Origin of the sequence: Nonomuraea sp. NPDC052116 (assembly GCF_040680035.1) — a bacterium.
GTDB lineage: Bacteria > Actinomycetota > Actinomycetes > Streptosporangiales > Streptosporangiaceae > Nonomuraea > Nonomuraea angiospora_A.
On record NZ_JBFAWA010000018.1, the window covers coordinates 172,188 to 254,821 of the forward strand.

An 82,634-nucleotide genomic window follows, 5' to 3' on the forward strand; every position below is an offset into this window, starting at 1 on the left:
AGGCCGGCGCCGGTCTGAGCGACGACGGCGAGCCCCTGCACTGTCAGCCGTTCTACAACCGGCCGGTGGGCGAGGTGCGGGGACGGCTGAAGGAGATGGGGGTGAGCGTCAGGGAGTACGCCGTCAAGCGGCCCGGCGAGCGGGGGGAGGACGCGCGGGTCACCGCTTCGGTGCCCGACTCCATGTACGTGACGGGCGGCGGGCTGGCCTCGTACGACACGGCGGACCTGGTCGTGAGCGAGACGCCGATGGACGGCGAGCTGCTGAGGACGATCCTCCGGAAGGCGGGGTGCGGTTCATGATCCTGCGCATGGCGGTGGCCGCCGCGTTGCTGGCGGCGGCCCCGCTCCCGGCCTCCGCGACCGGAGGGAACGCGGCCCAGACGAACACAGCGCGGACGAGCGCAACTCGGGGGAACGCGGTGACGCTGCTCACCGGGGACCGGGTCATCGTGGCCGGGGGAGGATACCGGGTCGAGCCGGGCGCGGGCAGGGAGGTGGGGTTCATGCGGCAGGTGCACGGCGGCCATCTGTACGTGATCCCCTCCGACGCCCTGCCGCTGATCGCCCAGGGCAGGCTCGACCGGCGCCTTTTCGACGTCACCCAACTCCTGAGCTGGCACTACGGCGACGCCGACAGGAACGACCTCCCACTGATCGTCCAGGGAGGCGGGCTGCGGGGCGCGCGGGAGGAGCGCCGGGTCGCCGGTCTCGGTATGTCCGCGGTGCGCGTGCCCAAGTCGGCCGCGGCCCAGACGTGGAAGGACCTGATCGGCGATGCCCGTACGACCGCCGCCACGAAGATCTGGCTGGACGGGCAGCGCTCCTTCGCCCTCGACCAGAGCGTCAAGCAGATCGGCGCCCCACAGGCGTGGAAGCAGGGCATGACGGGCAAGGGAGTCACGCTCACCTTCTACCGTACGCCGGGGCTGGTGTGGGACAGCGGGCTGGAGATCGACACGCACGTGCTGGTGGATGACGGCGAGGTCGTCCGGCCCGGGCATACGAGCGAGACCTGGAACACCGCGGTGGCCGGGCCGTCGCTCAGCCGGGGCGGCGGCAGCCGTACCGGGGATGAGCTGGTGTTCGCCGGGGGCGGCCTGTTCGCCGACGGCGTCGCGGGCAGGGCCGGGACGGACGTCTCCGCGACGGGAACCGTCACGCTCGCGGGCGCGGGCAAGGTGCTCGCGACCTCCGAGATCACCGACTGCCTGATCGCCCTGCCGGAGCGGTGCGAGCTGCGTGCCGAACTGCCCGCCGGGGCCGCCTCGTACACGCTGAGCACGTCCATGAGCAGGCAGTCCGTGCTGTCCACGGAGGTGGAGGCGGCCTGGACGTTCCGTTCGTCGCACACGGCCGAGCGGCGGCCGCTGCCGCTGATGGCGGTGCGGTACACCCCGGAGGGGCTCGACGACGCCAACCGGGCCACGCCGGGCTCGCTGACCCGGCTGCCCATCTGGGTCGAACGCGGCCAAGGCGCCGGGCCGGTCAAGCGGCTGCGGCTGGAGATGTCGGCCGACGACGGGGCGACCTGGCACGCCGTTCCGGTGGCGGCGTCCGGATCGGGGTGGACGGCCCTGGTCCGTAACCCGGCAACGCCGGGGTTCGTGTCGCTGCGCGTGACGGCTCAGAACGGGTCCGGCGGCGGGCTGACGCAGACGATCGTCCGCGCGTACGCGGTCGGCCCAGCGGTGTGACCCGGCCGGGGTGGGAGGTCGCCTCACACCGGCTGTACGGGTACGACCAGTCGTCCGCGCGGCGGCTCGTCCTGGTGGGCCGCATGCCAAGTTCACCAGGACGGGCCGAGCGTACCGGCCGCATGCTGATCTACAACGAACGACACCTACGGTCGGTGCTGGCCGAGTATGCCCCTCACTACAACGGTCACCGGCCGCACCAGCCTCGGCGGCAACGTCCCCCGGACATCCAGCGCAGCCCTCCCAAGACGTGACCGAGCTCAGCGACCCGCGAGCCATCCGCCGAGAACCTGTCGTTGCAGGCGCGATCAGCGAATACCGCCGCGCCGCTTAACCGCAGCTCAGGTCACGTAACTCAATATTCGAGCGGTACACGCTGAAACTTCTTCAGGTTGGCGCGTAATGATGGGCGTCCTCGACACATAGGAGGCATGTCTGTATTTCGTGCTGACAAAGGAATCGCTCATGGGAACCGCCCGTGCCTGACGAACGGCTGGCCAGATTTGAGGCCGTCTACCGGGAGACGTATGGCCAGATCACAGCGTATGCCGTGCGCCGCTGCGACTCGCCGCAGGATGCCGCGGACGTGGTGGCGGAGACCTTCACGATCGCCTGGCGGCGGATGGACGATCTGCCGTCAGGGGAAGAGGCCACGTTATGGCTCTACGGCGTGGCACGCAACGTGCTGGCCAACCACCACCGTAGCGAGAGTCGCCGCAAGGCCCGCAGTGCCGAGCTCGATGTGAAGATGGCCGACCGGTACGCCGATTCTCCCGATAGCGGGCTCGAACGGGAAGCGATCAGCCAGATATTTCGCGCCCTGCCCGACGACGACCGGGAATTGCTGGCGCTGGTCGCCTGGGAGGGCCTCGACCACAAGGACATCGCCACGGCGCTGGGCCTGTCGCGCAACGTCGTACGCGTCAGGCTCCACCGCGCTCGCCGGCGCTTTTCCCGCGCGCTGACCGATGCCGGCATCCGTTCAACCCCGGAAAGCCGGCTTGCGCCGGCGGAGAGGTCGCTGTGAAGAACACCGACGAGATCGACGCCATGACGAGGGCGCTTGCCCGGCTCGCGCCCGGACAGCCGGGAGGCCACCCTTCCGACGCGGAGGCACAAGCGCTACTCACCTTGATCACAGCTGAGGACCCCGCCACAGCCGCTCCCCAAACGCGTCCTGCCAGTCTCCAGGGTGTCCGGCGCCTGCCGTGGCGGGCAGGTGCCGTCGGGCGTCGCGGCCGGCTCCTGCCGGTGCTGGGAATGGCGGTCGCCACCGCAGTGGCCGTCGCCGTGATCGTTACCAGCCTGGTTCCGCCCGCCGCCGCACCGGTCTCGGGCAGGGACGTCCTGCTCATGGCCGCGGCCAGCGCCGAGCACATCCCCCAGAGCACGGGGACCTATTGGCACATCACGCGTACGTGGCAGGGCTCGGACGCGCCCGAGATACAGGAGAACTGGACCACCCGCGATGGCCACCGCTGGTCCAGGAACGAGCCGTACGCCACGCCCGGCGCCGTCGTCGAGGACCCGGCCCCGTTCAGGCTCATGGGCGCCGAGATCGGTTTCGAGGAGCTCGAAGGGCTTCCGTCGGATCCGGAGAAGCTGAAGGAGCGCATCGCCGGGCTTCCCCGGAATGACAGCGCCATGACCCCTGCCGACCGGCAAGGCGAGCTCGTCTCCCCGCTGATCACCCTGATCACGGAGCTGCCGACGCCCGCGCAGGTCCGTTCGGCGGCGTTCGAGGCCCTCGCCGCGACGCCGGGGGTCAAGAATGAGGGGCCGGTCGAGGGCGGGCAGGAACTGGTGATCCCGCTCTCCGGGAGCCTGGAGATCAGGATGGTCGTCGATCCCGAGGCTGCCCGGGTGGCGCGTGCCAACATCTTGCTGACCGCCGAAGGGGGTTCGGCGATGAGCAACTCGTATATCTCGGTGACCACCGAGTGGACGGACGAGCTCCCGCGATGAAAACCCCGCTGCCGCTTGATCGGCCGGGCACGCCTCACGGAGGCGTGGGAACAGGTCGTTCTCCTCCTCCCGGGTGTGCGCCCGGATCTGGCCCATCAGGAGTTGCATGGTGGGCCAGAAGTCGGCCTGGCCCGGCTCCAGCGCCTCCAGCCGAGGTGGCCGGTCATGGCGGCGGGACCTCCGTCTGCGGTTCGGCGGGCAGTTGTGGTTGGCCGGTGTACGGGTGGTGCAGGTCGAAGGCCGGGCGCTCGGTACCGATGCGGGGCAGGAAGGTGAAGTTGTGCCGCGGTGGCGGGCAGGACGTGGCCCACTCCAGAGAGTTCCCGAAGCCCCATGGGTCGTCCACGCTCACTTTGGGGGCGTGGCGGTGCGTCCAGTAGATGTTGTAGAGGAACACCAGGGTCGAGGCCCCGAGCAGGAACGCGCCGGCCGAGGAGATCGCGTTGAGCGTGGTGAATCCGTCGGCCGGGCTGTAGTCGGCGTACCGGCGCGGGAAGCCGAGCACGCCGAGCCAGTGCTGGATGAGGAACGTGGTGTGGAAGCCGATGAACAACGGCCAGAAATGCAGCTTGCCCAACCTGTCGTTGAGCATCCGGCCCGTCATCTTCGGCCACCAGAAGTAGAAACCGGAGAACATCGCGAAGACCACGGTGCCGAAGACCGTGTAGTGGAAGTGGGCGACGACGAAGTAGGTGTCGCTGATGTGGAAGTCGAGCGGCGGCGAGGCCAGGATGACGCCCGTGAGGCCGCCGAACAGGAATGTCAGGAGGAAGCCGACGGAGAACAGCATCGGCGCCTCGAAGGACAGGTGGCCGCGCCACATGGTGCCGGTCCAGTTGAAGAACTTCACCCCGGTCGGGACCGCGATGAGGAACGTCATGATGGAGAAGAACGGCAGGAGCACCTGTCCGGTGACGAACATGTGGTGGGCCCACACGGTCATCGACAGTCCGGCGATGGCGATGGTGGCGCCGATCATGCCGAGGTAGCCGAAGAGCGGTTTACGGCTGAAGACCGGAATCACCTCGGTCACGATGCCGAAGAACGGCAGCGCGATGATGTACACCTCGGGGTGACCGAAGAACCAGAACAGGTGCTGCCACAGGATCGCGCCGCCGCTGGCCGCGTCGAAGACGTGGGTGCCCAGCTTGCGGTCCGACTCCAGCACCAGCAGCGCCGCCGCCAGCACCGGGAACGCTATCAACACCATCAGGCTGGTCAGCAGGGTGTTCCAGGTGAAGATCGGCATCCGGAACATGGTCATGCCCGGCGCTCGCATGCAGATGATGGTGGTGATGAAGTTGACGGAGGCGAGGATGGTGCCCAGCCCGCTGAGTGCCAGGCCCATCACCCACAGGTCGCCGCCGATGTTGGGGCCGGGGGTGAACTCCTGCGTGGACAGCGGGGTGTAGGCGGTCCAGCCGAACGGGGCGGCGCCGCCGGGCAGGAGGAAGCCGCTGATCACTATGAGTCCGCCGAACAGGAACAACCAGTAACCCACCATGTTCAACCGGGGGAAGGCGACGTCCGGGGCGCCGATCTGCAAGGGCATGACGAAGTTGGCGAACCCGCCGAAGAGCGGAGTCGCGAACAGCAGCAGCATGATCGTGCCGTGGATGCTGAAGAGCTGGTTGAACTGCTCTCGCGTGACGAACTGCAGTCCCGGACCGAGCAGTTCGGCGCGGATCACCATCGCCATGATCCCGGCCAGGAGGAAGAAGATGAAGCTGGTCGAGAGGTAGAGATACCCGACCACCTTGTGATCGGTGGTGGACAGCCACGAGGTGATCAACCGCCCGGCCCTGGTCCGGTGGCTGACCTGGACGGGGGTCGTGGGCTCCGGCTGCTGCTCGATCCTGGCCACGACACGTTCCCTCCCGACGGCTGCCGGGGGGACGGAACTTGGACTTCCCGCTCTGCCTTTGGCCTAATCGATGCGAAGTCCTAGAAGCCGGTCATGTCATGGTGCGCCGGCAAAGGGCCCCGTCAAGGAACTCGACCTCGGGCAGGTGCGGGGCGAGCCTTGAGCGGTCGCACCTGCTGGGCAACCTTTCTGGGTGCGAGGTGGCGCTTTGCCGGCTCGAGCGGCAGAGCGCCGCCGCGGGAGAACACCGGACCGACTACCCGGCTCTGCGCCTGCCGACAATTCCATCCGTCCAGGTCACGGCCTTGTAGGGCTTCTCTGGTGCGCGGACTTCAATTCCTGAAGAAGAGCCAGTGCGGCAGGATGACCGGTCGTGCTCCTTCGCCTGGCCTGTCCGGCCGTCACGAACGCTTTCGCCGCGCTGCGGTTGCTGCCGATGGGTGATCGCGGGACAAGGACATCGAGAGTCCCGCCCTGCGCACCAGATCACCGAGCTTCTCGACCGCTGCCTGCTGTGGAACGAACGCCACCTGCGGCACGCCCTGCGCGAGTACGAACAGTTCTACAACGGGCACCGAGCCCATCAAGCTCTCGCCCCAGCCGCCCCGCTGCGTCCCGTCCCGGATCCGATCACTGACCCCGAGCGAATCGCGAGCTTGACCATCCGCCGACGAGACCGGCTCGGCGGCGTCCTGCACGAATACTCACATGCCGTTTGAACTGCATGGATGGAATTTTCGGCAGGCGCGGTGCCGCCCACATCGTCGCAGCCGCCGCCGGCATCCTGTGGAGCGACTCCGGCGGTTGGTAGCCCACCAAGGCGCCGTCCCTTCACAGGGGCGTGGCCACTTTCGGCAACGGCCGGCGTTCGAGCTCGATCTGCGCCCGCCCGGACCGGGCCGGCCGCCAGGTGCTCTCCTAAAATGGGTACGTTGGGAAACGCCCGCTCAACGGAGTCACCCTCCGGCTTTGCGCGGGGCGAGCCGATCGATCTGGGGAGGTGCTGTCATGGCCGTGCACATCACCTATCGCCGAGTCTATGAGGAGACCTCACCGCAGGACGGCAAGCGGGTGCTCGTCGACCGGGTCTGGCCGCGGGGTATGCGTAAGCAGGACGCTCACCTGGACGAGTGGCTGCGTGACGTCGCCCCGTCCAGCGAACTGCGCCGGTGGTACGGCCACGAGCCGAGCCGCTTCGCCGAGTTCCGCCGCCGCTACCTTGCTGAGCTGCGTGACGCCGGACATCGGGAAGCGGCCCGACACCTGCGTGACCTCGCTGCCCATGACGATCTCACGCTGCTGACCGCCACCAAGGACGTGGACCACAGCCAGGCCGCGGTCCTCGCAGAGTGGCTGACCGGCCGCGGGCGATCCAAGGGATGACCGTGATGCCTTGTGCCGCCGCCGTCCGCGGCATCGGCCCATCGGTTGCTCCGGCATGCCAGCCGGATCGTCGCGGGATGAGGAATCATGGGCGGGCCGCATCTCGGGCCGTTCAGCTTCGATGAGAATCGCGGCCGCCACGTGGCCCGCGCCAAACGGTGGGTGGCCTGGGCCGAACCGGAACTGACCACCGCCCGAGCACGCAAGGCCGTACAGGAGATAATCAGCCCTACGAAGCCCTCTCTGCCTCGGGCGCAACCCGAGGTGGGAGGGTTCTTTACGTCTGCTGTTCGCGCGAGTGGCCAAATCTAGGGTCATTCCCATCGAAATCGGCCTGAGTTGCCCGCGAAAACACAGTTTCGTGCTCTGAGCTGGGTTTTGCTGCAGGATCAGGGCAGCGGCTGCGACCATCGCGGGGTGTTTTTGCCGCTGGTCTACCGGTTGGTGAGGTGCTTGTTCGGCTTGCCGGCGGTGCCGGTCTGCTCTGACCTGTCGAAGGATGTCGAGTTGCTGGTGCTCCGTCACGAGAATCAGGTACTCCGCCGTGAGCTCGGTGGCCGGCCGCGGTGGGAGCCCGCCGACCGGCTCTGGCCGGCGGCGTTGTCCCAGCTGATCAACCGCCCCCGGTGGGCGAAGGTGTTCCCCATGACCCCTGCGACGATCCTGCGTTGGCATCGCAGCCTCGTGGCGCGTAAATGGACCTTCACCGACAGACGGCGTCCGGGACGCCCTTGTACCCGGCGATCGGTCAAGGCGCTGATCGTTCGAATGGTGCGGGAGAACCCGACGCGGGGGCACCGGAGAGTCCAAGGCGAGTTGGCCGGCCTGGGTTACTCGATTGCTGCCTCCACGGTGTGGGAGATCCTGCATGCCGCCGGTATCGGCCCGGCGCCCCGCCGGGCCGGGCCGACCTGGCGGCAGTCCTGGCCGCACAGGCCCATGCGATCATCGCGTGCGACTTCCTGGTGGTCGAGACCATGCTGCTCAAACGGCTGTACGTGCTCGTCTTCATCGAGCACGGCACCCGGAGACCGCACTTGGCCGGAGTAACCCCGTACCCGACCGGAGCGTGGACGGCGCGGCAGGCCCGCAACCTGGCGATGGACCTGGGTGACCTCATCGCGGGTCATCGGCACTCTGCGCCGTGAACTCCTGGACCGGACCTTGATCCTCAGCGAATGCCATCTGGCCCGTGTGCTTGACGAATACCTGATGCACCACAACGGGCACCGGCCGCACCAGTCCCGCCACCAACGGCCCCCCAGAAACGAGAAGGTGGTCGTCATCGTCAGCTAGGCCAAGCGCAGTAGCACGATCGACCATCATGCCGTGCGTGCGTGCGACGGGAGCACAAGAGAGCGCATCACCTCCATGCCTGCGCGGATGGATATTCGCACCCGGAGCGCTATCGGTCTCGCGCCCCGAGGCTGGCCTGATCGGCGGCGGTACGGCCCGCCGCCCAGCCCTCCCGGTCCCAGGACGTGCGGACCGCATGCGAGACCAGGTTCGGGAACATGCGCTCGACCGCCTGCTCCACCTCCTGCTCGCGGGCCGCCAGCATCGGCACCAGGTCGGTGCCCCGGCTGGCGCTCTCCTGCGAGACCGCGGCCGCCGTGGCCTCGGCGAGCCGCTCCCCGATCCTGGAAGCGAACGCCGACAGGAACGACTGGCGGAATGTCTTACTCTTCGATCGGCCGGTGCCGTGCTTTCTGGTGCCCGAGTTCACCAGCGCGGTCTGCGCCTGCACCAGCAGCGAGGTGAACAGCATCTCCACCCAGGACAGGTCCGCCCAGAACCCCAGCACGGTGGCGAACCCCAGATCCTTCGACCAGATCACCCGGCACCTGTTGGCCTCGGCGATGAGAACGAGCAGCACGGCCTTGGGCTGCTCGTACGGCGCGTCGATGCCGACCCGGATGCCCGCCGGGGCCTCACCTCCGCCTGGTTGCGCGTCCAGCATCGCCGCGTCGATGCTGTACTTCGCCATCAAGCTCTGCGCCGCCGACATGAACGTCTCCGCCTCCGCCTCGTACGTCGTCGACTCCGCCTTGGCCAGCAGCGCCCGCACCCGCGCGAGCGTCTTCTCGCTGACCACGTGCGAGCGTGCCTGGACCGTACGGCGAGCGGCCCCGGGCGGCGGGCTCAACGACTCCAGCCGGGGCAGCCCGGTCAGCAACCCCAGCAGTTCCAGCACACCGGAGACGGTCACCAGACGGCCGGCCCCGTCGCGCGCCTGCCGCGCCGCCAGGTAGCCGCCCTTCCACCACACCGCGGCCTCCAAGCCGGCGAGTTGGTCGCGCCAGCGCTCATCCACCGTGGCCGGCTCATAGGCCCGCATCTCCCAGGCGATGAGGTCGGCCGCCGCCCGCCCGTGCCAGTCGGTCAGCCGCCTGGCCGCGATCCTGACCACATCGGCGGGCTGCCATCCGTTCCGCCACAACCCCGAGATCGCACGGGTCACGACCTCCACCAGCACGCGATCGGCGTCGTCCCGGTCGGCCAGGAAGGCGGCGGCGGAGTCGAAGGACGCCTGATCCTCGCGGGCAAGCGCCTCCATCGCCGCGCCGATCAGCTCATTGGCCTTACTCACACATGCCGTCCACCTTAATGAAAGTCCGCCAGAACTCTACCGTGACGGAGCCCGCTCCCTTGCTCACCGGCGCGGAGGAAGGCGGCGAGGTCCTGACCGACCCTGTGGGGCCCAAGAACTCGAATCACTCTCAGCGCAGAACCTTGCCTGGTGAGACGGTCCGCCCGTCTGCGCTTGCCGAAAACCCCATCCGTGCAGTTCAAGCCGCATGTGAGTACTCGTGGAGGACGCCGCCGAGCCGGACTCGTCGGCGTATGTCCAGGTCGATGATTCGCTCAGGGTCCGTAATCTGATCCGTGATGGTACGCAGTGGGGCCGCTTGGTCCAGGGCCATCACCAGATTCTTTATCGTCTGGATGACCCAGTTCGCGCTCGGGTGAGCGGTGGTGCCGAGCACGTCACCTACTCGGGCCGCTTCCGGAATTACAGGATTTCGGAAGCACGGGGTAGTGTCGAAAACACCGAGGTCTTTTCGAGCGTTGGCATTCAGGTCTGCGTCGCCCCCGGCGAACCACTCACCGCGGCCCTCCTCTTGGGGCCTGGACGGGTCAGACGACCATGACGCCGACGCTTGTTTCTCAACCCGCACCGTTGAGGTCCGCCTCGTCCGTGACGCCTCGGGTCGATTCTGAGCTACGGCTCAGCCTCCACCCGGTGCTGGAGCGGTCAGCCGTGGTGAACGGGGCCTGGTGGCCCTACTCCCGCGACGCGGCCGCCGAACTCCCCGATCTCATCGCCGCCGTCGACCAGCGGCTGCAGCGGACCACGCTGCTGGTAGGCGTGCATCGGGACGCGTGGCGGCGCGTCCCATGTCGGATCCCGGCACGTGGACGGACGGTCCGCATCGGTGGGTTCCGGCATGGCGACCCTCACGTGATCGTTCTGTTCTTCGCCTCCGACGAGCCGGTCGCCCTGCTGATCATTCCGCCGGACACCGCCGTCGGCCCTGCCGAGGCCGCGCTCGAGCTCACCGCCCAGAACACCGCCGACCTGACTGGCGATGCCATCTTCGCCCTCGCGCACCTGCCGTCCGATCCCGCTCTCCGCGCGACAGCCGACAGCATGGCCCGCTGGGAGAGCGAGAGCGGCTCGGTCAGCGGGCAGGAGGCGCGGTACTCCATCAGACGGCCATCAGCCCCGGCGTAACCCACGTACCGTCCGCCGACCTGATCGAGCCGGTTCAGCCACGGCAGACCGGGCCGGCTTTCCAGCCGGAGGGCATCTCATCTCATTTCAGCTTCTCCAAAAGGGGAGACTTCCATGACCGCCATCGACACCGCGCCACTCGACCCGTCAACGCCGACCACCGTCCACTTGTCGGGGGAGATCGACATCTTCACCAGTCCAGCGCTTCGCCGGCAACTGATGAGCACGCTGCACTACAGCACGAGCCTGCTCATCCTCGACCTGTCGAAGGTGTCGTTCTGCGACGCCGGCGGCTTGGCCGTCCTGGTCGGTATCCAGCGCCGCGCCCGGTCGATGGGCATCACGATGGCCCTGACCGCGCCCCGCCCGTTCATGTCCCGGCTGCTGCGCATCACCGGCCTGGGCCGCGGCCTACCGATGGTGGCGTGAGCGGGGTGGGGTTCCGCGCGACGTGGCGGGCAGCTTCGATCACCAGCAGGTGTGCAAGCGGCAGCGCCGGCTCTCGGCAGTTGACTGCGCCTGCCCCGTTCTGGCGGACATGTTCCCGACTGACAGAAACCGTGGGATGTCGAGAGGGAATGCCGGTCAGTGCCGAGTGGACGCCAGCAGGCTATACGAGGGTTGTTCACCTGGACCGGTTGGGGCTTTGGAATGTCGAATAGCGCGCTGGCGGCGGTAATGACAGGTTGCACGGCGTCGAGGACAAGATCTCTCTGGGCTGGGGTGTGCTGATTGGAGCCGGCCGGCCGGCCGGTGATGGTGTCGCCACAGGTCCGGCGTCTGCTCTGCCCGGCGTGGGGATGCCCTCGGGAGACGTTCCGGGAGCAGGTGCCTGAGCTGCTCGAACGCTACCAGCGTCGCACCTTTCTTCGTAGCGGTCAGGCAGGGTCGCGGAGGAAGGTTACGACGTCGGTGGCGAACTCGGTGTGGTGCTGGAAGAGGAACCCGTGTGCCGCGTTGGGGTAGATCTTGATCTGGGCGTGCGGGATCAGGCCCGCGAGCAGGTGGGAGTAGTGCGGCAGGATCATCGGGTCGCTGTCGCCGTTGGCGACGAAGACCGGCATCGTCAGGCTGCTGAGCCGCTGGAGCCGGCCGTGGTCGGGTATGCCCCAGATGCAGATCGCGTCGTACTGGGCCTGGCGGGTCTGCCAGGTCGTGGACGCGTCCCGGTCCTGGGTGCGGGAGTAGGCACGCATGAGCACGGCCTGCCCCGCCTGGCGGCTTGCCGGCGACTGGGTGAAGAAGATGTCGAGGTACTGCTCGGGACTCGTTTCGGGGTTCCCGATCGCGCCGATGACCTCCGGTGCCCAACCGTGCATGCCTGCCGCGCCTTGCGGTGCCGAGGATGCGAGGACCATTTTGCGTATCAGGGCCGGACGGGTCAGCGCGATCTGCTGGGCGACGAAGCTACCGAGAGAGAACCCCAGCAGGTCGACCCGATCCAAGCCGAGAGCGGTCACGAACGCGATGGCGTCGGCCGCCATTTGCTCGACGGTGTTCGGTGTTGTCCCGGATGAGCCGCCGACACCGGTGTTGTCGAAGGCGATGACCTGTCGGTCGGTGGCCAGTGCGTCGATCAGGGCGGGATCCCAGTTGTCGAGGTTGCCGCGGAAGTGTTGGAGGAGCACCAACGGGACCGCGCCATCGGCGCTCTTGCCGCTCTCGCGGTAGAGGTACGTGATGCCGTTGGCGGCCTCGATTCGCTGGTGCGGGAGGTCGGAATATGAGCTTGTTGACATGGGCATGCCCTTCTCTTCGAGCTTGTCGCTGTCGGTGGGAAGATCCATGGTTCGCCCTCCGAAGGTGGGTGGGGATCCGTAGGTTGACCGCATTCGGTGGGCCTGGCCCCCGATTCCAGGCGATCCCGGTGCTGTTGCCTTGCTTGGTTGCGTGAAGGCGGCGGCGATGGGCTGATGGGTTAGAGCCAGCCGCCGGCGATGTACTGGACGGGGTCCTGCCCGGGGTTGTCGCGGATGCCGTAGACGGCCTGGGCGGTGGCCCACAGGACAGTGCGTCCGAGCCGGTCGGGATAGCGGTCGACCATCTCGTTGAAGTAGTCGACAGCGGTCTTCTGGGTGCGGAACAGTTCCTCGGCGACGTCGAGGTATTCGCGTGTCTCGGCGATGGTGCGGGCCGCGTCGTCGTCGCGGTCGGCGTTCTGGTGACCGGCCACGATGTGGCGTGCCCCCAGCGACTCGACCCGGTCGATCGCCTGCCGCCAGGCGTCCAGGCCCGCCAGCGAGGTCTCCGACAGGTACAGGTGGGCGCCGTTGTAGATGACGTCGCCGGCGACGACGAGCCCGAGATCGGGCACGTGCAGGACAGTGGAGGCGTCGGTGTCGGTGTAGCCGGCCTCGACGATGACCAGTTCGTTGCCTTCGAGGGTGAAGCGGTTGCCCGGCACCGTCACCGCGGTCACCGGTGATTCGGGGATGCCCGGGTAGACCTTGTCCCAGACGAACGGCCGGGCGGCGACGTTGGCGTGCATCTGGCCGATCGTCCCCTCGCCGGCTACGACGCGGGCGCCGAACCGCTGCGCGAGCAGGTCCGTGTTGAACCAGTGGTCGCCGTGGCCGTGGGTGATGAAGATGTCGGTCAGCCTCCGGTTCATGCCGGCGACCCAGTCGCCCAGCGCGTGCGCCTGGTCGGTGGTGAGGCCCGGGTCGACGAGCACAGCCTCCTCGGCGCCGTAGATCAGGGTGCTGGCCAGCGGCGGGAAGAGCCGCCGCTCTCCGTTGGGGAGGTCGCCGCTGTCCTGCTGGGGCGACTTGTTGATGAACACCTTGTGGGTGAGGCCGGTCGGGCTCATGATCGATGATCCTCTCTAGGTATACCGATCGCTTTACTTAGAGGCGAAGCTACGCCTCCTCGCGACAGAAGTAAAGTGGTCGCTATACTTACGGGTATGGCGACAGCGGAACCGGCCAAGACCTCGCGCGGCGGGCGTGGAGCGCGTGAGCGGATCCTGCAGGCGGCGCAGGAGCTCTTCTACACGCGGGGCATCCACGCCACCGGGGTGGCGGCACTCATGGACGCCGCGCACGTCTCCCCGCGGACCTTCTACGTGCACTTCCCGACCAAGAACGCCCTGGTGGTGGAGTATCTGCGCCGGATCGAAGCAGACAAGACGATCCCCGCCGAAGCGGAGCTGGACCGCGCCGACCTGCCCCCTGCCCAGCGGCTGCTGGCGATCTTCACCCCTATCGAAGGGGCGCTCATCCGTGGATGCCCCTTCCACAACGCTGTCGTCGAGGGGGCGGGCGAGCTCCCGGACGTCGCCCGTCTCGCGCAGCATCACAAGCAGGTCTTCCGCGATCGGCTGGTGGCCACCGCTGCCGAGGCCGGAGCGGCCGACCCCGCCGTCCTCGGTCGGCAACTCACCGTACTCTTCGAAGGCGCCAACGCGCTGGCCGCCTCCTGCAACGACGCCGAGGCGTTCACCGACGCCCGGAGAGCCGCCGCCACGCTCCTGGACGCAGCCCTGTCGACCGGCACACGACCGACGCACCGGGCCGCTCCGTAGGAGAGTGCGTGAGTAACGAAGCTCCTGCAGACAGCGGGTTCGGAACCTGTCAATTTGATCAAGGCAGCTGAGCTGGATTAATTCTGTGTCGAGTTCTTTGTGGCGACCTCTTGGACGGTGTGTTCGGGCTTGTTGATCCACGCCGGGCCGGGCAGGTCAGGCGGGGTGGGGTGTGCCGCCGCCGGCGAACCGCTCGGGGTGGGCGCTCTGAGTGGCGGTCAGGATTGCGGCGCGCCGGTCCCGGATGGCGGCGGCTCGGCCGTAGTGCACGTCTTGAAGCTCGCCTCCACGTACGGGTTGTCGTTGCTGGTCTTCGGGCGGGAGTGGGACTTGGCCACACCCAGGTCGATCAGCGACTCGGCGACGGTCTTCGATGTCATCGACGAGCCGCGATCGGCATGCAGGGTGAGCGTGCCGGGATCGATACCGTGCTTGCGGGCGGTCTGGGCGATGAGCATCGTGAGGCCCAGACCCGGTTCGGGGCGTCTGCGACCAACTCGGGCGCCGTCCGGGGCGGGTGAGTGGCCTGCCGGCGCCGATCCCGGCCGACCTCGCCGTGCTCGCGCAGGATCCGGTACGTCGTGGAGACCGATGCCCGATAGGTGCCCTCATCCAGCGGGGTGAAGGAGGCCGTGGCCGGGGCGGCGTCGGCGAACCGCTCGTTGAGCACGGCGCGGACGCGCTCGCGTTCGGCCTGCGACAGCGCGGCCGGGTGCGGCTTACGCACTCGAGCCGGGCGGACCTGGGCCGGACTGCGGCGGTTGTTGCGATACCAGGTGGCCTGCGCAACCCCGGCCGCCTGGCCCGCCTTGCGCCGCCGGAGCAGCGGTGTGAGCTCGATGATCGCCTCGTCCTGGGCGGCCTGGAGGAGCCGGCTCACCGCTCGCCCCGAGCCGTCGAGGTCTCGCTGCCGGTGGCGGGCTGATCCAGCAGCGCGAAGAGCTTTCCCTGCACCTCGATCACCTGACGGGTCTTGCCAGGCTCGGCGCGCAGCCGCTCGACCTGCGCCTGCAGCGCGTCGATCCGCTTGTCCCGTGGATCCGCCTTCGGCCGACCGACCGGCCGGGCCGGCGCCTGCTCCGCGCCATGGTCCCGCGCCGCGCGCCAACTGGAGATCAGCGACGAGTACAGGCCCTCCCGGCGCGGCAGCGCACCCTTGCCGGCCTTGTCGAGCTGGTCGTACTCCTCCAGGATCCGGGCCTTGTAGGCCGGAGGGGTACGTCGTGACCGGGTCGTGTTCCCTGGCTTCAGCCGACCAAGGCACACCAAAGTCGCCGGTCTGTGCGCCGGACGGCCTGCCGTCCCGACCGGACGGCTCATTCTCGACGCGCTGGCCGGGATCCGTCTCGTTCCGGGCACCGGCCAGTCACCCCCGACCATCCCGCAACCCTCCAACCTCCAGCTCCGTCTCTCGGACCCCTCGACGTCGACATGGGGAAACAGGACTGGCTGCCTACTTGGAGTCACTCAAGAGAACTTCGGCCTTCAGAAGCAGCGGTCGCGATTGCGGTTACACCTTCTCTTCCGGCGAGCGGCGAGTATCCCAGGATGTGCTCGCGCAGCAGCACGCCAACGTGTGGGTCACCACGCTCGAACGCCGCCACGAGTGGTTCGTGGTCGGCGGCGTTCTCCACCGCTCGCGCCCGAAACAGGCGAATCGACAGGTGTGTCCACACTTCGATGCCGAGAGATTCCCACACCGACAGCAGTACGTCGTTGCCAGGCGCTTTGACGATCTCGCGGTGGAAGGCCACGCCGTGGCGCACCTGGTCGATCAGGGAATCGGTGGCGGCCGCCTCATGCAGCCGGGCGAGATGGACGCGTAGGGCCGCCACGGGCGGGAGGCGCAGCCGCACGGCCGTCTCCTCCAGGCCCGCCCGCACCTCGTAGACCTCGCGCAGATCCGTCTCGGTGAACCTGCGGATCCGCGCGCCCCTGTTGGGGGAGGACTCGATCAGTCCCAGCGCCTCCAACTCGCGCAACGCCTCGCGCACCGGGGCCTGGCTGACGCCGAGCTCGGCAGCGAGTCCGCGCTCGACAAGACGGTCGCCGGGCCCCCAACGGCCGTCGATGAGGCCGTCGAGCACAGTCCGCCGGATCTGATCACGAAGCGGTGAGCGGATGACAGGTTTCACGGGCACGATAGTAGTACAGACATCAGATGATCGATCATAGGGTGTTTAATGGTTGCTATGGAGAAAGATCTCGATCCGCAGGAGACCGCCGAATGGCTCGAATCGCTGGAGGCGGTCCGGCGGGTAGCAGGCTCGGAACGGGCCGACTTCCTGCTGCGAAAGCTGGCCACGAGCAGCCGCTACATCAACACCGTGCCGACGGGGGAGGAGCCCCCGTATCCGGGTGACCTGGGGCTTGAGGAGCGCATCGCGGCCTACGACCGATGGAACGCCGCCGCCATGATCACCAGAGGCAGCAAGCTGGGGCTCGGCGGGCACATGGCGACCTATGCCTCGGCCGCCTGGCTGTACGAGGTGGGCTTCAACCACTTTTTCCACGGCGAGCACGATCAGGTCTATTTCCAGGGCCATGCCTCACCGGGGATCTATGCCCGCGCTTTCCTGGAGGGCAGGCTGAGCCGCGACCGGCTGGACCTGTTCAGGCGCGAGCCTGAGGGCGGGCTGCCCTCGTACCCGCATCCGCGGGCCATGCCCGGCTTTTGGCAGTTCCCCACCGTGTCCATGGGCCTCGGCCCGCTCAATGCGATCTACCAGGCCCGTTTCAACCGCTATCTGCATCACCGCGGCATCAAGGACACCTCGGACGGCCACGTGTGGGCCTTCCTCGGCGATGGCGAGATGGACGAGCCGGAGTCCACGGCCGCCCTCACGCTGGCCGCCCGGGAAGGGTTGGACAACCTCACGTTCGTGATCAACTGCAACCTGCAGAGGCTCGATGGGCCCGTACGCGGTAACACCCGCATCGTGACAGAGCTCGAAAGCGTGTTCAGGGGCGCGGGCTGGCATGTCGTCAAGGCGCTGTGGGGCTGGGAGTGGGACGAACTGCTCCGCTCCGACGAGCTGGTGGCCAGATTGGCCGTGGTGCCCGATGGGCAGTTCCAGACGTTTGCCGCCGCCGACGGAGCTTACATCAGAGAGCATCTGTTCCGAGGGCTGGACGTGCCGTACTCGGACGAGGACCTGCGGCGTGTCGTGGGCGGTTCACGGGCCGGTCACGAGCCGCGCAAGGTGTATGCCGCCTACCGCAGAGCCTTGGACAACCGCGGCGCCCCCACCGTGATCCTCGTGCAGACCGTCAAGGGCTGGACGCTTGGCGCCGGCGTCGAGGCGCGCAATGCCAACCATCAGATGAAGAAACTCAGCCATGATGAGTTCCGCACCCTGCGCGACCGGCTCGGGCTGCCCGTGTCGGATCGCGAGCTCGACGGCGACCTGCCACCGTACCTGCATCCGGGCCCCGACTCGCCGGAGGCCCGCTACGTGGCCGAGCGACGGCGTGGCTTGGGCGGCCCTGTGCCGAACCGGCGAGTCTCCTACCGGCCGCTGGCCGCGCCCGGCGAGCGCCCGTTCCGCGCGCTGGAGAAGGGCTCCAAACAACCGGTGGCAACGACGATGGCCTTCGTCCGCCTCGTCAAGGACCTCATGAAAGAGCCGGAGACGGGACGCCGCTGGGTGCCGATCGTGCCCGACGAGGCCAGGACGTTCGGCATGGAGTCGCTGTTCCCCTCGGCCAAGATCTACTCGCCGCTGGGCCAGCGCTACGAGGCCGTCGACCGAGACATGCTGCTGTCGTACAAGGAGGCGACCGACGGGCAGATCCTGCTCGAAGGCATCACCGAAGCCGGATCGATGGCCTCGTTCACCGCCGCGGCGTCCAGCTAAGCGACGCATGGCGAGGCCATGATCCCTTTCTACATCTTCTACTCGATGTTCGGCTGGCAGCGCACCGGTGACCAGATGTGGGCGCTGGCCGACCAGCTCGGCCGCGGGTTCCTCATCGGGGCCACGGCCGGCCGGACCACGATGACGGGGGAGGGCCTTCAACACGCGGACGGGCACTCCCAGCTCCTCGCCTCCGCCAACCCTGCGTGCCTGGCCTACGACCCCGCCTTCGCCTACGAGGTGGCCGTGATCGTACGCGAGGGCCTCAAGCGCATGTACGGGCCCGACGGCGAGGACGTGTTCTACTACCTGACCCTCTACAACGAGGCGCTGCCTCAGCCGGTGATGCCGGAGGGAGTTGAGGAGGGCATCCTCAACGGCATCTATCGGTACGCCGTCGGCGGCGGACAGGCCCACCTGCTGGCCAGCGGCACCGCGATCCATTGGGCGCTGGCCGCGCAGCGCCTGCTGCAGGAGGAGTACGGCTTGGGCGTTGACGTCTGGTCCGTCACGTCATGGAGTGAGCTGCGCCGTGATGCCATGGCTGCGTCGGGCGCGCCGTACCTGCGTAAAGCCCTGGCCGGGATCGACGGCCCGGTGATCGCGGTCAGCGACTGGATGCGTGCCGTTCCGGACCAGATCCGGCCATGGATTGACCGGCCATGGACGTCACTCGGCACCGACGGGTTCGGGCTGTCCGGCAGCCGCGAGTCCGTGCGCAGGCACTTCGGGGTCGACCCCCGATCGATTGCCGACGCAGTGCTCAAGGGCGTCGAGGAGTCTGCCAGGGGATGAACCGGGGGACCGGCCCCAGGCGGCGGCCCGGTCCTCAAGCGCGGCTCAGGCGTCGGTTCCACAAATCTGACCGCGAAAGAGGAAGATCACTGCGCCGGGTCGGGCTGGACCTCCAGCCAGTCGCGCGGGTCGGGGGCCGGCTGGTCGGGCAGGACGTACCCGGTGATGTTGTAGCGGTGCTCGCGAACTCGGCAGGGAGGACGGCCTCCAGGCGCTTGCCCCTTACCTCGACCGTCACCCGTTCCCGCGCCCCCGGCTCCTGCCCGCTGGCAACCGGGCCCAGGTAGGGGGCGATCCGGTTGTCGAATTCGGTCTCAATCCAGCGGGTAACACCTACCGGCCCGCACCGCGTCCTCGGCAACGGGCGGCTCGACATGACGTCGGTCCTGGAGGCCATCGAGGGCCGCACGGGGCCGGTGGTGGCACCGGCACCCGTCCCGGAGAGGGGTCGCGGCCCCTTTGCCTGTGGTGCGGGAGCTACTCGGCGTTGAGTGCGAGGTACTTGGTCTCCAGGTACTCGTCGATTCCTTCGAAGCCGCCCTCGCGGCCGAGACCCGACTGCTTGACCCCGCCGAACGGGGCGGCGGCGTTGCTCCGCCCGTGGGGTGGTCAAGCGCGGTGGTACTGGACGGGGGTGGCGACCTGGCCCCCGAGTTCCTCTGCGGCCCGACGGGCCCAGTAGGGGTTGCGCAGGAGTTCGCGGCCCAGCAGGACGGCGTCCGCCTGGCCCGAGGTGATGATCTGCTGGGCTTGGGCAGGCTCGGTGATCATGCCGACGGCCGCGGTGGGCATGCCAGCTTCGTTGCGGACCTGCTCGGCGAAGGGCACCTGGTAATGAGGGCCTGTCACGATCTTGGCGCCGGGGGCGTTGCCGCCGGTGGAGACGTCCATCAGGTCCACGCCGCGGGCGTGGAGTTCCTTGGCGAAACGGACGGTGTCGGCCGCGGTCCAGCCGTCACGGTCATCCTCGGGGTTCTCGGTGAGCCAGTCGGTGGCGGAGACGCGGAAGAAGACCGGCAGTTCCTCGGGCCACACCGCGCGTACGGCGTCGACGACCTCCAAGGCGAAGCGGGTCCGACCCTCGAACGAGCCGCCGTACTCGTCGGTGCGGTGATTGCTGTGCGGGGAGAGAAACTGGTGGATCAGGTAACCGTGGGCTCCATGGATCTCGACGACCTCGAATCCGGCCTCGAGCGCGCGCCGGGCGGCGGCGGCGAACTCCTGGACGATCGCACGGATGTGGTCCGTGGTGAGTTCCTCGGGCGTGGTCGACGCGGGAGCGAAGGAGGTCGCGCTGGGGCCCAGCGGAGTCCAGCCGAACGGCTCGTCCGGGGTGATCGGGCGCCCGCCGTCGACCCAGGTGCGCTCGGTGGACGCCTTGCGCCCGGCGTGGGCGAGCTGGATGGCGGGGACAGTGCCCTGCGACTTCAGGAACGCTGTGATGCGCTGGAACGCGGCTACCTGAGTGTCGTTCCAGATGCCGAGGTCATACGGGGAGATCCGGCCCTCGGGGCTGACCGCGGTGGCCTCGGTGATGATCAGGCCGGTCCCCCCGGAGGCGCGTGCGGCGAGGTGGGCGAAGTGCCAATCTGTCGGGGCGCCCACCGTTTCGCCCTGCGGCTCCGCGCTGTACTGGCACATCGCCGCCATCCAGATCCGGTTGGGGACGGTCAGCGATCTGAGGGTGACCGGGGTGAACAGAGAGGCCATGCCGAAACTCCTGATACGCGCCTGATTGGTCGGCCGCCAGACGAGAGGCGCGTCGCCCGCGCGGCAATATACAGAACACTCACAATAATTGCATACGCTTGCTATTTATTCCTGTCGGTAACCAGCGCATGCAAGCATACCTCGTAAGGAACCCCAGGAGCTCCACGGCGAGGTACGGCTGGATGTGGCCGAGCGGCCATCGCTCGGCAGCGCTGCGAAGATGGGCGGCCCGGCGTGGCTTCACGGTCGGTGGCGGCGCTGAGGTCCAGGTCGGCCCGCTGTGGGCCTCACCTGTGGTCGCGGAGGAAGGCGGAGATGTCGGCGCGGGTCGGGTAGTTCCGCAGGGGCGACGGCTCGGCCTGGAGGAACGCCGTGATGACGGCGGCGGCGCGCTCGTTGTTGTCGTCGAGGCCGTTCCACATATGGTGTCCGACGCCGGGCATGTATTGGGTTCGTTCGATGGCGGGGTCGGCGGCGAGGATGGCGGTCTCCCATTGGCGTACCTGTGACGAGCATTCGGCGATCATCAGCATCGCGGGGGTGCGGGAGCGTTTCAGCTCGGAGGCGATGGAAGGTGAGTCCTTGATCGTCTGCATGATGCGGAGGCTCGCGGCAACGCTGAAGGAGAAGTTCTCCGCGGTGTCCTCGGCAGGGATGCGGCCGGCGTCCTGCGCGCAGTAGGCGGAGGCGGTGTCGCTGCCGAGGTCGGCGGCTTTGAAGGCGTTGATGCCCTCGGCCTGCGTGATCAGGCCGGTGTCGGGCGGGAGGAGCCCGAGTTGGATGAGGCCGAGCGCGACGGCGTACCGGGGGACGCGCGTCGCCCGCGGTCCGGTCGGGGCCGGTACGAGGCCGCGCGCGGACGGTCGTCCCTGTTGCCCGCTGATCAGCGCGGTGGGACCGTCCATGGGGCCGGGCTCGGCGATGATCGCCCGGTGCACGTGGACGGCGACGTCCGGGGTGGCCAGGGCCCGGGTGAGCACGACCGCGCCCGCGGAGAATCCGAGGACGTCGACCGGGCCCTTGTCCAGGCGATCGATGAAGGCGGCGAGGTCACGTACGGACCTGGAGATCGTGTACTGCTCCATGGGCAGCAGGTCGCTCCGTCCGCCGCCGGGCTGCTCGTAGGCGTACACGTCGTAGCCCTGTCCGGCCAGGAGCCGAAGGAAGCGGTGGTCGAGCACGGCGATGTCACGGACGGGCCCTCCGTGGAGGTACACGAGCGGCGTGGGGCGCCGGGGGGCGCCGGAGGCGGGGGGATAGTGGTAGACGGCGACCCGGCTTCCCGTGCTCAGGCTCCAGTGTTTCGTCGCGACGAATGGCAGGTCGGGCGGATACTGCCGGGTCGTGGGGGTGGTGGGGACGCAGACCGACGCCGTGAGCGCGGCGGCGACGATCACCGGCGCGAAGGGCCACAGCCGGCCCGGCCAGGTACGGCCGCGGCCTCGCCACAGTGCGGCGATGACTCCGGCGCCGAGGGTGGTCAGCCAGGCGGCGATCCCCGAGCGGGCGCCGTCCGTCAGAACGATGAGGGTGAGGAACAACCCGGCCAGCCCCACGACGGCGAGCACGGCGAGGATCAGACGGCCGATGAGGCGGAGGGGAACGGTGAGTGGCATCGACGGTTTCCAAACGTTGTTTCAAAACGACGTTTGGAAACGCTACCAGCTCGGCTAGGCTGGTCGTCGTGGGAAGGCCGAGAACGAACGACGACACCGTGAAGGACCGCCTCATCGAGTCCGCGACCGAGATGTTCGCGACCTGTCCACGGGAGTCGATCACCATCCGTGCCCTGGCCGCCGCCGCAGGGACCGCGACCGCCGCCGTCTACTCGCTGTTCGACGGCAAGGACGGGCTGATCGCCGAAGTGCGCGACAGAGCGGTCGCCGGGCTGTCCCAGGAACTGCTGGCGGTGGTGGCCTCCGATGACCCCCTCGCCGACCTCTACGAGCTCGCGGTCGCGTACCGGCGGTGGGGACGCGAGCACCGCCACCTCTACATGGTGTTGTTCGGCGGCGTGCAGAGCTTCGACCCGTCCGGCGACGTGGGTGCCGCAGATCCCGTCAGGCCGCTCATTGAGGCGATAGACCGCGCTCTGTCGGCCTCCGCACTCTCGGGGGACGCGACCTCCATCGCGCTCTCGCTCTGGGTGACCCTGCACGGGCTGGTGACTCTCGAATTGGCCGGGGCCCTCGACACCGCCACGGCCGAGGCCACGTTCCGCTCGACGATCCCCGCCGCGCTGCGTGGCTGGGCGGCTTGACTTCGCAGCGTCAGTCTACGCAGCGCTCTCAGACTGTCCCTCGCCTGACGGAGCTACGCGGACGTCGCGCGGCGGGGACGGCTCGTGGCGCTCGGCTGCGAATGTGAGGACTGCGGCGGGTCCGGCAAAGGATTTCCAGAAGCTGCTGGACGGGCTCGTCAAGGCGGCAAGGCCGTGGGCTGATGGGACGTCGGCGCGTCAGAACCGGAACCGTACGATGCGGGTGGACCGTTTCATGCCTGGCAGCAGGTTCATGAGGCGATACATGCGGCGTATGTTCGCGGGTGCCTTGGCCATCAGCACCGGTGAGTCGTTCATCGGCGCCTCGTCGACGTATTCGAGCCGCGGGTGCCAATCGGCCAGCCCGGCCGGGTCGTTGAAGCCGCAGTGGAACTGGGCGTCGTATTTGCGCAGCGAGGGGTCCCATTTCGAGGTTCGCCACGCCCAGACCGCCACCGTGTCGAGCTGTATCCGGCCGGTGGGGAAGGCGTCGACGACGCTGGTCAGCAGCCGCCGGACGTCGGTCTCGGTCAGGTAGGGCACCAGTCCCTCGGCGATCATCAGCACCGGTCGGCCGCGGGGGACGCGTTCCAGCCAGGTCAGGTCGGTGACACTGGAGTCGATCAGGGTGTAGTGCTCGCGCGGCGGCAGGAATTGTTGCCGCAGTTCGATGACGGACGGGTAGTCCAGGTCGTACCAGTCGACGGTGGCGGGCGGGTCGATCCGGTACACCCGGGCGTCGAGGCCGCAGCCCAGGTGCAGCACCACCGCGTCGGGGTGGTCGGCGAGGAAGCTTCGGGCCCAGTCGTCGTGGGCCTTGGCGCGCACCACCGCGGCGAGGCCCAGCTGGCTGGTGCCGAATCTGCGGTTGTCGTAGTCGGGGTCGAGGCGGCGCATCGCCTGCTCGGCGTATTCGTCGCCGAGGATCGGGTCCGGCAGTCGGTTGTCCAGTGCTTTGGCCCTGAGGACGGGGCTGAGGGTCTTCTGCACTCCGACGAGTTCAGTGTCCTTCACGACAGCGACATTACTCGTATTTCACGAATTTCGTGAAGTTTGCGAATAGCTCTAGACTGTTGAGGCCGCGACGAGGAAGGGAGCTTCGGTGACGCGAGCGGACGAGGGCGTCATCGCCGTCTTCCAGGAACGGTTCGCGCAGATCATGGTCGAATACGGCATGCCCCGCATGGCCGCACGCGTGTACGCCGCGCTGCTGGTCACCGACTCCGGCAAGCTGTCGGCCGCCGAACTCGCCGAGCGACTGGGGGTCGGCGCGTCGGCGATCTCGGGGGCGGTCAAATACCTGGTGCAGGTGCGGCTGGTCGAACGCGGCCGCGAACCCGGCACCCGGCACGACTTCTGCCGGATCCACGAGCACACCTGGAGCCACTTCGTCAGCCAGTCCGACCCGATGCTGGCCCGGGTGCAGGTCGGCGCCGACGAGGGCGTCGCGCTGTTGGGTCTCGACTCCCCCGCCGGGCGGCGGCTGGACGAGACCAGCCGGTTCTTCGCGTTCATACGCGAGGAGATCAACCAGTCGATGGCGAAGTGGCGGCGGCTCCAGGAGGCCGGACGCGAGGTCGGCTAGGGCGACGTCAGATCATCCTTTGCCCCCGCGACGTCCTGCGCCGCCTGCGGCTTCTCATCCGGCCCGCGGGTCCACGGAGAGCTCACCACGCTCGGCATCACGATCGCTCGTCCACGGTCTGGGAGATCCTCAAGCAGGAAGGCATTGATCCGGCACCCGATCGGGCGTCCACCACATGGGCCGACTTCCCGCGCTCCCAAGCCGAAGCTCTACTGGCATGCGACTTCATCGAGACCGTCACCCTTGGTGGGCGGCGTCAGTACATCCTGGCCGTCGTCGAGCACGCAACCAGACGCATCCGCGTACCTGGCACCACCGCGCACCCGACCGCGAGCTGGGTCGCCCAGGCCGTTAAGAACCTGGTGATGGGATCTGGAGGACGCCGGTTGCCAGCTCCGTTATCTGATCCGTGACCGGGACGGGAGGTTCCCGGCGCTCATGGACGAGATCCTGGCCGAGGCCGGCATCCGGACCGTGCTCACCGTCCGGATGCCGCGGATGAACGCGATCACGGAGCAGTGGGTGCAATCGTGCCGCCACGAGCTTCGCGACCGCTGCCTGCTGTGGAACGAACGCCACCTGCGGCACGCCCTGCGCGAGTACGAACAGTTCTGCAACCGGCACCGAGCCCACCAAGCCCTGGCCATTCTTCCGATCATGCGACCAGCTTCGTACCGGCTCCGCGCTCGCCGTGAGATGCGAATGTTGCAGGCTTTCGACAGGTTGTTGAACAGGTGCATGGTCGAAAGGTGGGGTGGGGCTACTTCTCAGGTACAGGGGTGCCGTCGCAGCCGCGGTCGATGCGGCCCGTGTCGAAGTACGACACGAGCTTGGCGGCGCAGTCCGGCACGCGCAGGACGGAGCCGTGCACGTCGTCGTCGACGGTGAAGACCGTGCCGCCGATGGCCGCGTGCATCTGCTTGGTCCACTCGTACAGGGAGACCGCTTCGTAGCGGTGTCCGGACAGCACCAGCGACCCCTTGGTGCGGCGCACCTTCGTCTCCTGCACCGGCAGTGGCCAGCCGGCGCACTGGGCGGTGAAGGGGACGGCCCGCCCGGTGACCGGGTTGCGCTCGAGTCGCCGCTGGTAGGTGGCCCAGGCCTTGGGGAAGCCGAGCCGGCTGGGGTCCTCGTTGCAGAAGACGGCCTGTCCGGTGGTCGCGTTGAACCGTTCCGGGGCGTTGGGCGACGGGGGCCGCATGCCTCCCTGCTCGAGGAGTTTCTTGAGAGCGGGTGGTGCGGTGTCGCCCCCTTCCCGCATTTCCTTGAACGCCTGGGCGACCTGCGGCCAGTCGGGGGCGCTCTGGATGGCCAGCATGGCGACCGTGGAGCCGTCGGCGACCATCTGCCAGTCGCTGTAGTGCTTCGGATCGGCATCATAGGCGCGGCGCAGGGCCAGCACCGCGGTCCGCACCTTCTCCGGGGTGCTGCCGAGGCCGTAGGTGCCGTCGCGCTCGGCGATCCAGGCGGCCATCCGCCCGAAGTTGCGCTCGGCGCCCGCGGCGTGGCCGTCCTCGAAGTCGTCCAGCCGGAAGGTCACGGGCGACACGCTGTCCAGGAACATCCGGCCGACGCTGCCCGGGAACGTGCTGCGGTAGACCGCGCCGAGCCAGGTGCCGTAGGAGACGCCCAGGAAGCTGAGCTTGGGCTCACCCAGCGCGATCCGCACCCGGTCCAGGTCGCGGGCCGAGTTCAGGGTGGTGAGCCGGCCGAGGAAGGCGGGGTCGGACGTTCCGCAGGCCTTGTTCCTGGCCACCCCGCTGTCATGGGCGCGCTCGGCCGCCGCCTTGGTCAGCGGCCCCGGCTCCGGCGGCTGTCCGCCCATGGCCGGGCAGTCGGCCTTGGTGCTGTAGCCGACCCCACGAGGGTCGAACCCGATCAGGTCGTAGCGGTCGTTGAGTTCGGCGTTCACCCGGTTCATCGAGGCGATCTGGAGCGGGAACAGGTATCCGGCGCCGCCCGGCCCGCCCGGGTTGAGCGCCAGGCTGCCCAACCGGCGCTTGTGGTCGGCGGCCTTGACCCGCGTGATCGCGATGGTGATCTGCCGTTCACGTGGCTTTCCGTAGTCCAGCGGAACGCTGACGGTTCCGCATTCCATCCGGCCCAGCAGAGCGCGGAACTTCCGCAACTGCTCGTCGGAGGTGATGAGTGATCGCAGGTCGTCGTCGGAGTAGGTGCGGCAGGGCTGCCACTTCACCGGCTCCTGGGCTTGCGCGGTCGCGGGCGAGCCCGCGACCAGCGATGCGAGAGTGAGCGCGGTCACGGCGACGGCTGTCGCCACGCGGCCTGAAGGCAATTCACGTCGGATCATGCGGCCAACCCTGCTGGCGACCCTGCTGCACCCGCGTCTGCCCTCGGCCGTACGTTCACCTCTGTCGTCAGACGTACGACCGAGCCGCCGAATCAGACTTTCGATGGACGCGGGCGCGGGTGGCGCGGCCGTAAGCTCACAGGATCATGACGGCCGTTCGCACGTGGTCACGCTTGCCGGTGCCGCAGGACGCGGCGCTGGCCGCTGTGCTGCTCCTGATCTGCGTGCTGGTCAACGACCCGAATACGATCGTGGCCACGACAGCGGGTCCCCTCGCCACCGGAGGGCCGGGCGTACAACTCACCCTCTGGTGGGCGGCGACGGCGCTGATCGCGATCGCCGTCACGCTGCGCAGGCGCCTGCCGCTCCCGATGCTCGCCGGCTGTGTGCTCGCCGCCGCGGTGCACGTGGCGCAGGCCGCACCTCTCATGATCATCGATCTGAGCGTGCTGGTCCTGCTCCATGCCGTTGCCGCCCGCCACGAGCGGACCGTCTCGCTCGCCACCCTGGCCGGCCTCCTGCTGCTCGTCACCGGATGGAGCCTGTACGACGCGCGTCCGATACCCGGGCCATCACATGTGCTCTCGACGGGCCCCGGCCTCGACACAACCTCCCGGCCGAAAGAGGTCATGACGGTCCACCGCAGCGCCTCCGCCGACACCTGGAGTGGCCTGTCGGTGCTCGGATCGGCCCTGGTCGCCTCCTGGGCGATCGGCTCCGGCACCCGCAGCCGCCGCGCCTACCTCGACGAGCTCCACGCGCACGCCCGAGACCTCGAACGCGAACGCGACCAGCAGGCGGCGCTCGCGGCGGCCGCCGAGCGCGGGCGGATCAGCCGGGAGTTGCACGACGTCGTGGCCCACGGCCTGTCCCTCATGGTGATCCAGGCCCAGGGCGGCGCCGCGGCGCTCGGCAGCAACCCCGTCGGCACCCGGGCCGCGCTGGAAGCCATCGTCAGCACCGGGCGCGCCTCCCTCGCCGACATGCGGCACGTGCTCACAGCTGTGGGAGAGGTGGACGACGCCTGGCATCCGCAACCCGGCCTGGCGGACCTGTCCGCCCTGCTCGCCCGGGTCAACGGGGCAGGCACACCCGTGGGGCTGCGCGTGGAGGGCTCGCCCGCGGCGCTGCCCTCGGCGGTGGATCTGTCGGCGTACCGCATCGTGCAGGAGGCTCTGACCAACACCATGAAACATGCCGGAACGGGTGCCGCCGCCAGCGTGATCCTCACCTACCGCGAGACGGAGATCGCCATCGAGATCAGCGACAACGGCCACGGCGGGACCACCGACGCCGGCGGCGGCAACGGCCTGCGTGGCATGCGCGAGCGCGTCAAGCTGTTCGGCGGCACGTTGACGGTCGGCCCCGGGCAGCAGGGCGGATTCGCCGTACGGGCAGCGCTACCGGTCCGGGGACACACCGCATGATCCGCGTTCTCCTCGCCGACGACCAGGCCCTCGTCCGCACCGGATTCCGCATGATCCTGGACAACGCCGACGACACGCAGGTCATCGGAGAGGCAGGCGACGGCGGGCAGGCGGCGAAGATGGCACTCGACCTCCAGCCCGACATCGTGCTGATGGACGTACGGATGCCCGACATCGACGGCGTCGAGGCGACCCGCCGCATCTGCGCCGGCACCAGCCGGACCCGGGTCCTGATGCTGACCACCTTCGACCTCGACGAGTACGTCTACGCCGCCCTTCACGCCGGCGCCAGCGGATTCCTCCTCAAGGACACCCTCGCGGACGATCTGCTGTCGGCCATCCGCGTGGTCGTACGAGGCGACGCAGTCATCGCGCCCAGCGTGACCCGGCGCCTGCTCGAACGCTACGTCGGCATCGGCACCGCCCCGGTCACCCCCACGGTCGGCCTCGACGTCCTGACCGAACGCGAACGCGAGGTGCTGAGCCTCATCGCCCGCGGCCTGTCCAACACCGAGATCGCCGGCTCGCTCTTCCTGTCCGAGGGCACCGTCAAAACGCACGTCAGCCGCGTGCTCACCAAACTCGGCCTGCGCGACCGCGTCCAAGCCGTCGTCTATGCCTACGAAAGCGGACTGGTTCGCACAGGCGCCACCTGAGCCGGCGGAGGGGGACACTCAGGCGGCCGGCGGCGTGTAGCGCGCGAGCTGCCTGCTCTGTGCCACCAGGACACCGTCCGGCCGCCACAGCCGGCCGTCGACCTCGACGTAGCCGTGCCGCAGGAGAGTCGATTCGAACCACACGAAGTGCCAGCCGTCCCCCGGCCGTCCTCTCCAATGAACGGTGAGGTCGACGGTGACGACGCCGCCGCCGAAGCCGAAGTGCCGATGCGGTGGCGGCGGCCAGGAGTCCATCAGCAGCGGCACGGTCGTGGCGCCGAGCGGGGTCCCGTCGGCGAACCGCGTCCAGCCGCCGACTTGGGGAGGGCCGGAGGCCGCCCCCTCGAGGAACTCCACCGTCTCCGCCGAGGGCGCCCTGCGGTCCAGGCCCGGCCCGGACCGCGATCGGCGGGCGTGCGTACCTCCAGCTCGGCTCGCAGTTGCGGTACCAGCATGAAGCGCGGCGTGTAGTACTTCGGAGTGACCTTCCCGCCTCGGGTCCGGCAGGCGCTGCCCGCCGGCGCCTCGCATATCGGACAGTCGAAGGACTCGACCGCGGCCGCCGAATCAGCAAGATCCCTCACGTCGCAAAACGATCGTGAGCCGGGCTGTGAGAGAAGGGTTTTGCGAGGGGTTATAGAACGACGCCCAAGGACAAACCGGACAGCTTTGGGTGGCGCACCGCCGTCTCTCATAGCTGAGGAGTTCTGACACCCTTGTGCAGGGTTGGGCTCGCCCTGCGCCCCGTCAGCGGCGGCGCGCGGCGGGGTCGCGGCCCTGCAGCCAGCGGGCCAGGGCCTCGGGGGAGACGCGAACGTACTTGGCGAGGGACGTGACGGAGGTGTGGCCGGGGTAGGCCACCAGGGTGGAGGTGGCGGGTGTTTCCCCAGGACGGCACCGGGGGGAGCGCGGCTGGATCCAGCGGGCAGGAGAAAGAAGCCCTGCGTCACACGGCCGCCTACATGACGGCGATCATCGTCGACATCTCCATGGCGTTGTGCCTCGCGTGTGTGTGGGCGGCTCCGGCGGCCGCGTCCGCCAGCGTCGGCCATCGCCCTTCGCCGACACCCAAGCTCCTTTTGATCTTTGCCTCACCAAGCTAACGAGACAGCTCGGACATAAGTGCCCGAGTACGGGCCGCGCAGGAGCTGCGGATCGCCAGCCTGGTCGCCGACGGCCTGTCCAGCAAGGAGATCGCCGCCCGGCTCTTCTCAGCCCGCGGACGGTCGAGTATCACCTCTACAGGATCTATCCGAAGGTAGGAGTCGGCACCCGTACTGAACTGACGTCCCTAGTAGTTCTACAGAAGGCACCGGTAGCGGGACAGGACATGCTTTGAACATGCCCGAGAACAACATCTGGAGCGAAGAGTTCGGCGCCGCTACGGACGCGCCGATCCTGCTGATCATGGGTTCGATGTCGCAGGGCGTCCTGTGGCCGGACGCGTTTATCGGCAGGCTGACGGCCGGTGGCCGGCGCGTGATCCGATACGACCACCGCGACACCGGCCGCTCGGACACCATCGACTTCGACAAGGAGCCTTATACATGGGACGACATCAAGAACGACGTACTGCGGGTGATGGACGCGCATGGCCTGGACAGCGCTCATCTGGTCTGCCACTCGGCGGGCGGGCTGCTCGGCCAGCTGATCGCGGTGGAGCGGCCGGAGCGGGTGCGCACACTCACCGTCATCGGCTCTTCGCCGCTCGGCGGCGCTGAGGGCGCGGTGATCATGCGGGCGTTGATGGGCGAGCCGCAGCCCGAAGGCAGCCTGCCACCGCCGGCGCCGGAGTTCGTCGAGTTCTTCCGTGAGCTGGTCACGAGCCCGCCGCCCGCCAGTCGGCGCGAGCAGATCGACCTCATGATCGCCGAGCAGCGCGTCCTGCACGGGACGGGGTTGCCCTTCGACGAGGACGCCGCCCGCCTGCTGCAAGAACACATCTACGACCGGGCCCGCGATCTGTCCGCCGTGGCCAATCACCGCCGGGCCGCGGCGGCGAACCCGGACTTCGAGCCGGTGGGCGTCCTGGACCAGATCAAGGCGCCGACCCTGGCCGTCGAGGGCACCTGCGAGCCCGCCAAACCCGGTCACAGCGCGCTCATCGTGGAGCGGATCCCAGGGGCGCGGCTGATGATGGTGGAGGGGATGGGGCACACGCTGCCGGTGGAGGTGCACGAGGAACTGGCGACGGCGATCCTCGCGCATACGGCGACATGATCGCCCTGCCAGGGCGTGGGCGCCGCCCCTGAGCGGGGCGGCGCCGGGCTTCAAGGAATGACCGAACATTTGGCTCAAATGATGACAAAAGGCCTTTAGCCTATGCAGATGATCTCCTACCGTCCTACCGTTCCGGCTGACCTCGACCACGTGACCAGGTGGAGCGTGGCCGAGCCCGTCGGCTGGATCCCCGCCGACCGTTACCTCGCAGATCTGGCCGAGAACATGTACCGGCCGGAATGGACGTGGATCGCCGAGGTTGATGACCAGGTCGTGGGACGGGCGCTGTGGTGGGGGCCGAAGGACGGTGCGCACCCGGTCGCGCTCGACTGCCTCGACGTGGATTCCGCCATGGGCGACCGCGCTGCCATCGCCGCCGAGCTGATCAGGGCCGCGCTGGCCGGATTCCCGCAGCCGGTGCAGTACGCGATCAAGGCAGCCGGCGGCTGGCGCGACGATCCGGCCACCTCGATGGCCGTGGAATGGCGGCGGGCGGCAGCACACGCGGCCGGCCTCACTCGGGAAGTGGAGCGGCTGCAGTTCGAGTGGACACCCGCCGACGGGGTGCCCCCGGCGACCGGCGTGCTGCGGTTCGCCGAGGCTTCCGACGAGGAGTTCCTGACGGTATTCACGAGAATCGCCGACGGCAGCCTGGACGCCCAGACCCGTGCGAACCTGGCAGCCAAGGGCGTGGACGCGACCGCGCGCGAAGAAATGGACTTCTATCTCAGGGCGCCGGGCAAGCGGGAGTGGTGGCGGATCGCCTATACGCACGAGGGCGAGGTGGCGGGAATGGCGATCCCCTCGGCAACGCCGTACAACGTGAACGTCGGGTATCTCGGGGTGGTCCCGGAGTTCCGGGGGCGCGGCTACGTGGACGAGATACTCGCCGAGATCACCCGCATCCACGCGGCCAACGGAGAGCTCCGCATCACCGCCACCACCGACGTGGGCAACGCGCCGATGGCGGCCGCGTTCGGGCGCGCCGGATACCGCAACACAGAGATCCGGATCAACCTGTCCAACGACCTCCGGCCCTAAGAAGTCCTAACAGAATGATCAGCGGGTGAGGCGGCGCCAGCAAATGATGGTGGCGGCGAGGGTCATGAATGCTTCGTGGATGTCGTCGCGGATCTCCCAGCGGATGCGCAGGCGGCGGAACCAGTGCAGCAGGGCGATCGTCTGCTCGATTACCCGACGATGTACACCCAGGCCGGAGCCGTGCGGGGTTCCACGGCGGGCGATGATCGGCTTGACGCCTGTGGCCCAGACCGTCCGGCGGTACTTGTCATGGTCGTAGCCCCGGTCGGCGTACAACACCTTCGGGCGTTGGCGCGGCCGGCTGCGCACCGGCGGGATCGACCGGAGCAGCGGCATGACCTGGGTGACGTCGTTGCGGTTGCCGCCGGTCAGGCTGAGGGCGAGGGGGATGCCGTTGCCGTCGGCGATGACGTGGTGCTTGGAGCCCGTCTTGGCACGGTCGACCGGGCTCGGACCTGTTTGGGCCGCCCTTCAGCGCCCGGATGTGGGAGCTGTCGATCACCGCCTTGGACCAGTCCAGCTTGCCCGCGGCATGCAACTCGGCCAGCAGGAGTTCGTGCGGCTTCTGCCACGCCCCGGCCTGATGCCAGTCCCGCAGCCTCCGCCAGCAGGTCATCCCCGAACCGAAGCTCAGCTCTTGAGGCAGGAACTCCCAGGCGATACCGGTGTAGAGCACGAACAAGATGCCCGACAGGACCCTCCGGTCATCCAGGCGCCTGCGGCCCGGATGATCAGTACGGCGCGGCGCGACCGGCAGCAACGGTTCGATTCGCGCCCACAGCTCATCCGAGACGATCCACGGTGGCTGCTCGCCCTTCCTCACACCCGTGATCAACTTGAGAGCGATCACCAGTATTCCTAGATCATTTTGTTAGGACTTCTTAGCCACCGGGGCCGGCCGATGCCCCCACCCGCCGTCAACGACCACCATGACGAACTAACAAAGTACTACTACAAGGCACGGATAGATGTGCAATGACGAATGCCCAGGTAGCGAGGCATGGCGAACGCCCGTACCGCCGAACTGTGGTCGGATCCCCGGCGGGATAGCCGGCTGTCTCGAGCGATTCGAGGCCGTGGCCGTCGACGAAACGGACGTGTAACCGCAAGCCGGCGAAACTCGCGTCACAACGAGAGGGTCGCGTTGTCGCTACCTTGGCGAGCCTGCCGGCCGATCATGGACACCAGGGTCGAGACGAGTTCCTCGGCCGTGACGTGCCACTTGTCAGCGGACAGGTGCCCGCTGACCTCCATATCGGTAATCCCGTGCACGCTGGTCAACAGCAGCGCCGCGAACTGACGGGTGTGCTGTGCGCCGACCAGATCGCCGACGATGGCGAGGAACTCGTCCTGGGCGCGGTCGGCCGCCTGGCTCGCTGCCTGGACCGCGGCCGGGTCTCCGGCCGGGGAGGCGAACATCAGCCGGTACAGGTGCGGCTGACGGCGGCCGACCGTCATCAGCGCGGACAGAGCGCGGCGCAGCTTGTCGGCCGGGGGCACCCGCAGATCGACGCGCACGGCCTGCACCTGATCCGCGAGCCGGTCCAAGGCCTCGGCTGCTATGGCGGTCAGCAGGCTGTCCTTGTCGGGGAAGTGCCGGTACGGCGCTCCGCGGGTGACCCCCGCACGCGCCCCGACCGCGCGCAACGTCACCGCGTCCGGACCGCCGGTGTCCAGCAGGCCGGCGGCCGCATTCAGCAGGGCACGGCGTGTCGCGGCGGCGGATTCCGCGCGGCTGACCATGCCGATCACTATACCGTTGACACTGTCATCTGAGATGCCTACCGTTGTTCAGGTGACAATGTCATCTGAAACTCGAGAATGCGTCGTCGTGACCGGAGCCTCGACCGGGATCGGCGCGGCGTCCGCTCGCGAGTTGGCCCGCCGGGGATTCCATGTCCTCGCCGGCGTTCGCCGCGAGCGGGACTACGACGCGCTCCGTGCCCCAGGCGTCGAGCCGGTCATCCTCGACATCACCCAACCCGACCACATCGCCGAGCTGGCCGCCCGCGTCGGCTCGCAGGCAGGTGCGCTGCGGGCGTTGGTGAACAACGCCGGCATCTCCGTCAACGCCCCGGTCGAGGCCCTGCCGCTGGACGAGTGGCGCCGGCTGTTCGAGGTCAACCTGTTCGGTCACGTCGCCGTCACACAGGCACTGCTGCCCGCCCTGCTGCGCCACTCCGGCCGGGTGGTCAACATCAGCTCGGTCGGCGGGAAGATCGCCATGGCCACCTACGGCCCTTACGCGGGCACGAAGTTCGCCCTGGAGGCGGTCAGTGACGCTCTGCGCAGGGAACTCACGCCGCTGGGCGTGCGGGTTGTGGTCGTCGAGCCCGGCGGGATCCGCACAGAGATGGCCGACCGGGGCATCGCCACCACGAGCCGACTTGCCGAGGCCATGTCACCGGAACAGCGGGATCGCTATGGGCCGCTGGTCCAGGCGGTCACCGCGCAGACCACCGCGTTCACCACAGGCGGCAAGTCCGCCGACGATGCCGCCCGGATGATCGCCAAGGCCGTGACAGCCGGGAAGCCTCGCACGCGCTACACCATTGGTCGCGACGCGGCCCTGCTCACCCGCCTGTCGCGGGTGCTGCCGGACCGGATGCTCGACCGCATCTTCGCGGCCGGCCTCCGTCCGTACTACCCGAAGACCACTACTGCGTGAAACCCACGTTCGAGCAAGCAGCGGCTGAACACGCGATTGCTGCAGGTAGGGCCTGACCCATTGGTAGCTCTTTGTACCTGGCTCTGCGCTTGAGGTCGTATGACGTCGCGGCGGGACCGCATCCAACCCGGCGAGGTCGGGGTGCGGCGCGGGGTTCCCGGGTTGCGCCGGGACGAGGGGGCCGTGCTGGCCGGGGCGTCGATCGACTACTACAACCTGCCGAGTAGAGGTGCGGCGCGCAGCCGTCAAAGCCTGGCCGGCCGACCATTCGAGGTCGGTGCGCTCAGCTTCGGCCGCGTCGCGGAGGACGGTACGGAGAATCCCGCGGCGCAGGAACTCCTCAGACCGGCCCTGCCCCACCGCGTCTATACCCGCAGCCACCTGCAGTACGTCGTCGAGGCGGCCGCCCGCGTCGCCAATCGAGCCGACCGGGTGTGCGGTTACCGCATCATCCAGGCCCCATGCGCGCTCCGCCACTTCACCGCCCGCCTCGCCCCCGTGGAATAGCGCTGGGATGCCGGATCTTGTTGCGGTCCTCTCCCAAGCCGGAAAGCCAGCCCTTGGCCTGAAACAACCTGATCAAGCCAGTGGGGGTCCGCACTCGGATCCCGCTCGCCCTAGGGCACGGCGCCGCCCTCAACTCACGCCCGCGGAAGGCAACCCGGTCGTCTTGTGGAGCCCGGGTCGAAACCACCTGGGTCACTTCGACCATGTCACCGTGCGCGGCCACCTTCGCCGCGAGCGGCGGGCCGAAGGGTGGTGTGCCCACCCAGGCCCGCCGCTCCCAGCAGGGTCAGCCCCGTCACACCCGCGATCGCGAGCAGTCGGGTCAGCATTTATGTCGGCATTTCACTCACTGACCGAGAACCCTCGTGACCGCGAGCGCGTGGATCGAACCGTCGTCGGTGAGCGCGAACAGCAGGTCGCCGCTCACCGACAGCGCTGACGCCACGCCGCCGCCCAGGTTGTACTCGGACAGCTTGCGGCCGGTCGCCCGGTCGATCGCTACCACGCGCCCGTCCCAGGTCGTCGCGTAGACCACGGTCTCGGTCACCAGCGTGTGCATCGCCGGCGACCCGGGTCCCGCCGCGGCGCACCCGGCGGCGACCCGCCACTTGTCGTCCATCGGGCTCTCGCCTGGAAGATAGCCGAGAGGTGTCTCCCAGACGGGCGTGGCGGGAGTGGCGGTGGCGGTGTCGTATGCCCTGACAACGCCGTCCACGCTCGCGACGTACGCCATCGAGCCTCTGGTCGCGGGGCTCGTCACCGGCGGCGGCCCCGGCTCACAGGCGCTCGCCGTGCCGAGCTTGGCGTGCCAGCTGACCTTGGCCCCGTCCTGCAGGTCATGTCCGCGGACGCCGGAGGAGGTCGCGGTCACCAGCCCCGTGTCGGTGAAAGCGGGCGAGGACTGGGTGAACAGGTCGCCTCCCGTGTCCACGGTGGACAGCTGCTTGCAGGTGGTCAGATCCATGGCGATCAGGGACTGGCTCGATCCCGAGTGCAGGTAGGCGGTGGTGGAACCGGGCCGCCGTACGGCGACACTGTGGAACTCGCCCCAGCCCGCAGGGGCGCCGAACCCGCCGGGCAGGGCGTCGCCGGTCTTCGCGTCCCGGCAGAGCACCTTGTCCCACGCCTGGTAGACCGCCACCATACGGTCCGGCAGGTCGAAGACGCTGACCGGGCCGCCCGCCCGGCCGTAGCGCCGTACGGTCGATCCCGCGACATGCTCGTCGTCGATCGTCTCCCACACCACCTTGCCCGTCCTCGTGTCGAGGGCGTAGACGCGGCCGACGCCCGTGGTGAGATACACCTTGCCGGCGTGCACGGTGGGGAAGGACTCGGCGTCACCGTCCAGGTAGGTGCGCCACACCTCCGTGCCGGTCGCCGCGTCGTAGGCGAGCATCATGCTGTACGGCGAGTCGAACGCCTGCGAGGCGACGATCACCTTGCCGCCTGACACGGCGGCGCCGTTGAGGTGGAACTGCTCACCGGTGCTTGCCGCCCAGCGCAGGCCGAGCCGGGCGCCCGGGTCGCTCTGGGCCGATGAGCGGGCCTCCTCGTCGCCGCCCTGCCTGGTCCAGTCCTGGCCGAGCCGGGGCTGGTTGAGCCGGGCGTCGGCGACCACTTCGAAGGTCGTCTTGACCGTCGGCCAAGGCTTGCCCGCTGTGTCCACGACGGCGAGCTCGGCTGCGTATGAGCCGGGGTGCAGTCCGGTGATCCTGGAGCTGACCCTCGTCCAGGACACGTGTGCCTGGGGGCATGGCTCGGGGGAGCCGCCCGGCGGCGTGTAGCAGTTGACGCGGCCATTGGGCTTGGTTTCTCGGCCGAACTCGAGGTCTCGCCCGCGCCAGGCCACCTTGCCGTTCTTGCCGCGGACGATCAGCTCCGCCGTGGCCGGGGTGCGGCCGTCGTCCTCGGCGTAGATCTCAAGGGGGACGCCGCCCCTCGCCCCGTGCACGCTGCCATCGGCCGGGCTGACCAGTGCGACGTCGTCGTCCACCTCGAACTGACGGTGCGTGCCGGCGACATAGCCGACGTCCTCGTTGCGCCGGGTGTCAGGGTCGTCGGTGATTCCGCGGAAGTCGAGGATCTTGTAGTCGGGCCTGGCGGAGTCGATGCCGTAGACGCCCATGTTGTTGACCTCGACCGACCTGGCGAACGCGCCCCTTCTGTATTCGGCCTGCTGGTTGTGGCCGGCGGCGAACATCCGCACGTCATACTTGGCCAGCTCGTCGACGATGGGCTGCATGCCCGCGCCGGGTCCCCAGCGGGTGAACAGCGAGCGGTGGGCGAACACCAGCACCTGCTTGCCTGTCGCGTGCCTGCGCAGGTCCTCACGCAGCCACTCCAGCTGCGGGGCCAGTCCGCTGGCGTCGTAGTTGTCCTCCAGCACGACGATGTGGCGTCCGTTGCGGTCGAAGCTGTACCACTCCGGGCCGAGGTTCCTGCGCCAGTACTCCAGGCTGCCGCCGTACCCGGTGGAGGTCGCCGTGCCGCCGACGTCGTGGTTGCCAATGACGGGATAGTACGGGTGGCCGAGACCGCCCTTGCGAAGGCCCTCGCGCAGAATGTCGTAGCCACCCTGGCGGCGTGGTTCGGCCGCGTAGTCGGTCACCGTCAGGTCGCCCGTGGTGATGGTCATCGTGGCGCCCTGCACCTCCGCCATCGCCTCGACCTGGCCCTTCCAGCGCGGCAGCGCGCTCTTCGCCTCGTCATCGCTGCGGTTGCCCACCTCGACGTCGGAGACCATCAGCCACTTCTCCGCGGGGTTGGCGGCGTTGGAGTCGGGGACCAGCGCGAAGTCGAGCCCCTTCAACGGTCCCTGCCCGGCAGGAACCTTACGGAAGAAGGCCGGCACGAAGTCGTCGCGCAGGACCGGTGTGTAGCCATTCGGGGAGACGACGCTGACCAGGTCCGTCTCCCTGCGGCCACGGTCGACGGGCAGAGTGTAGCCTCCGTCCGCTCCCGTGGTCGCCCAACGGGCGCCGTCAGTGACGGACACGCCGGGCAGTCCCTTCTCATCGGCGTCCCGGATGCCGTCGCCGTCCTGGTCGGTGAAGACCGTCCCTTCGACGGTCACGACGTCGGAGCCGGCTCCGGCCAGGGTGAACGTGACCGGGGCGGTCAGGGGTACGTAGCCGTCGTCGGCCAGGAAGTACGCGGTCCACGAGCCCTCTCCCAGAGCGCCGGTGCCCAGCGTGACGGTTCCCTCGGCGAGCGGCGCGTACACCCAGGTCTTCGAGGCGACGGAGCCCGGCTTGTCATCGGCGCCGTAGATGCCCACCCAGTTGCGTGCGTTCGGCTTGTCCGTGGTGTAGCGGAAGGTGATGGGTTGGCCGGTCTTCGGATTGGTGGTGGTGAGAGCGAGGCTGCCGACCGAGGCGTTCACGCTCTGTGCCTGCGGGCCGTCCGTGGCGGCCTGCGCGGTGCTGGGGGCGAGTACCGCGATCACGGTTGCCGCCGCCACGGCTCCCGCCCATCTCGTACGACGGCGCAGCCACACGAGTCCGATGATTGCCGGCGCCAGGCCGAGCATCGTCAGCATGACGGGCAGCGACGGCAGGGGCGGCCAGGTCAGGGCCGGCGCGTGTGAACCGGTGCCGTCGACAATGGGTCGCGCGGGGGTCACGGTCGACGTCACGACGTCGAACTCGGCGAGGATCTGCGACAGCCCGCCCGCGCGCAGCAGTGGGCCCAAATCCATCCGATCCACCGGGCACGACCATGCCAGTTCGATGACCACGCCCTCTGGGATGCCACTGTTCTCGCCTGACACGCCATGTGCGCTGACGGGGCAATTGCCTCCAAGCAGACCGGCCGCCCATGCGCCGGCACGGTCGGGGGAGATGACTTCTCTGTGCACAACCAAGCGACCGCTTGACTTCCCGTCGCTGGTGCTCAGGACCAACTCGCCGTGGGTGGGAATCGGATGGGAAGAGGCTGGACCAGCGCAGACTCCTAAGGTAAAGGCCAGTGCTGCGGCGAATGCGGCGATGGCGCGGACGTATCGCGATAAGGAAAGAGACATAAGGGACACATAAGAAAACTAGACAAGTTGCTCCTCGAGAGTCGACCCTCGGCGCAGATGTTCACCCCTTTCATCCCATGGGTTCACTGGCGAACACCGGACGTCGGCCTCACCCGCGGGCGACCCGGCTCGCCCTGCAAACCACCCGAGAGGCGACCATGACCAGCGCATCCACCCATCCAGTTCAGACCCGAACACTTCGCGGTACCGATGTGGCGGACCCGATGGCACCCCGCACGGCTGCGCACCATCCTCGCCTTCCGGCAACTCACCGCCACCGCCGCCGCATTCACCTGTGGGAAGCTGCCGGAGCACGGGGTCAGGCAGTGGCTCACCGCCCGCGGCGTCACGCAGTCATCGCAGTCATCACCATCACCGGCAGCGACAAAGCGCCCGAACGCCGCACCGGCACCGGGCAACTGCACCCGATCCGAAGCCCGCAATGACCGGCCCCGGTATCGCGGTGCTCTTGGGCACACTCCCGCGAGTCGACTGCCTACTTGAGGGTCTTGTGCAAGAAGGTGCCGACGGTCGCGGCCGTTACCACTCCGCCGACCGGATCGACGGCGAGTCCCATGGGGACCTGGCCACCAAGGGATTGGTGGCTGCGGGCCGTCCGGAATGTCCCTGGGCCAGGGCGGGTTGAAGCACGTGTGAAAAAGATCGGGTTTCTGAGCTTCGGGCACTGGTCGTCCTCGCCGTACTCGAAGGCGCGCAGCGCGTCCGACACCCTGCTGCAGTCGATCGAGCTGGCCGTGGCCGCCGAGGAGCTCGGTGCCGACGGCGCCTATTTCCGGGTCCACCACTTCGCCCAGCAGCTCGGGAGCCCGTTCCCCCTGCTGGCGGCAGTTGGCGCGAGAACGAGCCGGATCGAGATCGGCACGGGCGTCATTGACATGCGGTACGAGAACCCCCTCTATATGGCCGAGGACGCCGGCGCGGCCGATCTCATCGCGGGAGGCCGGCTGCAGCTCGGCATCAGCCGCGGGTCACCCGAGCAGGTGATCGACGGCTGGCGCTACTTCGGCTACGAGCCGGCCGAGGGCGAGACCGACGCGGACATGGCGCGCAGGCACGCCGAGGTCTTCCTCAAGGTGCTGGACGGCGAGGGATTCGCCAAGCCGAACCCGCGGCCGATGTTTCCCAACCCGCCCGGCCTCCTGCGCGTCGAGCCGCACTCGGAAGGGCTGCGCGAGCGGATCTGGTGGGGTTCCGGCTCGAACGCGACCGCGAAGTGGGCCGCCGGGCTGGGCATGCACCTGATGAGCTCCACCCTCAAGGACGACGAGAACGGCAAGCCGTTCCACGTCCAGCAGGCCGAGCAGATCGCGGCCTACCGGCAGGCATGGAAGGAGGCCGGTCACGAGGGTGAGCCGCGGGTCTCGGTGAGCCGCTCGATCATGCCGATCGTCACCGACACCGACCGCGCCTACTTCGGTCACGAGAGCGGCAGCTCCGACCAGGTCGGCTTCATCGACGCCACCACCAGGGCCATCTTCGGCCGCACGTACGCCGCCGAGCCCGACGTCCTTGTCAAGGAACTGGCCGCCGACGAGGCGATCGCCGCGGCCGACACGCTGCTGCTGACGGTGCCCAGCCAGCTCGGCGTGGACTACAACGCCCATCTCCTCGAATCGGTCCTGACCCACGTCGCCCCCGCGATCGGCTGGCGTTGACCTTCAGCCATTTGACGCTGACGGCGGACAACCTTCTGTGCGACACCAGCTGGGCCTTCCGTTACGTCACCGAGGAGGACGTTTTCCCAGAAGGCATGTCCGACTGGCACCGCGGCCGGGGCATCTCCCTTGGGGTCAGAACCGGATCGGCGAGGTCGAGACGAACTGGGCGGGCAGGTGCGGGGGAGCATATGCCACCCACAGGGACGCCAGCCGGGCGAGACTGGCAAAGTCGTCGCGGCGTACTGCGCACCGCCACACGTGCAGCCACAGCCCGTTGGCACAGCCGAGCACCCCGCCAGGTCACCGGCGCCCACGGCGTGCTCGATGTCGTCCAGAGCGGCCAGCAGCGAGTCCGGACGGCGCAAAGATCTGGATCAGGGATGTAATGGGAAGTCCCCGGATGCAGGCATGTGCGGCCGCCGCCGTCCATGGCCTCAAAGACCTCCACACCAGAGGTTGACCATGGCCGCAACCACGACCCGCACTCATGGCGGGGCTCACTGCGCATTACCTGTACCGCTTCAAAGGTCATCGCAGGGCGCTTGACCTGCAGGTCGATCTGAGGCGGCGGTACGGGCGACTGGGTCGATCGAGCGATTTGGCCGCGCTGTCCCGGCTCTTACCGCCCAAGTTGCGGGCTCACCGGCTGGTGACGCCGGCCACCCTGCTGGCCTGGCACCGCCGCATGGTCCGACTCCGATGGACGTATCCGCACCAGTCCGGCCGGCCCCGGACGTGCAAGAAGATCCGGGAGTTGGCGGTGTGCCTGGCGCGGGAGAACCCGTCCTGGGGATATCGCCGGGTGCACGGTGAGCTGCTCCGACTCGGCTACCAGGTCAGCGAAGCGACCGTGCGCCGGATCCTGCGGAGCCGGAGGGTCGGCCCGGCTCCACGAGACGCCGACACCTCGTGGAGGACCTTCCTGCGCGCCCAGGCGAAAGGGCTGCTGGCCGTCGACGTCTTCCACATCGACACCATCTCCTTGAAGCGCTTGTACGTGCTGTTCGTCATGGAAGTCGCCACCCGGCGCGACCGCCAACCCCACCGGAGCCCGGACAGCCCAACAGGCCCGAAACCTGCTCATAGACCTCGGCGAGCGGCTCGGCTCGTTTCGCTTCCTCATTCGTGACCGAGACACCAAGTTCACGGCACCTACGGTTGGTGCTGACCGAGTACGCAGCTCACTACAACGGTCACCGGCCGCACCAATCCCGCGCGCAGCGACCACCCAATCACGATGAGCAGACCGTCGTACCGTTGGAAGGCCGGATCGAACGCCGGAAAGTGCTCGGCGGGATGATCAACGAGTACCGTCGAGCCGCATAGCTCGGACGGAGAAATCCCAGCTCAAACCATGCGCGTGAGTCTTGACGCCCTACAGGCTACAGCCTCGCGTCCAAACGATTACATGACCGGTTCTCTAGGGGGAGGCCGGGCCGAGGCTCCATCCGGTGACGTTGCCCTTGACGTCGCCCGCGGCCAGCCAGGACTCCCCGTCGTCCTCGGCGATCACCACCGAGTAGACGCGCCCACCGGGAGACTTCAGCGGGTCGCCGAGTTGCTTGCCGCTGCGCAGGTCCCAGACGCGGATGGTCCCGTCGAACCCGCCGGAGGCGACGACCGCGCGGCCCTTCACCCTGCCCACCGCCAGGCAGGCGACCTCGGCGGTGTGGCCGGAGAACGAGGTCTGCTCCCGGCCGTTGCGCAGGTCCCAGACGCGGATCTTGCGGTCGGAGCCGCCGCTGATGCCCACCGGCGCGCCGTCCATCACGGTGGTCGCCACAGCGAAGACATCACCGCTGTGGCCGTGGAAGGTGGCGCCCAGAGCGCCCGTCTCCAGGCTCCACACCCGCGCGGTGTCGTCGGCCGACGCAGTCACCGCGAACGGGTGCCCGTCCATCGTGCCGGTCGCGACACCGAACACCGGGTCGCCGCCCACCGCCTTGGGCTGGGGTCCGGAGTCCTTGCCCGTCTTCGGGTCCCACACGTGGACCTTTCCGGCCTCGTCGCCGCTGACCAGGACCGTCTTGCCCGACACCCGCGCCGGGGCGATCGCGTAGACCATTTTCTGGTGGCCTTTGTAGGTGGGGCCGAGCGGCTCGACGCTCTCCGCGCCGGAGACGATGACGGCGCCATTCCGCAGCCGCCTGAACGCGGCCGCCTGCCCGTCTACTTCGCCCACGTCGATGGCAGCGTTTGTCTCCTCGCCGCCGGCGTTCTTCAGCTTGGCGAGTTCGCTGGGGCGCGTGTCGAACTTCCACACCTTGGCCACCCCCTTGGTGCTGCCAGCCAGCACCGCGCGCTGTCCGGCGTAGATGCTTACCGCCAGGGTGTTCACCTGGCCGCCGAGGGTGACCTTTGCCACCCTCCTGCCGTACGGCCGGGCGGCGACGCTGGTCTTCGCCGACGGTATGTCCGTCGCCGCCAAGGGCGTGGGTGTTGATGGAGAGTCGCTCGCTCCCCACCGCAGGGCCAACACCATCACGCTCACGAGTACCGCCACGGAAGTGACCGAGCCCACCACCAGGAGCTTGGACCGCTTGCGGCGTGAGTCTGTGGTGAGGGCGGCGGGTGGCGCTCCGGGAGCGGGTGTCCCGGCGAGCCCGGCAATGGGCGGTCCTGCTGACGGCATGCCGGTAGAAGGCGTCCAGGCGGGTGCCACTCCGGCCGGAGGAGCTTCCGCCGGTGGAGCTGCGGCCGGGTGAGCGGCCGGGTCCCCACCGACGGGCTTGGTCATGATCTGGCTGTGACCGAGGAGGAGGTGCAGGACCTCGGCTGCCGTGGGACGTTCCGGCGGCGCCTTGGCCAAGCAGCGGGAGAGAACGGCGCGCAGGGGCTCGGGGACGCCGTCCAGATCCGGCTGGGCGTTGAGGATGCGGTACATTACTGCAGGCAGTGTGTCCTGGCCGAAAAACGGGCGCCCGGTCGCGGCGAAGCCCACGGTCACCGCCCAGCTGAACACGTCGGATGCGGGCTGCGCCGGCTCACCGTGGATCAGCTCGGGAGCCATGTACGCCGGGGTGCCCACCGAGCCGCCGGTGGCGGTCATGTCGATCACGCGCGCGATGCCGAAATCGATCACCCGGGGGCCGTCGGAGCCCAACAGGACGTTCGACGGCTTGAAGTCGCGGTGGACGATCCCAGCCCGGTGGATGGCCGCCAGCGCGGTGGCCGTGCTGACCGCGATGCGATCGAGCGCGCCTCCGGACCTGGGTCCGTGCTCGCGGACGGAATCCTCCAGTGACGGGCCGTCGACGAACTCCGACACGATGTAGGGTCTGTCGCCGTCGACCGCCACGTCCAGCACGCGGGCTGTGCAGAACGCCGCCACCCGCATGGCCGCGTCCACCTCGCGTAAGAAACGCCCGCGCGCCTCGCTCCTGCTCGCCAGCCTGGCATGCAGCACCTTGATCGCCACCCGCTCGCCCGAGGCACGCTCGGCCAAGTAGACCACGCCCTGCCCGCCCTCACCGAGGCCCCCAACGATGCGGTAGTCACCCAGCTGGGTCGGCTCGCCAGCTTGCAAGGGGCGGAACATAGTTCCCGACGATACACGTTCAGCAGATCAGCGGCGATTCCGCACGTTCACGCACCTGGGGGTCGGGGATCGCGGGATCCGGCTTGGTCGCTCCCACGACCCTGCTGGTTGATTCGCGGAGCGTTGGGTGTGGTCCGTGACCGGGCGGTCGCCCCGGCTGCGGTTGGAGTGTTTCGGTGTCTGTGCAGCCGTCTCCATGGCCGGAGCCGTCGCCGCAGGTGGCCGAAGCGATCCGGGCGACGCGATGTCGTCACCGGGCCGCTCGCGCGCGTCGATCTGCTCGCGGCGCACCCCACCCCCGCAGTGTGTCCGCGCTGATGCCCAGCTGCTGGCCGATCCTGCGGCAGGTTGCGCAGACCGACTCGCCGTCGGCCGCCGCGTCCCGCACCAGCCGAATCGATCGCTCCCGCATCTCATCGGGATACTTCCGTGGCGCTCCCATGACTCCTACTTTGATTGGTTGGAGCCTCCATCAATCCCGGAGCGCTTCATGGTCCGCACCTGGGGAGTTCAGATCTATTGCTGCTGTTCCTCGCGCTTCACCTTTGCATTATGGCGTCGGTCTGGGCTCTCACATCGTCCAGGGCAGTTCGGATGGCCGTGTGGTGCAGAGCCCAGTCCGCTCGAAAGCGATCGGGTGCGGCTCCTCCTGAGTGACTGAAGCGATCAAGCCGTAAGGGCGTACCCGTCCTGGTAGCCGGTCTGATGGACGCGCTCGTGTTGCCGGGCGAGATGGAAAGTCCAGTACTCCTCCAGATGACCGTTGGCGACCAGCGCGCGGAGCTTCAGCACCGCCTCGGCCCCGGCCAGGCCCCACCGCGCCCCGGCCAGGTCGAACCTGTCGGCGATCAGATGACGGCACGCGCCCTCTACCACCCCGGTCGCGATCGGCCATCCCGCCTCCAGCGCCTGGTCATACCGCAGATGCCCGGCGTTGTTGGACAGATAGCGGATGCACGCGTCGATGCCGTCACGGTGCTGCGCGCCGGCTGTGGCGGCCTGCGCGGTCAGCGTGGTGATGACCTGGCCGGTGTGCCCGGCCAGCAGGGCCAGGGCATGCCCGGCGACCCAGTCCTCCGCGGCCGGCGCCGCGGGTGGGTGCAAACTCCACGCAGCAGCCCATAACTTCTCCAGCACGTGCACGAAATCGATCACGATGTGGACGCGGATGCGGCGCCGGGCGGCTTCGGCGATGATCAGGTCGAGCTGGTGGCGGGCCCCGTCGACGAGCACGACCCAGGGACGGGCGTGCGCGGGATCACGGGCCTCGGCATGGTCGAACACCTTGGCGATCACGGGGCCGGGGCCGGTGATGACCGAGCCGCACAGCCACTTGCGCGTCGCGTTCGGCCGGGCCCGTGGCGGGCGCCGGCCGAATCGCCCGCCCGGGACGGCGATCACATCGTGCGGCCGCCGCGCCGCCGGTTCAGCGTCGTAGACCACCCCCAGCGTCGCCATCCGTTTGCGCGCCGGTTTCTCCCCGGCCGCCAGCCGCGTCCGGAACGTGGCTCGGGCGCGGGCGGCGGCCTTCGCGGTCGCGGGCCGCAGCGCTTCGGGACGCATCGCGATGCCCTTGCCGTCCACGCTGATCGCCAGCACCGTGGACGCCGTGCACGGCAGCACGGTTCGCGCGGCGTAGAAGGCGTCGACATCGGCCGCGGCCTGGGCGACCAGCTGCTCGATCTGCCGTTTGCCGATCACCTGACCGCACCGTGTGGTGATCGCCGCCAGGGCGGCGTCGAACGAGCCGCGCACCGTCTCGATGACCGCGAGCTTCGCCAGCCCGGCCGAGTGTCGCACCGCCGGCAGCGATAACGCCGCGTCCGCCGGATATACGTTGCCGACGCCCGGGGCCCGCCACGCGCACCGGGTGACTATCACCGTCCCGGTCACCGTGGCGAGCAGGCGGTGGTGCCCGAGCTCCACCCGCCGCCGCGACACCCCGTCCGCACCGATCACCCCCGCGCCGATCACCTCCGCGGCGCCACCGTCCTGGTGGCGGGCGTGGCGTACCTGCTCCAGCTCGCGCAGCGCGCGCAGGTCAAGGTGGGCCTGCAGCAGCAGGCGCTGCAGCTCCCGGCCCTGCTCGGTGATGGTCTCCTCCAGCCGGTTATGGGCAAGCGTCCCGGTCTGCGCGTCGGTGAGGTGTCCGATGAGCCAGTTGAATGTGTTCTTCGCCTTCGCAAAGACGTCAGCGGTGGCCTCGGTGTCGTACGGTTGTGGGGTGCGGAAACTCAGCCGGTGAGGTTGACCTGAGGGTTCGTGGCTCGAGCATGGTGGGGTCTCGGGCATCCTGCTGACGGTGTCGTGGTCCTTCCTCTACCACATCCTCGGGCGGGTCTTTCAGCTCCTGGTCCTGCTGGGCCGCGGTGATCGGGCCAAGACGGCCGAGATCGTGGTGCTTCGTCATCAGGTCGCCGTGCTGCGCCGTCAGGTGAACCGCCCTGATCTCCAGCCGGTGGATCGGGTCGTGCTCGCGGCCTTGTCGCGGCTGCTTCCCCGCTCGTCGTGGAACGTCTTCTTCGTTACCCCCGCGACGTTGCTGCGCTGGCACCGCACGCTGGTGACGCGCCGGTGGGCCTACCCCTCCAAACGGTCGGGTCGTCCCTCTACCCGCGCAGAGGTCCGGGAGGCGGTGTTGCGCATGGCCCAGGAGAATCCCTCATGGGGCTATCAGCGCATCAGCGGAGAGTTGACCGGCATCGGCCTTCTGGTACCGCCCAGCACCGTACGCGACATCCTCAAAAAGGCCGGTCTCGGCCCGGCACCACGTCGCACCGGCCCGAGCTGGGGCCAGTTCCTCAAAGCGCAGGCCGAGGGCATCTGGGCGTGCGATCTGTTCCACGTCGACACCGTCTTCCTCAAACGGCTCTACGTTCTGTTCTTCATCGAGCACGCCACCCGCGTGGTCCACATCGCGGGCATCACGGCGCATCCGACCGGAATCTGGGTCGCTCAACAAGCCCGCAACCTGGTCATGAACCAGGGAGCGCGGGCCGAGGGCATCAGATTCCTCATTCGCGACCGCGACGCCAAATTCACCGCAGTCTTCGACGAGGTGTTCACCTCACTCGGCGCCCGCGTCATCAAAACACCAGTTCGCGCACCGCAGGCCAACGCGAGGGCCGAGCGCTGGGTCGGCACCGTCCGAAGAGAATGCACCGACCGGATGCTGATCTACGACGAAGGCTATCTCCGCCGAGTCCTGCAGGCATACGAACGGCATTACAACCGCCACCGTCCCCATCGCTCACGAGACCGTCGACCACCTCAACCACCACATACCCCTACTCCACCCGGAGATCCCGATCAGGTCCGCCTGCAACGCCGGCAGGTACTCGACGGCCTGATCAACCAGTACCAGCGGGCCGCATAGACGAGGCGGATAACCGCAGACCAGAGGCCGCACCCGGGTTTTCGCACCCCACAGGGTGCAGTCGTGCCGTCGTGAGCTCCTGGACCGCTGTCTGGTCTGGAACGAGCGTCACCTGCGGCGTGTTCTGCACGATTATGAGGAGTTCTATAACGAGCACCGAGCCCATCAAGGCCTTGCTCAGGCGGCGCCGCTACGTCCCGTCCCGGATCCGATCACCGATCTGGGCGCAATCGCCAACTTGAGCCTACACCGACGAGATCGGCTCGGCGGAGTCCTCCACGAATACTCACATGCCGCTTGAACTACACGGACGGGGTTTTCGGCAGGAGCAGTGCTCAAAGCTGGCGGGCCGCTCGCCTAGACTTCGCAGCTCAGACCCATGAATGGGATATTGGCACCCCACACGAGCGGCTCGTGCAGCGGGCAGCCGACCAGGGGGAGGGCGCGAACCGCGCTCGAACCCTCCCAGGTCGCCGCGAATCAGTGAAGACCGCCAGCCCTACGGGTTGGCGGGATCTGGCGGCTCAGCCGATTCGAAGTCCCGCTCCACGGCCCGCTTTTTCGCCGCCGCCACTTCGTCGACCGTCAACGACACTCCCCTGCTGTTGAGGCGAGAGAACACCTCAACCGCCATCCGCGCAGAATGGCCGCGCAATCGAACGATCGGCACCTGGTAGCTCCTGATGCGTCCGGCGACATACTGCGCCTCGCGAATCAGGTCGTCACGCATGGGGGACGGCAGCGTGGCCGGGATCCTCCTCCGGTAGGCCAGAAAGTCGATGGTCCTGATCACTGAACGCATGGGCAGGTACGCGAAAGGGACTGCATAGTCCGAGCGCCGATGCTGATAACGGCCGGGCTCATCCTCCGCCTCCCCCAGAACACGGTAGACAGACCACTTCCACTCATCGGGCTCCACCGCCCGGTGCCGGTCCTCAGGACGGGTAAGGCACCGGAAAAGGGTGGTCAGGCGTTGCAGCCCATCCAGCACGTAGGCGACTTCCTCCGCCGCCTCCGGCTCAGGTATCTGCTGCCCACCGAACTCGTCCGACGACGGGACACGTTCGTCGGCTTCCCACACCACGAAACTGCCGATCGGCAGCCCTCGCTCGATGCTCTCGAAAAGCTCGAGCATCTGGGTGGGCGTCCACGAAAACGGCCGCTGGAAGCGGGGCACACGCAAGTGGCCACGCTGAATGGAGTCGATCATCTCCGTTATGGAAACCACCCCGTGATGGGTTTCCACGTCCACGCCCGGATCCGCCTTCCCAACCACTTAGATGACCTTGCGCAGCTTGCCGAGGAGTTCGCGTAACTCCGCCGCGACCCCGGCGCCGAGCCCCGCGAAATCCGGCTCCGTCAGCCGTCTGCCGGCGGCATTGTGCAGCATGAGCTCAGTCAGCCCGTCACCGAAGCCGGTCCGCAGCACGTTGATGGTGCGCTCTGACACGCCGTCGTACAGGCCCGCATGCCCCGCCGGTACGCCGGCACCACGTCCCCCTCTACCGTGAAACCCCTTCTTCATGTCGAAGTATCCGCGCTGCGCCGCATCGAACGACTTCAACGCCGCGATCTTTTTTGAGGTCTCATGGTACGGCCGCACCGTCGCCAGGACCCTGTTGGGAGCGTAGTTCTCCGCCTCCCGAAGCTCCAGGACATGAACCTGAACGCCAAGCATATGCACCTCGTTGGCGATCTTGTGGCAACGGGTGGTCTGCCCAGGAGCCAGTCTGTCGCTGTCCAACAGGAGCGCCACACGGGGCGTGCGCTTGAAGCGCCCTGCGGCCTCCGCCGCCTGCTTCCCCGCCCGGTCCTTCCCTCCGCCGTGCCGGATGTCCAGGTGCTGCCGCTCCACCGCTTCCGACACGTCAGCGCCATCCAGGACATGACAGATGGCAAGCAGGAAACAACGGTCGGAGAACTCGTCCTCCACCAGCAGGATGGCTGGTTGACGCAGGTCACAGACGTCGTCACGGATGGTCGCCGCGGAGATGAACAAGGCGTCTTCCCCAGTTGCCCGCCATGCCTGCGCCACACTGGCCTTGACGGCGAGGTCGGAGTAGCCGGGCGCCAGCGTCGGGAAGTGGCGGCCGAAGAAATCGGCGGCGGACTCGGCATGGCGGGGGTCGATGACCCATTCGTGCTGGCGTCGTAGAAACAGCTGTATCAGCTCGTGGATCTCCGAGACGTGATCGGAGCCGGCGAACAACTGAGAATGAAGCTCAACCCGCATCGGCTTCCGATCGCTCGAACTGCGCCGTGGCCAGGGCCCGCGTCTCCTCGTAATCTTCGGCGAAGACGCCACGCGGCCAGTAATCCAGGTTGCCGAGGCGATCGACACCGATTCGCCGCACGGCGGCCGCGCCGTCTTGATGCTCCACGTAATAGATCGCGAGATCATCAGGGCCAAGGGTCCCCTCCGCGATCCGACGGCGGAGCCTGAGTATGAAGGTCTCGCTGTGCGTCTCGATGAGGAAACGGACCTTCGACTGCTTCGCCGCGGCGATGAAGACATCCGCCAGACGGGCGTGCGCGGATGGATGGAGATTGAGCTCCGGCTCCTCGATGATCTCCAGCGTCGGCCGCTTGGGCGGAGCCACCGCGTCCAGCGCGCGCTGCACGAGGATCGGCAGGAGTTGGGCGACTCCCGTGCCCGCGTCGGCGAGGCTGACTTCATATTTCTTTTCGGACGTTGATCGCATCACGGCCGAGTAGACACCCCCGTCGTGGCGGTTGATCCCGAGTCGCCAGCCGGGGAGGTTGTCGTCCAGGTATTCGTTGAGCCTGCTCAGCAGCCCACTTCGGGGCCCCTGCTCACTGTGGGCGACGATGTCCAACGCCGCCTCACCGTTGGGTCCCACGACCGAAGGCGGCATTTTTGAGCGGAGGTGATAGATTCGGCGCGGGCGCTCCCGGTATGGACTGAGATAGCGGATGTCATCGAATTCCGACCGGATGACTCGCATCGCTTCGACCAGCCATCCCAAATGAGTGGGATTACTCTCGTCCAGACCGTTGTCTTCAAGGTCGTCGTAGACGACATCGCCGTCCTCGTCGTACTTGATGGCGGGCAGGAGCCCGTGAAAAGGCAGACGAATATAGGAATACTCGTCCCCATCATTGTTCACATGGTAGTTGTGCCCGTATTCCATATCGCGATGAAAGTCATCATGAGTCGCTCCTTCTTCGGCCCACTCCGCCCATACATGCGCGGAGCCCGAGCTGACCTTCAGATCACTGACCAGCTGACGGTTCCACTCCTCAACGTTCTGTATCTTCACCGCCATGCGGTGGCAGGGCATGCGCTCGCCTTCGAGGTCGAGCTGCACATCGACCGTGCCGTGCGTGCTGCCGCCGTGCACCAGGTCGATGAATCTCGGACCATGTTCGCCGAGCTGGTCCAGGTCGAAGGGAAAGGGTGAGGTCGTGTGAATCCCCGTTCCCAGAACGAGCGGCACCCGCACGAGCGCGCTCTTGCCGGAATTGTTCTTCCCGAGCACCACGGTAATCGGCCGCAGTTCAATTTCTTGCCGAACTCTGAAGCATCGATAGTTCTCCAGCGAGAAGCGCGCCAATGGCATACGCCAACTTTAGCGTGCGCCAACGCCACATTGCCTGGCTTCTTGGCAGATGCCGTGGCCCGTGCGAGAGGGCCATGGCATGATCGTCCGCTTGGCGTGCGGTGTCAGCAATCGGCCGCTACCGGGCGTGCGAACCGCATATCGAACCACTGCTCGGCGCCGTACTCCTCGAACATCCCCACCTTGGTGAAGGCCATCTTCGGCCGCGAGACGCATCGAGCGGCCGTTCGCGGCCTGAGTACTTAGAGTGCGGTTCGCGAGTTAGTGACCGTGATGTCGCAGTGTGATCGTATGGATTTGTAGCGTTACCGCCGGTTGGCGGGTCCGGTCGTGCTGTGATGGTCGAGTGACTGAACGCAAGCCCTACCCCAGCGACTTAACCGACGCGCAGTGGGCGTTGATCGAACCGGTACTCACCGCGTGGAAGGCCGCGCACCCGTCCGTCAGCGGCCACGAGGGCAACTACGAGCTACGTCAGATCGTCGACGCCATCCGCTACCAGGGACGAACCGGCGTCCAATGGGATTATCTCCCGCACGACCTGCCGCCCAAGAGCGCGACGTACTACTACTTCAGCAAGTGGCGCGACGACGGCACCGACAAGACCATCCACGACCTGCTGCGCTGGCATCTGCGCGAGAAGAAGAAACGATTAGCCGACCCGAGCCTGGTCGTGCTGGACACCCAAAGCGTCCACGTCGCGGCCGGGGTCCCCGCCTCCACCACCGGAAAAGATGCCGCCAAGCGCGTACCGGGCAGGAAACGCGGCCTGGCCGTGGACGTGCTGGGCCTGGTCATCGCCGTGGTCATGCTGGCCGCCTCGGCGCATGAGAACACCGCCGGCATCGCCCTGCTGGACCGGGTCGCCGCCACCACCGAGGGCGCGGTGACCAAAGCGCTGGTCGACCAGGGGTTCAAGAACGCCGTCGTCGCGCATGGCGCCGGCCTGGGGATCGACGTGGAGATCGTCGAACGTAACCCCGCCGACCAGGGGTTCGTCCCCCAGCCCAAGAGATGGGTCGTCGAGCAGACGTACGGCATCTTGATGTTCCACCGGCGTCTGGTCCGCGACTTTGAGCACCTTCCGGCCAGTTCCGAATCACGGGTGTATTGGGCGATGACGGATGTGATGTCCCGCCGCCTGACCCGTGGCACAACCCCGCCTGAGCGGTGGACATGACCGGGCCCAAGCCGCCCGACATGCGCCAGTCCGACCCCGGCACCTGGCTTCTGGACCGGATCGACGCCCGCGAGCACTCCCTGACCTGCCAGATCGAGCAGACCCAGGCGGAGATCGACACTCTCACCGCGCGTCTGGGAGAACTCAGCGAGCAGGTCGAACACCTGCGCATCAGCCGCAAGACCCTCATCTCCCTCGCCGAAGAAGATCCCGCCCCGCCGGAACCGGCCGAGCCTCCGCCAACTGTCCCCGATCACCCCGCCTACCAGCAGATTCTCGCTGCCTTCGACGAGGCTGGCAGTTCCCTGCGCGCCCGTGACCTGGCCCTGGCCCTGGACCTGCCCCTGAGCCAGAACAACATCCAGAACGTCCGCGCCAAGCTCAAACGCCTGGCCAGCCGCGGCATCCTCGTCGAGACCGAGCCGGGATTGTTCGCCCAGCCTCACCCATAGCCCGAGCGACGACCCTTCGACCGGCCGATCTATCCCAACCACAACGGCGAAAAGGACATCAACTCGCAGAACGCACTCTTAGTTGTACGGCGCCGTAAGTGATGCGTGTGCCTGCCCGAAGAGCAGGACGGCGACCATCGCGGCGGGACGCGGACGGTGCCGCGCTTGTTGATGAGGACGGCGTTCTCATCGCGGTCGATGTGGCAGCATTCCATGTAGACGCTGGAGACGCGGTCGGCGACGCGGTGCAGGTCGTGGGGATGGGCCTTCCACCAGATGTCGACCATCATCTCCCCTCTCGCGAGCCCGGCAGGGGCGCGAGAGTGAGCAGGCCCCAGCCGTAGGACTTGGCCGGACCGATGCTGCCAAGGAGTCGTTCGGTGAACGCGGCCGCGTCGATCATGCGCAGTCGGCCCCCGAAGGTGGCGGTGTGCAGGACGACCGGCTTGCCACCAGCCTTCCTGTCGAAGGAACGGCATGCGCGGGCGGTGATGCGTACCTCGCGCGGAGACGACTGTGCGTCGTCGAAGGGGCCAGGCCGGAAATGGGCGGGTCGGTGCGCGCGGGCAGGACGTCGAATCCCCATTCTCGATGCGCGACAGGAACCAGCCGAGTTACTGGTCCGCGGTGGGGACCGTGCTGAGTGGGCGCAGCAGACTCCGCCATCGACTCTCCGGACTTTCATCTGAGGATCGTTGATCTGGACCGGTCGAGAGCTTTGGGAAGTCGAACAGCGCGCTGGCTGCGGTGATGACGGGTTGGACAGCGTCGAGGACAAGTTCTCTTTGGGCTGGGGTGTGCTGGTTGGAGTAGGTGGCAGTCGTTGCGTAGGAGGCGTGGCCGGCGATGAGTTGCATGATGCCGGGGGCGACGCCGCCGTCGCGGAGCATGGTGATCATGGTGTGGCGGAGGGTGTGTGGGGTGATGTGCTTGGCCAGGCCGCGTTCTCGGGCGAGGCGGAGTGCTGGTTGGAGGGTGCGGTTGCGCTGGTTGTTGTAGTCGATGTAGCTGCCGGTACGGCTCCGGAAGAGCGGCTGGTCGGCGTGGCAACCTTCTGTGCGCCGGGTAAGTAGGGCTGCTAGGTCTGGGCTGATAGGGACAATGCGCTGTTTCTTGCCTTTGGGGTAGGGCTTGATCTGCCATCTGCGGCCGCCGGTGGTCTCATCGAGCAGGTAGGCGTAGGTCTGGACGATGTGGAGTTGGTGGCCTGCGGGGTCGAGGTGGGTGACGTGGAGGCCGGCGGTTTCGCCCCAGCGGAGGCCCGTGGCCATTTCGGTGATGATGAACAGGGCGGTGTCGGGGTCGATGTCGTGGACGGCCTTGAGGTAGAGGGCCACTTCGGGGCCGTAAAGCACGGCTCGTGTGGCGATCGGTGCGGTCGGCAGGCGGAAGCCGGTGCAGGGGGAGGAGGTGAGTAGCGGGGGCTCGCCGTCTTCGCCTTGGTGGAGGGCTGCCTGGAAGACGGGTTTGATCGCTCCCCGGTACACCTTCGCCACTGTGGCGGCCGACAGTGTGCCCGCGCCTGGCGGTGCAGGTTGGGGTGAGCCTGCTGCTTGCCATTGGCGGAGCACCTCGGGGGAGAGGCGGCCCGTCGTTTTGACGGCGATGTTGTTGGCTCGTGCCCATCGTCGTGCGGCTTGTTCGTTGAACAGGGGTGGGTGGGGTTGGTGCTGGTTGCTGGCGGAGGGTTTGGTGAGCATCCATTCCACCCATTCCCGCAGTACGCGGCGGGTGACCTGGTCGAGTGGCAGGTGTCCGAAGAGGGGGAAGACGTGGCGTTCGGCTTCGGCGAGGTAGGTGGCGCGTTGGGTGGGGGAGGCGCCGAGGCGGGTGGCGTAGTTGTGGCGGGCGTAGTGTTCGAAGCTCGGCATCTCAGGGTCGTGCGTGGGGTCGTAGTTCGGGTCTTCGATGCCGTGGCAGCCTTTGGGGTAGCCGTGAGGCCTGTTCTCGCCGCTGAGCGTGACCAGCGCGGAGAAGTCGTCGGCGGTTTGGCGGTCGTAGCAGGTCTCGAAGTCTTCCTTGTTGTTCCTGCCGCCGCCGATGCGCCATTTGACCAGCCAGGACTTCGCGCCGTTCTTGGCCGTGCGTTCGATGATTCTTGCCACCTGTGCCCCCGTTGACGTGCTGGTGGCATGGTGACGGGCGCAGGGGATGGTGGGCGGCAGTGACGCGCGGAGCATGATCAAACGTCGACTGCCGCATGGCGAGATGCGGGAACATCGGGGGAACATGATCTTGTAGTGATCATTTACATACCGCTGGCAGCGGCCAAAATAGGCCCTTCGACCTGCGGTGATGTCGGTAGGGCGGGTGGGACTTGAACCCACGACCCACGGATTATGAGAATCCTCGGTTGATGTCGCTCAGTGTCACGGAGTGCTGTTTTGTATTGTCGTGGCTGGGATTATCCCCGTCGTCGTGTCGGTCTGTGCCGACGCGTGCCGTGCTGTATCGCATACAGGCGAGCAACCACCGAGCAACCATGCGTTCTTGACCATCGGCACTATGTGCTATTTGTCCCCATCTCGGCGCGGCTGTCTGGGGCCAGGCTTGCGTGGTGAACTTGAACTTTACGGCGGATCGAACGTGTGCGAGCAACCACCGAGCAGCCATCGCCTGGTCATCTGCGTCCACAGGCAGGATGGCTCGCAGCGGACCTCGGATGCGATGCATGGTCTGCCTGACGTGCATGGACGTGATTTTCGGCAGGCGTAGAGCTCGGGCGTTGAGCGCCTTCGTAGGGAAGCCGGTCACCCGGGTGACGGCGGCCTCAGCGGGCTGTACGGCTCTCAGGAGCATGATCCAGATACGCCAGAAAGCAGTATGGCGGCACGTTCCTTCGTCGCGAACACGCTCTGGCCCGGCTCGCATGTGCAACGAACGAGCCTCAGTCGCGTAGCTGTGCCTAGCCTCCATGGTCAGAACGGCAGACGATTCCGTTGAGAGACTTGAGCAGGGTCGAGGCGGACGTCGGCTCGCCGTCAATCTCGATGACGTTCTGCATCAGGAACGTGCCCAGGCTCATCGCGATCAGGGCGCGTGCCGCGAACCTCGCCGACTCCTCGTCGAGATCCGCCCACCGACGGGCGAAAGCGCTCAGGATGTCGAGGAGCTCGGCGGTGTGGTGGCGCTGGGACTCCCGCAGACCGGGGTTGTGGACCACCTCGGCCCACACCTGAAGCATGAACGGCGCGGTGGACGTCGAAGCGCCGTCTGCCAGCAGGGTGCGATGGATCAGGTCGATGACCTCGGCCGGCTCCGGCGCCGGGGCCGCGTCGGCCGCCTCGCGCAGGGCGCGGAGAACGGGTGCCATCGCGGTCTCGGCCAGCTCCCTGATGAGCTCGTCCTTGCCGTCGAAGTAGCGATAGACCCCGCCGGCGGACATTCCCACCTCGGCGCAGATGTCAGGCATCGAGGTGGTGTGGAAGCCGCGGCTGGCGAAGCAGCGGCGCGCGGCCGCGAGGATGGACGAGCGTCGCTCGGCGAGGTACTCCGGCGTGACCTGAGGCATGCCCTCAATATAGAACGATCTTTCGCCTTGACGCACGCCCCTGCCGGGAGGAGACTTAAAATCGAAAGATCATTCATTTTTCTGGTCCGAGGAGTCGAGCATGACCACTCACAACCCGGGACGTGTCGCCCTGATCACCGGCGGCGGCACCGGAATCGGCCGCGCGACGGCTTGCCAACTCGCCGAAGCGGGCTGGCGGGTGATCGTGGCGGGCCGCCGGGAGGCACCGCTCGCCGAGCTCGCCGCAGAGCACCCGGCCATCGACTACCGCGTCGCGGACGTCGCCGAGCATGCGCAGGCCGACCGGCTGGTCGAGGAGGCCGCAGCCGCGCACGGCAGGCTGGACGCACTGGTCAACAACGCTGGCGCACTCAGCCCCCTGCAACTATCCGACCTCGACGCCGAGGCGCTCGGCAACCTGTTCGCGATCAACGTCTTCGCACCGTCCTATCTGGTGAGCGCGGCAGTGAAGCATCTGTCCGCCTCGGGCGGCAGCATCGTGAACGTCAGCAGTGCGGTCGCGCAGCGCCCGAATGCCCAGGGCGCTTTCTACGGCGCGTCCAAGGCCGCCGTCGACTATCTGACCCGGTCGTGGGCCGCTGGGCTGGCCGAGCAGGGCATCCGGGTCAACGCGGTCTCCCCGGGCCCCACCGAGACTCCGATTCTCTCGTCGGTGCTGCCCGCGGAAGCAGTGGAGGCGGTCAAGGCGCAAGAGGCGGCCTCGCTGCCGCTGAAGCGTCGCGGCACGGCCGATGAGGTCGCCCGCTGGATCGTCGCGCTCGCCGACCCGGCCTCGGCCTGGGTGACCGGCCAGGTGATCGCCGTCGACGGCGGGATGGCGGTCGCGTGAGGCGCCGCATCCTGATCGTCGGTGCCAGACTCACCGGTCTCGCCCTGGCCAACGGGCTGCGCCGGGCCCGCGACGTCGAGGTCACCATCGTCGAGCAGGCGCCGGTCATCGCTGAGGCGGGCTGGGCGATCGTGCTCGCGGAGCGGCATCTCGACGCCCTTCGCCAGCTCGGCCTGGACCCGGGGGAGCTGTCCGCCGACCCGCTCAGCCGCGTCGTCATGTTCGACCTGGACACCTCCGTCCCGGTTGCCATGGCCAGGATGGGCGGCCGGATCATGGCCCGCTCCGCGCTGCAGATGTGGCTCTACGAACCGGTCCGTGACCAGGTGCGCACCGGCATCTCGCCGGTCGCGATCGCCGATCGCGGTGCATTGGTGGAAGCGGAGTTCAGCGACGGCGGTAGCGGCGAGTTCGACGCGGTCGTGGCCGCCGACGGCATCGACTCCTGGACGCGACGCACCGTCCTGGGCGGTCCGGACGCCAGCTATGCGGGCAGCGCCGTCCTGCGCTTCCAGGTCCCCAACATCGACGGCCTCGAAGTCACGTCGATGACGAGCGACGGGTCCCTGGGCTACTTCCTCATGAACGGCGGCAGGACGCTGAACGCCACCGTGTTCCTGCCCGGCGAACCCGACAATCACCGGGATCACCCGCTCGCCGCGCTCGCCGAGCGCCACCGCGGCCTGCGTGGTCCGCTGCGCAGCCTCGTCGAGGCCATGCGCACCGAACCCGTCGGCTACTACGCCAACATCCACCAGGTGCTGACCGACCGGTGGACCAACGGCCGGATCACCCTCGTCGGCGATGCCGCACACGCGATGAGCCCCCGGCTCGGCCAGGGCGCGGGGGTGGGCCTGCAGGACGCCGCGACGCTTACCGAGCTCCTCACGCTGCCTGACCTGCCCGTCCCGGCCGCGCTGGCCGGCTTCGCCGCGATCCGGAGGCCAGAGGCGCACCGCGTCCAGAGGCAGTCGCACGCGGCCACCGTACGGGTCGGGCAACGCGGCGTGGCGCTCGGCTTCCAAGCCGGGGCGGACCTGGGTACGGCGCAATCCGTACCGCAGGATTGGGACGAGCTCCAGGAACCCGTCATCGGGTGAGCCGTGACACCGGGTCGACGGCGCGGCGGGCGTCCCGCTGGTCCCCGCCCAGCGCAAGGCCCGCCGCGAGTACGAGAACCGCGTCAGCACCCTCGCGGGCGACACCCCCCGCAGCGAGCCATCCAGGCTCCAAGATCATCCCATGGCGGGTTTCCGACGTATCTGGATCAAGCCCCTCTTACGACCGACCGTTGTGTGGCCATCCCTGTGCGTCGAAGACGGCGATGGGGTCCAGGTAGTCGCGCCAGTGCGTCACTTTGCGATCCTGGATGGTCACGATGGAGACGAAGCGGTTGTCGTAGGGCCGCCTCGTGGGGACGGACGTGCCGTGGACTTCGTACTCCAGGACGACCACCGAGGTCTCGGGGTCTCGGTGGACGCGGAGGTTGTCCGCACCGTGCAGCTTCACGTAGTCGCCGTAGTCGCGGTACAGGTCGATGATCGCCTGGCGTCCCTCGACCCGCCGGGGGTAGCCGGGCACGGTGATCACGTACTCGAAGACCACGTCCTCTGCCAGAAGGTCGTAGTAATCCTCCCCGTCGACCAGGCCGTCCAGCCCCTCCTTGATGATGCGGAAGAACGGGCTGTTCGCCCCGGCCAGGGGCGTGTCGTCGCTGACGGTCTTGCTCACTTCGCCTCCGAGGCCCAGGCGTGGGCATCGCGCTCGGCGAACGCGCGGAAGGTGGCGGCCGGCCGGCCAGTGACCTTCTCGATGTCGCCGGTGGGCGTGGAGCCGTTGCCGACGATGATGTCGCCGGTGAGCCAGCGCATCATCACCGCGTAGTCGGCGGGGACGCCCGCGGCGAGCGCGCCGTGGATCCACGTCTCCTGGTCGATGTCGCGGTAGGCGACGGGGCGGCCGCTCACGGCGGCGATGGTGTCCGCGACGTCCTGGAAGGTGAGGGCCTGCGGACCGGTGAGCGAGTAGGTGGCACCGGCGTGGGTTTCGGGGTCCAGCAGCGTCTCGGCCGCAACCGCTGCGATATCGGCCGCGTCAACGAAGGCTTCCGTGTTGCCGGCGCTCGGGGCCGTGATCACTCCGTCGATGACCGGGAGATGGTCGTCGGCGAAGTTCTGCATCACCCACCCGGGGCGCAGGACCGAGTGCGTGATGTTGTGCCGGGAAGCGAGATCGGCCTCGACGGCCGCGATGTCGATCTCCGGCGGCGCCTGGTCGGCGTTGTAGACGCTCAGGTAGGTGACGTGGCGTACGCCGGTCGCCTCGGCGAGGTCCAGAAACGCGCCGACCTGGTCGGCGTAGCTGACGCGCATCGCGGGTGTGACCAGATAGAGGCGGCCGGCGCCGGCCAGGGCGGCCGCGTGGGTGGCCGGGTCGTCCCAGTCGAACCGGACGTCCGCTCCGCTACGCGCCGCGGTACGGGTGATGTTTCCTCGCTGGGCGAGCACGTCGGCCAGCAGCGAACCGGTCCGGCCGGTGCCGCCAAGAATGAGTGCGGTGGAGGCTTCGTTGTTCATAACTCCATGCTTGAGATCCAGAGCAAGATAATCCATACGTGATTCGCTCATTCTTTTACGTGAAGCTCTCGCATCTTGACCTTGGGTGCTCGTGCTGGTCAAGCTGATCCCATGGACCTGCTGACTGAACACCTGGTGCGGGCACGTGCCACCGGCGCGGTGTTCGCGCGGACGGTCGCCGAACCGCCGTGGGGACTGCGGCTGGGCGGTTCGATACAGCTGTCGGTGCACACGGTGGTCCGCGGCCGGGGCTACCTCTGGCTGGACACCCCCGGCAGCACCGTGGAGCTCATACCGGGAAGCGTCACGCTGGTGCGCGGCGGGCCGAACCACTACATCGGGCACGAGCCGGGCGCCGAATGCCTGGAGCCGGAGGAGTTCCGGGCACGCCACGCCCGGATGGGCCCTGGCGGCAACCCGCAGGCCACCGTGTTCCTGTGCGGCGCCTACCAGTTCTCCGGCGATGTCGGCGGCGGGCTGCTCGACGCGCTGCCTCAGGTGATGACCCTCTCGGCGGCCGACGACGACCCGCTGCGGGACGTGATCACGTTGCTGTCCCGCGAACTGGTCCGCAACGAACTCGCCCAGCAGATCGTCCTGGACCGCCTCCTGGACCTGCTTCTCGTCCTGGCCATCCGCGCCGACTTCCGCCACAGCGCGACCGCACCGCGCTGGTACCGGGCATCCGCCGACCCGAGGCTGGGCGCCGCGCTGGAGGCCATACACGAGAACGCGGCCCACCCATGGACAGTCCCCGAACTCGCCGCGATCAGTGGCCTGTCCCGCGCCGCCTTCGCGCGGGCGTTCCGGGACGCACTCGGCCAGGCCCCCATGCAGTACCTGACCGAATGGCGCATGACCCTCGCCCGCGACCACCTGCGCGCCGACGATCTCAGCCTGGCCCAGATCGCCGACACCGTCGGCTACGGCTCGCCCTTCGCATTCGCCGCAGCCTTCCGCCGACACCACGGAGAACCACCCGGAACCTGGCGGCAGAAGGAACGAACGACCGCAAACGCGCGACTGCTGACCACACACCCCGGCTCGTGAGCGGGATGTTCGGCCCCTGCACGCCGAGCAGCATGACCCCGCCGTCCGGCCGCAGTACGGTGACGCGGACTTTCGACCGCGGCTGTTTCATAGATGGTCGACCCCTGCGCGAGTACGAACGCTTCTACAACCTGTCCCGCTCGAAAATACGGTTTCGTGCTGTGAGCTGGGGTTTTGCTACATGATCAGGGCGGTGGCTGCGACCATCTCGAGGTGTTGTCGTCGTTGGCTTACCGGTTGGTGAGGGGCTTGTTCGGCCTGCTGACCGTGCTGATCCGCTCTGATCTGTCTAAGGATGTTGAGCTGTTGGTGCTTCGTCATGAGAACCACGTGCTCCGCCGTCAGCTCGGCAGTCGACCGCGGTGGGGTCATGTCGACCGGCTCTGGCTCGCGGCATTGTCGCGGCTGATCCGCCGCTGCCGGTGGCCGGAGGTGTTCCCGGTCACCCCGGCGACGATCTTACGCTGGCATCGCACCCTTGTGAGGCGTAAGTGGACCTTCACCGACAGACGACGCCCGGGACGCCCTTGCACTCGCCGGCCGGTCAAGGCACTGGTCGTGCGGATGGCGCAGCAGAACCCGACCTGGGGACACCGGAGAATCCAGGGTGAGTTGGCGCGCCTGGGCTACTCGATAGCGGCCTCCACGGTGTGGGAGGTCCTGCACGCCGCCGGCATCGATCCGGCGCCTCGCCGGGCCGGGCCGACCCGGCGGCAGTTCCTGACTGCTCAAGCCCACGCGATCATCGCCTGCGACTTCCTGGTGGTCGAGACGGTGCTGCTCAAGCGGCTGTATGTGCTGGTCTTCATCGAGCACGGCACCCGGCGACTGCACCTGGCCGGAGTGACCGCGCACCCGACTGGAGCATGGACGGTGCAACAGGCCCGCAACCTGGTCATGGACCTGGGTGACCGCATCGCCGGGCTACGATTCTTGATCCACGATCGGGACCCGCTCTTGACCTCTGCCTTTCGTGAGGTCTTCACAGCTGAAGGGCTACGGACCATCACCACGCTGCCGCGGACACCGAGGATGAACGCCATCTGCGAGCGGGTTGTCGGCACCCTGCGCCGTGAGCTCCTGGACCGGATCCTGATCCTCAGCGAACGTCACCTGACCTTCGTGCTCCGCGAGTATCTGATCCACTACAACAGGCACCGTCCGCACCAGTCCCGGAAACAACGTCCCCCGGACATCGCAACGCAGCCTGCCTGCAACGTGACCGACCTCAACGATCTACGATCCATCCATCGAAAACCCGTCGTCATAGGAATGATCAACGAGTACCACAACGCCGCATAACCGCAGCTCAAGCCGCGTAACTCAATATTCGAGCGGCACACTCTTCGGGGTACCGGAACGCCGTAAGATCACCGTCCGAGCCGATGACAACCGGCCTCGTGGAGGGAGAAACGCAATGAGTACTGCACGCGAGCAGGGATCGCCGCTCGACCTGCGGGAGCGGCTGGAACTGTGCGACCTTCTGGCCGAGCTCGGGCCGGACGCCCCGACGCTGTGCGCGGGCTGGACCACGCTCGACCTGGCCGCGCACCTGGTGCTGCGCGAGCATTTCGCGCGATGGACCGACGAACGAATGTCGATCGAGAAAGCCAAGGGCCTCGCGGCCCTGATCGATCGGCTGCGCGGCGGTGCCCCTCTCGTCCCGTGGCGCCTGCCCGGGATCCGCACCCTGATGAACGGCGTCGAGTATTTCATCCACCACGAAGATGTCCGGCGAGCCAATGGTCGAGGCCGGCGGACCGACCGTCCCGACCTCGAAGCGGTCGCCTGGCGGATGACCGGCTTCACCGGCCGGCGGGTCGCCCGCCAGATCCGGCCGCACGGCTTGGAGTTGCGCCGACCCGAGGGTGAGCCTCGTCGGTTCGGTTCGGCCGGAGGTGCCGTGCTCAGCGGTGAACCGACCGAGTTGCTGCTGTATCTCAGCGGACGCCGCGACGCGGCCCAGGTCACTCTCGAAGGCGACGCCGACGCCGTCGCCGCGCTCCGAGCCGCACAAGCCGCCGTTTGACTCTCCAAGCGGTGGCCACGGTCCGGGCGTGCCACGCCGACGGGGTGCCCGCGTCGTGCGTCAAGGGCGCTGTGTGTCGCGAAGACCGGTCACGTTCTCATGACCGCGCTGTCCAGCCCCCGGCAGCGTGAGCCGCAGGAGCAGGTCCTTGACCTCCACCGCCGCGAACCGTTCCCGGGCCGCGGAGGCATCGGAGCAGAGCAGTACGGGGGCGTCTGCCGGGTCGGCGGGTGGCAGCCCGTGGGAGCCGCGTACGGCGTGGGCGCCCGCGCCGAGCCCGACGACGTTCATGAGGTAACGCAGGCCGAGCTTCTTGCGCAGCAGCGCCACCCCCGCCCGCAGCTTGGCCGCCGCAGGGGACTCAGGGTCGAAGAAGAGCTCGGCAGGGTCGTAGCCGGGCTTGCGGTGGATCTCGACGAGCCGGGCGAAGTCCGGCGCATGGGCGTCGTCGAGCCAGTAGTAGTAGGTGAACCAGGCGTCGGGCTCGGCGAGCAGCACCAGTTCGCCGGAGCGGGTGTGGTCCAGGCCGTGCGCCGCCTTGCCGTCCCGGTCGAGCACCGCGGCCACGCCCGGCACGGAAGCGCACAGCGCGGCGACGGCCGGCTCGTCGGCGGGATCGCGCACGTAGACATGGGCCACCTGGTGGTCGGCGAGAGCGAACGCGCGCGAGGTCCACGGGTCCAGGTACTCCATGCGGTGTCATGCTGTCACTCCCAGGTCGCGTAGCTCGGCGCGGGCGAAATCGAGCTCGTCGGCGAGGTTGACGGCGAGTTGTCCGGGTGTCTTGGGACGCAGCGCCGGCGGCAGCACACTCCAGGTGTAGGTCTCCACGTCGAAGTGGTCGCAGAGCGGCTGGGGATCGCCCACCAGCTCCTTGAGCGCCTCGCGGAGCACGGGGACGGTCGTGGCCAGCGGTGCGACCGGGGAGACGTGCAGGGGCAGGTGGTAGTGGACCCGCCAGGGGCCGGGGAGCCGCCCGTCGAACGCCTCGCTCAGGTCGTCGGCGGAGCCGCCGGCGGGGTTGCGGGTCTGGTGCAGGAAGCGCGGCTCGGCGTACTCGTGCAGGGCGTCCGGGTGAGAGGTCTGCAGGGCGGCCGAGAGCTGGACCTTGACGATGGGCAGGCCCGCCTCGCGTAAGGCGCGCAGCGCGTCGGCGGGATGTTCCCAGGCGCAGGCCAGATGGGCGAGGTCCAGGCAGATGCCGAGGCGTTCGGTGTCGGTGTCCGACAGCGTGGCGATGGCCTGCTCGGTCGTTTCCACGACGCAGCCGGGTTCGGGCTCGAACCCCACCCGGATGACCCGGCCGGTCGTGGACTCGACAGCGGCCAGCCCCGCGGCCAGCTCGTCGAGGCGGCGCGCGGCCAGGCCGGCCATCGCGGCGTTCCACGGCTCGCGCCAGCCGAACGGCAGGGTGGAGACCGACCCCCTGGCCGCGTCCTCGGGAAGCAGGTCCGCCAGGACGTGCGCCAGGTCGAGGGTGTAGGTCAGCCGGGCCGGTGTGGTCCAGTCGGGGCGGTAGACGGCGTGCTTGACCACTGGGTCGTGGAAGGAACGGTAGGGGAACCCGTTGAGCGTGACGACCTCCAGGCCCCGCGCGGTCAGCTCGCGGCGGAGACGTCCGCGCAGCGCCGGGTCGGCGGCGAGCGCGGCGGCGACCGGCGCTGCCAGCCAGAGCCCGAGACCCAGGACGTCGGCCCCGAGGATGATGCGGACCGGGGCCGCGTACGTGTCGAGCTGGGCGATGATGCCGTCGAGGTCTTCCGCGGGGTGCACGTTGGTGCAATAGCTGAGGTGCAGCGGCGTTCCGGACGGGTGACGCAGCCGCATCAGAAGCCGCCGCGCTTGATGGAGCTGCCGGCGAACGCGGGCTCGCCGGCACCGGTGACGGCCAGCTCGAGGCGGCCGGACTGGCCGTAGAAGTCCACCGGGTTGCGCCACAGCACCCGGTCGACGTCGTCCTCGCCGAGCCCCGCCGCCAGCATCTCCCTGCCCGTTTCCAGGGTGAGCAGCGGGTCGGACACGCCCCAGTCGGCAGCGGAGTTGACCAGCATCCGCTCCAGGCCGTGGCGGCGGAGGATCTCCATCATGCGGGGCGGCGACATCTTGGTCTCGGGGTAGATGGAGAAACCCATCCAGCAGCCGGAGTCGCGTACGAGGTCGACGGTCACCTCGTTGAGGTGGTCGATCGCGACCCGCTCGGGCGCGATGCCGGAGGCGGCGACCACGTCGAGGCTGCGCCGGGTGCCGCTCGCCTTGTCGCGGTGGGGGGTGTGCACGAGCGCCGGGAGGTCGTGCTCGACGGCGAGGGCGAGCTGCCGCTCGAAGGCGTCGTCCTCGTCGGAGGTCATCGAGTCGTATCCGATCTCGCCGACCGCGACGACGCGGTCCTTGTCCAGGTACCGCGGCAGCAGGTCCAGCACGGGGCGGCAGCGCGGGTCGCCGGCCTCCTTGGGGTTGAGCGCGATGGTGGCGTGGTGCACGACGCCGAACTGGGCGGCCCGGTACGGCTCCCAGCCGAGGAGCGAGTCGAAGTAGTCGACGAACGAGCCGGGGTTGGTGCGCGGCTGGCCCAGCCAGAAGGCGGGCTCCACGACGGCCTGGACTCCCGCGGCGGCCATGCGCGCGTAGTCGTCGGTGGTGCGCGAGGTCATGTGGACGTGCGGGTCGAAGATGCGCATCAGGTCTCCTGCCTGGTGAGACGGTGGAGCAGCGCGGCCGCGTCCTCGGGCATGGGTCGCCCGGCCGCGGCACGTTCGTCGGCGAAGGCCGCCAGCATGGCGGCCGGCTCGGTGTCGGCCCGCTCGTCCAGCCGGTCCACGGCGTTCAGCGGCACACCCATGAACACGCACTTGAGCACCGCCCGCTTCTCGTCGGCGTCGCCTTGCCGGTAGAGGTCGCAGGTCATGGCGGTGACGCGGTCGGGCGGGAGCGCGGCGAGCAGCAGCGCCGGCGCCGTCCGGAGCTGCTCGGCCCGCGTCACGACGCACCCTCTTCGGCCGGGTACGGGGCCGCCCGCTCGGCGCGGCGCAGAAAGGCGAGGGATTGGGCGGCCACGGTGGGTGCGGCGTGCGAGTGGCGGGGGAGCTCGACCGCGACCAGGCCGCGGTAGCCGGAGTCGGCGAGCACGCGGAGCACGGGCGGGAAGTCGACCTCCCCTTCGCCGAACTCCAGATGTTCGTGCACCCCTCGGCGCATGTCGTCGATCTGGACGTTGACCAGGTGCCCGGCCACGGCCTCCACGCAGGCGGGCACCGGGTCGGGTTCGTTGCAGCGGCAGTGGCCGATGTCCAGGGTGATGCCGAAGCCGGTCGGAGAGCCGAGCTCGCGGTGCAACGCCCGCCACCCGGCGATCGTCTCGACGAGCATGCCCGGCTCGGGCTCGAAGCCCAGCGGCACCCCGGCTCCCCATGCCGTGTCGAGGACCCGCGCGCAACCCTCGACCAGGCGTTCCCAGGCGAGGGCCGGATCGACGTGGGCGGGGCGTACTCCGGACCAGAACGACACCGCCTCGGCGCCCAGATCGGCGCCGATGGCGACGGCCCGGCGCAGGAAGTCCACCCGCGTTTCCCGGTCGTCGTCGAGCAGCGTGGGGGCGTGCTTGCGCCGCGGGTCGAGCAGGAAGCGGGCGCCGGTCTCGATGACCACCCCCAGGCCGAGGGTACGCAGGCGGTCGGCGAGCTTGGCCACCCGCGGCCCGAGCCCGTCGGCGTAAGGGTCGAGGTGGTGGTGGTCGAGGGTCAGGGCCACCCCGGCGTAGCCGAGATCGGCGATGACGTCGAGAGCGTCCGCCAGGCGGTGGTTGGCGAAGCCGTTGGTGCCGTAGCCGAATCTGATCATGTCGGTGAGAGCTTTCCGACCAGGCGGCGGGCCGGCGGGACCGCCGCGGCGACCCCGGCGGCGGCCCCCGCGGCCACGTCACCGGGGACGGAGAGCGCGGCGGGCGCCCGCACGAGTTCGCGCGGGCCCGTCATCGGCCCACCTCCGGCGTTTCCTCCCCGTCCTCCGCGCCGAGCACGGTGACGAAGTCGCGCAGCGCCTGCCACTGGGCGGCCAGAGCGTGCGGGACCGGGCCGAGGGGGTCCTTGAAGAAGAAGGCCAGCTCGGTCAGTGGGCCCGTCCGCCCGGCGCGGTGGGCGGACGCCGTCAGCCGGGCCAGGTCGAGGATCAGGGGCGCGGCCAGTGCGGAGTCGCAACCGTGCCAGGTGAACTCCATCCGCATCGCGGTGCCGAGGAAACCCTCGAAGGTGACCAGGTCCCAGGCGGTCTTGAAGTCGCCGAGGTCTTCCAGGTAGTCGATGCGGGTCTCGCCCTGCGGCGCGTACCCGAGGGTCTCGGCCAGCACGCGCTGCTTGCTGGCGGCCTTGGCCGCGTTGGCGCCGGGCTGGGCGAGGTTGGCGCCGTCGCCGCCGCCCAGCAGGTTGACACCGGACCAGGTGCGCACTTTCAGGTTGCGCTGGGCGAACATCGGGGCGAGCACCGACTTCACGAGGGTCTCGCCGGTCTTGCCGTCGTGCCCGGCATAGGGGAGGCGCAGCCGGAGGGCGAGGGTGTCGAGGGCGGGCAATCGGGCGCCCGTCGAGGGGGTGAAGTCGACGTACGGGCAGCCGGCGAGCAGCGCGGCGTAGGCGGCCAGCGAGCTGGGCGGGAGGACGGGATCGGGGCCCGCCAGCGCGGCCTGGAGCGCGTCGGGGTCGGCGTGGGCGGGGTGGGATGGGGGAGTGGGTTCGGTGGTCGAGACGTTGATCACGACGACCCGGTCCAGGTCGTGGCGGCGGCGGAAACGGTCGAGGTCCGCGCCGATGGCCCGCGCCACCTCGGCCTGGGTGGCGCCGGAGGACTGCCCGGCCGTCCCCGCCGCCGTACCCCCGGCAGCGGGGGCGTGGACCGCGCCGGGCGGAGCCGGGGTCTCGGCGGCTGGGGGCAGGGGGCGCACGTCCTGCTCGATGCCGAGCAGGTCGCCGTGTACGGCCCGGACCAGCGCGGCCGGGACGATGCCCGCCTCGGCCAGCGCCGCGGCCTTCTTGTCGAGGGGGACGGAGGTGATGTCGTGGCCGCCGAAGACCAGGTCGCCGATGCCGGGCCGGACGAGGTCGCGCAGCTCGGGCGACTCCAGGACGCAGCCGGTGGGTGCGGCCAGGCCGGCCCGTACGGCGAGCGCTCCGATCATGCTCGTGACGGCGACCGATCCGCGCGCTCCGATCAGCCAAACTCCCGTGTTCATGTGGCTCTCCTTCACGCGCGGGGCGGCGAGGGCGGCCCGCCGCCCCGCGATGGGTCATTCGGCGGAGAAGGCGGCGTCGAAGGCTGCGGCGGGCGGCGTGATCGCGTTGAAGCGGCGGATCAGGTCCAGCGCGTCAGGCGCCCCGTGCAGCCGGTCCATGCCCGCGTCCTCCCACTCGATCGAGATGGGGCCGTCGTAGCCGATCGCGTTCAGTGCGCGGAAGCAGTCCTCCCAGGGCACGTCGCCGCGCCCGGTGGAGACGAAGTCCCAGCCCCGCCGCAGGTCGGCCCAGGGCAGGTGCGAGGACAGGCGGCCGCGGCGGCCGTCGCCGGTGCGCACCTTGGCGTCCTTGCAGTCGACGTGGTAGATCCGGTCGGCGAAGTCCAGGATGAACCCGGCCGGGTCCAGGTCCTGCCACACCATGTGGGAGGGGTCCCAGTTCAGTCCGAAGGCGGGCCGGTGGCCGATCGCCTCCAGCGTGCGCACGGTGGTGTGGTAGTCGTAGGCGATCTCGCTCGGGTGCACCTCGTGTGCGAAGCGCACGCCGACCTCGTCGAAGACGTCGAGGATCGGGTTCCAGCGCGCGGCGAAGTCGGCGTACCCGGCGTCGATCATCGAGGCGGGCACGGGCGGGAACATCGCCACCGTGTGCCAGATGGACGAGCCGGTGAAGCCGACCACCGTGCCGACGCCCAGCTTGGCGGCGGCCCTGGCGGTGTTCTTGATCTCCTCCGCGGCGCGCCGCCGCACTCCCTCGGGCTCGCCGTCGCCCCAGACACGTGCGGGCAGGATGCCCCTGTGCCGCTCGTCGATCGGGTTGTCGCAGACGGCCTGCCCGACCAGGTGGTTGGAGATCGTCCACACCTTGAGGTTGTGCTTGGCCAGCAGCTCCAGCCGTCGCTCGACATAGGAGTCGTCGGACACCGCCTTGTCGACCTCGAAGTGGTCACCCCAGCAGGCGATCTCCAGGCCGTCGAAGCCCCACTCGGAGGCCAGGCGGCACACTTCTTCGAACGGCAGGTCGGCCCACTGGCCGGTGAACAGAGTGATCGGTCTGGTCATGAACCCTCCACGGGGATCGGACGGCTGCCCTGAGCCGCGCTCGCCTCGATGCGCACTGCGGCGTCGTCCACGGTGACGGTGCCCCTTCCGGCCGACCGGCCCACCCCGATGTGCGGGGTCATGACTCGAATCCCAGCGGCAGGTACTGGGCCGCGTTCTCCTTGGTGACGGTCTCCGAGGCCAGCGTGATCGACTGCGGCACCTGCTTCTCCAGCAGGTCGCTCATGCCCTTGCCCTGCGCGATCAGGCGGGCCAGCTTGATCGCCGAGGCCGCCATGGTGGGGCTGTAGGTGACGGTGGCCTTCAGCACCCCGGAGTCGGCCTGGATGTCGCGCATCGCGTTGGCCGATCCGGCGCCGCCGACCATGAAGAACTCGTTGCGCCCGGCCTCCTTGATCGCGGCCAGCACGCCGATGCCCTGGTCGTCGTCGTGGTTCCAGATCGCGTCGATCTTCTTGTGCGCCTGCAGCAGGTTGGTGGCCACCTTGGTGCCGGACTCCACGGTGAACTGCGCGTCCTGCTGGGCGGCCACGCTGAACCCGTACGTCTTGAGCGCGTCGGCGAAGCCCTTGCTGCGGTCCTGGGTGAGCGGCAGCGTGGCGATGCCCTGGATCTCCAGGATCACGGGGTTGGCGACGCCCTTGTCCTTGAGCTGCTTGCCGATGTAGTGCCCGGCGGCGACGCCCATGCCGTAGTTGTCGCCGCCGATCCAGGTCCGGTACGACAGCTTGTCAGGGAAGATCCGGTCCAGGTTGACCACGGGGATGCCCGCGTCGGTGGCCTGGCGGGCGATCTGGTTGAGCTGCTGGCCGTCGTTGGGCAGGATCACCAGCGCGCCCACCTTGGCCGCGATCAGCGACTCGACCGCGCTGATCTGCGCGTTGATGTCGTTCGTCGGCTCGACCGGCTTGAACTCCACGTCCGAGTACTGCTTCGCGGCGTCCTGGGCGTTCTTCGTGATGGCCGCGATCCAGCCGTGATCGGCCGCGGGCGCCGAGAAGCCGATGACGACCTTCTCGCCGGGGACGTCGTTGCCCGCGGTGGCGGCGGGCGCCGGTGCGGCGGCGCTGCTCGATGTCGCGGCCGGCTCGTTGCTCGTGCACGCGCTCACCAGGGCGCCGACCCCGACGACGCCGCCGCCGACGAGGAAGCCGCGACGCGGTAAGGAAGTGGACATGTGAATTTCTCCTTGCGAGGGGGGTGTCGGGTCAGACGGGTGAGCGCAGGGCGCGCCGCTGGAGCAGCACGGCCACCACGATGATCAGGCCCTTGGCGATCAGCTGGTCGCTGGTGTTGAGCCCGTTGAGAATGAACAGGTTCGTGATCAGGGTGAAGATCAGCAGGCCGAGGATGGAGCCGATGATCGTGCCGCGGCCCCCGGTGAGCAGCGTGCCGCCGATGATGACGGCGGCGATGGCGTCGAGCTCGTACAGGTCGCCGTGGGTGGACGAACCGGTCGTCGTACGCGCCATGATCAGCACCGCGGCGATGCCGCAGCACAGCCCCGACAGTGCGTAGAGCAGCATGGTGTGGCGGCGCACGTCGATGCCGGCCAGCCGGGCCGCCTCGGGGTTGCCCCCGACCGCGTACGTACGCCGTCCGAAGGTGGTGCGGTTCAGCAGCACCCAGCCCAGCACCACCACGACCGCGAAGACGTAGACCAGCAGCGGGATGCCCAGCAGCCGCGTGGTCGACAGGTCCACGATGGCCTCGTTGCCCTGCTGCACCAGCTGCGTCTTGCGGTCCGACATGCGTTGTGCCATGCCGCGGGCGGCCACCAGCATCGCCAGGGTGGCGATGAACGGCACCAGCCGCCCGTAGGCGATCAGCAACCCGTTGATCAATCCGGCCCCGGTCCCCACCAGTACGGCACAGATGATCATCACGAACGGGCCGTAGGACTGGGTGGCCAGCGTGGTCGCCCATACGGAGGCCAGCGCCATCACGGCGCCGACGGACAGGTCGATCCCGCCACCGATGATCACGAAGGTGGCCCCGACGGTGATCACGCCGATGGTCGCGGCCAGGGACAGGATGCTCACCAGATTGGAGGCGGTGGCGAAGGTGTCGGGCACCGTCACCAGGCCCACCACGGCCAGGAGCCCCAGGGCGGCGATCAGCCCCAGGTGTCGGATCTCACCCAGCTTGAGCCGGGATCCACCCCCGGGAGCGGGGGCCGGCGCGGCCGCGCGCCCGACCAGCGAGGGTGTCGAAGGCTCGCTCATACCGGGCTTCCTTCCATGATCATGTCGAGGATGTCGTGTTCGCGGAGGTCCCGGGCGTCGCCGTCCCTGATGAGCCGCCCCTGCCTGATGACGAGCACCCGGTCGGCCAGGCCGAGCACCTCGGGCACCTCGCTGGAGACCAGCAGCACCCCGATTCCCTGGTCGGCGAGCCGGCGCACCACCGCGTACAGCTCGGCCCTGGCGCCGACGTCCACGCCCCTGGTCGGCTCGTCGAGCAGCAGGAGCCGGCGGTGGTTGACCAGCCAGCGGGCCAGCACGGCCTTCTGCTGATTGCCGCCGGACAGGGTCCCGATCGGCCGGTCGGGGTCGGCCGGCCGGATGTCCAGCGTGCGCACCATGGCGCGGGCGTCCTCGGCCTCGCGGCGCCGGTCCATCCAGCCCAGCCGCGAGTAGCGGTCCAGGCTGGCCAGCGTGATGTTGCGGGCGACGCTCTCGCCCAGCAGCAGCGCCTGGGCCTTGCGCTCCTCGGGGGCGAGCCCCATGCCGCGCCGGACCGCGCCGGTGGTGCCGCCGCCCGCCGGGACGGGGCGGCCCTCCAGGAAGACCCGTCCCGAGAACGGGCGCGCGCCGTAGACGGCCTCGATGATCTCCGACCGGCCCGAGCCGACCAGCCCGGCCAGGCCGACGATCTCTCCGGCCCGAACCGAGAACGACACGTCCTCGACCCGGCCGGGCACCCTCAGGCTCTCCACGCGCAGCACCTCCTCGCCGGGCTCGCGGGATGGTCGGGGTGGGAAGACGTACTCGACGTTCCTGCCCGTCATGAGTGTAACGATTTGCGTTGTAGGCGTATCTCGCGCCGACAAACTTACAGCGACTGTACGTCCATCCTTCAGAACGGTCACCCTGCTGCCGATCTCGCGGATCTCCTCGAGCCGGTGCGAGATGTAGACCACCGCCACGCCCTGGGCGGTCAGCTCCCTGATGATGCGGAAGAGGTTGCGGACCTCGTCGTGGGCCAAGGCCGCGGACGGCTCGTCCATCACGATCAGCTTGGTGTCGTGCGAGAGCGCCCGCGCCATGCTCACCACCTGCTTGGCCGCCGGGGACAGCCGGCCCACCTCGGTGGTGGGACGGATCTCGCCGTGGCCGAGCCTGGTCAGCAGCTCGCGGGTGGCCCGATCGGACTCGCGCCGGCTGACGAAGCCGAGCCGGGCGGGCTCGTGACCGAGGAAGATGTTCTCGGCCACGCTGAGCCCGTCCACCAGGTCGAGCTCCTGGTAGATGGTGGAGATGCCGAGCCGGATCGCCGCCGTCGGGCTGGTCGGCCGCACCTCCTGCCCGCCGAAGGTGATGCTCCCCTCGTCGGGCTGGTGCGCACCCGCGAGGATCTTGATCAGTGTGGACTTGCCCGCGCCGTTCTGGCCGAGCAGGCAGTGCACCTCGCCGGCGCGGACGTCGAGATCGACGCCGTCCAGGGCGCGCACGCCGGGGAACTGCTTGACGATTCCTCGCATGACGAGGAGGGACGCCGAGCCGGGGGATGACTGCGGCACAGGGACCTCCGGGGGATGTGGGGATCCCGCCCGCCTGACGGCGCAGGTCAGCACTGCCGCGACGGCACCGAGGTCGGCGTTGACGATGCAGGCGCGGCACCGGGCGGCCGATCAGGCGGACGGGACGTTCAGCGAGGGCGAGTGTCCCGCCGCCGGTGGGCGGGACGTGGAGGTGGATGCGAGGGCTCAAGGGGACGGGGGGAGGGCGGGGGTGGCGATGGTGGTGGGGTCGGCCAGCACCCGTTCGACGACGGCGCCGGCCGCTCCCCGCGAGGCGGCGCCGAAACCGAGGTCGGAGGCGACGAACCGGCACCGTTCTGTGGCGGCGGCCATGCCCAGGCGGCGCAGCTCCGCCTGGGCGACGGGGATGAGCCGGTCGGCGAGCCGGGCGAAGTAGCCGCCCAGCACGATGACCCGCGGGTTGAACAGGTTGACCAGCAGCGCGGACCCGCGTCCGAGCCACCGGCCCGCTTCCGTGACGGCCGCGTCGACCCGGGGATCCCCTTCGGCGCGCCGCTGCTCGATCTCGGCCAGTCGTTCCTCAGGATCGCGGACGACCTGCTGGCTCCTTCCGTAGGCGTGGTCGGGGGTGGCCGTACGCACCAGCGCCGCCAGCCCGACCTTGGTCTCCCAGCAGCCGATGCGGCCACAGCCGCACTGCTCGCCCGACGGGTCGACCATGACGTGGCCGACCTCGCCGGCGAATCCGTCCGCGCCGTTCAGCAGCCGGCCGCCGGAGATGACACCGCCGCCGATGCCCACCTCGCCGGTGAGATAGACGAGGTCGGGCGTGCCTGCCGCGACGCCCGAGGTGTACTCGGCCAGCGCGGCGAGGTTGGCGTCGTTGTCCACCGCGATCGGCACGTTCGGGGGGATGTCCGCGCGCGCCAGCCGCTCGGCCACCGCCACCCCGTGCCAGCCGAGGTTCGGGGCCACCACGACGGTGCCCGTGGTGTCGATCAACCCCGGGACGGCGATGGTGATCCCGGCCGGTGCGACCCCGAGCCGGCCGAGGTCGGCGACGGCCCGCTCGATCACCCGGGTCAGCTCGTCCAGGGAGCGTTCGGAGCTGGACCCCATGGCGTCGAAGCCGAACCGCCGGTCGATCAGCACCCGCCCCGCCAGGTCGGTGGCGAAGGCGGCGATGTAGTCGACGTTGACCTCCACGCCGAGGGCCCCGACCCGCGAGCCGTCCAGGACGAGTGCGAGGCTGGGGCGGCCGACGGAGCCCGCGTGCTGCGGGCCCGTCTCCTTGAGCAGCCCGCGAGCCTGCAACTCGCTCACCAGGCTGGTGACGGTGGTCTTGTTGAGACCTGTCTGGACGGCGACCGCCGACCGGGAGCACGGCCCGTGGTCGCTGACGTGGCGCAGCACCAGAGCGAGGTTGGAGCGGCGCACCGTTGCCTGGTCCGCGGGGATGCCCGCGGAGCCGACGCGACTCTTCACGTCGGTGGTGCGGCCGTCCGTCCTGCTGTGGTGCACGCCACTCCCTAATTAGTTTGCATGGCTGGCCGAATTAAAAGCATCCATTTCGGTCTGAAACAAGTGGGAAAACGTTTCAAGCTCCGTAACGGTCTGGAAACGCGCCCGAATTCTGCGGGTGACCTGCGGCGGAGCGCGCGTTGCCAACCCGTTATCGAAGTCGGGGGTGCGGATGCGGACATCTTGGTGTTACAACCGTCATTAATTGATATCGGAGACAAATAAAGGGCAGGTGAAGCGTGACGGACGAGCCGTACCTCGCCCGCCCGGCGGGCGGCCCGGGCCCTCCGGCCGGCTCCGCCTCCGTGCGCCGCGCAAACCTCTCGCTCGTGCTGCGCCAGCTGCGCGACCACGCCTCGCTGTCGCGGGCCGACATCGCGCAGGCGACCGGACTGCACCGCGCCACCGTCTCCAACCTGATGACCGAGCTGGTCGATCGGAGGCTGGTGCGGGAGGTCGGCGTCGAGCACGCGGGGGCGATCGGCCGCCCCAGGCGCGCGGTGGCGCTGTACGGCGCGCACGTCGGCGCCCTCGGCATGGAGATCAACGTCGACTACATCGCGGCGCACGGCACCGACCTCAGTGGCCGCGCCCTCGTCGAACGGCGGGTCGTCTTCGACGCGATGAGCAGCGGCCAGGACCGCGCGCTGCGCCGGCTCTGCCTGGTGGCGGGCGAGGCCGTCGCGGCCATGAAACGTGCGGGCGCCGCCCCCGCGGGCATCGCGGTGGCAGTCGCCGGCCTGGTGAACGCGGCTAGCGGCGTCGTGACGTTCGCGCCCAACCTGAACTGGCACGACCTGCCGCTCGCGGACCGGCTGTCCGACGCGCTCGGCCCGGTCCCCGTGCCGGTGACGGTGGACAACGACGCCAACCTCGCCGCGCTGGCCGAGCACGCCTCGGGCGTCGCCGCGGGCACGCCCGACCTGGTCTACCTCACCGGCGAGGTCGGCGTGGGCGGCGGCATCGTGGCCGGCGGCCGGCTGCTGCGGGGCGCGGACGGGTTCTCGGGAGAGGTCGGGCACCTGCCGGTCGACCCGTACGGCGAGCGGTGCGGCTGCGGCCGGATCGGCTGCTGGGAGACCAAGGTCGGCCTGGCGGCGCTGGTCCGCGCGGCGATGCCGGAGCAGGCGTACGAGCTGCCCGGCTCGCCGGTCCCCGATCCGGAGGAGCGGGTCGCGGAGATGGCCGGAGGTCTGGCCGCGGGCGACCCCCGCATGCTGGCGGCGGCCTCGGAGGCCGGTCGCTGGCTCGGACTCGGCGGCGCGATCGTGGTCAACCTGTTCAACCCGCGGGTGATCGTCGTCGGCGGATACTTCGCGGCGCTGGCCCCGTGGCTGCTGCCGCACGCCCAGGCGGAGCTGGAACGGCTGGCCGTGGCCGGCCCCGCCGCCCGATGCCGATTCGTCGCCTCCGACCTCGGGTTCGGCGCCGCCTCCAGGGGCGCCGCGACCGTCGTGGTCAACCAGCTCATCGACGACCCAACCTCGATCATGGACCCCCTGCCCCGGCCGACAGCTCGCTGACGGCCCCGACCGCGGAGACAGCACTCTCCGCCACACCGCAGTACCGCAGGAAAGTGGCAAAAGCGCGGCGGCGCGCGCCTTGCCTGACGTCCCCTCCAAGTCAGGAAGGATCTTCATGTCACTCCGTACGCCACGCTGGGCGGCGCGGTTATCCACCGCTGCCCTGCTGACCCTCACGGCGGTCACAGGCCTGACCGCCACCCCGGCCGGGGCGGCGATCGACATCCCCGCCTACGACTATCAGGCGGTCTCGCTGGCCGCCGGGCCGGCCGACCTGGGCCAGGCGATGTCCCTGGCCGTCCTGCCCGACAGGTCGGTGCTGCACACCGCCCGAGACGGCACGGTCCGCCTCACCGACGCCTCCGGCGCGACCAAGGTGGCGGGCAAACTCGACGTCTACACCCACGACGAGGAGGGCCTGCAGGGCGTAGCCGTGGACCCCGGCTTCGCCACGAACCGCTTCGTCTACCTCTACTACTCGCCCGAGCTCGACACGCCCTCCGGCGACGCCCCCAAGAACGGCACGGAGGCCGATTTCGCGCCGTGGAAGGGCCACCTGAACCTGTCGCGCTTCACGCTGAAGGCGGACGGCACCCTCGACCTGGCCAGTGAGAAGGTCGTGCTGGAGGTGCCCAACGACCGCGGCCAGTGCTGCCACGTGGGCGGCGACATCGACTTCGACGCCGCCGGCAACCTCTATCTCACCACCGGCGACGACACCAACCCGTTCGAGTCCGACTCGTACTCCCCTCTCGACGAGCGCACCGACCGCAACCCGCAGTTCGACGCCCAGCGGTCGTCGGGCAACACCAACGACCTGCGCGGCAAACTTCTGCGGATCAAGCCGCAGCCGGACGGCAGCTACACCATCCCGGAAGGCAACCTCTTCCCGCCCGGCACGGCGAAGACCCGGCCCGAGATCTACGCGATGGGCTTCCGCAACCCGTTCAGGATGAGCGTGGACAGGGTCACCGGCATCGTCTACCTGGGCGACTACGGCCCGGACGCGGGCTCGGCCAACCCTGACCGGGGACCCGGCGGGCAGGTGGAGTTCGACCGCATCGCCGGCCCGGGCAACTACGGCTGGCCGTACTGCACCGGCACCAACACCACCGCCGAGACGTACAACGAGTACACCTTCCCGAGCGGCCCCTCGGGGGCGAAGTACGACTGCGCGGGCGGGCCGGCGAACAACTCCTTCCGCAACACCGGCCTGGCCCAGCTGCCGCCCGCCAAGTCCAGCTGGATCAAGTACGGCGACGCCGGCTCGCCACCCGAGTTCGGCAGCGGCTCCGAGTCACCCATGGGCGGGCCGGTCTACCGCTACGACCCCGACCTCGACTCCCCGATCAAGTTCCCGCAGTACCTGGACGGCAGGTACTTCGCCGGCGAGTACGGCCGCCGCTGGATCAAGGCCATCGAGGTGAAGGCGGACGGCTCGCCAGGTGAGATCAGCGCCTTCCCCTGGACCGGCACCCAGGTGATGGACATGGCCTTCGGACCGGACGGCGCCCTGTACGTGCTCGACTACGGCACCGACGCTGGCGACCAGGCGCTGTACCGCGTCGAGTACAGCGGCGGCGCCAACCACAAGCCCGTCGCCAAGGCATCCGCCGACAAGACCTCCGGCAAGGCACCGCTGACCGTCGCCTTCTCCTCCGAGGGCAGTGCCGACGTCGAGGGCGGCGCGCTCACCTACTCCTGGGCGTTCGGCGACGGTGACACTTCGACCGAGGCCAACCCGACCCACACCTACACCGAGAACGGCACCCTCACCGCGACGCTGACGGTCACCGACCCCGAAGGGGGCACCGGCAGCGCCGACGTCATCATCACGGTGGGCAACACCGCCCCCAGCGTGACGCTCTCCCGGCCCCTCGACGGGCAGCTGTTCGCGTTCGGCGACACCGTCCCGTTCGAGGTCAAGGTCACCGATCCGGAGGACTCCTCGATCGACTGCGACAAGGTCAAGGTGACGTACCTGCTCGGGCACGACAGCCACGAGCACCAGATCACCTCCAAGAACGGCTGCTCGGGCACCATGGCGATCCCTGCCGACGGTGAGCACGACGCGGCCGCCAACCTCTACGGCGTGCTCGACGCCGAGTACACCGACTCCGGCGGCCTGACCACCCACGACTCGCACGTGCTGCAGCCGCGGCACCGGCAGGCCGAGCACTTCAGCGACCAGCAGGGCATCCAGCTCGCCACCCATGGCACGGCCGAGGGCGGCGCCACCGTCGGCTTCACCGACAACGGTGACTGGATCGCCTTCAAGCGCTACGCCTTCGGCGACGCCACCAAGTTCGTCGCGCGGGTCTCCTCGGGCGGGGCCGGCGGCACGATCGAGGTGCGCGCGGGCTCGGCGACCGGCACCCTGCTCGGCTCCGTGGCCGTGCCGGTCACCGGCAGTTGGGACACGTTCGCCAACGTCACCGCCGACCTGAGCGGCACCCCCTCGGGCACCACCACCCTGGTCCTCGTCTTCAAGGGCCCCTCCGGCCAGGGCAACCTCTTCGACGTCGACTCCTTCACCCTGACCGACTCCGCGGCGCCCACCGAGGCGGAGTCGTACACCTCCAACTCGGGCGTCCAGACCGCGGACAAGCCGACGGCCAGCGGCGGCAAGACGGTCGGCTACATCAACGACGGCGACTGGGCGGGCTACGCCACGGTCAGCACCGCGGGAGCCACCTCCTTCACCGCCCGGATCTCCTCCGGCGGGGCCGGCGGCACCATCGAGGTCCGCGCGGGCTCGGCGACCGGCACCCTGCTCGGCTCCGTGACCGTGCCGGTCACCGGGAGCTGGGAGACCTTCCAGACCGTCACCACGTCGCTGACCGGCGGCGCCTCGGGACCCCTGTTCCTCGTCTTCAAGGGGAGCAGCACGGGCTACCTGTTCGACGTCGACAACTTCACGCTCGGCACCGAGAACCAGATCCTCGTCTTCTCCAAGACGGCCGGCTTCCGCCACGACTCCATTCCGGCGGGCATCAAGGCCATCCAGGACCTCGCGGAGGACGGCGGCTACACCGTGACCGCGACCGAGGACGCGGGCGCCTTCACCGCCGCCAACCTGGCCAAGTACCGCGCGGTGGTGTTCCTCAGCACCACCGGCGACGTGCTCGACGCCACCCAGCAGGCCGCGTTCGAGGCCTACGTTGACGGCGGCGGCGGGTACCTCGGCGTGCACTCGGCCTCCGACACCGAGTACGACTGGCCCTACTACGGCAGGCTCGTCGGCGCCTACTTCAAGGGGCACCCAGCCATCCAGCAGGCCACGGTCAAGAACGAGGACCGTACTCACCCGGCCACGGCCCACCTCGACGCCACCTGGCCCAGGACCGACGAGTGGTACAACTTCCGCACCAACCCGCGCGCGAGCGTCCACGTTCTGCAGAGCCTGGACGAGAGCACCTACACCGGCGGTGACATGGGCGACCACCCCATCACCTGGTGCCACCCCATGGGCAAGGGGCGCTCGTTCTACACCGGCCTCGGTCACACGAACGAGTCCTACGCCGACGAGAAGTTCCGCAAGCTGCTCGTCGGCGGCATCCGCTGGGCGAGCGGCGTCGCCCAGGGCGACTGCTCCCTCGACACCACGCCGCCGCAGGTGTCCGCCGCCACCACCCCGGCGGCTCCCGACGGCGCCGCGGGCTGGTACGTCTCCAGCGTCTCGGTGACCGTCACCGCCGCGGACCCCTCGGGCATCGCCAAGACGGAGGTCAGCGTCGACGGTGGGCCGTGGACCGCCTACACCGACCCGGTGAGCGTGGCCGCCGACGGCGACCACAAGGTCGCCTACCGGGCGACCGACAAAGCGGGCAACACCGGCGAAGGCACCGTCCAGGTCAAGAAGGACGCCACCGCGCCGCTGACCACCGCCCAGTTCGCGCCCGCCAACGACGACGGCTGGCACGGCGGCGCGGTGCCGGTCACCCTGGCCGCGACGGACCCGGCCTCCGGCGTGGCCGCCATCGAGTACAACCTCGACGACGGTGGCTGGAAGCCGTACACCGAGCCGGTGAACATCACCGGCGACGGCACGCACGCCCTCGCCTACCGGGCCAAGGACAAGGCGGGCAACGTGGAGACCGAGAAGGCCGCCACGCTGAAGCTCGACGGCACCCGCCCCACCGTCCTGGTCTCCGGCATCTCCGACGGCCAGATCTACGGCGACAGCCAGGATCTGCGGATCAGCTGGGAGGCGATGGACAGCACCTCCGGCGTCAAGACGCTGGCCGGCCGGCTGGACGACGCCCCCTACCAGTCGGGCCTCCTGCGGGCCCTGTACGAGATGAAGCTCGGCATCCACGCGTTGAAGGTGACCGCCACCGACGGCGCGGGCAACACGACCGAGCAGACGGTCACCTTCGGCGTCACCACGTCGACCCGTGACCTGGGCAATCTGGTCGACCGCTTCCGCGCGACGGGCCGGCTCAGCCAGAAGGCCGCCAACACCCTGCAGGCCGAGCTCACAAAGGTGCGCAAGGCCGAGGCATCGGGCAACGACGCCAAGACCGTCAAGGCACTCCAGGGCTTCCGCGCGAAGGCGGTGGACCCGGCGCTGGTGACGGTGGAGGAGATCCGCCAGGTGCTGGCCCGCGACACGGACGCGCTCATCGCCCGCCTGTCCGTGCAGAAAGCAGGCTGACCCTGTGTCGTGGCGCGCCGGTGTGAGCCGGCGCGCCACGACATCACATCAGTTGGTGATCAGGTCGAACGATTCCCAGGGGCCGATGGCGGTGCGGTTGGCGATGAGTGGTGCGGCTCCTGCGTTGTCGGCGCAGACGTACTGGCCGTTGGCCTGGGCTTTGAGGCTGATGGTGCCGTCGGGGTTGTTGGTCTGCTGGAAGGTCTCCCAGGGGCCGACGGCGTCGCGGTTGGCGATGAGCGGCTGGGCGCCGGCGTTTTCGGCGGTGACGTACTTGCCGTTGGCCCTGGCCTTGAGGGCGATGTTGCCGTTGCCGAGGTCCACGCGGTCGAACTGCTCCCAGCCGCCGATCGCGGTGCGGTTGGCGATCAGGGGTTGGGCTCCGGCGTTCTCCGCGGTCACGTACAGGTTGTTGGCCCGCGAGCGCAGGCTGATCACCGTGGAGGACGCGTTGGCGACGGGCTGGGTCGGGCGTACGGAGGTGAGCGCGATCTGCCCCTTGAGCATCCGGCCGCCGTCGCCGGTGAGCCGCAGGTAGTAGTCCGACGAGCACACCGTGCCGTCCTCGTCCAGGCCGAGGAGGCCGGAGCCGGCCGGGATCATGGAGGCGTTCTCGGCGGTCTTGGCGATCTGGTTGCCCTCGTTGAACTCGTCGAACATCGAGATGTAGATGCCCTGTGCGCCGACGCGGACCATGTTGTAGAACTGCCGCCACATGAAGTCGCCGTGCGCCCGCTGCCGCCCCTTGACGTCGCCCGGCAGCACACAGGGCTGGTAGTCGATGCCGTGGGAGTTGCAGTACGCCTGGTCGGGGGTGTTGAGGTTGGTGTAGAACGAGTCGGAGTCGGCGGCCTTGCCGATCCTGCCGACCATCCAGGGCGAGAGCATGTTCAGGGCGTTGAAGACGTCGATGAAGCCCGGCCGGCAGTCGTTGATGCCCTGCCGCCAGTAGGTCGGCACGCCGCCCATCACGTAACAGCCCTGGGCCTTGAACCAGTTCACCACGTCCAGGCAGGCCGCCGCGTCGGATGGATGCTTGTCCTCCGTGAAGCCGAAGCCCCAGATGCCCACGACGGGTTTGCCGTTCTGCTTGGCGTACGCGGGGGAGGCGGTCAGGGCGGCCATCTTGGCGGTCCAGTCAGTCTTGATCTCGGGATGGAAGTTCGTCCAACCGGACACGTCGTACATGATGTAGAACTTGCGGCCATTGGCCTCGGCGGCGCTGCGGACCTTGGTCGCCATCGCGTCGCGGGTCGGGCCCTCGCCGCCGTTCGGGTTGAAGCGCTGAAGCGCCGCGGTGTCGATGTTGTTCTCCCGCATCCAGCGGAAGTGCGTGTCCACCGTCTGCTGGTCGTAGGAGGAGAACAACGTCGCGGGCTGCCCGTTGCCGAGGTTGCCGTAGGCCGTCCGGTAGGTGCGGGTGTACTCGCGCATGTCGGGCCAGGCCACGATGGTGGTGTTGCTCGGTGACGGCGGCTGGGACGGGTTCTGGCTGTAGTGCCACCAGGTGTTGATGGGGGCTCCGTCGCCGATGCAGGCGAACCAGCCCTGGTAGCCAACGGTGATCTTCCCGACCACGTCGCCCGGCGGGCTCGCCGCCTGCGCGGCGCTGGTCAGGGCGGAGGCCACCTGGCTGGACGCCACCGCGGCCAGGGCGGATCCGGAGAGCACGGACGTGACGAACGTACGGCGCGAGATATCGACATGCATTCCTTTGCTCCACTGCGGCGTCAAGGTCAGTTGGTGATCAGGTCGAAGGATTCCCAGGGGCCGATGGCGTCGCGGTTGGCGATGAGCGCTGAGGATCCGGCGTTGTCGGCGCACACGTATTTGCCGTTGGCCTGGGCTTTGAGGCTGATCGTGCCGTCGGGGTTGTTGATCTGCTGGAAGGTCTCCCAGG

Annotated in this window: 73 protein-coding genes and 2 pseudogenes (1 of these 75 only partly in view); 31 read left to right on the plus strand and 44 right to left on the minus strand. The window is 68.8% G+C overall.

Annotated features, from left to right (window positions below; genetic code table 11):
* The 4 genes from AB0L65_RS31750 to AB0L65_RS31765 form a co-directional block, all read left to right on the plus strand.
* Positions 1-302, plus strand: the 3' portion of a protein-coding gene (locus AB0L65_RS31750; protein ID WP_364252584.1) for a hypothetical protein. It extends 556 nt beyond the left edge of the window; 302 of the gene's 858 nt are visible here — the last part of the coding sequence; its start codon lies off the left edge, out of view; its stop codon occupies positions 300-302.
* Positions 299-1,696 carry a hypothetical protein gene (locus AB0L65_RS31755; RefSeq protein ID WP_364252587.1) on the plus strand — a complete coding sequence of 466 codons (1,398 nt, stop codon included), beginning with the start codon at positions 299-301 and terminating at the stop codon, positions 1,694-1,696. The genes AB0L65_RS31750 and AB0L65_RS31755 overlap by 4 nt, the downstream gene beginning before the upstream one ends.
* A 478-nt stretch (positions 1,697-2,174) precedes the next feature.
* Positions 2,175-2,723, plus strand: a complete 549-nt coding sequence (locus tag AB0L65_RS31760; protein WP_364252590.1) for an RNA polymerase sigma factor — start codon at positions 2,175-2,177, stop codon at positions 2,721-2,723.
* A gap of 233 nt (positions 2,724-2,956) precedes the next feature.
* Complete coding sequence (locus AB0L65_RS31765) at positions 2,957-3,661, plus strand: hypothetical protein (protein ID WP_364252593.1); 705 nt, start codon at positions 2,957-2,959, stop codon at positions 3,659-3,661.
* 163 nt (positions 3,662-3,824) lie between these two features.
* On the opposite strand, the gene ctaD is transcribed toward AB0L65_RS31765, so the two are convergent.
* Together ctaD and AB0L65_RS31775 are read right to left on the minus strand one after the other, a co-directional pair.
* Positions 3,825-5,516, minus strand: coding sequence for a cytochrome c oxidase subunit I (gene ctaD, locus AB0L65_RS31770; protein WP_364252802.1), 1,692 nt, complete (start codon positions 5,514-5,516; stop codon positions 3,825-3,827).
* 410 nt (positions 5,517-5,926) lie between these two features.
* Positions 5,927-6,223: a hypothetical protein gene (locus AB0L65_RS31775; protein WP_364252596.1), complete on the minus strand. Its 297-nt coding sequence runs from the start codon at positions 6,221-6,223 to the stop codon at positions 5,927-5,929.
* 310 nt (positions 6,224-6,533) lie between these two features.
* Here AB0L65_RS31775 and AB0L65_RS31780 point away from each other — a divergent pair, with 310 nt between their 5' ends.
* The 3 genes from AB0L65_RS31780 (at position 6,534) to AB0L65_RS31790 (ending at position 8,204) form a co-directional block, all read left to right on the plus strand.
* Entirely contained in the window at positions 6,534-6,908 is a 375-nt protein-coding gene (locus tag AB0L65_RS31780; protein ID WP_364252599.1) for a DUF488 family protein, read from the plus strand.
* 854 nt (positions 6,909-7,762) lie between these two features.
* The gene (locus tag AB0L65_RS31785; protein ID WP_364252602.1) at positions 7,763-8,056 is read left to right on the plus strand and encodes a hypothetical protein; all 294 of its coding nucleotides are present in this window, start codon (positions 7,763-7,765) and stop codon (positions 8,054-8,056) included.
* Entirely contained in the window at positions 8,019-8,204 is a 186-nt protein-coding gene (locus tag AB0L65_RS31790; protein ID WP_364252605.1) for an integrase core domain-containing protein, read from the plus strand. The genes AB0L65_RS31785 and AB0L65_RS31790 overlap by 38 nt, the downstream gene beginning before the upstream one ends.
* A 109-nt stretch (positions 8,205-8,313) precedes the next feature.
* Here AB0L65_RS31790 and AB0L65_RS31795 read toward each other — a convergent pair whose 3' ends face one another.
* Positions 8,314-9,498, minus strand: a complete 1,185-nt coding sequence (locus tag AB0L65_RS31795) for a DUF2786 domain-containing protein (RefSeq protein ID WP_364252608.1) — start codon at positions 9,496-9,498, stop codon at positions 8,314-8,316.
* A 558-nt stretch (positions 9,499-10,056) separates the two neighbouring features.
* Between AB0L65_RS31795 and AB0L65_RS31800 the strand changes: the two genes are divergently transcribed.
* Both AB0L65_RS31800 and AB0L65_RS31805 read left to right on the plus strand, forming a co-directional pair.
* The gene (locus AB0L65_RS31800; RefSeq protein WP_364252611.1) at positions 10,057-10,644 is read left to right on the plus strand and encodes a DUF5994 family protein; all 588 of its coding nucleotides are present in this window, start codon (positions 10,057-10,059) and stop codon (positions 10,642-10,644) included.
* Between the two features lie 114 nt (positions 10,645-10,758).
* Positions 10,759-11,073, plus strand: coding sequence for an STAS domain-containing protein (locus AB0L65_RS31805; protein WP_364252614.1), 315 nt, complete (start codon positions 10,759-10,761; stop codon positions 11,071-11,073).
* A 449-nt stretch (positions 11,074-11,522) separates the two neighbouring features.
* Here the strand turns inward: AB0L65_RS31805 and AB0L65_RS31810 are convergent, their stop codons facing one another.
* The gene (locus AB0L65_RS31810; RefSeq protein ID WP_364252617.1) at positions 11,523-12,431 is read right to left on the minus strand and encodes an alpha/beta hydrolase; all 909 of its coding nucleotides are present in this window, start codon (positions 12,429-12,431) and stop codon (positions 11,523-11,525) included.
* Between the two features lie 131 nt (positions 12,432-12,562).
* Positions 12,563-13,453: an MBL fold metallo-hydrolase gene (locus AB0L65_RS31815; protein ID WP_364252620.1), complete on the minus strand. Its 891-nt coding sequence runs from the start codon at positions 13,451-13,453 to the stop codon at positions 12,563-12,565.
* A gap of 96 nt (positions 13,454-13,549) precedes the next feature.
* Here AB0L65_RS31815 and AB0L65_RS31820 point away from each other — a divergent pair, with 96 nt between their 5' ends.
* Positions 13,550-14,167 (plus strand): TetR/AcrR family transcriptional regulator, encoded by a 618-nt coding sequence (locus AB0L65_RS31820; RefSeq protein ID WP_364252623.1) that lies wholly within the window; start codon positions 13,550-13,552, stop codon positions 14,165-14,167.
* Positions 14,168-14,385: 218 nt separating this feature from the next.
* Here AB0L65_RS31820 and AB0L65_RS31825 read toward each other — a convergent pair whose 3' ends face one another.
* The 4 genes from AB0L65_RS31825 to AB0L65_RS31840 all read right to left on the minus strand — a co-directional run bounded on the left by AB0L65_RS31825 (position 14,386) and on the right by AB0L65_RS31840 (position 16,302).
* Positions 14,386-14,547, minus strand: coding sequence for a hypothetical protein (locus AB0L65_RS31825; RefSeq protein ID WP_364252626.1), 162 nt, complete (start codon positions 14,545-14,547; stop codon positions 14,386-14,388).
* Positions 14,544-15,047, minus strand: coding sequence for a hypothetical protein (locus AB0L65_RS31830; RefSeq protein ID WP_364252629.1), 504 nt, complete (start codon positions 15,045-15,047; stop codon positions 14,544-14,546). The genes AB0L65_RS31825 and AB0L65_RS31830 overlap by 4 nt, the downstream gene beginning before the upstream one ends.
* Positions 15,044-15,487 carry a hypothetical protein gene (locus AB0L65_RS31835; RefSeq protein WP_364252632.1) on the minus strand — a complete coding sequence of 148 codons (444 nt, stop codon included), beginning with the start codon at positions 15,485-15,487 and terminating at the stop codon, positions 15,044-15,046. Before AB0L65_RS31835 ends, AB0L65_RS31830 begins: the two co-directional genes overlap by 4 nt.
* 143 nt (positions 15,488-15,630) lie before the next feature.
* On the minus strand, positions 15,631-16,302 hold the full coding sequence (locus tag AB0L65_RS31840) for a GntR family transcriptional regulator (protein WP_364252635.1): 672 nt from the start codon (positions 16,300-16,302) through the stop codon (positions 15,631-15,633).
* A gap of 48 nt (positions 16,303-16,350) precedes the next feature.
* On the opposite strand from AB0L65_RS31840, the pseudogene aceE reads away from it, so the two are divergent.
* Positions 16,351-18,774: pseudogene (gene aceE, locus AB0L65_RS31845) on the plus strand (pyruvate dehydrogenase (acetyl-transferring), homodimeric type); the annotation flags it as partial.
* Positions 18,775-19,296: 522 nt separating this feature from the next.
* Here the strand turns inward: aceE and AB0L65_RS31850 are convergent.
* From AB0L65_RS31850 to AB0L65_RS31860, 3 genes and pseudogenes are all read right to left on the minus strand, one after another.
* Positions 19,297-19,401, minus strand: a pseudogene (locus AB0L65_RS31850) (aldehyde dehydrogenase family protein); the annotation flags it as partial.
* Between the two features lie 27 nt (positions 19,402-19,428).
* A complete protein-coding gene (locus tag AB0L65_RS31855) occupies positions 19,429-20,529 on the minus strand; it encodes an NADH:flavin oxidoreductase/NADH oxidase (RefSeq protein ID WP_364252638.1) in 1,101 nt (366 codons plus the stop codon).
* Positions 20,530-20,816: 287 nt separating this feature from the next.
* Entirely contained in the window at positions 20,817-22,145 is a 1,329-nt protein-coding gene (locus tag AB0L65_RS31860) for an alpha/beta hydrolase (RefSeq protein WP_364252641.1), read from the minus strand.
* A gap of 68 nt (positions 22,146-22,213) precedes the next feature.
* On the opposite strand from AB0L65_RS31860, the gene AB0L65_RS31865 reads away from it, so the two are divergent.
* The gene (locus AB0L65_RS31865) at positions 22,214-22,789 is read left to right on the plus strand and encodes a TetR-like C-terminal domain-containing protein (RefSeq protein ID WP_364252644.1); all 576 of its coding nucleotides are present in this window, start codon (positions 22,214-22,216) and stop codon (positions 22,787-22,789) included.
* 198 nt (positions 22,790-22,987) lie between these two features.
* Here AB0L65_RS31865 and AB0L65_RS31870 read toward each other — a convergent pair whose 3' ends face one another.
* Entirely contained in the window at positions 22,988-23,803 is an 816-nt protein-coding gene (locus AB0L65_RS31870) for a class I SAM-dependent methyltransferase (protein WP_364252647.1), read from the minus strand.
* Between the two features lie 88 nt (positions 23,804-23,891).
* Between AB0L65_RS31870 and AB0L65_RS31875 the strand changes: the two genes are divergently transcribed.
* Positions 23,892-24,374 (plus strand): MarR family transcriptional regulator, encoded by a 483-nt coding sequence (locus tag AB0L65_RS31875; protein ID WP_364252650.1) that lies wholly within the window; start codon positions 23,892-23,894, stop codon positions 24,372-24,374.
* 760 nt (positions 24,375-25,134) lie between these two features.
* On the opposite strand, the gene AB0L65_RS31880 is transcribed toward AB0L65_RS31875, so the two are convergent.
* Positions 25,135-26,685, minus strand: coding sequence for an alpha/beta fold hydrolase (locus AB0L65_RS31880; RefSeq protein ID WP_364252653.1), 1,551 nt, complete (start codon positions 26,683-26,685; stop codon positions 25,135-25,137).
* A gap of 146 nt (positions 26,686-26,831) precedes the next feature.
* Between AB0L65_RS31880 and AB0L65_RS31885 the strand changes: the two genes are divergently transcribed.
* Entirely contained in the window at positions 26,832-28,112 is a 1,281-nt protein-coding gene (locus AB0L65_RS31885; protein WP_364252656.1) for a histidine kinase, read from the plus strand.
* Complete coding sequence (locus AB0L65_RS31890; protein WP_364252659.1) at positions 28,109-28,768, plus strand: response regulator transcription factor; 660 nt, start codon at positions 28,109-28,111, stop codon at positions 28,766-28,768. Before AB0L65_RS31885 ends, AB0L65_RS31890 begins: the two co-directional genes overlap by 4 nt.
* An 18-nt stretch (positions 28,769-28,786) precedes the next feature.
* Here AB0L65_RS31890 and AB0L65_RS31895 read toward each other — a convergent pair whose 3' ends face one another.
* Positions 28,787-29,125: a hypothetical protein gene (locus AB0L65_RS31895; protein WP_364252662.1), complete on the minus strand. Its 339-nt coding sequence runs from the start codon at positions 29,123-29,125 to the stop codon at positions 28,787-28,789.
* Between the two features lie 984 nt (positions 29,126-30,109).
* Here AB0L65_RS31895 and AB0L65_RS31900 point away from each other — a divergent pair.
* A complete protein-coding gene (locus tag AB0L65_RS31900) occupies positions 30,110-30,988 on the plus strand; it encodes an alpha/beta fold hydrolase (RefSeq protein ID WP_364252665.1) in 879 nt (292 codons plus the stop codon).
* A 108-nt stretch (positions 30,989-31,096) separates the two neighbouring features.
* On the plus strand, positions 31,097-32,029 hold the full coding sequence (locus AB0L65_RS31905) for a GNAT family N-acetyltransferase (protein ID WP_364252668.1): 933 nt from the start codon (positions 31,097-31,099) through the stop codon (positions 32,027-32,029).
* An 18-nt stretch (positions 32,030-32,047) separates the two neighbouring features.
* On the opposite strand, the gene AB0L65_RS31910 is transcribed toward AB0L65_RS31905, so the two are convergent.
* A protein-coding gene (locus tag AB0L65_RS31910; protein WP_364252805.1) for an IS5 family transposase occupies positions 32,048-32,825 on the minus strand; the annotation gives its coding sequence in 2 pieces (ribosomal slippage) (positions 32,048-32,492 and positions 32,491-32,825; 780 coding nt in all).
* A gap of 329 nt (positions 32,826-33,154) precedes the next feature.
* Positions 33,155-33,772, minus strand: coding sequence for a TetR/AcrR family transcriptional regulator (locus AB0L65_RS31915; protein WP_364252671.1), 618 nt, complete (start codon positions 33,770-33,772; stop codon positions 33,155-33,157).
* A gap of 58 nt (positions 33,773-33,830) precedes the next feature.
* Between AB0L65_RS31915 and AB0L65_RS31920 the strand changes: the two genes are divergently transcribed.
* Entirely contained in the window at positions 33,831-34,697 is an 867-nt protein-coding gene (locus tag AB0L65_RS31920) for an SDR family oxidoreductase (RefSeq protein ID WP_364252674.1), read from the plus strand.
* A 99-nt stretch (positions 34,698-34,796) separates the two neighbouring features.
* Positions 34,797-35,204 carry a hypothetical protein gene (locus AB0L65_RS31925; RefSeq protein ID WP_364252677.1) on the plus strand — a complete coding sequence of 136 codons (408 nt, stop codon included), beginning with the start codon at positions 34,797-34,799 and terminating at the stop codon, positions 35,202-35,204.
* A gap of 346 nt (positions 35,205-35,550) precedes the next feature.
* Here the strand turns inward: AB0L65_RS31925 and AB0L65_RS31930 are convergent, their stop codons facing one another.
* Positions 35,551-38,901, minus strand: coding sequence for a PQQ-binding-like beta-propeller repeat protein (locus AB0L65_RS31930; RefSeq protein ID WP_364252680.1), 3,351 nt, complete (start codon positions 38,899-38,901; stop codon positions 35,551-35,553).
* A gap of 977 nt (positions 38,902-39,878) precedes the next feature.
* On the opposite strand from AB0L65_RS31930, the gene AB0L65_RS31935 reads away from it, so the two are divergent.
* Positions 39,879-40,901: an LLM class flavin-dependent oxidoreductase gene (locus tag AB0L65_RS31935; RefSeq protein ID WP_357744521.1), complete on the plus strand. Its 1,023-nt coding sequence runs from the start codon at positions 39,879-39,881 to the stop codon at positions 40,899-40,901.
* 831 nt (positions 40,902-41,732) lie between these two features.
* Here AB0L65_RS31935 and AB0L65_RS31940 read toward each other — a convergent pair.
* Positions 41,733-41,915 (minus strand): hypothetical protein, encoded by a 183-nt coding sequence (locus tag AB0L65_RS31940; RefSeq protein WP_364252683.1) that lies wholly within the window; start codon positions 41,913-41,915, stop codon positions 41,733-41,735.
* A gap of 114 nt (positions 41,916-42,029) precedes the next feature.
* Here AB0L65_RS31940 and AB0L65_RS31945 point away from each other — a divergent pair, with 114 nt between their 5' ends.
* Positions 42,030-42,230 (plus strand): hypothetical protein, encoded by a 201-nt coding sequence (locus AB0L65_RS31945; RefSeq protein ID WP_364252686.1) that lies wholly within the window; start codon positions 42,030-42,032, stop codon positions 42,228-42,230.
* Between the two features lie 94 nt (positions 42,231-42,324).
* Here AB0L65_RS31945 and AB0L65_RS31950 read toward each other — a convergent pair whose 3' ends face one another.
* Together AB0L65_RS31950 and AB0L65_RS31955 are read right to left on the minus strand one after the other, a co-directional pair.
* The gene (locus AB0L65_RS31950) at positions 42,325-44,430 is read right to left on the minus strand and encodes a serine/threonine-protein kinase (protein ID WP_364252689.1); all 2,106 of its coding nucleotides are present in this window, start codon (positions 44,428-44,430) and stop codon (positions 42,325-42,327) included.
* A gap of 678 nt (positions 44,431-45,108) precedes the next feature.
* Positions 45,109-46,734, minus strand: a complete 1,626-nt coding sequence (locus AB0L65_RS31955) for an ISKra4 family transposase (protein ID WP_364252692.1) — start codon at positions 46,732-46,734, stop codon at positions 45,109-45,111.
* 10 nt (positions 46,735-46,744) lie between these two features.
* Between AB0L65_RS31955 and AB0L65_RS31960 the strand changes: the two genes are divergently transcribed.
* Entirely contained in the window at positions 46,745-47,818 is a 1,074-nt protein-coding gene (locus AB0L65_RS31960; protein WP_364252695.1) for an integrase core domain-containing protein, read from the plus strand.
* 499 nt (positions 47,819-48,317) lie between these two features.
* On the opposite strand, the gene AB0L65_RS31965 is transcribed toward AB0L65_RS31960, so the two are convergent.
* Genes AB0L65_RS31965 through AB0L65_RS31975 form a run of 3 tightly spaced genes read right to left on the minus strand, consistent with a single transcriptional unit; the run spans position 48,318 to position 51,399 of the window.
* Positions 48,318-49,070 (minus strand): DUF262 domain-containing protein, encoded by a 753-nt coding sequence (locus tag AB0L65_RS31965; RefSeq protein ID WP_364252698.1) that lies wholly within the window; start codon positions 49,068-49,070, stop codon positions 48,318-48,320.
* A gap of 24 nt (positions 49,071-49,094) precedes the next feature.
* Positions 49,095-50,051: a hypothetical protein gene (locus AB0L65_RS31970; RefSeq protein ID WP_364252701.1), complete on the minus strand. Its 957-nt coding sequence runs from the start codon at positions 50,049-50,051 to the stop codon at positions 49,095-49,097.
* The gene (locus AB0L65_RS31975) at positions 50,041-51,399 is read right to left on the minus strand and encodes a DUF3696 domain-containing protein (RefSeq protein WP_364252704.1); all 1,359 of its coding nucleotides are present in this window, start codon (positions 51,397-51,399) and stop codon (positions 50,041-50,043) included. Before AB0L65_RS31975 ends, AB0L65_RS31970 begins: the two co-directional genes overlap by 11 nt.
* A 346-nt stretch (positions 51,400-51,745) precedes the next feature.
* Here AB0L65_RS31975 and AB0L65_RS31980 point away from each other — a divergent pair, with 346 nt between their 5' ends.
* Together AB0L65_RS31980 and AB0L65_RS31985 are read left to right on the plus strand one after the other, a co-directional pair.
* Positions 51,746-52,579: an IS5 family transposase gene (locus AB0L65_RS31980; protein WP_364252707.1), complete on the plus strand. Its 834-nt coding sequence runs from the start codon at positions 51,746-51,748 to the stop codon at positions 52,577-52,579.
* Positions 52,576-53,031: a hypothetical protein gene (locus tag AB0L65_RS31985; protein ID WP_364252710.1), complete on the plus strand. Its 456-nt coding sequence runs from the start codon at positions 52,576-52,578 to the stop codon at positions 53,029-53,031. Before AB0L65_RS31980 ends, AB0L65_RS31985 begins: the two co-directional genes overlap by 4 nt.
* Before the next feature lie 29 nt (positions 53,032-53,060).
* Here the strand turns inward: AB0L65_RS31985 and AB0L65_RS31990 are convergent, their stop codons facing one another.
* From AB0L65_RS31990 to AB0L65_RS32005, 4 genes are all read right to left on the minus strand, one after another.
* The gene (locus tag AB0L65_RS31990; RefSeq protein ID WP_364252713.1) at positions 53,061-53,321 is read right to left on the minus strand and encodes a hypothetical protein; all 261 of its coding nucleotides are present in this window, start codon (positions 53,319-53,321) and stop codon (positions 53,061-53,063) included.
* Complete coding sequence (locus AB0L65_RS31995; protein ID WP_364252716.1) at positions 53,318-53,716, minus strand: type I-E CRISPR-associated protein Cas6/Cse3/CasE; 399 nt, start codon at positions 53,714-53,716, stop codon at positions 53,318-53,320. The genes AB0L65_RS31990 and AB0L65_RS31995 overlap by 4 nt, the downstream gene beginning before the upstream one ends.
* On the minus strand, positions 53,646-55,136 hold the full coding sequence (locus AB0L65_RS32000; protein ID WP_364252719.1) for a tyrosine-type recombinase/integrase: 1,491 nt from the start codon (positions 55,134-55,136) through the stop codon (positions 53,646-53,648). Before AB0L65_RS32000 ends, AB0L65_RS31995 begins: the two co-directional genes overlap by 71 nt.
* A gap of 800 nt (positions 55,137-55,936) precedes the next feature.
* Positions 55,937-56,542: a TetR/AcrR family transcriptional regulator gene (locus AB0L65_RS32005; protein ID WP_364252722.1), complete on the minus strand. Its 606-nt coding sequence runs from the start codon at positions 56,540-56,542 to the stop codon at positions 55,937-55,939.
* A 100-nt stretch (positions 56,543-56,642) separates the two neighbouring features.
* Here AB0L65_RS32005 and AB0L65_RS32010 point away from each other — a divergent pair, with 100 nt between their 5' ends.
* Together AB0L65_RS32010 and AB0L65_RS32015 are read left to right on the plus strand one after the other, a co-directional pair.
* Positions 56,643-57,392 carry an SDR family oxidoreductase gene (locus AB0L65_RS32010; protein ID WP_364252725.1) on the plus strand — a complete coding sequence of 250 codons (750 nt, stop codon included), beginning with the start codon at positions 56,643-56,645 and terminating at the stop codon, positions 57,390-57,392.
* Positions 57,389-58,492 (plus strand): FAD-dependent monooxygenase, encoded by a 1,104-nt coding sequence (locus AB0L65_RS32015; protein WP_364252728.1) that lies wholly within the window; start codon positions 57,389-57,391, stop codon positions 58,490-58,492. Before AB0L65_RS32010 ends, AB0L65_RS32015 begins: the two co-directional genes overlap by 4 nt.
* 178 nt (positions 58,493-58,670) lie before the next feature.
* Here the strand turns inward: AB0L65_RS32015 and AB0L65_RS32020 are convergent, their stop codons facing one another.
* Together AB0L65_RS32020 and AB0L65_RS32025 are read right to left on the minus strand one after the other, a co-directional pair.
* Positions 58,671-59,123, minus strand: a complete 453-nt coding sequence (locus AB0L65_RS32020; RefSeq protein ID WP_364252731.1) for a nuclear transport factor 2 family protein — start codon at positions 59,121-59,123, stop codon at positions 58,671-58,673.
* Positions 59,120-59,968, minus strand: coding sequence for an NmrA family NAD(P)-binding protein (locus AB0L65_RS32025; RefSeq protein WP_364252734.1), 849 nt, complete (start codon positions 59,966-59,968; stop codon positions 59,120-59,122). Before AB0L65_RS32025 ends, AB0L65_RS32020 begins: the two co-directional genes overlap by 4 nt.
* Positions 59,969-60,079: 111 nt before the next feature.
* Here AB0L65_RS32025 and AB0L65_RS32030 point away from each other — a divergent pair, with 111 nt between their 5' ends.
* The 3 genes from AB0L65_RS32030 (at position 60,080) to AB0L65_RS32040 (ending at position 63,047) form a co-directional block, all read left to right on the plus strand.
* On the plus strand, positions 60,080-61,018 hold the full coding sequence (locus AB0L65_RS32030) for an AraC family transcriptional regulator (protein WP_364252737.1): 939 nt from the start codon (positions 60,080-60,082) through the stop codon (positions 61,016-61,018).
* 249 nt (positions 61,019-61,267) lie between these two features.
* A complete protein-coding gene (locus AB0L65_RS32035; RefSeq protein ID WP_364252740.1) occupies positions 61,268-62,320 on the plus strand; it encodes an integrase core domain-containing protein in 1,053 nt (350 codons plus the stop codon).
* A 115-nt stretch (positions 62,321-62,435) separates the two neighbouring features.
* Positions 62,436-63,047, plus strand: coding sequence for a maleylpyruvate isomerase family mycothiol-dependent enzyme (locus AB0L65_RS32040; protein ID WP_364252742.1), 612 nt, complete (start codon positions 62,436-62,438; stop codon positions 63,045-63,047).
* A 60-nt stretch (positions 63,048-63,107) separates the two neighbouring features.
* On the opposite strand, the gene AB0L65_RS32045 is transcribed toward AB0L65_RS32040, so the two are convergent.
* The 13 genes from AB0L65_RS32045 to AB0L65_RS32105 all read right to left on the minus strand — a co-directional run bounded on the left by AB0L65_RS32045 (position 63,108) and on the right by AB0L65_RS32105 (position 74,554).
* Positions 63,108-63,740 (minus strand): alkaline phosphatase family protein, encoded by a 633-nt coding sequence (locus AB0L65_RS32045; protein ID WP_364252745.1) that lies wholly within the window; start codon positions 63,738-63,740, stop codon positions 63,108-63,110.
* A gap of 6 nt (positions 63,741-63,746) precedes the next feature.
* Complete coding sequence (eboE, locus tag AB0L65_RS32050; protein WP_364252748.1) at positions 63,747-64,874, minus strand: metabolite traffic protein EboE; 1,128 nt, start codon at positions 64,872-64,874, stop codon at positions 63,747-63,749.
* Complete coding sequence (locus AB0L65_RS32055) at positions 64,874-65,725, minus strand: TatD family hydrolase (RefSeq protein WP_364252751.1); 852 nt, start codon at positions 65,723-65,725, stop codon at positions 64,874-64,876. Before AB0L65_RS32055 ends, eboE begins: the two co-directional genes overlap by 1 nt.
* Positions 65,725-66,027: an EboA domain-containing protein gene (locus tag AB0L65_RS32060; RefSeq protein ID WP_364252754.1), complete on the minus strand. Its 303-nt coding sequence runs from the start codon at positions 66,025-66,027 to the stop codon at positions 65,725-65,727. The genes AB0L65_RS32055 and AB0L65_RS32060 overlap by 1 nt, the downstream gene beginning before the upstream one ends.
* A complete protein-coding gene (locus AB0L65_RS32065) occupies positions 66,024-66,884 on the minus strand; it encodes a sugar phosphate isomerase/epimerase family protein (protein WP_364252757.1) in 861 nt (286 codons plus the stop codon). Before AB0L65_RS32065 ends, AB0L65_RS32060 begins: the two co-directional genes overlap by 4 nt.
* A complete protein-coding gene (locus tag AB0L65_RS32070; protein ID WP_364252760.1) occupies positions 66,881-67,018 on the minus strand; it encodes a hypothetical protein in 138 nt (45 codons plus the stop codon). Before AB0L65_RS32070 ends, AB0L65_RS32065 begins: the two co-directional genes overlap by 4 nt.
* A complete protein-coding gene (locus AB0L65_RS32075) occupies positions 67,015-68,268 on the minus strand; it encodes an inositol-3-phosphate synthase (RefSeq protein WP_364252763.1) in 1,254 nt (417 codons plus the stop codon). Before AB0L65_RS32075 ends, AB0L65_RS32070 begins: the two co-directional genes overlap by 4 nt.
* Positions 68,269-68,322: 54 nt before the next feature.
* A complete protein-coding gene (locus tag AB0L65_RS32080) occupies positions 68,323-69,330 on the minus strand; it encodes a sugar phosphate isomerase/epimerase family protein (protein WP_364252766.1) in 1,008 nt (335 codons plus the stop codon).
* Positions 69,327-69,452: a hypothetical protein gene (locus tag AB0L65_RS32085; protein ID WP_364252769.1), complete on the minus strand. Its 126-nt coding sequence runs from the start codon at positions 69,450-69,452 to the stop codon at positions 69,327-69,329. Before AB0L65_RS32085 ends, AB0L65_RS32080 begins: the two co-directional genes overlap by 4 nt.
* Positions 69,449-70,507: an ABC transporter substrate-binding protein gene (locus AB0L65_RS32090; protein ID WP_364252772.1), complete on the minus strand. Its 1,059-nt coding sequence runs from the start codon at positions 70,505-70,507 to the stop codon at positions 69,449-69,451. The genes AB0L65_RS32085 and AB0L65_RS32090 overlap by 4 nt, the downstream gene beginning before the upstream one ends.
* Before the next feature lie 31 nt (positions 70,508-70,538).
* Positions 70,539-71,555 carry an ABC transporter permease gene (locus AB0L65_RS32095; protein ID WP_364252775.1) on the minus strand — a complete coding sequence of 339 codons (1,017 nt, stop codon included), beginning with the start codon at positions 71,553-71,555 and terminating at the stop codon, positions 70,539-70,541.
* Positions 71,552-73,033, minus strand: a complete 1,482-nt coding sequence (locus tag AB0L65_RS32100) for a sugar ABC transporter ATP-binding protein (RefSeq protein ID WP_364252778.1) — start codon at positions 73,031-73,033, stop codon at positions 71,552-71,554. Before AB0L65_RS32100 ends, AB0L65_RS32095 begins: the two co-directional genes overlap by 4 nt.
* Before the next feature lie 225 nt (positions 73,034-73,258).
* On the minus strand, positions 73,259-74,554 hold the full coding sequence (locus AB0L65_RS32105; RefSeq protein ID WP_364252781.1) for an ROK family transcriptional regulator: 1,296 nt from the start codon (positions 74,552-74,554) through the stop codon (positions 73,259-73,261).
* Positions 74,555-74,793: 239 nt separating this feature from the next.
* Between AB0L65_RS32105 and AB0L65_RS32110 the strand changes: the two genes are divergently transcribed.
* Both AB0L65_RS32110 and AB0L65_RS32115 read left to right on the plus strand, forming a co-directional pair.
* Positions 74,794-76,077 carry an ROK family transcriptional regulator gene (locus AB0L65_RS32110; RefSeq protein WP_364252784.1) on the plus strand — a complete coding sequence of 428 codons (1,284 nt, stop codon included), beginning with the start codon at positions 74,794-74,796 and terminating at the stop codon, positions 76,075-76,077.
* Between the two features lie 115 nt (positions 76,078-76,192).
* Positions 76,193-80,734, plus strand: coding sequence for a ThuA domain-containing protein (locus AB0L65_RS32115; RefSeq protein ID WP_364252787.1), 4,542 nt, complete (start codon positions 76,193-76,195; stop codon positions 80,732-80,734).
* A 48-nt stretch (positions 80,735-80,782) separates the two neighbouring features.
* On the opposite strand, the gene AB0L65_RS32120 is transcribed toward AB0L65_RS32115, so the two are convergent.
* Positions 80,783-82,444 (minus strand): hypothetical protein, encoded by a 1,662-nt coding sequence (locus tag AB0L65_RS32120; protein ID WP_364252790.1) that lies wholly within the window; start codon positions 82,442-82,444, stop codon positions 80,783-80,785.
* Between the last annotated feature and the right edge of the window lie 190 nt (positions 82,445-82,634).

Coding starts and splice junctions, on each gene's coding strand:
- AB0L65_RS31755 (WP_364252587.1), top strand. CDS start 299: ATGATCCTGCGCATGGCGGTGGCCGCCGCGTTGCTGGCGGCGGCCCCG.
- AB0L65_RS31765 (WP_364252593.1), top strand. CDS start 2,957: ATGGCGGTCGCCACCGCAGTGGCCGTCGCCGTGATCGTTACCAGCCTG.
- AB0L65_RS31780 (WP_364252599.1), top strand. CDS start 6,534: ATGGCCGTGCACATCACCTATCGCCGAGTCTATGAGGAGACCTCACCG.
- AB0L65_RS31800 (WP_364252611.1), top strand. CDS start 10,057: ATGACGCCGACGCTTGTTTCTCAACCCGCACCGTTGAGGTCCGCCTCG.
- AB0L65_RS31805 (WP_364252614.1), top strand. CDS start 10,759: ATGACCGCCATCGACACCGCGCCACTCGACCCGTCAACGCCGACCACC.
- AB0L65_RS31810 (WP_364252617.1), bottom strand. CDS start 12,431: ATGGATCTTCCCACCGACAGCGACAAGCTCGAAGAGAAGGGCATGCCC.
- AB0L65_RS31815 (WP_364252620.1), bottom strand. CDS start 13,453: ATGAGCCCGACCGGCCTCACCCACAAGGTGTTCATCAACAAGTCGCCC.
- AB0L65_RS31820 (WP_364252623.1), top strand. CDS start 13,550: ATGGCGACAGCGGAACCGGCCAAGACCTCGCGCGGCGGGCGTGGAGCG.
- AB0L65_RS31825 (WP_364252626.1), bottom strand. CDS start 14,547: ATGACATCGAAGACCGTCGCCGAGTCGCTGATCGACCTGGGTGTGGCC.
- AB0L65_RS31835 (WP_364252632.1), bottom strand. CDS start 15,487: ATGAGCCGTCCGGTCGGGACGGCAGGCCGTCCGGCGCACAGACCGGCG.
- AB0L65_RS31855 (WP_364252638.1), bottom strand. CDS start 20,529: ATGGCCTCTCTGTTCACCCCGGTCACCCTCAGATCGCTGACCGTCCCC.
- AB0L65_RS31860 (WP_364252641.1), bottom strand. CDS start 22,145: ATGCCACTCACCGTTCCCCTCCGCCTCATCGGCCGTCTGATCCTCGCC.
- AB0L65_RS31880 (WP_364252653.1), bottom strand. CDS start 26,685: ATGATCCGACGTGAATTGCCTTCAGGCCGCGTGGCGACAGCCGTCGCC.
- AB0L65_RS31885 (WP_364252656.1), top strand. CDS start 26,832: ATGACGGCCGTTCGCACGTGGTCACGCTTGCCGGTGCCGCAGGACGCG.
- AB0L65_RS31890 (WP_364252659.1), top strand. CDS start 28,109: ATGATCCGCGTTCTCCTCGCCGACGACCAGGCCCTCGTCCGCACCGGA.
- AB0L65_RS31900 (WP_364252665.1), top strand. CDS start 30,110: ATGCCCGAGAACAACATCTGGAGCGAAGAGTTCGGCGCCGCTACGGAC.
- AB0L65_RS31905 (WP_364252668.1), top strand. CDS start 31,097: ATGATCTCCTACCGTCCTACCGTTCCGGCTGACCTCGACCACGTGACC.
- AB0L65_RS31915 (WP_364252671.1), bottom strand. CDS start 33,772: ATGGTCAGCCGCGCGGAATCCGCCGCCGCGACACGCCGTGCCCTGCTG.
- AB0L65_RS31920 (WP_364252674.1), top strand. CDS start 33,831: ATGTCATCTGAAACTCGAGAATGCGTCGTCGTGACCGGAGCCTCGACC.
- AB0L65_RS31925 (WP_364252677.1), top strand. CDS start 34,797: ATGACGTCGCGGCGGGACCGCATCCAACCCGGCGAGGTCGGGGTGCGG.
- AB0L65_RS31930 (WP_364252680.1), bottom strand. CDS start 38,901: ATGGATTTGGGCCCACTGCTGCGCGCGGGCGGGCTGTCGCAGATCCTC.
- AB0L65_RS31940 (WP_364252683.1), bottom strand. CDS start 41,915: ATGACGAACAGCACGTACAAGCGCTTCAAGGAGATGGTGTCGATGTGG.
- AB0L65_RS31955 (WP_364252692.1), bottom strand. CDS start 46,734: ATGCCCGAGACCCCACCATGCTCGAGCCACGAACCCTCAGGTCAACCT.
- AB0L65_RS31970 (WP_364252701.1), bottom strand. CDS start 50,051: ATGCGGGTTGAGCTTCATTCTCAGTTGTTCGCCGGCTCCGATCACGTC.
- AB0L65_RS31975 (WP_364252704.1), bottom strand. CDS start 51,399: ATGCCATTGGCGCGCTTCTCGCTGGAGAACTATCGATGCTTCAGAGTT.
- AB0L65_RS31985 (WP_364252710.1), top strand. CDS start 52,576: ATGACCGGGCCCAAGCCGCCCGACATGCGCCAGTCCGACCCCGGCACC.
- AB0L65_RS31990 (WP_364252713.1), bottom strand. CDS start 53,321: ATGATGGTCGACATCTGGTGGAAGGCCCATCCCCACGACCTGCACCGC.
- AB0L65_RS31995 (WP_364252716.1), bottom strand. CDS start 53,716: ATGAAAGTCCGGAGAGTCGATGGCGGAGTCTGCTGCGCCCACTCAGCA.
- AB0L65_RS32005 (WP_364252722.1), bottom strand. CDS start 56,542: ATGCCTCAGGTCACGCCGGAGTACCTCGCCGAGCGACGCTCGTCCATC.
- AB0L65_RS32010 (WP_364252725.1), top strand. CDS start 56,643: ATGACCACTCACAACCCGGGACGTGTCGCCCTGATCACCGGCGGCGGC.
- AB0L65_RS32025 (WP_364252734.1), bottom strand. CDS start 59,968: ATGAACAACGAAGCCTCCACCGCACTCATTCTTGGCGGCACCGGCCGG.
- AB0L65_RS32030 (WP_364252737.1), top strand. CDS start 60,080: ATGGACCTGCTGACTGAACACCTGGTGCGGGCACGTGCCACCGGCGCG.
- AB0L65_RS32040 (WP_364252742.1), top strand. CDS start 62,436: ATGAGTACTGCACGCGAGCAGGGATCGCCGCTCGACCTGCGGGAGCGG.
- AB0L65_RS32045 (WP_364252745.1), bottom strand. CDS start 63,740: ATGGAGTACCTGGACCCGTGGACCTCGCGCGCGTTCGCTCTCGCCGAC.
- eboE (WP_364252748.1), bottom strand. CDS start 64,874: ATGCGGCTGCGTCACCCGTCCGGAACGCCGCTGCACCTCAGCTATTGC.
- AB0L65_RS32055 (WP_364252751.1), bottom strand. CDS start 65,725: ATGCGCATCTTCGACCCGCACGTCCACATGACCTCGCGCACCACCGAC.
- AB0L65_RS32065 (WP_364252757.1), bottom strand. CDS start 66,884: ATGATCAGATTCGGCTACGGCACCAACGGCTTCGCCAACCACCGCCTG.
- AB0L65_RS32070 (WP_364252760.1), bottom strand. CDS start 67,018: ATGACGGGCCCGCGCGAACTCGTGCGGGCGCCCGCCGCGCTCTCCGTC.
- AB0L65_RS32075 (WP_364252763.1), bottom strand. CDS start 68,268: ATGAACACGGGAGTTTGGCTGATCGGAGCGCGCGGATCGGTCGCCGTC.
- AB0L65_RS32080 (WP_364252766.1), bottom strand. CDS start 69,330: ATGACCAGACCGATCACTCTGTTCACCGGCCAGTGGGCCGACCTGCCG.
- AB0L65_RS32085 (WP_364252769.1), bottom strand. CDS start 69,452: ATGACCCCGCACATCGGGGTGGGCCGGTCGGCCGGAAGGGGCACCGTC.
- AB0L65_RS32090 (WP_364252772.1), bottom strand. CDS start 70,507: ATGTCCACTTCCTTACCGCGTCGCGGCTTCCTCGTCGGCGGCGGCGTC.
- AB0L65_RS32095 (WP_364252775.1), bottom strand. CDS start 71,555: ATGAGCGAGCCTTCGACACCCTCGCTGGTCGGGCGCGCGGCCGCGCCG.
- AB0L65_RS32100 (WP_364252778.1), bottom strand. CDS start 73,033: ATGCGAGGAATCGTCAAGCAGTTCCCCGGCGTGCGCGCCCTGGACGGC.
- AB0L65_RS32115 (WP_364252787.1), top strand. CDS start 76,193: ATGTCACTCCGTACGCCACGCTGGGCGGCGCGGTTATCCACCGCTGCC.
- AB0L65_RS32120 (WP_364252790.1), bottom strand. CDS start 82,444: ATGCATGTCGATATCTCGCGCCGTACGTTCGTCACGTCCGTGCTCTCC.